87 protein-coding genes and 2 pseudogenes (2 of these 89 running past the window's edge) are annotated in these 115,343 nt (G+C 73.6%); 55 read left to right on the top strand and 34 right to left on the bottom strand.

Translation table 11 applies throughout. The features are described 5' to 3' along the window. A protein-coding gene (locus ABD981_RS36020; protein WP_046911488.1) for an inositol monophosphatase family protein crosses the window boundary here: on the top strand, positions 1 to 515 show its 3' portion. Its footprint begins 286 nt before the window's first position; 515 of the gene's 801 nt are visible here — the last part of the coding sequence; the start codon falls outside the window, past its left edge; its stop codon occupies positions 513 to 515. An 83-nt stretch (positions 516 to 598) separates the two neighbouring features. Here the strand turns inward: ABD981_RS36020 and ABD981_RS36015 are convergent, their stop codons facing one another. Further along, positions 599 to 772: a hypothetical protein gene (locus ABD981_RS36015; RefSeq protein WP_165591022.1), complete on the bottom strand. Its 174-nt coding sequence runs from the start codon at positions 770 to 772 to the stop codon at positions 599 to 601. Between the two features lie 348 nt (positions 773 to 1,120). On the opposite strand from ABD981_RS36015, the gene ABD981_RS36010 reads away from it, so the two are divergent. From ABD981_RS36010 to ABD981_RS35995, 4 genes are all read left to right on the top strand, one after another. After that, a complete protein-coding gene (locus ABD981_RS36010) occupies positions 1,121 to 1,774 on the top strand; it encodes a response regulator transcription factor (RefSeq protein ID WP_046911485.1) in 654 nt (217 codons plus the stop codon). 6 nt (positions 1,775 to 1,780) lie between these two features. Next, positions 1,781 to 3,016 carry a sensor histidine kinase gene (locus tag ABD981_RS36005; protein ID WP_046911484.1) on the top strand — a complete coding sequence of 412 codons (1,236 nt, stop codon included), beginning with the start codon at positions 1,781 to 1,783 and terminating at the stop codon, positions 3,014 to 3,016. Between the two features lie 396 nt (positions 3,017 to 3,412). After that, complete coding sequence (locus ABD981_RS36000; RefSeq protein ID WP_003955561.1) at positions 3,413 to 3,709, top strand: DUF4193 domain-containing protein; 297 nt, start codon at positions 3,413 to 3,415, stop codon at positions 3,707 to 3,709. 12 nt (positions 3,710 to 3,721) lie between these two features. Beyond that, positions 3,722 to 4,735, top strand: a complete 1,014-nt coding sequence (locus tag ABD981_RS35995; RefSeq protein WP_123955129.1) for a hypothetical protein — start codon at positions 3,722 to 3,724, stop codon at positions 4,733 to 4,735. Here the strand turns inward: ABD981_RS35995 and ABD981_RS35990 are convergent. Beyond that, positions 4,732 to 5,268, bottom strand: a complete 537-nt coding sequence (locus tag ABD981_RS35990; protein ID WP_046911482.1) for a DUF3093 domain-containing protein — start codon at positions 5,266 to 5,268, stop codon at positions 4,732 to 4,734. The two genes, ABD981_RS35995 and ABD981_RS35990, sit on opposite strands and share 4 nt — an antisense overlap. 58 nt (positions 5,269 to 5,326) lie before the next feature. Between ABD981_RS35990 and ABD981_RS35985 the strand changes: the two genes are divergently transcribed. The 8 genes from ABD981_RS35985 (at position 5,327) to ABD981_RS35950 (ending at position 12,870) form a co-directional block, all read left to right on the top strand. Further along, positions 5,327 to 5,911 (top strand): PaaI family thioesterase, encoded by a 585-nt coding sequence (locus ABD981_RS35985; RefSeq protein ID WP_046911481.1) that lies wholly within the window; start codon positions 5,327 to 5,329, stop codon positions 5,909 to 5,911. Then, positions 5,911 to 6,423 (top strand): dUTP diphosphatase, encoded by a 513-nt coding sequence (gene dut / locus ABD981_RS35980; RefSeq protein WP_017237679.1) that lies wholly within the window; start codon positions 5,911 to 5,913, stop codon positions 6,421 to 6,423. The genes ABD981_RS35985 and dut overlap by 1 nt, the downstream gene beginning before the upstream one ends. Before the next feature lies 1 nt (position 6,424). Continuing rightward, positions 6,425 to 7,183, top strand: a complete 759-nt coding sequence (locus ABD981_RS35975; protein ID WP_046911480.1) for a DUF3710 domain-containing protein — start codon at positions 6,425 to 6,427, stop codon at positions 7,181 to 7,183. Between the two features lie 288 nt (positions 7,184 to 7,471). Then, on the top strand, positions 7,472 to 8,140 hold the full coding sequence (locus ABD981_RS35970; protein WP_240495455.1) for an ABC transporter ATP-binding protein: 669 nt from the start codon (positions 7,472 to 7,474) through the stop codon (positions 8,138 to 8,140). Positions 8,141 to 8,277: 137 nt separating this feature from the next. Beyond that, a complete protein-coding gene (locus ABD981_RS35965; RefSeq protein WP_046911478.1) occupies positions 8,278 to 10,830 on the top strand; it encodes a sensor histidine kinase in 2,553 nt (850 codons plus the stop codon). A gap of 164 nt (positions 10,831 to 10,994) precedes the next feature. Beyond that, positions 10,995 to 11,681: a response regulator gene (locus ABD981_RS35960; RefSeq protein ID WP_046911477.1), complete on the top strand. Its 687-nt coding sequence runs from the start codon at positions 10,995 to 10,997 to the stop codon at positions 11,679 to 11,681. A 34-nt stretch (positions 11,682 to 11,715) separates the two neighbouring features. Beyond that, positions 11,716 to 12,114 (top strand): OB-fold nucleic acid binding domain-containing protein, encoded by a 399-nt coding sequence (locus ABD981_RS35955; RefSeq protein WP_123955128.1) that lies wholly within the window; start codon positions 11,716 to 11,718, stop codon positions 12,112 to 12,114. Between the two features lie 3 nt (positions 12,115 to 12,117). After that, positions 12,118 to 12,870, top strand: coding sequence for a DUF3159 domain-containing protein (locus ABD981_RS35950; protein ID WP_046911475.1), 753 nt, complete (start codon positions 12,118 to 12,120; stop codon positions 12,868 to 12,870). Between the two features lie 132 nt (positions 12,871 to 13,002). Here the strand turns inward: ABD981_RS35950 and ABD981_RS35945 are convergent, their stop codons facing one another. Both ABD981_RS35945 and ABD981_RS35940 read right to left on the bottom strand, forming a co-directional pair. After that, positions 13,003 to 13,680, bottom strand: coding sequence for a potassium channel family protein (locus tag ABD981_RS35945; protein ID WP_046911474.1), 678 nt, complete (start codon positions 13,678 to 13,680; stop codon positions 13,003 to 13,005). Beyond that, positions 13,680 to 14,348 carry a potassium channel family protein gene (locus ABD981_RS35940; RefSeq protein WP_046911473.1) on the bottom strand — a complete coding sequence of 223 codons (669 nt, stop codon included), beginning with the start codon at positions 14,346 to 14,348 and terminating at the stop codon, positions 13,680 to 13,682. Before ABD981_RS35940 ends, ABD981_RS35945 begins: the two co-directional genes overlap by 1 nt. 369 nt (positions 14,349 to 14,717) lie before the next feature. Between ABD981_RS35940 and ABD981_RS35935 the strand changes: the two genes are divergently transcribed. Together ABD981_RS35935 and ABD981_RS35930 are read left to right on the top strand one after the other, a co-directional pair. After that, complete coding sequence (locus tag ABD981_RS35935; RefSeq protein WP_046911472.1) at positions 14,718 to 16,772, top strand: APC family permease; 2,055 nt, start codon at positions 14,718 to 14,720, stop codon at positions 16,770 to 16,772. A gap of 60 nt (positions 16,773 to 16,832) precedes the next feature. Beyond that, complete coding sequence (locus ABD981_RS35930; RefSeq protein ID WP_046911471.1) at positions 16,833 to 18,152, top strand: class I SAM-dependent RNA methyltransferase; 1,320 nt, start codon at positions 16,833 to 16,835, stop codon at positions 18,150 to 18,152. A 456-nt stretch (positions 18,153 to 18,608) separates the two neighbouring features. On the opposite strand, the gene ABD981_RS38995 is transcribed toward ABD981_RS35930, so the two are convergent. Next, entirely contained in the window at positions 18,609 to 18,917 is a 309-nt protein-coding gene (locus tag ABD981_RS38995) for a hypothetical protein (protein ID WP_165591021.1), read from the bottom strand. Positions 18,918 to 18,954: 37 nt separating this feature from the next. On the opposite strand from ABD981_RS38995, the gene ABD981_RS35920 reads away from it, so the two are divergent. The 4 genes and pseudogenes from ABD981_RS35920 to ABD981_RS35905 form a co-directional block, all read left to right on the top strand. Beyond that, complete coding sequence (locus ABD981_RS35920; protein ID WP_240495454.1) at positions 18,955 to 19,530, top strand: WD40 repeat domain-containing protein; 576 nt, start codon at positions 18,955 to 18,957, stop codon at positions 19,528 to 19,530. A 26-nt stretch (positions 19,531 to 19,556) separates the two neighbouring features. Then, the gene (locus tag ABD981_RS35915) at positions 19,557 to 20,756 is read left to right on the top strand and encodes a damage-control phosphatase ARMT1 family protein (protein WP_046911487.1); all 1,200 of its coding nucleotides are present in this window, start codon (positions 19,557 to 19,559) and stop codon (positions 20,754 to 20,756) included. A 9-nt stretch (positions 20,757 to 20,765) separates the two neighbouring features. Further along, a pseudogene (locus ABD981_RS35910) lies at positions 20,766 to 21,014 on the top strand (NUDIX domain-containing protein); the annotation flags it as partial. 34 nt (positions 21,015 to 21,048) lie between these two features. Further along, positions 21,049 to 21,241: pseudogene (locus ABD981_RS35905) on the top strand (FAD-dependent oxidoreductase); the annotation flags it as partial. A gap of 101 nt (positions 21,242 to 21,342) precedes the next feature. Here the strand turns inward: ABD981_RS35905 and ABD981_RS35900 are convergent. The 15 genes from ABD981_RS35900 to ABD981_RS35830 all read right to left on the bottom strand — a co-directional run bounded on the left by ABD981_RS35900 (position 21,343) and on the right by ABD981_RS35830 (position 43,976). Continuing rightward, complete coding sequence (locus tag ABD981_RS35900) at positions 21,343 to 23,928, bottom strand: GmrSD restriction endonuclease domain-containing protein (RefSeq protein WP_046911468.1); 2,586 nt, start codon at positions 23,926 to 23,928, stop codon at positions 21,343 to 21,345. Positions 23,929 to 24,019: 91 nt separating this feature from the next. Next, a complete protein-coding gene (locus ABD981_RS35895; protein WP_046911467.1) occupies positions 24,020 to 24,997 on the bottom strand; it encodes an NUDIX hydrolase in 978 nt (325 codons plus the stop codon). 4 nt (positions 24,998 to 25,001) lie between these two features. Continuing rightward, positions 25,002 to 30,998: a hypothetical protein gene (locus tag ABD981_RS35890; RefSeq protein WP_165591020.1), complete on the bottom strand. Its 5,997-nt coding sequence runs from the start codon at positions 30,996 to 30,998 to the stop codon at positions 25,002 to 25,004. Positions 30,999 to 31,121: 123 nt separating this feature from the next. Beyond that, positions 31,122 to 32,324 carry an LLM class flavin-dependent oxidoreductase gene (locus ABD981_RS35885; RefSeq protein WP_123955131.1) on the bottom strand — a complete coding sequence of 401 codons (1,203 nt, stop codon included), beginning with the start codon at positions 32,322 to 32,324 and terminating at the stop codon, positions 31,122 to 31,124. Then, complete coding sequence (locus ABD981_RS35880; RefSeq protein ID WP_046911464.1) at positions 32,318 to 33,658, bottom strand: NtaA/DmoA family FMN-dependent monooxygenase; 1,341 nt, start codon at positions 33,656 to 33,658, stop codon at positions 32,318 to 32,320. The genes ABD981_RS35885 and ABD981_RS35880 overlap by 7 nt, the downstream gene beginning before the upstream one ends. A 149-nt stretch (positions 33,659 to 33,807) precedes the next feature. Beyond that, positions 33,808 to 34,722: a fumarylacetoacetate (FAA) hydrolase gene (locus ABD981_RS35875; protein ID WP_046911463.1), complete on the bottom strand. Its 915-nt coding sequence runs from the start codon at positions 34,720 to 34,722 to the stop codon at positions 33,808 to 33,810. Between the two features lie 197 nt (positions 34,723 to 34,919). Further along, a complete protein-coding gene (locus ABD981_RS35870; protein WP_046911462.1) occupies positions 34,920 to 36,206 on the bottom strand; it encodes a pyridoxal phosphate-dependent aminotransferase in 1,287 nt (428 codons plus the stop codon). 74 nt (positions 36,207 to 36,280) lie between these two features. Further along, positions 36,281 to 38,062: an AMP-binding protein gene (locus ABD981_RS35865; protein WP_046912290.1), complete on the bottom strand. Its 1,782-nt coding sequence runs from the start codon at positions 38,060 to 38,062 to the stop codon at positions 36,281 to 36,283. Further along, positions 38,059 to 39,195 (bottom strand): Glu/Leu/Phe/Val dehydrogenase dimerization domain-containing protein, encoded by a 1,137-nt coding sequence (locus ABD981_RS35860; protein ID WP_123955257.1) that lies wholly within the window; start codon positions 39,193 to 39,195, stop codon positions 38,059 to 38,061. Before ABD981_RS35860 ends, ABD981_RS35865 begins: the two co-directional genes overlap by 4 nt. Positions 39,196 to 39,229: 34 nt before the next feature. Then, a complete protein-coding gene (locus tag ABD981_RS35855; RefSeq protein WP_046912292.1) occupies positions 39,230 to 39,793 on the bottom strand; it encodes a type 1 glutamine amidotransferase in 564 nt (187 codons plus the stop codon). 14 nt (positions 39,794 to 39,807) lie between these two features. Beyond that, positions 39,808 to 40,632 (bottom strand): amino acid kinase family protein, encoded by an 825-nt coding sequence (locus tag ABD981_RS35850; RefSeq protein WP_046912293.1) that lies wholly within the window; start codon positions 40,630 to 40,632, stop codon positions 39,808 to 39,810. Beyond that, entirely contained in the window at positions 40,629 to 41,717 is a 1,089-nt protein-coding gene (argC, locus tag ABD981_RS35845; RefSeq protein WP_123955259.1) for an N-acetyl-gamma-glutamyl-phosphate reductase, read from the bottom strand. The genes ABD981_RS35850 and argC overlap by 4 nt, the downstream gene beginning before the upstream one ends. Next, positions 41,714 to 42,565 carry an ATP-grasp domain-containing protein gene (locus ABD981_RS35840; protein WP_046912294.1) on the bottom strand — a complete coding sequence of 284 codons (852 nt, stop codon included), beginning with the start codon at positions 42,563 to 42,565 and terminating at the stop codon, positions 41,714 to 41,716. The genes argC and ABD981_RS35840 overlap by 4 nt, the downstream gene beginning before the upstream one ends. Before the next feature lies 1 nt (position 42,566). Continuing rightward, positions 42,567 to 42,752, bottom strand: coding sequence for a lysine biosynthesis protein LysW (locus ABD981_RS35835; RefSeq protein ID WP_046912295.1), 186 nt, complete (start codon positions 42,750 to 42,752; stop codon positions 42,567 to 42,569). Between the two features lie 72 nt (positions 42,753 to 42,824). After that, positions 42,825 to 43,976 (bottom strand): isopropylmalate synthase, encoded by a 1,152-nt coding sequence (locus ABD981_RS35830; protein ID WP_123955260.1) that lies wholly within the window; start codon positions 43,974 to 43,976, stop codon positions 42,825 to 42,827. A gap of 234 nt (positions 43,977 to 44,210) precedes the next feature. On the opposite strand from ABD981_RS35830, the gene ABD981_RS35825 reads away from it, so the two are divergent. Then, complete coding sequence (locus ABD981_RS35825; protein ID WP_046912296.1) at positions 44,211 to 44,996, top strand: maleate cis-trans isomerase family protein; 786 nt, start codon at positions 44,211 to 44,213, stop codon at positions 44,994 to 44,996. Between the two features lie 130 nt (positions 44,997 to 45,126). Here ABD981_RS35825 and ABD981_RS35820 read toward each other — a convergent pair whose 3' ends face one another. The 4 genes from ABD981_RS35820 to ABD981_RS35805 all read right to left on the bottom strand — a co-directional run bounded on the left by ABD981_RS35820 (position 45,127) and on the right by ABD981_RS35805 (position 49,682). Next, complete coding sequence (locus tag ABD981_RS35820) at positions 45,127 to 45,828, bottom strand: response regulator transcription factor (RefSeq protein ID WP_046912297.1); 702 nt, start codon at positions 45,826 to 45,828, stop codon at positions 45,127 to 45,129. Positions 45,829 to 45,847: 19 nt separating this feature from the next. Next, positions 45,848 to 47,077 carry an IS701 family transposase gene (locus tag ABD981_RS35815; RefSeq protein WP_046912298.1) on the bottom strand — a complete coding sequence of 410 codons (1,230 nt, stop codon included), beginning with the start codon at positions 47,075 to 47,077 and terminating at the stop codon, positions 45,848 to 45,850. Positions 47,078 to 47,602: 525 nt separating this feature from the next. After that, on the bottom strand, positions 47,603 to 48,835 hold the full coding sequence (locus tag ABD981_RS35810) for an MFS transporter (protein ID WP_046912299.1): 1,233 nt from the start codon (positions 48,833 to 48,835) through the stop codon (positions 47,603 to 47,605). Between the two features lie 289 nt (positions 48,836 to 49,124). Further along, positions 49,125 to 49,682, bottom strand: coding sequence for an SDR family oxidoreductase (locus tag ABD981_RS35805; protein ID WP_046912300.1), 558 nt, complete (start codon positions 49,680 to 49,682; stop codon positions 49,125 to 49,127). Between the two features lie 169 nt (positions 49,683 to 49,851). Between ABD981_RS35805 and ABD981_RS35800 the strand changes: the two genes are divergently transcribed. Next, positions 49,852 to 53,556, top strand: coding sequence for an AfsR/SARP family transcriptional regulator (locus tag ABD981_RS35800; protein ID WP_345530518.1), 3,705 nt, complete (start codon positions 49,852 to 49,854; stop codon positions 53,554 to 53,556). 9 nt (positions 53,557 to 53,565) lie between these two features. Here ABD981_RS35800 and ABD981_RS35795 read toward each other — a convergent pair whose 3' ends face one another. Together ABD981_RS35795 and ABD981_RS35790 are read right to left on the bottom strand one after the other, a co-directional pair. Continuing rightward, positions 53,566 to 54,309 (bottom strand): TetR/AcrR family transcriptional regulator, encoded by a 744-nt coding sequence (locus ABD981_RS35795; protein WP_046911386.1) that lies wholly within the window; start codon positions 54,307 to 54,309, stop codon positions 53,566 to 53,568. 312 nt (positions 54,310 to 54,621) lie between these two features. Then, complete coding sequence (locus tag ABD981_RS35790) at positions 54,622 to 55,185, bottom strand: TetR/AcrR family transcriptional regulator (RefSeq protein WP_240495450.1); 564 nt, start codon at positions 55,183 to 55,185, stop codon at positions 54,622 to 54,624. A 343-nt stretch (positions 55,186 to 55,528) separates the two neighbouring features. On the opposite strand from ABD981_RS35790, the gene ABD981_RS35785 reads away from it, so the two are divergent. From ABD981_RS35785 to ABD981_RS35770, 4 genes are all read left to right on the top strand, one after another. Further along, a complete protein-coding gene (locus ABD981_RS35785; protein ID WP_046911385.1) occupies positions 55,529 to 55,963 on the top strand; it encodes a cell division protein SepF in 435 nt (144 codons plus the stop codon). Positions 55,964 to 56,018: 55 nt separating this feature from the next. Beyond that, on the top strand, positions 56,019 to 57,416 hold the full coding sequence (locus ABD981_RS35780) for an AAA family ATPase (RefSeq protein WP_240495449.1): 1,398 nt from the start codon (positions 56,019 to 56,021) through the stop codon (positions 57,414 to 57,416). Next, the gene (locus ABD981_RS35775; protein WP_046911384.1) at positions 57,403 to 57,759 is read left to right on the top strand and encodes a nucleotide pyrophosphohydrolase; all 357 of its coding nucleotides are present in this window, start codon (positions 57,403 to 57,405) and stop codon (positions 57,757 to 57,759) included. The genes ABD981_RS35780 and ABD981_RS35775 overlap by 14 nt, the downstream gene beginning before the upstream one ends. A 126-nt stretch (positions 57,760 to 57,885) precedes the next feature. Next, positions 57,886 to 58,383: a DUF6099 family protein gene (locus ABD981_RS35770; RefSeq protein WP_046911383.1), complete on the top strand. Its 498-nt coding sequence runs from the start codon at positions 57,886 to 57,888 to the stop codon at positions 58,381 to 58,383. A gap of 45 nt (positions 58,384 to 58,428) precedes the next feature. Here ABD981_RS35770 and ABD981_RS38990 read toward each other — a convergent pair whose 3' ends face one another. Then, a complete protein-coding gene (locus ABD981_RS38990; protein WP_046911382.1) occupies positions 58,429 to 58,791 on the bottom strand; it encodes a hypothetical protein in 363 nt (120 codons plus the stop codon). 247 nt (positions 58,792 to 59,038) lie between these two features. On the opposite strand from ABD981_RS38990, the gene ABD981_RS35760 reads away from it, so the two are divergent. The 17 genes from ABD981_RS35760 (at position 59,039) to ABD981_RS35680 (ending at position 88,638) form a co-directional block, all read left to right on the top strand. After that, positions 59,039 to 59,962, top strand: coding sequence for an LLM class F420-dependent oxidoreductase (locus ABD981_RS35760; RefSeq protein ID WP_046911381.1), 924 nt, complete (start codon positions 59,039 to 59,041; stop codon positions 59,960 to 59,962). Positions 59,963 to 59,966: 4 nt separating this feature from the next. Then, entirely contained in the window at positions 59,967 to 60,869 is a 903-nt protein-coding gene (mmuM, locus tag ABD981_RS35755) for a homocysteine S-methyltransferase (RefSeq protein WP_046911380.1), read from the top strand. A gap of 154 nt (positions 60,870 to 61,023) precedes the next feature. Continuing rightward, positions 61,024 to 62,616, top strand: coding sequence for a 3' terminal RNA ribose 2'-O-methyltransferase Hen1 (locus ABD981_RS35750; protein WP_123955114.1), 1,593 nt, complete (start codon positions 61,024 to 61,026; stop codon positions 62,614 to 62,616). Continuing rightward, complete coding sequence (locus tag ABD981_RS35745; protein ID WP_046911379.1) at positions 62,613 to 65,141, top strand: polynucleotide kinase-phosphatase; 2,529 nt, start codon at positions 62,613 to 62,615, stop codon at positions 65,139 to 65,141. The genes ABD981_RS35750 and ABD981_RS35745 overlap by 4 nt, the downstream gene beginning before the upstream one ends. Before the next feature lie 439 nt (positions 65,142 to 65,580). Then, complete coding sequence (locus ABD981_RS35740; protein ID WP_046911378.1) at positions 65,581 to 66,309, top strand: Crp/Fnr family transcriptional regulator; 729 nt, start codon at positions 65,581 to 65,583, stop codon at positions 66,307 to 66,309. 87 nt (positions 66,310 to 66,396) lie between these two features. Continuing rightward, positions 66,397 to 67,182 carry an adenylate/guanylate cyclase domain-containing protein gene (locus tag ABD981_RS35735; RefSeq protein ID WP_123955111.1) on the top strand — a complete coding sequence of 262 codons (786 nt, stop codon included), beginning with the start codon at positions 66,397 to 66,399 and terminating at the stop codon, positions 67,180 to 67,182. Continuing rightward, positions 67,179 to 69,563 carry a hypothetical protein gene (locus ABD981_RS35730; RefSeq protein WP_046911377.1) on the top strand — a complete coding sequence of 795 codons (2,385 nt, stop codon included), beginning with the start codon at positions 67,179 to 67,181 and terminating at the stop codon, positions 69,561 to 69,563. Before ABD981_RS35735 ends, ABD981_RS35730 begins: the two co-directional genes overlap by 4 nt. Next, complete coding sequence (locus ABD981_RS35725) at positions 69,560 to 71,089, top strand: hypothetical protein (RefSeq protein ID WP_046911376.1); 1,530 nt, start codon at positions 69,560 to 69,562, stop codon at positions 71,087 to 71,089. Before ABD981_RS35730 ends, ABD981_RS35725 begins: the two co-directional genes overlap by 4 nt. Continuing rightward, the gene (locus tag ABD981_RS35720) at positions 71,086 to 71,640 is read left to right on the top strand and encodes a Pycsar system effector family protein (RefSeq protein ID WP_276205612.1); all 555 of its coding nucleotides are present in this window, start codon (positions 71,086 to 71,088) and stop codon (positions 71,638 to 71,640) included. Before ABD981_RS35725 ends, ABD981_RS35720 begins: the two co-directional genes overlap by 4 nt. Before the next feature lie 7 nt (positions 71,641 to 71,647). Next, the gene (locus tag ABD981_RS35715; protein ID WP_046911390.1) at positions 71,648 to 74,080 is read left to right on the top strand and encodes a vWA domain-containing protein; all 2,433 of its coding nucleotides are present in this window, start codon (positions 71,648 to 71,650) and stop codon (positions 74,078 to 74,080) included. 69 nt (positions 74,081 to 74,149) lie between these two features. Beyond that, positions 74,150 to 77,566 carry a tubulin-like doman-containing protein gene (locus tag ABD981_RS35710; protein WP_123955110.1) on the top strand — a complete coding sequence of 1,139 codons (3,417 nt, stop codon included), beginning with the start codon at positions 74,150 to 74,152 and terminating at the stop codon, positions 77,564 to 77,566. Between the two features lie 108 nt (positions 77,567 to 77,674). After that, a complete protein-coding gene (locus ABD981_RS35705) occupies positions 77,675 to 80,080 on the top strand; it encodes a hypothetical protein (protein ID WP_345530517.1) in 2,406 nt (801 codons plus the stop codon). Beyond that, positions 80,077 to 82,182: a serine/threonine-protein kinase gene (locus ABD981_RS35700; protein WP_046911374.1), complete on the top strand. Its 2,106-nt coding sequence runs from the start codon at positions 80,077 to 80,079 to the stop codon at positions 82,180 to 82,182. The genes ABD981_RS35705 and ABD981_RS35700 overlap by 4 nt, the downstream gene beginning before the upstream one ends. Continuing rightward, positions 82,182 to 84,590 (top strand): hypothetical protein, encoded by a 2,409-nt coding sequence (locus ABD981_RS35695; RefSeq protein WP_046911373.1) that lies wholly within the window; start codon positions 82,182 to 82,184, stop codon positions 84,588 to 84,590. The genes ABD981_RS35700 and ABD981_RS35695 overlap by 1 nt, the downstream gene beginning before the upstream one ends. A 40-nt stretch (positions 84,591 to 84,630) precedes the next feature. Continuing rightward, a complete protein-coding gene (locus ABD981_RS35690; RefSeq protein WP_046911372.1) occupies positions 84,631 to 85,893 on the top strand; it encodes an arginine deiminase in 1,263 nt (420 codons plus the stop codon). A gap of 125 nt (positions 85,894 to 86,018) precedes the next feature. After that, entirely contained in the window at positions 86,019 to 87,029 is a 1,011-nt protein-coding gene (argF, locus tag ABD981_RS35685) for an ornithine carbamoyltransferase (RefSeq protein ID WP_046911371.1), read from the top strand. 163 nt (positions 87,030 to 87,192) lie between these two features. Then, entirely contained in the window at positions 87,193 to 88,638 is a 1,446-nt protein-coding gene (locus ABD981_RS35680) for an amino acid permease (protein ID WP_046911370.1), read from the top strand. Here ABD981_RS35680 and ABD981_RS35675 read toward each other — a convergent pair. Beyond that, a complete protein-coding gene (locus ABD981_RS35675; RefSeq protein ID WP_046911369.1) occupies positions 88,586 to 89,053 on the bottom strand; it encodes an ATP-binding protein in 468 nt (155 codons plus the stop codon). The two genes, ABD981_RS35680 and ABD981_RS35675, sit on opposite strands and share 53 nt — an antisense overlap. Positions 89,054 to 89,333: 280 nt before the next feature. Between ABD981_RS35675 and ABD981_RS35670 the strand changes: the two genes are divergently transcribed. From ABD981_RS35670 to ABD981_RS35655, 4 genes are read left to right on the top strand one after another with little or no spacing between them, the layout of a single operon-like run. Continuing rightward, complete coding sequence (locus ABD981_RS35670) at positions 89,334 to 90,161, top strand: enoyl-CoA hydratase family protein (RefSeq protein WP_046911368.1); 828 nt, start codon at positions 89,334 to 89,336, stop codon at positions 90,159 to 90,161. Next, positions 90,158 to 92,605: a bifunctional salicylyl-CoA 5-hydroxylase/oxidoreductase gene (locus ABD981_RS35665; protein ID WP_240495448.1), complete on the top strand. Its 2,448-nt coding sequence runs from the start codon at positions 90,158 to 90,160 to the stop codon at positions 92,603 to 92,605. The genes ABD981_RS35670 and ABD981_RS35665 overlap by 4 nt, the downstream gene beginning before the upstream one ends. 58 nt (positions 92,606 to 92,663) lie before the next feature. Continuing rightward, positions 92,664 to 93,098 (top strand): hypothetical protein, encoded by a 435-nt coding sequence (locus tag ABD981_RS35660; RefSeq protein WP_345530515.1) that lies wholly within the window; start codon positions 92,664 to 92,666, stop codon positions 93,096 to 93,098. Continuing rightward, a complete protein-coding gene (locus tag ABD981_RS35655) occupies positions 93,095 to 95,872 on the top strand; it encodes a tetratricopeptide repeat protein (RefSeq protein ID WP_205628272.1) in 2,778 nt (925 codons plus the stop codon). Before ABD981_RS35660 ends, ABD981_RS35655 begins: the two co-directional genes overlap by 4 nt. 5 nt (positions 95,873 to 95,877) lie before the next feature. On the opposite strand, the gene ABD981_RS35650 is transcribed toward ABD981_RS35655, so the two are convergent. Both ABD981_RS35650 and ABD981_RS35645 read right to left on the bottom strand, forming a co-directional pair. Beyond that, positions 95,878 to 96,708 carry a PaaX family transcriptional regulator gene (locus tag ABD981_RS35650; protein WP_046910768.1) on the bottom strand — a complete coding sequence of 277 codons (831 nt, stop codon included), beginning with the start codon at positions 96,706 to 96,708 and terminating at the stop codon, positions 95,878 to 95,880. A 20-nt stretch (positions 96,709 to 96,728) separates the two neighbouring features. Next, the gene (locus ABD981_RS35645; RefSeq protein ID WP_046910767.1) at positions 96,729 to 98,345 is read right to left on the bottom strand and encodes an AMP-binding protein; all 1,617 of its coding nucleotides are present in this window, start codon (positions 98,343 to 98,345) and stop codon (positions 96,729 to 96,731) included. Positions 98,346 to 98,512: 167 nt separating this feature from the next. Here ABD981_RS35645 and ABD981_RS35640 point away from each other — a divergent pair, with 167 nt between their 5' ends. From ABD981_RS35640 to ABD981_RS35625, 4 genes are all read left to right on the top strand, one after another. Further along, on the top strand, positions 98,513 to 99,805 hold the full coding sequence (locus ABD981_RS35640; protein WP_046910766.1) for an acyl-CoA dehydrogenase family protein: 1,293 nt from the start codon (positions 98,513 to 98,515) through the stop codon (positions 99,803 to 99,805). Further along, positions 99,802 to 100,200, top strand: coding sequence for a RidA family protein (locus ABD981_RS35635; protein ID WP_046910765.1), 399 nt, complete (start codon positions 99,802 to 99,804; stop codon positions 100,198 to 100,200). The genes ABD981_RS35640 and ABD981_RS35635 overlap by 4 nt, the downstream gene beginning before the upstream one ends. A 103-nt stretch (positions 100,201 to 100,303) precedes the next feature. After that, entirely contained in the window at positions 100,304 to 101,854 is a 1,551-nt protein-coding gene (locus tag ABD981_RS35630) for an MFS transporter (protein WP_046910764.1), read from the top strand. 113 nt (positions 101,855 to 101,967) lie between these two features. Further along, positions 101,968 to 103,914: a PA14 domain-containing protein gene (locus ABD981_RS35625; RefSeq protein WP_240495415.1), complete on the top strand. Its 1,947-nt coding sequence runs from the start codon at positions 101,968 to 101,970 to the stop codon at positions 103,912 to 103,914. Between the two features lie 64 nt (positions 103,915 to 103,978). Here the strand turns inward: ABD981_RS35625 and solA are convergent, their stop codons facing one another. After that, complete coding sequence (gene solA, locus ABD981_RS35620; protein WP_046910763.1) at positions 103,979 to 105,136, bottom strand: N-methyl-L-tryptophan oxidase; 1,158 nt, start codon at positions 105,134 to 105,136, stop codon at positions 103,979 to 103,981. A 534-nt stretch (positions 105,137 to 105,670) separates the two neighbouring features. Here solA and ABD981_RS35615 point away from each other — a divergent pair. Genes ABD981_RS35615 through ABD981_RS35605 form a run of 3 tightly spaced genes read left to right on the top strand, consistent with a single transcriptional unit; the run spans position 105,671 to position 109,019 of the window. Beyond that, positions 105,671 to 106,081: a hypothetical protein gene (locus ABD981_RS35615; protein WP_046910762.1), complete on the top strand. Its 411-nt coding sequence runs from the start codon at positions 105,671 to 105,673 to the stop codon at positions 106,079 to 106,081. Further along, the gene (locus ABD981_RS35610; RefSeq protein WP_131723925.1) at positions 106,054 to 106,449 is read left to right on the top strand and encodes a hypothetical protein; all 396 of its coding nucleotides are present in this window, start codon (positions 106,054 to 106,056) and stop codon (positions 106,447 to 106,449) included. The genes ABD981_RS35615 and ABD981_RS35610 overlap by 28 nt, the downstream gene beginning before the upstream one ends. 41 nt (positions 106,450 to 106,490) lie before the next feature. After that, positions 106,491 to 109,019: an ATP-binding protein gene (locus tag ABD981_RS35605; RefSeq protein WP_165591007.1), complete on the top strand. Its 2,529-nt coding sequence runs from the start codon at positions 106,491 to 106,493 to the stop codon at positions 109,017 to 109,019. Between the two features lie 26 nt (positions 109,020 to 109,045). Here ABD981_RS35605 and ABD981_RS35600 read toward each other — a convergent pair whose 3' ends face one another. Both ABD981_RS35600 and ABD981_RS35595 read right to left on the bottom strand, forming a co-directional pair. Next, a complete protein-coding gene (locus tag ABD981_RS35600; RefSeq protein WP_046910761.1) occupies positions 109,046 to 110,575 on the bottom strand; it encodes a helix-turn-helix domain-containing protein in 1,530 nt (509 codons plus the stop codon). Positions 110,576 to 110,810: 235 nt separating this feature from the next. Further along, on the bottom strand, positions 110,811 to 111,419 hold the full coding sequence (locus ABD981_RS35595; RefSeq protein ID WP_046910760.1) for a hypothetical protein: 609 nt from the start codon (positions 111,417 to 111,419) through the stop codon (positions 110,811 to 110,813). Between the two features lie 55 nt (positions 111,420 to 111,474). Between ABD981_RS35595 and ABD981_RS35590 the strand changes: the two genes are divergently transcribed. Beyond that, positions 111,475 to 112,305 (top strand): alpha/beta fold hydrolase, encoded by an 831-nt coding sequence (locus tag ABD981_RS35590; protein WP_046910759.1) that lies wholly within the window; start codon positions 111,475 to 111,477, stop codon positions 112,303 to 112,305. 225 nt (positions 112,306 to 112,530) lie between these two features. Continuing rightward, complete coding sequence (acnA, locus tag ABD981_RS35585) at positions 112,531 to 115,245, top strand: aconitate hydratase AcnA (protein ID WP_046910758.1); 2,715 nt, start codon at positions 112,531 to 112,533, stop codon at positions 115,243 to 115,245. A gap of 60 nt (positions 115,246 to 115,305) precedes the next feature. On the opposite strand, the gene ABD981_RS35580 is transcribed toward acnA, so the two are convergent. Further along, a protein-coding gene (locus ABD981_RS35580) for a GH92 family glycosyl hydrolase (protein ID WP_046910757.1) crosses the window boundary here: on the bottom strand, positions 115,306 to 115,343 show its 3' end. The gene runs 3,790 nt beyond the window's last position; only the last 38 of its 3,828 coding nucleotides appear in the window; its start codon lies off the right edge, out of view — the gene reads right to left on this strand; its stop codon occupies positions 115,306 to 115,308.

The following is a 115,343-nucleotide window of genomic DNA, read 5'->3' as shown; positions in this document are numbered from 1 at the left end:
ACCTCTACGGCCTGCCGACCTGGGCCGTCTCCATCGCCGCCGAGCGCGACGGGGAGAGCGTCGTCGGCGTCGTGGAGGTCCCGCTGCGCGGCGAGACCTTCCACGCCGTCCTCGGCGGCGGCGCGTGGCTGGGCGACCGGCGCCTGGCCGTCCGCCCCTCCCCGGAGCTCGACCAGGCCCTCGTCGGCACCGGCTTCGCCTACGTCCAGACCCGCCGCGCCCACCAGGCGGACGTCGCCCAGCGGCTCATCCCGCGCGTCCGCGACATCCGCCGCGGCGGCTCCGCGGCGATCGACCTCTGCGACGTCGCCGCCGGGCGCCTGGACGCGTACTACGAGCGCGGCCTCAACCCCTGGGACCTGGCCGCAGGCGACCTCATCGCCCGCGAGGCGGGCGCCCTGACCGGCGGCCGTCCGGGTGAGCGGGCGTCGGGGGAGCTGGTGCTGGCGGCCTCCGAGGGCGTCTTCGGGCCGCTCCAGGAGTTCCTGGAGGAGGCCGGGGCCTGGCACGACTGACACGCGCGCCCCGTACGGACATGGGTGGGCCCCCGGCGCCGACGGCACCGGGGGCCCACCCATGTCCTGCCGGATCCTGGGGGTCAGGCGCAGCGCGCGCCGACCTCCACGCCGTGTTCGGCGGCCAGGCGGTGCAGGTCGTCCAGCTCGGCCTGCTCGACGTCCGCGAGGAAGTCGTCGCCCGTCTCACGAGCGCGCGTGAGGTCGGACTGAGCGGCCTTGATGCGGTGCAGCAGGCCTGCGGTGAAAGCGTCCATCGTGCGCCCCCTCGTCGTGGGTCGGTGGCACGGGGAGTGCCGGGGGTGGGCGGATCACACACTGCTACCTCTGGGGGACAGAGAGCGGTAGGTGGCGTGCCACCTACAGGGCGTGATCGCGGGGTGTGCAGTCGTCCTCCCCAGCCCTTTCCTCACAGAAACCTCAACTGGCCCGCGAATCAGGTGAATTCTTCCCGACACGGCGCGAGCCGCGCCCTCCGCGGCGGCCCGCGACGCCGTCTTACGGCCGGTTTACGCGCGTTCGGGGCAGGATGGACACGCACAGTCAGTGCGCAGACCCGCCCCGTCCGCGGTCCGGACCAGGGCACCAGGAGAGGACTCAGAGACGTGCGTGTACTCGTCGTCGAGGACGAGCAGCTGCTCGCCGATGCGGTGGCCACCGGACTGCGCCGGGAGGCGATGGCCGTCGACGTCGTGTACGACGGCGCCGCGGCCCTGGAACGGGTCGGGGTCAACGACTACGACGTCGTCGTGCTCGACCGGGACCTCCCGCTCGTCCACGGCGACGACGTCTGCCGGAAGATCGTCGAGCTCGGCATGCCCACCCGGGTCCTGATGCTCACCGCCGCCGGCGACGTCAGCGACCGCGTCGAGGGCCTGGAGCTGGGCGCCGACGACTACCTGCCGAAGCCCTTCGCCTTCACCGAGCTCACCGCCCGCGTGCGTGCCCTGGGCCGTCGCACCACCGTGCCGCTGCCGCCCGTCCTGGAGCGCGCCGGCATCAAGCTGGACCCCAACCGCCGCGAGGTCTTCCGCGACGGCAAGGAGGTCCAGCTGGCACCCAAGGAGTTCGCCGTCCTGGAGGTCCTGATGCGCAGCGAGGGGGCCGTCGTCTCGGCCGAGCAGCTCCTGGAGAAGGCCTGGGACGAGAACACCGACCCGTTCACCAACGTGGTCCGCGTCACCGTGATGACCCTGCGCCGGAAACTCGGCGAGCCGCCGGTCATCGTCACGGTGCCCGGCTCCGGCTACCGGATCTGATCCCCCATGGCCCAGACCCCGGCGCCGCTCCACGCGCCCCCGAAGCCGACCTGGGACCCCCGGGACCCGGTCCGGCCGCTGCTGCGCCCGACGATCCGGATAAGACTCACGCTGCTGTACGGCGGGATGTTCCTGATCGCCGGCATCCTGTTGCTGGCGATCATCTACCTGTTCACCGCGCAGGCCCTCCGGGACAGCACCTCCCAGCTGCCCTTCAAGGTCGTCAGCGGCACGATCACGCCGACCACCGACTGGTGCCAGCTGCCCACGGAGCCCAACACCGAGACGCTCAGCAACGCCGTCACGATGTGCCTGCGCCACCAGAGCGACCTGGCCCTGGACGACCTGCTGCGCCGTTCCCTGTTCGCCCTGCTCGGCCTGAGCATCATCGCCTTCGCGTTCGGTTTCGCGATGGCGGGCCGGGTGCTCTCCCCGCTGGGCCGGATCACCCGGACCGCCCGCCAGGTGGCCGGATCCGACCTGTCCCGCCGGATCGAGCTGGACGGCCCGGACGACGAGCTGAAGGAGCTCGCGGACACCTTCGACGAGATGCTGGAGCGCCTGGAGCGGGCCTTCAGCGCCCAGAAGCGCTTCGTCGCCAACGCCTCGCACGAGCTGCGCACCCCGCTCGCGATCAACCGCACCCTGCTGGAGGTCCAGCTCTCCGACCCGGCGGCGCCGGTGGAGCTCCAGCAGCTCGGCAAGACGCTGCTGGCCACCAACGAGCGCAGCGAGCAGCTGGTCGAGGGCCTGCTGCTGCTGGCCCGCAGCGACAACCAGATCATCGAGCGCAAGCCCGTCGACCTGGCCGAGGTGGCCTCGCGCGCCATCGACCAGGCGCACGCGGAGGCCGAGGCCAAGGGCGTGGAGATCCGGGGCGAGCGCGCCCTGGCGGTCGTCCAGGGCAACGGCGTGCTGCTGGAGCGGATCGCCCTGAACCTGGTGCAGAACGCCGTCCGGTACAACCTCCCGGAGGGCGGCTGGGCCGAGGTCACCACCGAGACCCAGAACGGCCAGGCGGTCCTGGTGGTCACGAACACGGGCCCGGTGGTCCCCGCGTACGAGATCGACAACCTTTTCGAGCCATTCCGGCGCCTCCGGCAGGAGCGCACCGGGAGCGACAAGGGCGTCGGCCTCGGCCTGTCGATCGCGCGCTCCGTCGCGCGTGCCCACGGTGGCCGTATCATCGCGGAGCCCCGCGAGGGCGGTGGCCTCGTGATGCGTGTCACTCTGCCGATCTGACACACTGCACGAGCCGACCGGATCTGTTCGCTTTGCGCGGAATTTCCGATCCTCGTTCCTGAGATGGTCCTGTGTGATCGATCACAGGAATGGGTGTCCGAACCTCCACTCTCCGTGATCGCGAATTCCCTCAAAAAACCCGGAAAAGTCCGGGTTTCCAGGGGTCCGATCGGCGGGAAGTACACGGGGTGGCACCCGAGAGGGACGGCCGACGGACCGTGTACGGTCCGGTTCGCCACCCAAAGCCGCTCACTCATGAGAGGGCGGATTGGGTGTCGATTGAGTAACAGACCTTGATGTGAGGCAAAATCTCCGCCTCGGGTCGGGCACAAGTCCGGCCTCTCACGCGTTACGTGCGCTGGAGACACCGCAAACCACCCAGAGGGGGAGAGCGACATGGCAACGGATTACGACACCCCACGCAAGACCGACGACGACGTCGACTCGGACAGCCTTGAAGAACTGAAGGCCCGCCGGAACGACAAGTCGACCTCGACCGTCGACGTCGACGAGTTCGAGGCCGCCGAAGGCCTGGAGCTGCCCGGCGCCGACCTCTCGAACGAGGAGCTGGCCGTCCGGGTCCTGCCCAAGCAGGCCGACGAGTTCACCTGCATGAGCTGCTTCCTCGTGCACCACCGCAGCCAGCTGGCTCGGGAGAAGAACGGCCAGCCGATCTGCCGCGACTGCGACTGAGATCGGTCGACCGTGGCAGGCGACACACCGTCTCGGAAACGGCGACTCCGGCTCCCTGGGATGCCGGGGGCGCATCGGGGCGGCTCAGGCCCGGTGGAGGACGCCCAGCAGGGCCCCTCGGCCGCGCACTCCGCCCCCCTGCCCACTTCTGGCGCACGTGACGACGGGCGAGGCCCCACGGCCTCGCTCGAAGCAGCGGACGCGCCGCAGCAGGGCGACCGGCCGCCCGTCCCGCGCGAGCAGGACGGCGGGACCCAGCGGGGCGCCCTGCGGCGCGTCGCCGATCCGGCACGCCTGCACCTGGAACGCCTGCACCTGGAACGCCTGAAACCGGACAGCGCCCGCATCGAAGCCGTACGGCGCGGTGTGAAGCGCGGCGGTCAGGGCGCCAAGGCAGGCGTCGGCTATCTCGCCGACCGGGTCATCGAGCTGGCGCCCCGGGTCCCCGTACGGGACCTGGCGACCCTGCGGCGGCACTTCCCCGGGCTCGGTCCCGAGGAGATCGCCGACAAGCTGGTCGCCGGCGCGTCCAGCGCCAGCGCCACCGTCGGCGCCGGCATCGGCGCCGCGGCCATGCTGCCGGTGCCGCCCGCGATGCCCGCCGAGCTCGCCGCGGAGATCACCGGCGTGGCCGCCATCGAGCTGAAGCTCATCGCCGAGCTGCACGAGGTCTACGGCCTGCGCCCGCCCGGCACGCTCACCCAGCGCTCGACCGCCTACCTGACCTCCTGGGCCGAGGAGCGGGGCATCGACCCCACCAAGCCCACCACCGTCAACGCCGCCCTCGGCGGCCAGCTCAAGCGCGAACTGCGCCAGCAGATCACCAAGCGCCTGGTGCGCAACCTGCCGAACCTCACCCCGTTCATGGTGGGCGCGGCCGTCGGCGCGGTCATGAACCGGCGCGACACCAGAAAGCTCGCCGCGCACGTCCGCAAGGACCTGCGCGGCCGCCAGATCCCCTGGGACGCCCTCCCGGCCCTGCCCCCGCTGGAGCAGCCGGAGAACCCCAAGGAGCTCGACTTCTAGGCCCCGCGGGGCTCCCCGGCCCCCTGGGGCTCCTGCGCCTCACCGGCCGCCCCGGCGTGCCGCTCGTGGCCGCGGGCGGCCTCCAGGGCCGCCACGAGTCCCTCGGGGTCCCGGCTGGACAGGTAGACGTACGGCGTCGGGTCCGCCGGGTCGGTGACCTCGATCCGCACCGCCGTCGGCACGTAGCTCCGCATCAGCATGAAGGCACGCGGATCCGCCTTGTGCGTGCGCCAGGCGCGCGCCTCCTCGGCGTCCAGGACCTCGGGCGCCCCCAGGGCCGACACCGGGATGCGCGCGTCCCCCGCGACCAGCGAGCCGGCCACCACCCGGATCCGGGCCGAACCGTACGAGGACACCGCCGCCGCGGCGAGCGCGCCCGCCGCGATCAGGCCTCCGAGCGTCGCGACCGTACCCAGGGGGAACGTGATCAGACCGCCGGAGAGGCCCAGCAGGGCCACGATGACCCACCAGGAACGGGGCGCGGTGAGACGTTCGTCGAAGCTCGGCGCGGAAGGGTGTGCGGAAGGCTGCATGCCTCCCAGCTTGGCACGGCGCGACCGGCGCCCGGCCGCGCGGGTAAGGTCTGCGCCTGTGACTGGAACATCTGCGGCCCTCACCCCGCCGGCCGACGCCATACCGCCGGTACGCCACCCGGACGCGCCCGCCCCCGGCGAGCTGCTCGGCGCGCACTACGCGCACTGCTTCGGCTGCGGCGGCGGACAGCCCCACGGGCTGCACCTGGAGGCGCGGGCGGGCGAGGGCGTGACCGTCACCGCCGAGTTCACCGTGACCCCCGACCACCAGGGCGCCCCCGGTCTCGCGCACGGCGGCGTGCTCGCCACCGCGCTCGACGAGACCCTCGGCTCCCTGAACTGGCTGCTGCGGGTCATCGCCGTCACCGGCCGCCTGGAGACCGACTTCGCACGTCCCGTCCCGGTCGGCACCGTGCTCCACCTGGAGGCCGAGGTCACCGCGGTGCGCGGCCGCAAGATCTACTCGACCGCCGTCGGCCGGATCGGCGGGCCCGAGGGCCCCGTCGCCGTCCGTGCCGACGCCCTCTTCATCGAGGTGAAGGTCGACCACTTCATCGACAACGGCCGGCCGGAGGAGATCCAGGCCGCCATGTCCGACCCCGACCAGGTCCGGCGCGCCCGCGCCTTCGAGGTGAACCCCTGATGCGCAATCCCGTCGACGTACTCATCCGCCGCGTGGACCCCGAGGTGCCGATCCCGGCCTACGGGCACCCCGGCGACGCCGGAGCCGATCTGGTGACCACCGAGGCCGCCGTGCTCGCCCCGGGCGAGCGGGCCGTGCTGCCCACCGGCGTCTCCATCGCACTGCCGGACGGCTACGCCGCCTTCGTCCACCCCCGCTCCGGCCTCGCCGCACGCTGCGGCGTCGCGCTGGTGAATGCCCCGGGGACGGTCGATGCCGGGTACCGTGGAGAGATCAAAGTGATCGTGGTCAATCTCGACCCGCGCGAGAGCGTGCGGTTCGAGCGATTCGACCGGATTGCCCAACTGGTCGTCCAGCAGGTCGAGAAGGTGCGCTTCCACGAGGTGGCGGAGCTTCCCGGCTCGGCGCGGGCCGAGGGGGGCTTCGGGTCCACCGGCGGTCATGCCGCCGTGGACGGCACCACGGGTGGGAATCGATACGCTTCGGTCGTATCCGACCGGGAAGGACAGTGACGTGTTCGGACGTCGCAAGAAGAGCGGTGCCGCTGAGGACGCAGCGGGCGAGGCCGAGCAGGTCGTCGACGCGGTGGACGGCGAGGACGCGGCCGCGCCGCGCCGGGTGAACCTTCCGCCGGCGCCCCGGCCCGACGGTCCCTGGGACATCTCCGAGGTCAGCACGCCCGAAGAGGGCCGGGTCGACCTGGGCGGCATCTTCGTGCCCGGAGTCGAGGGCATGGAGCTGCGCGTGGAGGTCGCGGGCGACGCGATCGTCGCGGCCACCGTGGTCCTGCGGGACAGCGCCGTGCAGCTCCAGGCGTTCGCCGCTCCCAAGAAGGAAGGCATCTGGGGCGAGGTCCGCGACGAGATCGCGGGCGGCATCACCCAGCAGGGCGGTGCCATCGAGGAGGTCGAGGGCCCGCTGGGCTGGGAGCTCCGTGCCCAGGTCCCCGTGCAGCTCCCGGACGGCAACCGCGGCGTGCAGCTCGTGCGCTTCGTGGGGGTCGACGGACCGCGCTGGTTCCTGCGCGGTGTGATCTCCGGCCAGGGCGCGGTGCAGCCCGAGGCCGCCGGTCTGCTGGAGCAGATCGTCCGGGACACCGTGGTCGTCCGCGGCGAGGGCCCGATGGCCCCTCGCGACCCGATCGTCCTCAAGCTGCCGAACGACGCGCAGATGGTGCCGGACGGCGTGCAGCAGGACGACCAGGCCGGCTCCCGGTTCTCCGGCGGCATGGGCCAGCTGCAGCGCGGTCCGGAGATCTCCGAGATCCGCTGACACACGGGGCGCGCCCACCGGGCAGGCCCCGCCAGGAAGGCAGAGGACGGGCCGTGCCTTCCCCCTCCCCGCTGACGCCGGGGACGGGGAAGGCACGGCCCGCCCGCTTTTCCACAGGCGATCCGCCGGGCCGGGCCCCGGCGGCCCGGCTTGTCCACAGGCCTGGCCCCCGCCCCCGTGCTCGGACCATACTGACGGCGCACACGTTCGATCGAGGGGGGCACCACGGTGAGTGAGAGCAACGCGCGGACCGGCACGGCCGTGATCGAGGACCCGGCCGGGACGCCGATGGTCCGGATCGAGAACCTGAAGCGGTCGTACGGGACCGGCGCCGCGGCCGTCCACGCCCTGCGCGGGGTCTCCTTCGACATCCCGCGCGGCGAGCTGGTCGCCCTCAAGGGCCGCTCCGGCTCCGGCAAGACCACCCTGCTCAACCTCGTCGGCGGCCTCGACTCCGCCGACGAGGGGCGCATCGTCATCGACGGCACCGATCTCGCCGGGCTCGGCGAGGAGGGGCTCCTGGAGCTGCGCCGCGACCGGATCGGATTCATCTTCCAGTCCTTCGGACTCATACCGATCCTCACCGCCGCGGAGAACGTCGGCGTGCCGCTGCGGCTGCGCAAGGCCGACCCCAAGGAGCGCGAGGAGCGGGTCGCCCTGCTGCTCGCCCTGGTGGGGCTCGGCGACCACGCGGCCCAGCGCCCCGGCGAGCTCTCCGGCGGCCAGCAGCAGCGCGTCGCCATCGCCCGCGCCCTGGCCAACCGGCCGGCCCTGCTGATCGCCGACGAGCCGACCGGACAGCTCGACGCCGAGACCGGCCTCGCGGTCATGGAGCTGCTGCGGGCCGTGGTGCGCAGCGAGGGCTGCACGGCACTGGTCGCCACCCACGACTCCCAGCTGCTCGGCCTGGCCGACCGGGTCCTGGAGCTCCGCGACGGCGAGATCATCGAGCACTGACCGTGCGGGACGGGGGCGCCGGCCCGGCCCGGCCGGTGCTCCGTCGGCCGCGGTGGGGGCGTCAGGATCACGTCAATACGGCCCTGACCTCCCACGGTCGTGCGGAATGTCCGTTTGGCTGGACGTAAGGTCGAGCCATGGGACGCGGCAAGCTACGGATCTACCTGGGCGCGGCGCCGGGCGTCGGCAAGACGTACGCGATGCTCTCGGAGGGGCACCGGCGGGTCGAGCGCGGTACGGACTGTGTGGTCGCGTTCGTGGAGCACCATGACCGGCCGCGTACGGAGGTGATGCTGCACGGTCTGGAGCAGGTGCCGCGCCGGGAGATCGAGTACCGGGGCGCCACGTTCCCGGAGATGGACATCGACGCGGTGCTGGCGCGCAGGCCGGCGGTCGCCCTCGTCGACGAGCTCGCCCACACCAACGTGCCCGGCTCCCGCAATCCCAAGCGGTGGCAGGACGTGGAGGAGCTGCTGGCGGCGGGCGTCGACGTGGTGTCGACGGTGAACATCCAGCACCTGGAGTCGCTGGGGGACGTGGTCGAGTCGATCACGGGGGTGCGGCAGCGGGAGACGGTGCCGGACGAGGTGGTGCGGCGGGCGGACCAGATAGAGCTGGTGGACATGTCGCCGCAGGCGTTGCGGCGGCGGATGGCGCACGGCAACGTCTACAAGCCGGACAAGGTCGACGCGGCCCTCTCGAACTACTTCCGGCCGGGCAACCTGACGGCGCTGCGCGAGCTGGCCCTGCTGTGGACCGCCGACCGCGTCGACGAGTACCTGCGCCAGTACCGCGGCGAACACAACATCCAGTCCACCTGGCAGGCCCGCGAGCGGATCGTCGTCGGCCTGACCGGCGGGCCGGAGGGGCGCACCCTGATCCGGCGGGCCGCGCGGCTGGCGGAGAAGGGCGCGGGCGGCGAGGTCCTCGCCGTGTACATCTCCCGCAGCGACGGCCTGACCTCCGCCTCGCCGAAGGAGCTCGCCGTCCAGCGCACCCTCGTGGAGGACCTGGGCGGCACGTTCCACCACGTCATAGGCGACGACATCCCCTCGTCGCTGCTGTCCTTCGCGCGGGGCGTCAACGCCACGCAGATCGTCCTCGGCTCCAGCCGCCGCCGCTCCTGGCAGTACGTCCTCGGCGGCCCCGGGGTCGGCCAGACCGTCGCCCGGGACTCCGGCCCCGACCTGGACGTCCACATCGTCACCCACGAGGGGGCCGCCAAGGGCCGCGGCCTGCCCGTCGCCCGCGGGGCCCGGCTCGGCCGCGCCCGGCTCGTCTGGGGCTGGGTCGTCGGGGTCGGCGGACCGGCGCTCCTCACACTGCTGCTCACCCATGTCGACGCGAACCTGGGGCTCGCCAACGACATGCTCCTCTTCCTGGCCCTGACGGTCGCGGCCGCCCTGCTCGGCGGCCTGCTCCCGGCGCTCGCCTCGGCGGCCTTCGGGTCCCTGCTGCTCAACTGGTTCTTCACCCCGCCGCTGCACCGGCTGACCGTCGCCGACCCCAAGAACATCGTGGCCATCGCCGTCTTCTTCGGCGTCGGCGTGGCGGTGGCCTCCGTGGTGGACCTGGCCGCCCGCCGCACCCACCAGGCGGCCCGGCTGCGGGCGGAGTCCGAGGTCCTCTCGTACCTCGCCGGCAGCGTCCTGCGCGGCGAGACGAGTCTGGAGGCGCTGCTGGAACGGGTCCGCGAGACCTTCTCCATGGACTCCGTCGCCCTGCTCGAACGGACCGGCGACCTCGAACCGTGGACCTGCGCGGCGAAGGTCGGCGCCCGGCCGGTGGCCCGGCCGGAGGACGCCGACGTCGACATGCCGGTCGGCGACCACCTGGCGCTGGCCCTGACCGGACGGGTGCTGCCCGCGGAGGACCGCCGGGTGCTCGGCGCCTTCGCCGCCCAGGCCGCCGTCGTCCTCGACCGGCAGCGGCTCGTCGACCAGGCCGAGGAGGCCCGCAAGCTGGCCGAGGGCAACAAGATCCGCACCTCCCTGCTGGCCGCGGTCAGCCACGACCTGCGGACCCCGCTGGCCGGCATCAAGGCCTCGGTGACCTCGCTGCGCTCGGACGACGTGGAGTGGTCCGAGGAGGACCAGGCCCTGCTCCTGGAGGGCATCGAGGACGGCGCCGACCGCCTCGACCACCTGGTCGGCAACCTCCTCGACATGTCCCGGCTCCAGACCGGCACGGTCACCCCGCTCATCCGCTCCACCGACCTCGACGAGGTGGTGCCGATGGCCCTCGGCGGCGTCCCCGACGGCAGCGTCGAGCTCGACATCCCCGAGACCCTCCCCATGGTCGCGGTCGACCGGGGCCTCCTGGAGCGGGCGGTCGCCAACATCGTCGAGAACGCCGTCAAGTACAGCCCCGACGGCATCCCGGTCGCCGTCGGCGCCAGCGTCCTCGGCGAGCGCCTGGAACTGCGCGTGACGGACCGCGGCCCCGGTGTCCCCGACGAGGCCAAGGACGGCATATTCGAGCCCTTCCAGCGCTTCGGCGACGCCCCGCGCGGCGCCGGCGTGGGCCTCGGCCTCGCGGTCGCCCGCGGCTTCGTCGAGGCCATGGGCGGCACCATCACCGCCGAGGACACCCCGGGCGGCGGACTGACCATGGTCCTCACCCTCAAGACCGAGGGACCCCCGCCGCCGGACACCCCCGCCCCCGCGATGCCGGCGCACATCATGTCGTGACCCGGGGCCGGCGCCCCGCCCCCGTGATCCCCGCCCGTGACCGTGTCCCGTGTCCCGTGCCCCCGCCCCGGGACCGCACCCCCGTCACCCCGTCCCCTCCCCGTACTCCCTCCCCGCACCCTCTCCGTACCTCTCCGTACCAACGACAAGGAAGGCACCTCTTCATGACCCGGGTCCTGGTGGTCGACGACGAGCCCCAGATCGTCCGCGCCCTGGTGATCAACCTCAAGGCGCGCAAGTACGAGGTCGACGCGGCCCCCGACGGGGCCACCGCCCTCCGGCTCGCCGCCGAGCGCCACCCCGACGTCGTCGTCCTCGACCTCGGGCTCCCCGACATGGACGGCGTCGAGGTCATCAAGGGCCTGCGCGGCTGGACCCGGGTGCCGATCCTGGTGCTCTCCGCCCGGCAGACCTCCGACGAGAAGGTCGAGGCGCTCGACGCGGGCGCGGACGACTACGTCACCAAGCCCTTCGGCATGGACGAGCTGCTCGCCCGGCTGCGCGCCGCGGTCCGCAGGGCCGAGCCGGTCGGCGGCGGCGAGGACGGCGTCGTGGTCGTCGAGACGGAGGGCTTCACGGTCGACCTGGCCGCCAAGAAGGTCCACCGCGACGGCAAGGACGTGCGGCTCACCCCCACCGAGTGGCACCTCCTGGAGGTCCTGGTCCGCAACAGCGGCCGGCTGGTCAGCCAGAAGCAGCTGCTCCAGGAGGTCTGGGGACCCTCGTACGGCACCGAGACGAACTATCTGCGGGTCTACATGGCACAGCTGCGGCGCAAGCTGGAGCACGACCCTTCGCACCCGCGGCACTTCGTCACCGAACCGGGCATGGGTTACCGCTTCGAACACTGAGTTCGGTGTCGGCGGGGGCCGGTACGCTTTCTGTATGAGTGCTGCACCGCGTACAGAGAAGCCGGCCGGACGGTTCCGCCGGATGCTCGACCGCCTCTCCACCTCGCAGGAGGAGCTGGAGTCGGTCGAGCTCCAGGAGGACTCGGCCGCGTCGGGGTGCACGCGTATCAGCGACTGCTCCGACCGACAGATAGTCAAGGTGACTGGTACGTTGCGGACGGTCACCCTGCGTCCCCGGGCCGGTGTGCCCGCGCTGGAGGCCGAGCTGTTCGACGGCACGGCGCCGCTGGACGTCGTGTGGCTGGGCCGCCGTTCCATCGTGGGCATCGAGCCGGGCCGCAAGATGATCGCCTCCGGCCGGATCTCCATGAGCCACGGCCGGCGGGTCCTCTTCAACCCCAAATACGAGCTCCGACCGCTCGGACAGGAGTAGCCGGTGACGTCAGTCGACAAGCCGACCACCGAGAAGCCCACCCCGGACCAGGACGCCCGGACCGACAAGGCGGTGACCGAGGCCGCCCTCTTCGAGGCGTTCGGCGGGGTGCGCGGCATGGTGGAGACGGTCCTGCCGGGCCTGCTCTTCGTCACGATCTACACGATCAACAAGGACCTGCGCTCCTCGGCGATCGCCGCCCTCGCGGTGTCGCTCGTCCTCGTCGCCGTCCGGCTGGTCCGCCGGGACACCGTCAAGCACGCCTTCAGCGGCGTCTTCGGCGTCGCCTTCGGCGTGGTCTTCGCGATGATGACCGGCAACGCCAAGGACTTCTACCTGCCGGGCATGCTGTACACGCTGGGCCTCGCCCTCGCGTACATCGTCACGGCGCTGGCCGGGGTCCCGCTGATCGGCCTCATCCTGGGCCCGGTCTTCAAGGAGAACCTCTCCTGGCGCACCCGCAACCCGGGCCGCAAGAAGGCGTACACCAAGGCCAGCTGGGCCTGGGGCCTGATCCTGCTCGCGAAGTGCGCGATCCTCTTCCCGCTCTACTGGTGGGCCGACACCACGCAGCTCGGCTGGGTCCTGGTCGCCCTGAAGATCCCGCCGTTCCTGCTCGCGGTGTACCTCACCTGGGTGTTCCTCGCGAAGGCGCCGCCGCCGATCGACGTCTTCGCCGAGATGGAGGCCGAGGAGCAGGCCGAGAAGGCCGAGAAGGCCCGCAAGGCCGCGGCTCAGGGGCACCCCGAGGCGTAGCGCGGAGCCGATGAGCGCTTCGTACGCGAAGGGGCCCGGAACCTGTCACAGGTTCCGGGCCCCTTCGCGTACGTCACGACGGCCCTGCAGCCGTCCGTCCATCCGTCAGGACCGTCAGGACCGTCAGGACCGTCAGGACTCGTTCGGCCCCCGGCGGACCGACAGCAGGTCCTCCAGCTGCTCCTCGCGCGCCTGGGTGGCCACGAACAGCAGCTCGTCGCCCGCCTCCAGGGTCTCCTCCGGGCTCGGGGTGAGGACCCGGGAGCCGCGGATGATGGTGACCAGCGAGGTGTCCTGCGGCCAGGCCACGTCGCCCACCGCGGTGCCCGCCATCGCGGACTCCGGCGGCAGCGTCAGCTCGACCAGGTTGGCGTCGCCGTGGCTGAAGCGCAGCAGCCGGACCAGGTCGCCGACGCTCACCGCCTCCTCGACCAGGGCCGACATCAGACGCGGCGTCGAGACGGCGACGTCCACGCCCCATGCCTCGTTGAACAGCCACTCGTTCTTCGGGTTGTTGACCCGGGCGACCACGCGGGGCACGCCGTACTCGGTCTTCGCGAGCAGCGAGACGACCAGGTTCACCTTGTCGTCGCCGGTCGCCGCGATGACCACGTTGCAGCGCTGCAGGGCCGCCTCGTCGAGCGAGGTGATCTCGCAGGCGTCGGCCAGCAGCCACTCGGCCTGCGGCACCCGCTCCACCGAGATGGCGGTCGGCGCCTTGTCGATGAGGAGGACCTCGTGCCCGTTCTCCAGGAGCTCGCCCGCGATGGAACGGCCCACGGCGCCCGCGCCGGCAATAGCGACACGCATCAGTGACCGCCCTCCTCGGGACCCTCGGCGAAGGCCGCCTCGACCTTGTCGATCTCGTCCGTCCGCATCATGACGTGCACGAGGTCGCCCTCCTGCAGCACCGTCTGAGAGGTCGGAAGAATCGCTTCGCCCAGTCGGGTGAGGAAGGCCACGCGCACCCCGGTCTCCTCCTGGAGCCGGCTGACCTTGTGGCCGATCCACGCGGGGGAGGTGTGCACCTCGGCGAGCTGCACTCCGCCGCTCGGGTCACGCCACAGCGGCTCGGCGCCGGACGGCAGCAGCCGCCGCAGCATCTGGTCGGCGGTCCAGCGGACCGTGGCGACGGTCGGGATGCCCAGGCGCTGGTAGACCTCGGCGCGCCGCGGGTCGTAGATCCGGGCGGCGACGTTCTCGATGCCGAACATCTCGCGCGCGACCCGCGCCGCGATGATGTTCGAGTTGTCGCCGCTGCTCACCGCGGCGAAGGCGCCGGCTTCCTCGATCCCCGCCTCGCGGAGCGTGTCCTGGTCGAAGCCCACGCCCGTGACGCGACGGCCGCCGAAGCCCGAGCCCAGACGGCGGAAGGCCGTCGGGTCCTGGTCCACCACGGCGACCGTGTGGCCCTGCTGCTCCAGGGTCTGCGCGAGAGCGGCTCCCACGCGCCCGCAGCCCATGATGACGATGTGCACGTCCCCTTACCCCGCACTCCTGATCGCCTTGCTGACCTGCGAAAACACGCTTCTCACAACTTTCCTGGCCGCACCGGCCACGTATTCGGCCACGCATGCCGCCCCCGGAGGGCGGCCGGCTGCCCGGCCCGATGGGCCCGGGCCGTGGCGGACCTGCACACGCGTGCTGTCCGGTCCGAGCTTATGCGGCAACGAAGACCGGGACCTCACGCAGCCCTCGTTAGGAACGCGTCAAGACCCCGTCAGGGGCGTGTCACCACCGGAAACGGTGTCTGCCCAGGTCTCCCCCCAGGTGGTATCCAGGGAGATTCGGTGCGGATCGGGGGTGCTGGTCGGCATGGCTCTTTTCGAACGCTTACGATCCTCTGCGTGTCCAAACTGACCGACGTGCCCAAACGGATCCTGATCGGGCGGGCCCTGCGCAGCGACAAGCTCGGCGAGACCCTCCTCCCGAAGCGCATCGCCCTCCCCGTCTTCGCCTCCGACCCGCTGTCCTCGGTGGCGTACGCCCCGGGCGAGGTCCTCCTCGTCCTCTCCGTCGCGGGCCTGTCGGCCTACCACTTCAGCCCGTGGATCGCGCTGGCCGTCGTGGTCCTGATGTTCACGGTCGTCGCCTCGTACCGGCAGAACGTGCACGCCTACCCGAGCGGCGGTGGCGACTACGAGGTCGCGACCACCAACCTCGGGCCCAAGGCCGGACTCACCGTCGCGAGCGCGCTGCTCGTCGACTACGTCCTCACCGTCGCCGTGTCGATCTCCTCCGGCATCGAGAACCTCGGCTCCGCCGTGCCGTTCGTCGTCGAGCACAAGGTCCTCTCCGCCATCGCGGTGATCGTGCTGCTCACGCTGATGAACCTGCGCGGCGTGAAGGAGTCCGGCGGCCTCTTCGCCATCCCGACGTACGTCTTCGTCTTCGGCGTCTTCGCCATGATCGTCTGGGGTGCCTGGCGCGGCCTCGTCCTCGACGAGACCATGTCCGCCCCCACCGCCGGCTTCGAGATCAAGGCCGAGCACCAGGGGCTCGCGGGCTTCGCCCTGGTCTTCCTGCTGCTGCGGGCCTTCTCCTCCGGCTGTGCGGCGCTGACCGGCGTCGAGGCGATCTCCAACGGCGTGCCCGCCTTCCGCAAGCCCAAGTCGAAGAACGCGGCCAGCACGCTGGCGCTCATGGGCGGCCTCGCCGTCACCATGTTCTGCGGCATCATCTTCCTGGCCATGGCCACCGACGTCCGGATGGCCGAGAAGCCCGCCGAGGACCTGCTGGTCAACGGAGTGCCGGTCGGCCCGGGCTACGTCCAGGACCCGGTCATCTCGCAGGTCGCCGCCGCCGTCTTCGGCGACGGGACGTTCTTCTTCATCCTGCTCGCCGCGGCGACCGCCCTCGTGCTCTTCCTGGCCGCCAACACGGCGTACAACGGCTTCCCGCTCCTCGGCTCGATCCTCGCCCAGGACCGCTACCTGCCCCGCCAGCTGCACACCCGCGGCGACCGCCTCGCCTTCTCCAACGGCATCGTGCTGCTGGCCGGCGCGGCCGCGCTCCTCGTGGTGGTCTACGGGGCCGACTCGACCCGGCTGATCCAGCTCTACATCGTCGGCGTCTTCGTCTCCTTCACGCTCAGCCAGATCGGCATGGTCCGGCACTGGAACCGGCACCTGCGCACCGAGAAGGACCCCGCCAAGCGCCGCCACATGATCCGCTCCCGCGCGATCAACGCCTTCGGCGCCTTCTTCACCGGTCTGGTCCTCGTCGTCGTCCTCGCCACCAAGTTCACCCACGGCGCCTGGGTCGCGCTGCTCGGCATGGTGATCTTCTACGCGACGATGACCGCGATCCGCCGGCACTACGACTCCGTGGCCGCCGAGATCGCCGCCGCCGAGGAACGCCCCGACGAGTACGTCCGCCCCTCCCGGGTCCGTTCCGTCGTCCTCGTCTCCAAGCTGCACAAGCCCACGCTGCGCGCCCTCGCCTACGCCAAGCTGCTGCACGCCAACGAGCTGGAGGCGCTCACCGTCAGCGTCGACCCGGCCGAGACCAAGGCGCTCAAGGAGGAGTGGGAGCGGCGCGGCATCAACGTGCCGCTGAAGATCCTCGACTCGCCGTACCGCGAGATCACCCGGCCGGTCATCGAGTACGTGAAGAACCTCCGCAAGGAGAGCCCGCGCGACGCCGTCTCGGTCTACATCCCCGAGTACGTGGTCGGCCACTGGTACGAGCACCTGCTGCACAACCAGAGCGCCCTGCGCCTCAAGGGCCGGCTGCTCTTCACGCCGGGCGTGATGGTCACCTCCGTCCCGTACCAGCTGCAGTCCTCCGAGGCCGCCAAGAAGCGGGCCCGCAAGCGCCAGGACTGGAACGCCCCCGGATCGGTCCGACGCGGACCGGTCGAGAAGGGCGGCGCGAAGGTACCGGCCGAAAAGAGCAACTAGACTGGTGGGCTGCCGTCCCGAACGGCAGCCCACACCTCTTCCTCTTGGAGTCCCCCCGTCATGCAGAACGTGCCCGTTGCTTCGCTGGTCGGGGAAGAGTACGAGGTCGAGGTCGGCCCGGTCGCCCACGGAGGCCACTGCATCGCCCGCACGGAGGGCGGCCGCGTCCTCTTCGTCCGGCACGCCCTGCCCGGCGAGCGCGTCCGCGCCCGGGTGACCGAGGGCGAGGAGACCTCCCGCTTCCTGCGCGCCGACGCGGTCGAGATCCTGGACCCGTCCAAGGACCGCATCGAGGCCCCCTGCCCCTTCGCCGGCCCCGGCAAGTGCGGCGGCTGCGACTGGCAGCACGCCAAGCCGGGCGCCCAGCGCCGGCTCAAGGGCGAGGTCATCGCCGAGCAGCTGCAGCGGCTCGCGGGCCTCACGCCCGAGGAGGCCGGCTGGGACGGCACGGTCGTCCCCGCCGAGGGCGACAAGCTCCCCGCCGGCGAGGTCCCGCAGTGGCGCACCCGCGTCCAGTACGCGATCGACGCCGAGGGCCACGCGGGCCTGCGCAAGCACCGCTCGCACGAGGTCGAGGTGGTCGACCACTGCATGATCGCCGCCGCGGGCGTCTCGGAGCTCGGCGTCGAGAAGCGCACCTGGGAGGGCATGGCCTCGGTCGAGGCCATCGCCGCCTCGGGCTCGCACGACCGCCAGGTCATCCTCACCCCCCGCCCCGGCGCCCGCCTCCCGCTGGTGGAGCTCGACAAGCCCGTCTCGGTCATGCGCGTCGACGAGAAGGACGGCGGCGTCCACCGCGTCCACGGCCGCGCCTTCGTCCGCGAGCGCGCCGACGAGCGCACCTACCGCGTCGGCAGCGGCGGCTTCTGGCAGGTCCACCCGAAGGCCGCCCAGACCCTGATGCTCGCCGTCATGCAGGGCCTGACGCCCCGCAAGGGCGAGACCGCCCTCGACCTCTACTGCGGCGTCGGCCTCTTCGCGGGCGCCCTCGCCGACCGCGTCGGCGACCAGGGCGCCGTCCTCGGCATCGAGTCGGGCAAGCGCGCGGTGGAGGACGCCCGCCACAACCTGGCCGACTACCCGCGCGTCCGCATCGAGCAGGGCAAGGTCGAGTCGGTCCTCCCGCGCACCGGCATCACCGAGGTCGACCTCATCGTCCTCGACCCGCCCCGAGCCGGCGCCGGCAAGCAGACCGTCCGCCACCTCTCCGGCCTCGGCGCCCGCCGCATCGCCTACGTCGCCTGCGACCCGGCGGCCCTGGCCCGGGACCTGGGCTACTTCCGCGAGGGCGGCTACCGGGTACGGACGCTGCGGGCGTTCGACCTGTTCCCGATGACGCACCATGTGGAGTGCGTGGCGATTCTGGAGCCGGTGAAGTAGGGGCTCTGACCTGCGGTTTTGCGGGTGCGCGGTATTTGTGGTGTGGGCGATATCTTGACGCTGAAATGACGCTCGTGACGCTCATTTGACGCTCGTTCTGATGGGGTGTCAGTCGATTGCCGGGGAGAGCCAGGCCGCGGCGCGCACCGATGAACAGACGCGCTGCGGCGAAAGCGACGGAGCACGGCGAGCGAGGCTCGTCGGCTCCGTTTCGCTCTTGTGCGCTCGATAAGGAAGCGTTGCCGACCATTGCCTGAGAAGGCAGTGCCTATCGCCTCGACGCGCGGCTAATATCCAGCTCTCAGGTACCGGCATGCGTCCGGCCTTTGGCCTGCTGCACGTCTGAAGGAGATCGGAAGCCTGGTGAGCAGTGCTCGTTCTGGTGGGCGGGTGCTGGCTGCCTACCCTGGTGACCCCAAGCGCGTCGGCGCCTACCGGATCATCGGGCGCCTCGGGTCAGGGGGCGTGGGCACGGTGTTCGCCGGCCTCGACGCCGCCGGTTTGCGGGTCGCGGTCAAGGTCGTCCACCCTGCCCAGGCGGACGACGCGGAGTTCCGGGCGCGCTTCCGCCGAGAAGTCCAGCTCTCCGCCCGTGTCCAGGGCCCCTGCAGCTTTGTGGGACACGGACGACTGAAACTCGCGCTCGTCCGCCGGATCACCGGTCGGCCGGCGGCTGCCCGCCGCCCATGGACGTGTCTGGTCCCTGGCCTGCGGCGACGGGGCGGTCAGGGTCTGGTCGTTGCCTGACCCGGCCTGGTCGCTCACCCTGAACCAGGACACTCCGCGAACGTGGGCTGTGGCGATGGCCCGTTCGACGCCTCGTATCGCTGCGAGCACGGGTGACGGACACCTCCGGTGCTGGGATCTCCCCACGGCGACGCTGTCGTGGACTCAGGACGTGCACGCCGGTCGGCTGCGGTCGCTCTCGTTCGACGACAGCGGAGACGTCCTGGCTGCCTGCGGTGGTGACGGCTCGGTGCGCGTGTGGCACGCCTCCACCGGGGATTTCAGAAGCCGGTTCAGCAGCCCCAGCGGGTGGGCCCGTGCCGTCACCGTGGACGGTCCGGGCGACCGCGTGGCGGTCGGGTCGGGGACCGGAGACATCGCGGTACGGCATCTGGGGACGGACCGGTTCACCTCCAACCTCTCCGGTCACACGGGCCGCATCCTCATGCTTGGCTTCATGGGTGACGAGAACCGCCTCGTGTCGGCTGCGGCGGACGGGACGGTGCGCGTGTGGTCGCTCGACGAGCAGCGGCAGATCGCCGAGGTCCGCGTGGACGCCTCACTGCACTGCGCGGCCTCCGAGCCGGCGATGGGTGAGGTGCTGGTCGGGAGCGCGGCTGGCGTCGTGGCCCTGGGGATCATGGACACGTGAGCGACAGGCGAAGGGCTTTGGACACGATGACAGAGAAGACCTCCCACGACTCGGGCGATGCGGCTGGAGTGCCGGTCATCCTGAGCAACGAGCCCGGCTCGTTCGCCTGGGGCGTGCTGGCCAAGCGCCACCCCGCCCTCATCCAGCAGGTGCGAGACGCCTTCCCGTACGGCCGCCAGCAGCACGAGGCCCTAGACACCCTGCTGGACGAGATCACCAACGGCGTCATCGAGCCGCTCGCCCCCGGGGAACACGACCGTGAGCGCTGGGAGGACTGGGGGCAGGAGCACTTCGGGCGCTCCTGGCACGACGCCCCGTTCCTGTGGGCGGAGAGCTACTTCTACCGCAGGCTCCTCGGCGCGGTCGGGTATTTCGGCAGCGGGCCGTGGCAGGGAGTCGATCCGTTCGCGCCGTTCAAGCGGGCCGAGCTGCGCGGTGAGGCCGTGGAGGAGGAACTACGGGCCCTGGACGCGCTCGCGAGCGTTCCGGCGCACGAGCGGGCTGCTGCCCTGCTCCACGCGTCGCTCTGGGGCAACCGGGCGGACCTCGGCTTCCGCGTCTCGGCGGGGGAGCCGGCGGCCGGTGACGCCGCTGCCTCCGCGCTGGTGGCCGACGACAGCGCCTTGTTGTGGCAGCTGCTGCCCGTCGGGGGCTCCTCGACCGTCGCCGTGGTGGCGGACAATGCGGGGCGCGAGCTGATCCCGGACCTGATCCTCATCGACCACCTCCTCGAACAGCGGCATGCCGAACAGGTCGTGCTGCACCTCAAGCCGTACCCCTACTACGTCTCCGACGCGATGACGGCCGACGTCGTCGACTGCCTCCGCCGCCTCACCGAGGCACCCGGCCAAGCCGGCGCGATCGGCGACCGGCTGTGGAAGGCCATGGCGGCAGGGAGCCTGGAGGTCCGCACCCACCCGTTCTTCTGCGCTCCACTGCCGTACGAGGACATGCCCGAGGACCTCCGCGGCGAGTTCGAGAGCGCCACGCTCACCCTCCTGAAGGGCGACCTCAACTACCGGCGCCTGGTGGGCGACCGGCTGTGGGGCGCCACGGCGTCCTTCGCCGATCTCACCGCGTACTTCCCGGGGGCCGTCGCGGCGCTCCGGACCCTGAAGTCCGACGTCATCGTCGGTTTGGAGCAGGAAGTGCTGGACGGGCTCGAACGGTCCGGGGCTGCCTGGCGTACGAGTGGAACGCACGCGCTGATCCAGGTGCGACGGTAGGGGATCTTCGTGACGGTCGAGGCCCAGAGAGCGGTCGCCGCTGCCGTCGTGCGGGGCGAGCGAGTCCTGCTCGTGCGGCGACGTGTGGCGGAGGGCGCACTCTCGTGGCAGTTCCCGGCAGGGAAGATCGAATCCGAGGAGACTCCCGGGGAAGCCGCAGCACGTGAGACCGAGGAAGAGACCGGGCTCCTGGTGGTGCCCCATAGTGTGCTGGGACAACGGGTGCACCCCATGACAGGCCGGGAGGTCCACTACATCGCATGCCGCCCCGTCGGCGGCCAGGCGGTCCTGGCGAGTGCTGGGCGTCACCTCGCTGGTGGCCGGGGCGATGTGGGGGCCGTACCTGGTCGAGCCGAAGGACGGGGTCGACCAGTGGGGGGCAGCGGTCCCTGGAGATCCTCCGCAGATTGGCGGAGGACCCGTCCACGGGCGTCCGGCTCACCAGCGGCATAGATGCGTCCCGCACGGCCGAGGCATCACCAGAGTGAGTGGAGCCGGTCAAGTGGGCCATCGAGCCGTTCGCGTGGCGTCGTAGCGGGGCGGAGGATGGTGTTTTTCGTTCCACCCCGCGGGGACTCCCCGGCCGTCAGGATGCCTCTCGCTTCTCCCAGCGGTCGCGGAACCACGTCAGTGCCTCGGTGAGCAGCTTGAGGTTCGCGTGATCCTCCAGCAGAGACAGCCGGATGCCGGGGCGCAGTTCCAGTTTGCCCTCGGGGATGGCGACGCCTTCCAGTTCGTTCAGGCGCCGGAGGAGTTCGGCGCGGAGGGCGCGGTCGGTGAACGGTTCGCGGGCGGTCAGGTACTGGAACACGACCTCTGCGGTGCCGCCGCGTCCGCCTCCCGGGTAGAGCGTGAGCGGCCAGATGCCGCGGCCCGGAAGGCCCGCCTCCCCGAGCATGAGGAAGGCGCTAGTGGTCACGCGTCCTGCCCCGTAGCCGATCCACCCGCCGAGCGCCTCCCAGTGCGCGAACAGGCCGTGTACCGCGTCCACGGTGTCGGGGGAGTCGTCGGCGGCGAGCTGGCGGAGGAACCGCTCGGCTCGCGTCTCCTCGGGCTGGGTGGCCTCGGCTCGGCCGTCCGTGTCGGAGGGCCCGGCGGTGCCCTGGCCCTCGTCCTCGGCATCGGTACCGGCGATCAGCTGCGCGAGGTCGTCAGCGGTGAGCCGCTGTGCCGGGTCGGCCGCTCCGCTCGCCGTGAAGTGGATGCCGTCGGTGGTCAGCCGGGTGCGGACGTCGCCTCCCGCTTCGGGTGAGGCCCATCGGAAGCCGTCGGCCACCTTTCCGTCGGCGGTGAGGACCCGATACGCGTTGCTCACGCCGGGCGTGTCCGCAAGGTGGTTGCCGACGGCTTGGGCGCCGGAGCCGATGAAGGCGGCGAGGTCGCCGTAGGACGTCCAGGTGCCGTGGGGGAGCGCCGCGAGGGTCTGGTGGGCCAGCTGCCAGTCGCGGCTGCGCTCGGCGCGTCCGACCCCGCGCAGGGGCGCTGGCCACAGGCCGATCGCCCGGTCGGCGAGTTCGTCCGCGCGGGCCAAGATCTCCTTCGCGCCCCAGCGTTCGGTGGCCGCGATGCGACGGTTCATCTCCAAATGGCTGCCCAGGAGGAGGTCCTGCTTGCGCTTGAAGGGATGGTTGGAGAGCTCGGCGTTGACCGCGGTGAGCGTCAGGTTGCCGAGCGTGTGGTGGAGCCGGGTGTGGAGCTCCTCCGGGCTCTCCCCGTCCGAGGCGTCCTCGCCGAGCATGCGTAGCCATTCATCGCCGGGCGACTGCGGAATGACGTGCTCGATCGTGAGCTGAGCGGCGGCGAAGTCGATCGGCTCGGGGTGCTCGTGGCTCTCCTCCAGGCGCTGGAGTACAGCCTTGCGCTGATGCCAGCGCCCGTACTGGTAGAAGGGCGCCGTACGAATCTTGTCGCGCAGCTCGTCGTCACCGGGCCAGAACCGGTTCTCGGCGGACAAGAGTTGGTGCAGGCCGTCGGCCACCGGCAGATCGCGCGGGAGTTGTCCCGGCACGGCCTGGAAGATCCTGTTGAGGTTGTTCGTCGGCAGTCGGCAGATCATCCTGCGCACCAGGAAGCTCTCGACGTACGACAGAGCGCGGGCCGTCTCGGAGGGCTCGAGCTCTCCGCGCTCGCGGCGGTCCAGGAGCAGCATCAGCGCCGGATAGGTGACCTGCGCCTGCCAGGCATCAAGCCGGAGCAGGTACGACCGGACCGCGCGGTCGGGCTCCTCCTCGGGGTGCAGCAGCCTGCGGAAGAGGGAACTGTGGCGGTGCAACTCCTTGATGTACGCCTCGATGGCCGCCTCGTCCGGCTCCCCGCGCTCGAAACGGTGCTGCTGAGCCGTGTACAGGTCCTGGCGCCGCACACGGTCGTCCCCGTCGAGCACCAGCTGCAGCCACATGAGCTGCTCGAGCTCGTCGTTGCTCAGACTGGCCTGCAGCGGCAGCCAGTACGTCTCGTAGACGTGCTCCCCTCGGGTGGGCAGGCGCATGAACAAGTAGTTGCGCAACAGGTCTGCCTGGCTCAGCTTGAGGCCGGTGTTGTTGAGCGACTCGAAGATCCGGTGGACGTTGTCGCCGCGCTCCGCGGTCACCGCCACGAGAGTGAGCCGTGAGGTGATGGCCTGCTCCAGCCGGAACACGTCCTGCGGCGCCGCCGGGTCGTGCGCGGCGACGAGCTTGCGGCGGAAGAAGTTGTACGCGCTGGCGACGCTGCCGCCGGCGGAGGTCTCCTTGTGGCCGCGGATGTGCGCGGCGAACTGGGACCGGTCGGCCTGGGTCGGGAGGAGCCGGAAGTGGTCGTCGCCGGTCTTGCGCTTGTTGACGAGGTACTCCTCGTCGATGCGCTCCGCTTCGTCGGGCTGCGTGTCCGCGATGTGGTCGCGGATCGCCGCGAGGGCGAGGGACAGCGTCGTCAGCCGCTGCTGCCCGTCTACCACCAACCAGCGGGGAAAGGTGGCCTCGTTCTGCGGAGACGGTGCGAGGACGACGGAGCCGAGGAAATGGGTGCTTGCCCTGTCCCCGGTCTCGAGGAGCTCGGCCTGTTCCAGGACGTCGCTCCATAGCTGATTGAGCTGCTTTTCCGTCCAGGCGTACGTCCGCTGGTACAGGGGCACCTGGAACTGCTGCGCCCTCCCCTGAACGAGATCGGCGAACAGTGTCTCCTTGGCCTGCATGGCTCCCCCTCGGTCGGCGATCCGCTCGTGGTTGTGGAACGACGATATGACGTGCCGCCGCACCCATGGGCTGGAGGTCGCCGTAGGACGGTCACATCAGCAGCGGTATCAGGGAGAGGCCCAGCCCCAGGACGCCGATGACGAGGCCCGCCACCTCCCACGGGCGGTCGCGGAGGACCTCGCGGAGGGAGCGGTGCTGGGTGGCGGGGAGGCTCCAGGGGAGGCCGTGGAGGTGGCCGGGGAGGGAGTCGTCCAGACGGGTCAGGGCGACGACGTTCAGGGTGGCGTCGTCGACGAGGGACGTGGGGTCGAGGAGGACGTCCTCCGGGACCCAGCGGGCGCCCGGGCCCACCGGGATCGCCGGGGCGTCCGTCTCCAGCTGGAAGAACGTGATGCGGTACTCCGTCACCGCGCCCACCGTGCGGGAGAGCTGGACGACCGGGACCGTGCCCAGCTCCTTCAGCCGGTCCCTGCCGGGGGTGTGGGTGTAGCCGGGGAGCTCCTCCTCCAGTTCGCGGACGGCCGCCGCCCGGAGGTCGGTGTCCGAGGAGCGCACATGGCCGCCCGGCAGCTGGTACTGCCGGGCGCGGGCGTCGTACAGGAGCAGGTAGTGGGCCCGGCCGCCGCGGCCCCGGAGGCGGGTCTTCACCACGACCTGGGCGACCTCCGAGCGGCGCAGCGGGGCGGCGTGCGGGTCGAGGGCGAGGCGGCGTTCCTCCGCCAGGTAGAGGAACTGCGGCCCGGACAGCACCTGGCGGCCGGTGTACGGCGGCTCGGCCGTGCCCGGGCGCTCCCAGTTGTCCAGGAGCGAGCGGCCCTCCCGTACGTACGAGGCCAGGCTGCGGAGGAAGTAGCGGGCCTCGGGGCGCACGGTCAGGACGCCGGGCCCCTCCGCGCGCAGGACGCCGAACGCGCCCAGCAGCGCCTGCACCATCGGCGCCGCCGCCTCGGCCGCCGGGTCGCTCAGGCCCGCGCGCCGGCACAGTTCGGCGAGCGGGACCGGGGGGCCGGCCTGGTCCGCGGCGGCCTCGAGGACGGCGGCCAGGGCGGCGGTGTCGGGCTCGGGCATCGGGTCAGTCCTCCTTGCTCGGGACGCAGACGATCCAGTCGCCCGGCCTCGTCTCCCGGGTCTCCCACCCGAGCTCCTCGACCAGCCGGCGGAGGGACCGCTTGCGCGTCACCCGCTTGTAGGTATCGGAGCCCCAGCGGGCGCTCAGGGCTTCGCCCACGTCGGTCAGATCGGACTCGCCGCCCCGAGGGAGGAGCTGGGCGATCACCGCGCTCACGTCCGCCTCCAGGTCCAGGTCCGGGACCGGCGCGGGTACCTGGGGTGCCGGGGGCCGGTCCGAGCGGCGGGGGACGTGCACCCCGGGGCCGGCCTCCTCCAGGATCCAGCCCGGCTCCCGCTCGATGCGCCGCTTGAGCGAGGCGCCGACCTCGGTCGCGTACGCCTCGCCGAGGCCGGTGCGCAGCATGGTCCCCAGGGTCTGGAGGGTGGGGGTCCTGCCCTGTGCGAGCAGGTCGTCCACCGCCTCGGCGAACACCGTGGCGAAGGAGGACGAGGCTGTGCCGCGGGGAGCGGGCTGCGGCGGCTTGGAGGGTGTCTCGCCGGAGCGTTCGACCACGTGGACGCCCGGGCGGACCTCCCGCAGGGTCCAGCCGGGGTGGCGCTCGATGCTTCCCTTCAGCGAACCGACGACCAGTCGCTCGTAGTCCTTCTTGAAGCGCTTCATCAGGGCGCTCTTCACCTTGTAGAAGGTGGGCGCCATGCCTCCGTTGGCCTGTTCGAGCTCGGCGACCGCCGCGGCCAGGGCCTCGCCGAACTCGTCCTTCCGGCGGGCCTGCGGGGGCTTCTCGGCCGCTGACTCCTTGCGGGGTTCCGGGACGCGGCCGAACACCGTGCCCGTGGCGAGGCCGATCGACCGGTTCCCCGCGGATCCGCGCTGCTTCACCCACTCCAGCTTCGCCCACAGCCGGCCGAGCGCCTGCAGCCCGAGCCGGTCCGCCAGCGGGGTGCCGCCCGCGAACCGCTCCTCCAGCCACTCCTCCAGCTCCCGGGCCGGCACCTCGGAGATGCCCTGGGACAGGCGCTCCTCGATCTCGTACCGCAGATCGGTCGCCACGCGCTCGGCGAGCTGCTCCACCGGCACGACCTCCCCCTCCACCAGGGTCGACGTGACCGGAAACAGCTCCAGGCCGCGGGCGTTGCGGCCGCCGTTGCGGTCCATCTCGACCATGACGGCCCGGATGATCTGCCCGCGGACCGGGCCGCCGACGAGCGGGGTGCGCACGTCGTCGGTGGTGAAGCGCGCCCACCCGTGGTCGACCATGTCGACGATGCCGTGCCCCTCCGCCTCGTTGACGAAGGTGATGCGGCCCAGCTCGGAGCTCTCGCCCGAGGGCCGCCGGTCCACCGGTGCCGACGCTCCGCCGTTCCCGTTCCGCAGGCGTACGAGCGGGTCGTCGCCGTCCGCCTCGAGGTACAGCCGGTCCGACTCCGCCAGGAGTCCGGCGACGTCCGCGCCGTCGTAGCGGAAACGGGCGGCGACCCGCTCCGCGAGCCGGGACAGCCGGGGCGTGTCGCCGACCGTCTGCCACGCCTCCAGGAGCGAGACGCAGAAGTCCAGCTTGCGCTGCCTGCCGAGCGTGACGGCCCGCTCCGCGACCTGGGCCGGGGCCAGCCGCACCGGCTGCCGGGCGGTGAGGGCCGGCGCGGGGGCGACGGGCACCGCCTGCCGGGCCCGGACCGCGTGGGGGAGGTGGCCCCGCTGGACGTCCCAGGCGCGGGGGCCCTCGGGACTCAGGCCGAGGAAGAAGTTGACCGGCTTGTTGTCGTCGCCGTCCGGCAGGAACTTGCCCCGGGACGGCACGAAGAACGCCGAGACCGCGCCCTCGAGCTGGATGCGGCCCGCCTGGGGGCCGCGGATGAAGTCGATGACCCCGTTGACGCGCTGGAGGTGGGTGGTGTTGGTCCAGAACATCTCGCGGCGGTTCCATTCGCCGAGGTCGCTGTCGGCGATGAGCGGGTACCACTCGGGACCGGTGGACAGCCACAGGTACGAGCGGTTGGAGCGCCCCACCACGTACCGCTCGGCCTGCTGCTGCTCCACGCGGAAGGCCTCCACGTCGTTGCTGCGCCCGGTGAACCAGAGCTGGAAGAAGAGGCAGTACCGGTAGTAGTGGGCGCGCCAGGAGGGGAAGCGGTCGGCCCAGAGCTGGAGTTGGGAGAGGGCCTCGTCGATGTCGAACTCGGGCAGGAGCTTGTACGCCTCGAACCAGAGCCGGTAGTCCTCCTCCTTGCAGCCCGTCCGGGAGAGGTTCTGCCGGGCCAGCTCCACGATGCGGGCGAGTTCGGCGTGGTCGAGCTCCCGCCAGCTGCGGCCGCCGCGCACGTAGTACGCCTGGGCCAGCGCCCGTTGCATCATCGGGGTGCTGCGGGCGCCGGCCACGGCCAGCTCCCACAGCTCGACCACCGAGTCGAGGTCCCCGTACAGGCGCTTGATGTCGGCCTGGCAGCGCACCAGATAGTCGTCGTGGTGGTCCAGCGTCCCGTACAGCTGGGCGGCCTCGTTCAGCAGGAAGTTGGCCTCGGCCAGGTTCTCGGCGACCCACTCGCTCGCGTCGGAGCTGAGCTCCGCGATCGAGGAGACCCGCGCCGCGTCCTTGATCGCCTTGGCCACGTCGACGACGGCCTGGACGTGGGTGACGTAGCCGTAGATGTTCTCCGGGTTCAGGTTCCGCGCGGTGGCGAAGCACTCGACGGTCTGGGCGAACCAGCGGTCGGCGACGGCCATCACCGGCTGCACCCCGCGCCGTTTGGCGTCCCGCAGGGCCTGCCGCATCCGGCTGCGGCGCGCCAGCCCCAGGGTGTGGTGGTGCAGGAAGTCCCCCTCCGCCAGCTCCACCGCGCGCGTGACGTACTCCTCCGCCTTGTCGAGCTCCCGGTTGAGCCGGTACATCTGGTGCCGCCCCAGGTGGTTCCAGAAGTGCGGCTCGTCCGGCACGTACTCGGTGAGGGTCTTCAGCACCTGGTGGGCGGAGTTGAGGTCCAGCTGCTCGATCAGCGGGGCGAAGTTGCGCCGGTCCTCGACCCCTTCGGCGGTGCCGCCCTGCCGGTCGACGAACATCTGGCGCAGCAGCACCCGCACCGGGTCCGAGGACACGTCGGTGGTGTTCGCCAGCGCCTGGATGAAGTCGATCGCCAAATCCTTGAGGTGCGGCTTCCAGTCGGCGTCGTTGAGCAGTTCCGCCAGCACCTGCTCGGCCAGGAGCTGGTGCTGCAGGCGCACGCGGCCGTTGCGGACGGCCACCAGGCGGGCCGCCTCGGGCCCCAGCACGTCCGAGAGGTGCAGCTCCGCCGAGGGCGCGGAGACGCGCATCAGCTTCTGCACCAGCTCGCGCTGCAGCCCCGTGTTGGAGTAGATCGTGGCCAGCGCCAGGTACTGCATGACCTCGCGGGCCCGGCCGCGCACGTGGTCCAGATGGGTGCGCACATAGGCGGAGAGCTTGGTGAACTCCCGCTCGAAGGTGATCAGTCCGTAGAAGAAGGGGGTGCGGTAGCGCTCGTAGGACGGGGTGCCGAGCAGGCGCAGTTCCTCGACCCGGTGCCGATCCGTCGTCAGGGCGGCGTAGCGGCCCAGGAACTCGGCGGTCTCCTGCTCGTCGAGGGGCTCCGAGACCTGCAGGGCGCCGCTCCGGTTCTCCTGGGTGATCCCCCGTCTGACGTAGAGCACGGTCAGCGGGGTGTTGCGCCGCGCCGACTCGCGGTAGAGGCCCTCCCGGTAGGCCTCGCTCAGGTCGCCCGCCTCGGCGACCAGCAGCACCGGCATCTGCGTGATCGTGTACAGCAGGTGCAGCCGGTCGGCGATGAGCGGGACGCGCGCCTGGCCGACCGGGACGCCCTGCGGGAGCACCGCCACCGGATACCGCTGGTGCAGGTCCCAGGCGGCGCGCAGGGCGACGGTGGTCCCGCCCGCCCCCGGCTGGTGTTCGACGACCACGGTACGGGTGCGGTGCTGCTTGAGGCTGTCGCGCACCGCCGCCACCAGCGCGTCGTTGACGGCGCGGACCACGTCACGGCCCGCGTCCAGGTCGTCCCAGCCGATGAGGCCGCCGCGCCAGAAGGCGTCGTTGTCGCTGCGGTCGCCGGGCTGCGCGGACGCCTCGATCCCGTCGTGCAGGACCACCAGGTGCTCGCGCAGCTTCTGCATGGTCTCCGGCGAGATCGCCGCCGTGCCCTTCTCCAGGGCGGGCACCGAGTAGTCGAGGTACTCGCCGCTCGTGCCCAGCGTCGCCGTCAGGCGTTCCAGTAAGTCGTCCACGGGCAGCGGCACCTGCACGAGGGGCACGTCGGGGCGCAGGTCGGCCAGGCCCACGTGGACGAAGGTCGCCTGCCCCTCGAGCATCTCGTCCATGGTCTCGATGACCTTCAGCAGCCGGTCCCGGCCCGCGCCCGCCGCGGACTCCGTACCGCCTTCGAGGACCACGACGTACACCGGTGTGTCCCCGGCGAACTGGTGGAACGAGGAGGTGAGCCGGCGCACCGTGTCGAGGCGGCGGATCACCCACTGGCGGCCCTCCAGGGAGGGCTCGCGGCGCAGCACGGACCCGGCGCTCAGCAGCCAGGCGGTGCCGCGCGCGTAGTCGATCACCGGGCGGTCCTCGGTGAAGAGGTGCACCGCGCGCTGGGTGCTCAGGACCGGCCCGGCCCGGTGGTGCAGGCCGTCGCCGTCCGAGGCCGGGTCGAGGTCGACCACCAGCGACCAGGGGATCCGTCCGAGCGCGGAGACGGAGGCCGTGCGCGGGAGCTGCTCCGCGACCAGGACCCAGCGGGCGGCCTGCGGGGAGAAGCCGGAGACGGTCGCCCAGAAGGACTCCCACAGCTCCTCCCGGACGCGCAGCTCCTCCTCGGGCGCGGTCCGGGGCGCGGGGAGGGCCGGCCGGGGGTCCGCCGTGGCGAAGGTCCGGCGGTACCGCAGGGCGTACCAGCCCGCGTAGGCGAGGCAGAGCCGGGCGCGTTCGTCGCCGGAGGGGAAGCGCCGCGCCCACATCAGGGCGGCGGCCATGCGCACCAGCATGAACTGGCGGCGCAGGTGGTCCACCCGGCCGGGCTGCCGCGCCACCCAGTCCAGGATCCCGGCGCGCGACCGCTGCAGGAACTCCACGAGCCACTGGCAGTCGTCCGGCACGGACTTGACCGCGCTGTCCTCCGCCGCCTCCAGGCACCGGGCGAGCACGGGCCGGCGGATCGACGGCAGGATGTTCACCAGGACGCTGACCTCCAGGTAGGCGAGGTCGAAGCCGGCCACCGAGCGGCGGGCCCGGTCCACGTCGACGATCCAGAAGGCGTCGTCGTCCGCCTCGACCTCGTCCCGGGGCACCAGGACGTTGCCGGTGTTGAGGTCCCCGTGGCAGATGCCGCCCATCACGGGCAGTCCGGTGTCCTCGGCCTCGCCCAGGACGGTGAGCGGGTTGAGGAAGGCGTGGCCGTCCTCCTGGTGGACCTCGCCGGTGAACAGGGCGGGGACCGCGGCCTCGCACTCGGCCAGCCGGTGCTCGCCGGCGATCTGCAGGAGCAGGTCGCGCGGTCGCATCCGGGTGATCTCGCTCGGGTCGGCCCAGGCGTCCAGGAGCTCGCGGGAGAGGGTCTCGGCGCAGCGCAGCAGCCCCGTCGAGCCGCTGCGCGGCGGGACGTACCAGCTGAGGCTGCCGCCGGCGAGCTGGTGCAGCGAGACCACCACGCGTTCCTCGTCCCGGCGCTGCTGGGCGACGCGGAGCAGCCGCGGCACGTGCCGCTCCGCGAACCCGGGGTCGGCGGCCCGGATCAGCTGATGGGCCGCCAGTTCGTTGGTCTGGACGAGGTCTTCCTCCTCCGGGCCGACCCGCAGGACGTACGTGCCGGCCGGGAGCTCTCCGGTGTCGCCGCTGATGTCGACGCTGACCAGCTCGGCCCCCGAGCGCCCGCCGGGCATCGGCTCGAAGAGGAAGCTCGCCGACGGCAGCCACAGGGTGAGGGCCTCCATCGCGAGGTCCTGATGCACGGCCCGGGTGAGACGCAGTGTGCTGTCCAAGGAGTATCCGCCCCCCGCTCCGGCCGGTCGACGGCCGCTCGCGACGCTCCGATCACCAACTTGTTGTACCACCCGGCGGGGGTGACCTGTAGGCGTCTTCGCGAGCTGCTCCCGGAGCCCTCCTCACACCCGCGCGTACCGGCTCACCGGTCGGGTCAGGCCGAGGTGTCCGCGCAGGGTCGTCTCCGTGTAGGCCGTGCGGAAGGCTCCGCGGCGCCGGAGTTCGGGGACGAGGGCGCGGGTGATCGCCTCCAGGTCGTGGGGGAGGGCCGCGGGCCGGAGCCGGAAGCCGTCGAAGCCCAGCGGGCGCCAGTCGAGGAGGAGGTCGGCGAGCGCGGCCGGGGTGCCGGTGAAGATGTGGGCGTCGGAGGCGAGTTCGGCGCCGGCCAGGGTGTCCAGGCGGTCCTTGCGGGCGACCGCCTCCGCCTCGGTGTCGTCCAGCAGGACCACCAGGTCGGCGAAGCGCTTCAGCGGGCGGGCGGCCAGGTCGCGGCCGGCGGTGCGGACCGCGGTGTCGACCTCGGCCAGGATGCGGCGGGCGTCCGCCGGGTCGTCGGGGGTGACGAACACCAGGTCGGAGGCGCGGGCGGCGAACTCGTACGGCGTCGACGCGTGCGCGAGGCTCGCGACCAGCGGCTGGCCCTGCGGCGACCGCGGGGTGATCGACGGGCCCCGGACGCTGAAGAGCGGGCCCTCGAAGTCGACGGCGTGCAGCTTGGCGCGGTCCACGAAACGGCCCGTGGCCGTGTCCCGTATCTCCGCGTCGTCCTCCCAGCTGTCCCACAGCCGCCGCGCCACCTCGACCACGTCGGCGGCCTCCGCGAACAGCGGGCGCAGCCGGGCGGCGATCCGCTCCTCGGAGAGCACGTCCTCGTCGGTCAGCTGCGGGGTGGTGCGCCGGCCGAAGTGCCGGGCGTCCGCGGCGCGGGAGGCGATCTGCGGGCGCCAGCCGGCCCGGCCGCGGGCGGCGTGGTCGAGGGTCGCGATGCCGATCGCGACGTGGAAGGGCTCGGTGTGGGTGACGTTGGTCGTCGGCACGAGGCCGATGCGGGAGGTCAGCGGGGCCACCCGGGCCGCCACCAGGACCGCGTCCAGGCCGCCCCTGACCTGGTCGGTGCGGTCGTCGGGGCGGTGGAAGGCCGCGGACTGCTGGCCCAGGGCGTCCTCCAGGGTGACGAAGTCGAGCAGTCCGCGCTCGGCCTCGGCCACCAGGTCCGCCCAGTAGCCGGGCGAGAACAGCTCCGCCGGGCGGGCGTCCGGGGCCCGCCAGGCCGCCGGGTGCCAGCCCGCGTCGTTCAGGGCGACGGCGAGGTGCAGGGTCACGATGTCTCCTCGGGGGACGTGGGGGCGCCGAGGCCCAGGTGTTCGCGGAGCGTCGTGCCCGTGTACTCCTCGCGGAAGACGCCCTTCTCCTGGAGCAGCGGGACCACCCGGTCCACCACCTCGTCCAGGCCGCCGGGCGTCAGGTGCGGTACGAGGACGAAGCCGTCGGCCCCGTCGCTCTGCACGTAGTGGTCGATGGCGTCGGCGACCGTGCGCGGACTGCCCACGAAGGTCTGGCCGCCGTGCACCTCGATCATCAGCTCGCGGATGCTCAGCCCCCGCTCGTCGGCCAGCTTCCGCCACCGCCGGGCGGTCTCCTCGCGGCCCTTGCGGAACACCGAGTGCCCCTTCAGGACCAGGGACTCGGGCTCCGGGTCGACATCGGGCAGCGGGCCGTCCGGGTCGTAGCCGGACAGGTCCCGGCCCCACACCCCCTCCAGGTGCGCGATCGCCGTCTGCGGGCTCACCTGCGCCCGGGTGATCTCGTCGGCGTACGCGACCGCCTCCTCGTCCGTGTCCGCGACGATCGCCGTCGCGGTGGGCATGATCTTCAACTGCCCGTGCGTGCGTCCGTACTTCGCGAGCCGGGACTTCACGTCCGCGTAGAACGGGCGCGCCTCCTCCAGCCGGCTGTACTTGCTGAAGATCACGTCCGCGTCGGAGGCGGCGAACTCCCGCCCCGCGTCCGACTCACCGGCCTGGATGACCACCGGGTGCCCCTGCGGGCCGCGCGGGGTGGTGAACCGGCCCTCGATGTCGAAGTGCCGCCCCCGGTGGGCGAACCGGCCCGCTCCCTCGCGCACGAAGTGTCCCGAAGCGGCGTCCGCGAGGACGTCGCCCTCCGCCCAGCTGTCCCACAACTCCCGTGCGGTGCGCAGGAACTCGGCGGCCCGCGTGTAGCGGTCCGCCTCGTCCAGGAAGCCGCCGCGACGGAAGTTCTCGCCGGTGAAGGCGTCATAGCTGGTGACCACGTTCCAGGCCGCCCGGCCGCCGCTCAGCAGGTCCAGGCTCGCGAGCCTGCGCGCCACCTCGTAGGGCTCGTTGAACGTGGCGTTCACGGTGCCGGCCAGACCGAGCCGGTCGGTGACGGCCGCGAGGGCCGCGAGCACCGTCAGGTTCTCCGGGCGGCCGACCACGTCCAGGTCGTAGACCTCGCCCTTGTGCTCGCGCAGCCGCAGCCCCTCGGCGAGGAAGAAGAAGTCGAACTTGCCTCGCTCGGCCGCCTGCGCCAGCCGGATGAAGGAGTCGATGGAGATCTGGCTCTCGGAACGCGGGTCCGACCAGACGGTCACGTTGTGGATGGCCGGCAGCTGTACCGCGAGGTGCACCTGTTTCACCGTGCCTCCTCCTTCTCGGTTCTGGGGACGGGGCCGGTCTGCTGGGACGAGCCTGCCTGGACACCTGTACGAGTGCCCAGGCCGACCGGCGCTGTTTCATGAGCTGTTCACGGACCGGGGCGGCGCGGTGGGGACGCGCGCCCGGCCCGTCACGAAAGGCGGGCGGGCGAGACGTAGGTGACCGTGTTCTCGAACGCGATCCCGTGGCTCTTCACGTCGATCGCGATCCGGTCCCCGTCGGCGATCCGGAACCCGTCGTGGAAGCTGGCCTCGTCCGCGCCGAGCAGCACGTAGTTGACGAGACCGGGGCGCCGCACCGCCGGGAAGGAGAACAGGTGCTCCACCATGTCCTTCACCCGGAAGTACAGGGCGTCGCCACCGCAGTCGAAGCTGCCCTCCCAGGCGGTCGCGCCGTCCCGCGTGATGGTCACCCGCCCGTTCGCCGAGCGCGGCGGCTCGCCGAGGAACAGCCAGGGCGCGAGGGCCGTGTCGCACAGCTTGCAGTACGGGTTGTAGCCCGGGTCCTTGCGGTGCAGGCCGATGTCGCACAGGTCGTTGCCGAAGGTGTAGCCCGCGTAGTGCGGGGTGCCGTCGGCGTCGTTGACGTACACGAGCGCGACCTCGGGCTCCTCGATGAGCGCCACCGGGTTCGCGGGCACGTTCAGCGGCTCGCCGGGCAGCCGCACCCAGTCGCCGAAGCCCTTGAAGAACCACTTCGGCGGTGTGAACTCGCCGCCCTCCGGCGCGGTCTCGCCGCCCCACTTCTTGCGGTGGGTGCCCATGAAGCCGCTGAGCAGCGCGTTTCCGGTGGCGGTCGGAAGCAGCGGCGGGAGCAGCCGCAGCTCGGGGTCGTCTGCGGCCACGGTGACCGGGGTCGCGCCCCCGGTCACGGCGGCCCGGATCGCGTCCGCCGAGCCGTCGGTGGCGACGAAGGCCGCCGCGAGCTGCCCGTCGGCCACCGGGTACAGGGTGTGCGGGGCGTCCGGCTCGCCGGGCGTGCCGAAACCGACGTGGCGCTCGCCGCGGTACAGGGCCTCGAAGAGGGCGGGGGTCGGAAGGGACATGGGAAGGACCTCCTGAACGTTCATGTGAGTGAGGAATGGAGTCGCACGGCGGCCGAGGCCCGACCGGCCCGCCCCGGCGACGGAGCCGCGAGCGGGCGGGACTTTCCGGACACGGCCCAGGTCGTGTCTTTCGGATCAGGCCGGATCAGCCCGCGGCACCGGACGCCGCGGGCCCGGCGTGATCCGACAGACGCGGCCTAGGGGGCGGTCGTGGTCGCCAGGGAGGCCACCGCCTCGCCGACCCAGGCCACGGAGTCCCGGATCCACGGCAGCGCCAGCGGGTCCGGTGCCGCGAGCGCGGCCAGCCGCTGCTCGTCGGTGTCGCCGTACAGCCGGCTCGTCGCCACCCGGATCCGCAGCGCCTCGGCGGGTTCCCCGAAGGCGCTGGCCGGGAGCACCCCCACGCCGTGCCGCTCGCTGAGGAAGCGGGCCACGTCGTCGCCGCCGCGGACGCCGTGCACGCGGGAGAGTTGCTCCCGGAGCGGAACGAAGTCCGGGTAGAGGTAGCAGGTCGCCCGGACCGGGGCGAGCCGGGCGCCCGCCGCGGTGAAGTGCCCGGCGACCGCCCGCACCACCGCCTCGTGCAGCCGACGGCTCGCCGCGATCCGCTCGGTGACCTCCGGCGGCTCCCCGAACGCGTACGCCGCCACCGTCTGCACGGGCGCGGGCGGGCTCGACCAGATCTGGCTCGCGACCGAGACCAGGCGGGCGTGCAGCTCCCGGCCCGGTTCGCCGTCCGGGAGCCTGGCGACCCCGGTGCGCCACCCGCCCAGGGCCAGGTTCTTGGTGAGCCCGGTGGTCACGACGGTCCGCTCGGGTGCGTGCAGGGCGGGGGACTCGGCCGGCGCCCCCGTGTCGTACACGAGGTCGCCGTATATCTCGTCCGACACCACCACCAGGTCGAGCTCCCGCGCCACCGCGGCCAGCCGCCGCACGGTGCCGGGCGAGGCGATCGTCCCGGTGGGGTTGTCCGGCACCGTCACCACCACGGCCCGCGGGTCGCGCCCGGCCGCCCGCGCCGTCAGCACCGCCTCGCGCAGCAGCTCCGGATCCGGCACCCCGCCCTCGCCGGGCGGGGTCCGCACGGGCAGCGGGTCCGCCCCGGCGAGCCGGGCCTGGGCCGCGTAACTCACCCAGCTCGGCACCGGCACCACCACGTCCCCGCCGATCGCCAGGAGCAGCGCGAACAGCAGGGACTTGCTGCCGGGCCCCGCCACCACCCGCCCCGGGTCCACGCCGATCCCGCGCCGCGCCCAGTACCCGGCGGCGGCCTCCCGCAGTGCCGGGCTGCCGGGCACGGGACCGTACGCGTTCTCGTCGGCCGCGGCCGCGAGGCGCTCCCGCAGGGCGGGCGGCACCGGCAGCCCGATCTCCCCGCTGGCCATCGACAGGACCCGCTCCCCGGCCAGCCGCCGCCGGGCGAGCGCCTCGTCGGCGGCGAGGGTGGCGGACATGGCGACGGGGGCGGGCGGGGGCGGGGGCATGGGGAGCTCCAGGGGGTGGGTACGGGTGCGGATTCGGATACGAGTGCGGGGCGGGGGGACGGGCGTGCGGCGGGTCAGTGCCGCGCGGCCGGCACCGGTCCGTACCGCTGCCGCAGCTCCACCTTCCGGACCTTGCCGGTCAGCGTCTTCGGCAGCGCGGGCAGGAGTTCCACCCGGTCCGGAAGGAATCGCGGGTCCTGGCCCGCGGCGAGGAGGTGCGCGCGGACCTCGTCGAGGCTCGGACCGCCGTCCTCGGAGCCGGCGTCCGGCACGACCACGGCGCAGATCACCGTGCCCTGGCCCGCCGTTGCGCCCGCCGTTGCCCCGGCGGCCGATGCGCCGGCCGATGTACCGTCCGAAGCGCCTCCTGGAGTACCGCCCGGAGCGGCGTCCGCCGCGCCCGGCAGGCCCACCAGGGCGGCCTCGACCGCCTTCGGGTGCGAGCCGATCACCGCCTCCAGCTCCGTCATCGGCGCCACCACCCCGTCCCGGACGATCGCGTCGCGCGCCCGCCCGATGATGCGGATGCCGCCGCGGCCGTCGTCCCGCGCGAGGTCGCCGGTGTCGAACCAGCCGTCCGCGCCGAACTCCGCCGCGAACACCTCCTCGCGCCGGTAGTAGCCGAGCGCGAGCGACGCCCCGCGCACCCGCAGGCGGCCCACGCCGCCGGCGGCGCCCTCGGAGTCGACCCGGGTCTCCATGGCGTCGATGGCGCGCCCGTTGCTGTGCGCCGCCCAGTCCGCCGGGTCCGTGGGCCGGGTCATGGTCACGGGACCGTTCTCCGACATGCCCCACAGCGAGTACGTACGGGCCCCGAGGGCCGCGTGGACCTCGTCGGCCAGCTCGGCGAGCACCGGCGCCGATCCGATCACCACGTGCCGCAGCGTGCCGGTGTCCCGCTTCTCGGTCCGCTGCGAGGCGACCACGTCCGCGAGGGTGGCCGGCGGCCCGTACAGGAGCGTGGCGCGGTAGCGCTCGACCAGGTCGAGCAGCGCCTCGTTCTTCCGCACGTCCTGGAAGGCGACGGTCCCGCCGAGCATGACGCCCGCGAGGACGCCCTGCGCGAAGCCGGAGTAGTGGACGAGCGGGGTCGACACGGCGGCCACCCAGTCGTCGCCGAGCCCGAAGGCCTCCACGTAGCCGCGGACCGCCGAGTGCACGGTGTTCTGGCTGTGCAGCACGCCCTTGGACTCGCCCGTGGTGCCGGAGGTGAACAGCACCACGAACGGCTCGTCGGCGGCGAGCGCGGACCGGTCGGCCAGGGTCCCGGCGGCCTCGGGGCGCTCCTCCCGGGCGGTGGCCACGAACCGCTCGTGGAAGGAGAGCGCGCCCTCGGGCACCGGGCCGTCCACCACCAGCACGTGCTCCAGGGTGGGCAGTTCGCCCTTGAGCCGGGTCGCGATCTCGGCGAGCGGCGTGCCCGACCACTCCGGGAGGGTGACGCACACCCGGGCCCCGGTGAGGCCGAAGCGGTGGCGCAGCTCCTCCTCCGGGCAGATCGGCGAGATCGGGCAGATGACGGCGCCGACCCGCATGCACGCGAACATCAGCGGCACCATCTCCCACCGGTTGGGGAGCTGGACGGCGACGAAGTCGCCGCGCCGCACGCCGAGTTCGATGAGCGCCAGCGCGAAGCGGTCGGTCAGTGCGGCAAGCTCGGCGAAGTCGAGCGTGTCGGTGCGGGACTCCGCGATCCGGCGGCCGGCGATGGCGAGCTTGTGGGGCCGCTCGCGCGCCTGCCGGTACAGGTCGTCGAGGAAGGTCTCGTCCCGCCACCAGCCCCGGCGCCGGTACGCGGCGCCGGGGGCGGGCTCCCGCTCGGCGGGGGCCGCGGCTCCGGTCGAAGGGGCCGTCATCCCAGCAGTTCCTTCCGGCGGGTGGCCAGGAGCTCCGGCAGCGGGTCGCCCGCCCGGCCGTCCGCGATCTCCAGGAGGTCCCGGGTGTTCTGCCGCACCCGGTCGCCGACCCAGTCGAACACCCACGCCTTGCGGGCGTCCGCCGCCAGGTCGAAGGGGACGACCCGGGTGACGGCGAGGGCGGCCGAGGCCGCGCCGCCGATGTTGGCGATGACGCCCGGCACCAGCGTGCCGCCCGAGGCCGCCACCTTCTCCTTCGCCGCGGCGGTGGAGGCGAGGTTGGCGCCCTCGACGACCAGGCCGGCCCGCAGCCGGTGGGCGTTCTCCGCGGTGAGCGCGTACTTCTGCGCGGCGAGGATCAGCAGGTCCGCGGGCACGTCGAGCCAGGCGTCCGGGGCCGTGGAGACGGTGACGCCCTCCGGGAGGCGGGAGCGGTCGATGCGCCCGAACTCGTCGGTGATGGAGACGAGTTCGTCCACCGGGAGCCGGTCGGCGCTGATCGTTCCCTGGACGTCTGCGACGCCCACGACGACGTGCCCGCGCTCTTCGAGGAAGCGTGCCACGGCCCGGCCGACGGCGCCGAAGCCCTGCACCACGACCCGGGCGGCCTCGGTGCGGCCGCGGGTCTCCAGGGCGGTGAGCGCGGCGACGCCGACGCCGTGCCCGGTGCAGTCGATCAGCGGCTCGTAGTACGTGCGCCAGTCGATGGGCATGTCGGGCGCGCCGAGCCGGAAGCGCGGGTCGTAGCCGGCCTCGTCGAAGAAGACCGCCCGGTCGGCGGGGGTGACGCCCATGTCGATGCCGAGGTGGATGCCGCCGTGCAGCAGCGGCTTCACGGTGCGGCCGAAGGTGCGGAAGGTCCGCTCCCGGTCCGCGCCCTCGGAGTTGCCGGCGTCGGCGACGATGCCCGCCTTCGCGCCGCCGATGCGCAGGCCCGCGAGGGTGAACTTGTCGGTCATGTCGCGGGCGAGGCCGGCCACCTCCTCCTCGCTGACCCCGGTGGTCATCCGGGTGCCGCCCATCGCGAGCCCGTCGACGAGCGTGTCGACGACCACCCAGCCCTTGATCGCGCCGCGGCTGCCGTTGAGATGGACGGTGAACGCGGGCTCCTGCGGGTTCTCCACAACGCTCATGCGAATCTTCCTCGTGTACGTGGGTGGGTGGGGGTCACTGGTAGAGCGCGGCGAAGCCGCGCAGGATCTCCAGGCCGTCGGGGCGGAACTCCACGTGCGCCTGGGAGCCGAGGATCCGCCCGTCGTCCGAGCTGAGGAACTCCACGGGCGCGTGCTCGGAGTGCCCGATGGAGCGGAAGCCCGCCGGGGCCTCCTGGAGGTAGAGGGTGTGCCGGTGGAAGACCGTCACGGTCTTGTCGACGTGGGCGAACAGCGGTTCCCCCGTGTCGACCGTCGCCTCGTGGCCGCCGACCCGCTGCGGCCCCTCGGCGAGCCGGCCGCCGTTGGCGACGGCGATGATCTGCATGCCGCCGCAGATGCCGTAGACGGGGACGTCGCTGCCCATGACCAGGTCGATCAGCGGGCGGTAGTAGTCGGTGTCGTAGGCCCGTACCTTCGTTCCGCTGAGGACGATGGCCTGGTGGCGGCCGTCGAGCCGGGCGGGCACGGACGTCGCGTCGACGACGTCGGTGTCCGAGCCCAGCGTCGCGAGACGGGCGCGCAGCTGCTTCAGGGACAGGGTCCCGTTGTTGACGACGAGTACCCGGGGTTGCGCCATGGTGCGTTCGCTCCTCAGCTCGACGAGGTGATGACGGTGCCGGTCCGGCCGGCGAGCAGCTCGCTGACGGGGGCGGCGCCGATGACGACCCGCGCCACTCCGCCGTCGAGGGCCTCGCCGGCGGCCCGCAGCTTCTTGCGCATGCCGCCGGTGGCGCCCTTGTCGCGGAAGGCGGCCGCCGCCCGCGCGTCGATCCGGGACACCGGCTCCCCGTCGATCAGCAGGTGCGCGACGTCCGTGACCAGGACCAGGTCGGTCGCGCCGGTGGCCGCGGCCAGGGCGGCGGCGGCCCGGTCGGCGTCGGTGTTGACCTCCTGGCCCGCGGCGTTCCGGGCCAGCGGGGTGACCAGGTGGGCGTGGCCCGGCCGGAGCTCCTTCAGCAGCGCCGGGTTCACGCCGGTGATCGGCCCGACCAGGTTCTCCAGCTCGACCAGCTGCTTGTCCCGCCACCACCAGCGTTCGCCCTCGCCCGCGCTGACCAGGCCGTCGCCGCCGAGCAGCCGCTCGCCGGTGATGCCGCGGGCGGAGAGCCGGGCGAAGACCTCCTCGGCCAGCGCGGCGCTGACCGTCTTGATGTCCTCGATCACCTCGGGGGTGGTCCAGCGGCTCTGGTTGCCGTAGCGGTCGCGCAGCACCGCGGACGGCTCGCTGTAGCGCGGGCTGAGCCGCTTGAGCGGCTTGGACCAGCCGTGCACGAGGACCAGCGGGTGCTCGGCGCCGTACGCGGCGAGGTCGTCCCACCAGGCGCCGGAGAGGTCGTCGAGGCAGCTGCCGCCCAGCTTGACGACGGTGGGGACGGGCGGGCCGGACGAGACCGGCGGCTTCGGGCCGGCGCTCATACCGGCAGCACCGGCTGCATCGTCAGCCCCGTCTCCTCGGGCAGCCCGAACCGCAGGTTGGCCGCCTGCACGGCCTGGCCCGCGGCTCCCTTGACCAGGTTGTCCAGCGCGGAGAGCACGACGATCCGGCCGTCGTCCTCGTCGTACAGGACGGTCACGTCGCAGAAGTTGGAGCCCAGCACCGCCTGCGGGTCGGGCACCGGGATCAGCGTCTCGTTGTGCCGGCGGACCCGCACGAAGCGGTGCTCCTTGTAGAAGCGCAGGTACGCGCGCTGGAGCTCGCGCTGGTCGACGGCCGCGTCCGTGAAGACGTAGCTGCTGGTCAGCAGTCCGCGGACGTGTGAGACGCCGTACGCGGACATGCTCAGCTTGCCGATGGAGCCGGGCCTGGCCCGGTCCAGGAAGTCCCGCACCTCGCCCGCGTGCCGGTGCCCGGTCGGGGCGTACGGGGCGATGGCGCCGCTGCGGAAGGGGTGCAGGTCCGCCGTGCGCAGCTGGAGGCCGCCGCCGCTGGAACCGCTCTTGCCGTCCACCACGACCGTCGTCAGGTCGAGCCCGAGGCCCAGGGTGAGCGGCGCGAGCCCGAGGGTGATCGAGGTGGCGTAGCAGCCGGGCAGCGAGATCAGCGCGGCGTCGGGCAGCCGGTCCCTGACCAGCTCGGGCACGCCGTAGACGAAGCGGTCGGCGAGGTCGGGCCGGCGGCTGACCTTCGGGTACCAGCGGTCGTGCAGTTCGGGCGTACGGATCCGGAAGGCGCCGCTGAGGTCGATGACGGCCGGGATCCGGTCGGCGAGCAGTGCCGAGAGCTCGGCGGAGACCGGCGCCGGGGTGGCGAGGAAGATGACGTCCACGGTGTCGGCGAGCTCGTCGACCGACTCCGCGGTGACCGGGCGGACGGTCAGCCCGCCGAAGTCGAGCCGCAGACCGGGGTGGAGCTCGGCCGGGCGGCGGCCGATGTTCGAGGAGCCGCCGAGGAAGGCCAGCTCCAGGTCGGGGTGCTGGGTGATCAGCCGGATGAGTTCGCCGCCGGCGAGTCCCGAGGCGCCGACGACGCCCGCGCGGATCGGGCGGGTGGTGCGCGTCATGCGAGCAGCTCCTGGAGGTAGCGGCCGACGGCGGCCGGGATGTCCGCGCCGGTCGCGGAGGCCACCGCCCGGAAGCCGGGGGCGTGGTTGACCTCGTTGACGACGTAGCCGTCGGGCGTGCGGAACAGGTCGACCCCGTAGATGCCGGGGCCGAGTTCGCCCACCACGCCGTCGACGATCTTCAGTACGTCCGGGTCGTGGGCCACGGCGCGGCTGCTGTTGCCGAGCGCCGCGTTGTTGCGCCAGTCGGTGCCGGCGCTCTCGAACTCGGCGGCGCCGACCACCTCGTGGCCGACGACGAGGCAGCGCACGGAGGTGCCGCCGCCGATGTACGGCTCGACGAGGCAGGCCTGCTCGAAGGCGTGGCCGAGGTCCTCGACGTAGTCGTACACCGAGTGGGCGAGGTCGGAGTCGCGGATGAGCGTGACCCGCTTGCCCATGCCGCCGAAGACCGGCTTGAGCACCAGCGGGGGCCCCAGCTCCTCGACGGCCCGGTCGAAGTCCTTGCGGGAGAGCGCGAGCCGGAACTCGGGCACGGGCACCCCGGCCTTGCGCAGCTCGGCCCGCAGGACCGCCTTGTTCTCGCAGACGTGGATCGCCCGCGCCGAGTTGAGCACCCGCGCCCCGGCGGCCTCGGCGAGCGTGGCGACGAGGCCGCCGCGGGTGTAGCTGCGGCTGCGGACCAGCAGGGCGTCGAAGCCCTGGAGGGAGGGGGCGTCCTCGTGCCCGAGGGCGAGGGACTCGTCGTTGACCCACTCGACGGCCAGGCCGAAGTCCGGGCCGGCCTGGATCAGCTTGCGTTCCTCCCAGCTGATCCGGTCGGCGACGATCGCGATGCGCCGGGTCATGTCACTGGCCCCAGTCGCGCAGCTGCACCTCGACCATCTCCAGCGTGAGGGTGCCGTCCTGGACGGCCTCGACACGCAGGGTGAGCATGCACTCGGGGCAGGAGAGGGTCTCGCCCTCGCCGATCGGGGGCACGGTCAGATCGGTCTCGCACTCGGGGCAGACGCCGGTGAGGGTGGCGGTAGGCATGGGGGAACTCCCTTTCGCGGGTGTCGGGTCGATGGGGGTGGTGCGGGTGTGAGTGAGGGGGAGGAAGGCGGCTCAGGCGGCCTGGAAGTCGATCGCCGCCTTGCGGATCGCGTCCCGGTCGAGCAGCGGCGCGCCGCCGTGCTCCTGGCGTTCGACGAGCCACGGGGTGAAGGCGTCCACGTCGACGAAGACGCCCGAGCCGTCCAGCGCCCACTTCACGAGCGCCGGGGTGAGCCGGGTGCGCACCAGCAACTCGCGCGAGTTTCCGACGAGTTCGGCGGGCAGCGTCTCGTACGCCTCGGGGTGGGTGAGCTGTCCCGGGAGTTCGTACGCGAAGGCGTGCGACGTGGTCGGCCCGGACTGGAAGGCCTCGCCGAGGCCGGCGCCCTTGAGGGCGATGCGGGACAGCTCGGTGAGATGGGTCAGGTCGAAGCGGGTGTCGCCGTGGATCACCCGCAGGGAGGTGAGGAGTTCGGCCAGCGGGGCGTTGCCGCCGCGCTCGCCGATGCCGCCGACGGTGGCGGAGATCCACTGGGCTCCCGCCCGGACGGCGGCGAGGGAGTTGGCGACGGCCATGCCCAGCATGTTGTGGGAGTGGATCTCGATCTCGGACCCGTCGATCTCGGTGAGGTCGCCGATCACCTCCTCCATCTGCCAGGGCGAGAGGTACGCGACGGTCTCGGCCAGCCGGAACCGGTCGGCGCCGGCCTCGAAGCCCGCCGTGACGTACGGGACGAGCCGTTCCCGGGGGGTGCGGGCGCCGTCCTCGCCGCTGAAGGTGACGTGGAAGCCGCGCTCCTTGGCCTGCGTGATCGCCGAACGGGCCAGCGTCTGCAGGAACTTGGCGCTGGGCGAGCCCAGCTTCAGCTTGGCGTGCTGCTCGGAGGTCGGGATCGAGTACATGATGTGGCGCACGCCGAGCCGCTCGGCCTCGTCGAGGGCCCGGGCGACCTGCTGGCGGTCCCGCACCACGACGAGGGTCATGCTCCGCTCGGGCGTGACGGCCTCGTGGGTGGCGAGCACCAGGTCGGCGTCCTTCGAGCCGGGGCCGGACACCATCCCGACCTCGACCAGCTCGACGCCGGTCCGCACGAGCAGGCCGGCGATGGCGGCGGCGTCCTCGGGGCCGAACTCGACGCCCGCCATGTGCGCCGAATCCCGCAGCGTCGCGTCGGATACGCGGGGGAGGTGGGGGAGCACCTCCGGCCTTTCTCCTGCTGCCATTTCCTCACTCCTTGTCGGGGATTCCCGGGGTTCCCGGGACCTGGGGGACTGGCGGCCTGTGATCACCACACTCCAATGGATAGATGTAAGAAACAAGGGGATTCGGGTCAGGGCTCTGTGGGGGAATGTCAAGCAGTGTCAGGAACGACAGGACGTGCAAGGCCGTTGTGAGCGCCATGTCTTTTCGTCCGCCTTCCGCTGCCGGGCGGGCGGGGAGCGTCCTACTGTGCGGACATGGACCTTTTCTCGCTGCCCCGACTCGGCGTCGTCGTCCCGCCCGAGAACCCGACGGCGGAACCGGAGTTCAACCGGTTGCTGGGCGCCGGAATGCACGTGTTCACCTCCCGCTTCCCGACCACTCCGGGCGTGGGGCTCAAGGAGATGCTGGAGACCTACAACCGGGTGCTGCCCGACACGCTCGGGGGCTTCGGCGCCATGCGCCTGGACGCCGCCGTCGTGGCGTGCAGCGCCTCGCACTACCTCCTCGAACCGGAGGGGGACCTCGCCCTGTGCGAGGAGCTCTCGCTGGGCGCCGGCTTCCCCGTGCGCTCCTCGACGCAGGCGATCCTGGCCGCGTGCGAGGCGCTCGGCGTGCGCCGGCTGACCCTCGTCTCCCCGTACCAGCCGTGGCTCACCGAGGTCTCGCGGGCCTTCTGGGAGCGCGCCGGGCTCACCGTGGACGGCGTCGTCCTGGTTCCGGCCGGACGGACCCCCGACGGGGCCGACCACTTCGACCCGTACGAGGTCACGGCCGAGCGGATCGGTGAGCACATACGGGCCCACCTGCGGGAACACCCGCTGGCCGAGGGTTCCGCGCTGCTCTTCACCGGTACGGGCATGGGCACGCTGACCGCCCTGACCGAGCTCGCCGCGCGGCCGGACACCGCCGGCCGGCCGCTGCTCTCCTCGAACCTGGCGTCCGCGTGGTGGGCGCTGCGGGCCGCGGGAGGGCTCACCGGGGAGCTGCACCCGCTGGTGCGCCGACTGGCCGCACAGGTGGAGGTCTCGGCCGGCCGCTGAGGCCGCCGCGGCGGGTGCGGGGGCGGGGGCGGCCGACCGGTGGTCGGCCGAGGCTCCGCCCCCCGCGCGTCTCGGTCCCCGGCAGGTCTCAGCCGACCCCGTACGCCCCGACCCCGTACGCCCCGACGCCTCAGCCCGCCGACGCCTCCGGGAGGGGCGCGTAGGTCGAGTGGTGCCCCATCCGGTAGCCCACCCCGCGGACCGTGAGGATCCAGCGGCTGCAGCCGAGTTTGGCACGGAGGGTGCTCACGTGGGTGTCGATGGTCCGGCTGGTGGTGGCCCATTCGCTGCCCCACACCTTCGCCATCAATTCCTTCCGCGAGATCACGGTCTCCGCATGCGAGGCGAGCAGGTAAAGGAGCTCGAATTCCTTCGACGTGATGTCGACGAGGCCGCCGTGCAACCGCACTTCCCGCGCACGCGGATCGATATGGAGCGGGCCGAGGGAAATCGCCTCGGGAATCACGGAAAGGGGTCGGCGGGCCCGGCGGAGAACCGCCTCGACGCGCGCCGCGATCTCCCGGAATCCCCAGGTCTGCGCGACACAGTCGTCCGCTCCCGCTTTCAGGGCGAGAACCCGTTCCAATTCGTCGTCGCGGCGCGTGAAGGCGATCAGCGGGACGTCGCTCTCCGCGCGCAGGTTCCGGCAGACCTCGATGCCGTCGACATCGGGGAGTTCGAGCGAGAGCAGCACCAGGTCGGCCTCGCGGTAGGTGCGCAGGGCGTGTGCCCCGCTGTCCACGCTGCGGGCGGCGAAGCCCTGGCGGCGCAGATCGCGCACGAGCGACGCGGCGGAGGAGGCTTCCCGCTCCACCACGAGTACGTTTCTCATTCGGCCCGGGCCCTTCTCGTCAGCCCGCGGCCCGGGCCAGCACCGGGGTGGGGCTGCGGGACGGCGGGGCGGGGACGCTGCCGCGCCGGCGGAGGTGCTGGTACGCGTAGGCGGCGGAGGTCATCGTCATGTGGTGGTGCCATCCCGGATAGGAGCGGCCTTCGAAATCCAGTACGCCGAAGCGTTCCTGCAACGCGGTGACGGTCGACCGGACGGTGGCGCGGCTCCGCATCAGCGCGAGGATCCGCTCCACCCGCCGGTCGGCCAGACTGGTGATCCAGTACCGGGCGGGCCGCAGCCCGTCGGGGTCGGGCAGTTCCAGCAGCCGGTAGCCGCGCGCGGCACCGTCGGCGCCGACCGTGCGCAGCGGGAGCCGCACCGTGCCGGCGTAGGTGTAGAGCGGCGCCCGCGCGCCGCCGCGGGAGCGGGGATCGGCGGGGGAGTGCCGGGTCATCACGTACGGCTGACGCGCGTTGCGTTCGTCCATGAGGACGCCGACGGTGGTCACGGTCGGGGTGCGGCGACCGCCGATCACGACCTGGCCCGGGTTCACCTCGCACAGGATGTCCGCGCGGTGCCGGGCCAGTCCGGCCAGGACCCCGCTCGCGTCCTCGCTGCGGGTGAGGTCGAGCACCCACGGCAGCCGCGGCAGCCGGGGCTGGGCCGCGGTCCCCGCCGCGTAGTCGAGCACGCACGCGCCCACCGAGCGCGCGGTCTCCTCCTCCGGGATCCGCGCCCGCAGCCGGCGTTCCTGGTCCCAGCCCCACGGCCCGTCGAGCACGAGGCTCCAGTCGACCGGGAAGCAGTGCGCGTCCGTGACGAGGAAGAGGCCCACGGCCCGCTGGCAGTTGACGGTCCGCCCGGTCTCCGCGTCCAGTCGCCGGTGCACCCCCACCGAGTGCTCGCCGCGCTTGGGTATCAGCAGCTCCGTGGCGGTCCAGGCGTACGGGGCGGCGCCCGCCGCGACCCGGAGCGCGAGTCTGCGGCGCACCGGCTCCCAGTCCCAGGTGCTGGTGTTGATGAACTGGTGCAGGCTGTGCGCAGCCGCCGGCGGTAAGCGCTCCGTGCGGGCCATGCTCCGGGGCGTCTTGCGGCCGGAGACGTGGATCAGGCCCCGCAGATAGGCCCGGGCCCAGCGGCGTTGCTCGGCTCTGTGGAGAGGTCTGAAGATCTCTTCGAGGAACGTCCGCATGCGCGCTTCCTCGTCCCCCATGGTTGCGCGTGCCGTGCCCGACGTGCTTGACGACATGTGACGCTACGCCCCCTCGTACTTCCTTCGCTCGCACCCGAGTCGGTGCCCTGCGTTCCGTACGAAGCTCAAAAATACCGTCTCGAAGGAAAATTTCACGGGGCGGTCGCCGACTTTGCTCATTCGCCCTCTGACCTGCGAAAACGTCCCAGGATCAGGGGCATGGGAGACCCTCTCCCGGCACCGCGCGACGGTGCGCGGCCGGGTGCCGGAGAACGGCGTGAACCGCACCCTCCGGGCCTCTGTCCGCTGGTCACGCGGCTGTGCCGCGGGGGCGGTCGACGGGGCCTGGACAGGCGTTCGGACGCACGTGTCAACAGCTCGTGAACAATCCGCCGAGGGGGTCCGCGGGACCCCCGGGAGGGGCCGGCCGGAGCCGTCCCCGCCCGTCGGACGGCGGGGAGCCGCCGAAGGCCCGGGGGATGGTGTGCCTTCGGCGGCTGATCGGGGGAGGGGGACGGGGCGGGCCCGCCGCTCGGCGGGGGCGCCCCGTCCCCGGTGGGGCCGAGCGGTGTTCGGGAGCGCTCAGTCGGTGGGGCGCTTGGCGGGGAATCCGTGGGCGCGGGCGGCCAGGACCACCACGAGCACCGGCGCCAGGAGCAGCAGCACCGTCCAGGGGAAGGAGTCGCTGCCGATGGCGTCGAGCAGGATGCCGCCGATGATGCCGCCGCCGGCCATGGCCACGTTCCAGAGCGTGACGAGCATCGCCTGCGCGGAGTCGGCCTGTTCGCCGCCCGCGTCCGCGACCGCCGTCTGCAGCAGGGTCGGCACGCCGCCCCAGCCCAGACCCCACAGGGCCGCCGCGATGTAGACGAGCGCCGTGTTGTCGGCGAGCACCGCGAGCAGCGCCGCCGCGACGGCGACGAGCAGCGTGCTCGCGACCGTCAGCGCGCGCAGCCGGCGGTGGATCTGCGCGCCGACGATCCAGATGCTGGCGAGCGAGGCGCCGCCGAAGACGAGCAGGACCAGGTCGGTGCTGCCGCCGAGGCCCACGTCGTCGAGGAACGTGGCGATGTACGCGTACAGGATGGTGTGCGCCAGCACGAAGACCAGCGTCACGAACAGGACGGGGCTGACCCCCGGCACCTTCAGGGCCCGCAGCATCTTGGGCTTCTCGCCCGCCTCCTGGCCGGGGTAGTCCGGAACGGCGGCGGAGATCCAGAGCAGCAGGAGGACGGTGAGCCCGGTCATCGCGAAGAAGGCGACGCGCCAGCCCAGCTGGGAGCCGATGAAGGTACCGGCGGGGACGCCGAGCGAGAGCGCGACGGGGATGCCCGCCATGGCGATGGCGATGGCCTTGCCCTGGAGGTGGACGGGCGACATGCGCCGCGCGTAGCCGGCCAGCAGCGCCCAGGCGAGACCGGCGGCCACGCCCGCGACGAACCGGGCGACCATCGTCACCTCGTACACGGACGACACGGCGGTGACCGTGTTGGCCACGGCGAAGCCGGCCATCGCGGTGAGCAGCAGCCGCTTGCGCCGCCAGCGGGCGGTGGCGGCGGTGAGCGGGATCGCGGTCAGGGCGGTGCCGAGCGCGTAGATGGTGACCGTCTGGCCGGTCGCCGACTCGCTGACGGCCAGGTCCTTGCTCATCGCGGGCAGCAGACCGGCGGGCAGGGTCTCGGTCAGGCTGGTGATGAAGACGGCGGTCGCCAGGGCGAGCAGGGCGAACAGCGGCAGCTTCTGCGGCTCGCCGCCCTCGCCCGCCGCCGTCGGTGGCGAGGCGGGAGCGGCGGTGGTGTCGGGTGAGGTGCTCATCTGGTGTGCTCCGGTGAAGGGAGGGGGTGGGATCGGGATCGGGATCGGGGACGGGGAAGGGGACGGGGACGGGGACGGGAACCGGGACGGGAGCTGACGGGTGCGCCGGGTCCGGTGCCTCGGTGAGGCGGCGGTACGACGACGGTTCCGCGCGGTGGTCCACGCGACGGTTCCGCGCGGTGGCGCCTCGGTGCGGCGGCCGGGCGGATCCCGCGCGGGAGCGGCGTCGCACCGTGGGGACCTGGGGACTTGACGGATTCCGCGCGGCCTCCGGGCGGCCTCGGGGGGCCTACGCGGGGCCGAGGCCCCCGTCCACGGGCAGTTGGGCGCCGGTCGTGAAGGTCGCGTCCGTGGCGAGGAAGAGCGCCGCCCGGGCGACCTCCTCCGCGGAGCCGAGACGGCCGAGCGGCGGCAGTGGAGAGGCGACGGCCGGCGCCGCCTCGATACAGCCCGGGGCCACCGCGTTGACCCGGATGCCCCGGGGCGCCAGCTCGGCGGCGAGCTCCCGTACGGCGGCCGGGGACGGGGCGGGCGCGGTGAGCACCACGGCGCCGCCGTCCCGCAGCAGCGGGAGGAGCGGGCGGGCGGTGGCGACGGCGTCGGCGAAGAGGAGGTCCGGGCCCTCCGGTCCTCCCATGTCCTCAGGGCCCGCGCCGAAGGAGCCGTCGGGGCTCTCGACGACATGGGCGGCGGAGCCCAGTTCGGTCCGGGCGTGGGCGCCGTCGGCAGCGGTACGGGCGGTCAGCAGCACGCGCGCGCCGCCCTCCACGAGCCGCTTGGCGATGGCCAGGCCGATGCCGGTGTCCTGGCCGACGACGACGGCCCTCCTGCCCGCGTACCTGGTCATGGCCGTCGCTCCTTTCCGCCGCCCGGCGAGTCGTTTCCCCGACTGTGCGCCCGGCCGCTTCGGGGACGCTTCGGATGCGCTGACGGTCGGCTGACGGGAGCGCGCGGGGGAGTGCGCGGGGGAGCGCGCGGGCGGAGGCGCGCGGTGCTCGCGGGGTACGGTGGCCGACATGCGCTTTGGGGTACTGGGACCGCTCGTGGTGTGGGACGACGAGGGAGCGGCGGTCACGGTCCCCGAGGTCAAGGTGCGGGCGCTGCTCGCCGACCTGCTCGCCCACGACGGGGACGCCGTCTCCGTCGACCGCCTCGTGCAGGACCTGTGGGGCGACGAACCGCCCGGCAAGCCCACGGGCGCCCTCCAGGCCAAGGTCTCCCAGCTCCGCCGGGCGATCGGCCGCGACCGCGTGGTCCACCAGGCCCCCGGATACCGGCTCCGGCTCGACCGGGCGGCCCAGGAGGTGGACGCGGACCGCTTCCGCGCCCTGGTCGCCGAGGCCCGCACCGTACGCGACCCGCGCGGGCGGGCCGCGCTCCTGACCGACGCCCTCGACCTGTGGCGGGGGCCCGCGTACGCCGACTTCGCCGACGAGGAGTTCGTCCGGGCGGCCGCCCAGCGGCTCGCCGAGCAGCGCCTCTCCGTGCTGGAGGAGCAGGCCGAGGCCCGCCTCCTCGCGGGCGACCACGTGCTCCTCGCCGGCGAACTCGCCGCCCTCGTCGACCTGCACCCGCTCCGGGAGCGCCTCCGCGCGGTCCAGATGCGGGCCCTGTACCTCGCCGGCCGCCAGAGCGACGCCCTGGCCACGTACACGGACCTGCGCACCCGCCTGGCCGAGGAGCTCGGCGTCGACCCGGGCCCCGCCCTCACCGCCCTCCACCAGGCCGTGCTCCGCCAGGACCCGCGGCTCGGGGCCCCCGGGCAGTCCGGTCCGGACGCGTCGCCCTCCGGCCCGTCGACCGCCGGGGTGCCGGACCTCGGGGTGCCGGACCTGGGGGAGCGGGATCCGGGGGTGCGGGACCTCGGCGCACCGGACTTCGGGGCTCGGGAGCTCGGGGCGCCCGGCTCCGTGGCCGGCGGGACCGGCGGGGGGCCCGTATCGACCACCGTGCCCGGAGCGGGGGCAGGGAGCGCGGTCGGAGCCGACGGCGCGGGCGAGGGCGCGGGCGAAGGCGGCGTCCGTGCCGGGAGCGGAGGCGGCCCCGGAACCGGCACGGGAACGGGTGGCGGCCCCGGTGCCCCCTCCAACCTCCCCGTCCCCCTGACCCACCTCGTCGGCCGCGAGGAAGCCGTCACCCAGGTGACCCGGCTGCTGCGCGGCACCCGCCTGGTGACGCTGACCGGGGCCGGCGGCGTCGGCAAGACGCGGCTCGCCGTGGCAGCGGCGGCACAGGAGGCGGGACGCGCGGAGCGGGGCGAACTCCCGGACGGAGTCTGGCTCGTGGAGTTCGCCGGCGTGCGCGGCGGCACCGCCGCGGACCTCGCGCAGGTGGTCGCCGCCACCCTCGGCATCCGCGACGACGCTCCGGCGGCGCTGCCCGGGACGGGCGCGGGCGCGGCGGGCGCGCCCTCGCCCGCGCACCGGCTCGCGGCGGCGCTGCGGGACCGCCGCAGCCTGCTGGTCCTGGACAACTGCGAGCACGTGGTGGACGCGGCGGTGGAACTCGCCGAGCTGCTGCTGCGGACGGCGCCCGGCCTGCGGGTCCTCGCCACCAGTCAGGAGCCGCTGGGGCTGGCGGGGGAGGCGGTGTTCCCGGTGGAGCCGCTGGGCACGGACGACGCGGTGCGCCTGTTCAGCGAGCGGGCGTCCGACCGCGACCCCGCCTTCCCGCGCGACCCGGCCGAGGTCGACCCGGCCGACCGCGCGGCCGTCGCCGAGATCTGCCGCCGCCTGGACGGCATCCCGCTGGCCCTCGAACTCGCGGCGACCCGGGTACGCGCCCTGGGGGTGCGGGAGTTGGCCGCCCGGCTCGGCGACCGCTTCCGCGTGCTGAACTCCCGGCAGCGCGGCGCGCCCGCCCGCCAGCAGACGCTGCGGGCCGTCATCGACTGGAGCTGGGAGCTGCTGAGCGCCCCGGAGCGCATCGTGCTGCGCCGCCTCGCGGTGCACAGCGACGGCTGCGACCTGGCGGCGGCGGAGGCGACCTGCGCGGGCGACGGGGTGACCTGCGACGAGGTGCTCGACCTGGTGACGCGCCTGGTCGACCGCTCCCTGGTGGTCGTCGTGGACGGGCCGACCGGGCGCCGCTACCGCCTCCTGGAGTCGGTGGCGGCCTACGCGACCGAGCGGTTGCACGAGATGGCGGACCTCGCCGCCGTGCGCGACCGCCACCTGCGCCACTACCTCGCCCTGGCCGAACGGGCCGAACCCCAGCTCCGCGGTCCGGGCCAGCGCACCTGGCTCACCCGCCTGGACGCGGAGGCGGGCAACCTGCGGGCGGCCCTGGACGAGGCGGTGCGGCGCGGGGCGCGGGGGGCGTCGGTCGACCGGGCCGCCCCCGAGGGGCCGGGGCACGCCGCCGGCCACCCCGCCGGCCACGCCACCGACCAGGCCGGCGGGGTGGCCGACGGCCTGGCCACCCACCGGGCCGTCGGACTGTCCGCCGACCGGATCGCCGGCCGCGGCCCCGGCGAGGCCGTCCGCCTCGCCACGGCGCTGGCCTGGTGGTGGCTGCTGCGCGGGCGCCTCGCCGAGGGGCGGCGCAGTCTGGCCGCCGCGCTCGGCGCGAGCCCCGGTGACGCGGACCCCGAGCTCGCCCTCCTCCACGGAGCCTTCGCGCTGCTCACCGGCGACCACGCCGAGGCGTGCGCGCTCGACGGCACCGTCGCGACCGCCGACGGCGTGCCCGACCCCGTGCGCCGGGCCCGGGCCCTGTGGCTCTGCGCGTACGGCCTGTTCAGCGTGGGCGACCCCGTCGGGAGCGAGGCGCTGAACACCCGGGCCCTGGCCCTCTTCGGGTCCTCGGACGAACAGTGGGGCACCGCCGCCGCGCTCGGTCTGCGCGCGACCCTCGCCATGGCCGGCGGCGACCTCGCCGGGCTCGGCCGGGACGGTCTGCGCAGCGCGGCGCTCTTCCGCGAACTCGGCGACCGCTGGGGGGAGTTGCAGACCGTCTCGCCGCTCGCCGCGCTCGCCGAGATCAAGGGCGACTACGCCGACGCCGCCCGCCGCCAGCACGAAGGGCTCGCCCTCGCCCGCGCATTGGGCCTCGAAGCCGAGGTGTCGGCCCGCCTGTCGGGACTCGGCCGGCTCGCCCTGCTGGCCCACGACTGGGAACGGGGCCGCGACCTGCACGAACAGGCCCGTCGCATCGCCGCCGAACAGGGCTACAAGTACGGCGAGATCCACTCCGAGATGGGCCTCGCGCTCGGTGCCCGCCGCTCCGGTGACCTGGACGCCGCCGAGGCGCACCTGCTGCGGATCCGGGACGGCTACGCCGAGGTGTCCTCGGCGGCGGGCGACCACCTGCTGCTCGCGGAGTTGGGCTTCCTCGCCGAACTCCGGGGTGACGCACCCGGGGCCACCGCCCACCACCTGCGCGGCTGGGCCGTCGCCCGCTCGCTCGACGAGCCCCGCGCCCTCGCGCTCTCGCTGGAGGGCCTCGCGGGCGCGGCGCTCCTGGCCGGGGGCGCGGCCGGGGCCGGGTCCGCCGCGCTGCTGCTCGGCGCGGCGGACGCGGCGCGCCGGGGCGTGGGGGCCCCGCTGCCGCCCGCCGAGCGGGGCGACGTGGACCGGATCGCGGGCGCGGCCGGGGCGGCGCTGGGCGCGGCCGGGTACGCGGCGGGGTTCGAGGAGGGCGTACGGCTCACCGCGCCCGACGCCGTGCGCCGGGTCCGCGAGGCGCTCGACTGGCCGCCGGACCCCGTGGGCGGGGCGTGACGCGGCGGGTCAGCCGCGCGGTGCGGACGGGCAGAGTTCGATGTCCTCCTCGGCGCACGGGATGATCGCCCGCACCACCGCGATCGTGCGTTCCGGGAGGTCGGCACGGTTGTTGAGGACCCACGAGATGTGCTGCGCCCCGAAGAAGGCGGAGACGAGGACCGTGGCGAGCGTGGTGGGGGAGGCGAGCGCCGCGGTCGCGTCGTCGGCGCGTCCCGGACCGCCCGGGTCCGCGGCGGGGCCGTCCCCGCCCGGAGGCGCCGCTCCCGTCGGCCGGGCCGGGACCTCCTTGGCGAGCCAGGAGGTGATGAGGTCGGTGTAGCCCTCGTAGGGCAGCGGGATCTGGGCGCCGATCAGCTGCCGCTCCAACTGCAGCCGGGCCCCGGCCTGGAGTGCGGTCTCGTCGCGGAAGGCCACGGCCGTGCGGATGAGCAGCTCGGCGACGGCGCTCACCGGCGGGAGCCCCAGTTCCTCGACCGCGCGGGCGATCTCGCCGATCCGCCGGTTGAAGAGCTCCGTCACCGCGACGGCGAGGGCGTCCTTGTTCTCGTAGTGGAAGTACACCGCGCCCTTGGTCATGCCCGCGGACTGCGCCACGTCCAGGATGGTGACCGCGGGGTACCCCTTGGCGGCGAAGGCGGTGGCGGCCGAGGCGAGCACCCGCTCCCGTGTCCGTACCGCCCGCTCCTGCTTCAGCTCCTTGGTGGCGGCGGGAGCCGAAACGCCGAAGATGTCGCCCGAGTTGGCTGCCATGCCCGTCCCATTTCCGCGGCCGCTGATCCCCGTTTCGTACCGCCGGGAAGGAATCGTACGGGAGGGTGGCCGAAAACCGAAGGGCGCGCCGTCCGCGGCGGGTTGGGCCCGGCGGGTCCGCTCCCACATCGGGGGACGCCTCCCGGGAGGGGCGATCGGGAGCGGCGAGTCCAGCCCCGCCCCCGCCCTCGCGGCTCCCCACCCCGTGGGGAACCCCGCCCGCTGCCGCCCCCGACCGCCGGGGCGCCGTCCGGTGACCGGGATCCGGCCCGAAATCGCCGGTGGGCGCCTCCGCCCCCGACCTCTCGGGCCTCAGGCCGCGGTCTCGCCGGCCTCCAAAAGTTGCCAGATCTGACAGACCTGGCGGGTGCTGTGGGCCGGGGAGGCGTCCGTCGGCGCGGTGTAACACATGCCGAGCATCAGCGAGAGGAACGTCGAGCCGAGGACCTCGGGGCTGTGGGTCGCGGCCAGCTCCGCCCGGTCCTGGGCGGCGGCGACGAGCCGGGTCAGTTCGGCCGACAGGTCCGCCACGGCCTGCGGGGCCGTGTCCCGTGCGGAGGCCTCCTCGTACACGAGCCGCAGCCCGGCGCGGAAGCGGAGGTCCGTGTGCATCCGGTGGACGAAGCCGACCGTGACGCGGTGCAGGATCGCGAGGGGCGGATCGGCGTCGCCGACCTTCCGGAACAGCTCGCGCCACCCGGCGTCGAAGGCGGAGGTGAACACGGCGGCGAGGGCGTCCTTCGACGGGAAGTGCCCGTACAGCGCGCCCTTGGTCATCCCGGCCTGGGCGGATATGCGCTGCAGGTTGGCCCCCGCGTAGCCGTGCCGGGCGAATTCCTCGGCCGACGCGTCCAGGAAGCGTTCCTGCGTCCTCACCGCTCTCTCCTGCTTCGGCACGATGCCCCTCCGGAGTCGCTCGGTCACGGAAAATAACAGTCTCTGGAGAATTTTTTTCTCGTGGGAGCTCTCATACCCCGGGACGCCCGGCCCTGGCAACCAACCGATCCCGTCGAGATAGTGACGGATCGACACGTACCGCCGGTCCCGGCGGCAAGATCGGCGAGAAGCCGTGCGGCGGTGGCGTGAAGCGGGTCCCCGGTCCGTCCGAGATGACACGGCGCGCCCAGGGGTGATCTTGTGGGGGCTGCCCGGGTGAGGCGAGCCGAGTCCGCTCGTGTCGCTGTTGGGCCGAACGGGTGAGTAACGGGAGGATGGGTGCATGAGTAGGTACGAGAGGTACGACGTCACCGACGAGCAGTGGGAGGGCCTGGCGCAGGTCGTGCCCCTGCGCGGCCGTGACGAATGGCCGTCCAGGGTCGACCACCACACCATCCCCGAGCAGTACGGAGCGGCCGAGCAGCGCCGCATGGTCGTGCTGCGGGTCCAGGTCTTCGCCGACGCCCGCGAGGTCGCCGAGTACCTCATCGCCCAGATCCCGGTCCTCCTCGACCTGACGAGCGCCGACACCGAGGTCGCCAAGCGCATCCTCGACTTCAGCAGCGGCGTCGTCTTCGGCCTCGGCAGCGGCATGCACCGCGTCGACCGCAACGTCTTCCTGCTCGCGCCCGCCGGCACGGAGGTCGAGGGCGCCGAGGAGGGGGCGTCGGAGTACGCGGACGGTGCCGGAGGCGGGGTCGCGGTCCCCCGTTCGTAGGAAGGTGCTTCAGCCGTAACGGTTCGTCACGCGGAGCGCTGCGTACGGTCCGATCATGACCACCACCGGCGGCTCCGCCCCCGACCGCACGTCAGACCGCCCGCACGGCCCCGTCCGCGACGGGGGCCGCTCCGTCCGAGACGGGAGCGCCCCCGCGCGCGACCGGAGCGGTTCCGTCCCGGCGCAGGGGGGCGCCGAGCGGAGCGTCCCGGCCCAGGGGCGCGCCCGGACGCGCGGAGGCGCGGCAACCCTGCCCCCGCAGGCCCCCGCCCCGGACGGACACGCCCCCGCCCCCGCCCCCGGCGGCGGCGACCGGGCGCGGCACCGGCCGGTCGTCACCGAGCTGCGGCTGTCCGCCTTCGCGGTGCACCGGGCCACCGTCCTTCCGCTCGGGCCCGTGACCCTGCTGCGGGGGCCGAGCGGCAGCGGGAAGTCCAGCGCGCTGCGCGCGTACGAGGTGCTGGCGGGGCTCGGTGCGGGGGCCGGGCTCGCCGAGGTGCTGCCCGACGCGGCCGACCTGGTGCCCGAGCGGGCGCGGCCCGACGCCCAGGGGCGGCGTGGGTTCCGGATCGGCTGCACCGTCGAGGGGCCGGCGGGCCCCGTCCACCTCGACGTCGCCGTCCAGGCCGAGCCCCGGTTGCGGATCGTCGGCGAACGGCTCAGCTCGCGGGGCCGCACCCTGCTGACCACCGCCCTGCGCGACCCGGGCCGCAGCACGGTGCAGGCCGAGTGGCACACCGCCGGCAGCACGCCCGTCACCCGGGCGCCCCTCCCCGACGACCTGCTCGGCACCGCCCTGCTGCCGCTTCGCGTCGCGGGCAAGACCAAGGGGCAGCTCGAGGTGCTGGCCGCGGCGGAGCAGGCGGTGGTCGGGCTGCGCTCGGTCTTCGCCTGCGACCCTCGGCCCGCGGGGATGCGCGCCCCCGTCCCGGTCGGCGAGGGCCGGCTGCGGCGGGACTGCCGCAACCTCGCCGAGGTGCTGCACCGCACCGCCACCGAGTGCCCGCGCCGCCACGCCCGGCTCGCGGCGATGGCGGGGGCCGGCTGCCAGGGGCCGGTCACGGCCCTCGGGCTGCGCGAGCCGACGGAGGGCACGGTGCAGGCCGTGCTGGAACGGGGCGCGCGGGCCGCGACCCCGCTGGGCCGGCTCGGCGAGGGCGAACTGCGCTACCTCGCCCTCGCGCTGGTCCTGCTCACCGGGCCCGGCGTACTCGCGGTGGACCCCCTCGCGGAGGTCCCCGAGGCCATGCGGGCGCTCACCGTCCTCGCCGACGGCCTCGACCGTGGACTGGACGCGCGGCAACTGCGCGAACTGCTCGCGCTGGCCGCCTCGATCTGCGCGAACGGGCATCTGCGGCTCGTCGGGACGGTGGGGGAGGACCGGGGTGACCCGACGGGTGCCGGATGGGCGCCGGGGGTGACGGTGGTAGACCTGGGGCGTGACCGAACCTGATGTGCCCGGCCTGCAGCGCCGCCTCGCCGACTTCGCGGCCGCCCGGCAGTGGCAGCCGTACCACACCCCCAAGAACCTCGCGGCGGCGCTGAGCGTCGAGGCGTCCGAACTCCTGGAGATCTTCCAGTGGTTGACGCCCGAACAGGCGGAGCGGGTGATGGAGGACCCGGACACCGCGCACCGGGTCGGCGACGAGGTGGCGGACGTCCTCGCCTATCTCCTCCAGTTCTGCACGGTGCTCGGCGTCGATCCGCTCGCCGCGCTCGCGGCGAAGATCGACCGGAACGAGCTCCGCTTCCCGGTCCGGGGCGAGAACGACACTCATCGTCACTCTTCGGAGTGATCGAGTTTTCCCCGTCGGGCCTCCTGTCCACAGATTTCCGAATTCCCCTGGCGTTTGGGCTCAGGCAGCCTCACGCTGGGTAATGGAATGAGTGGGCAGTAAGTCATAAGAACGGGGGCGGCGTTGATGGAAGCGGAACGACTCGTCGCGACCGGCCGGCAAGCGCTGGCCGAGAGCCGCACGGCGCTGGACATCGTGGCGGAGGCCTGGCAGGCACAGGTCCTCGCCCAGGCGATAGGGAGTCATCTCGTGCTGTGCGGACCGCTGGAGCTGCGGAGCGAGGCGCGGGGGCTGAGCGAGATCGGCGTCGGACCCGGTCCGACGGACCACCCGACGCTGCGCGGCGGGGCTCCGAGGGCCGCACAGCTCACCGAAGTGGCGGACGAGCGGGGCGCGTTGACCGCGCTCGGCGCACTTCTCGGCGAGGTGGGCATCGCCCTGGTCGGGGTGGCCTGCGCGACGGACGAGGAGGGTCTCTACTGGCAGTGCATCGAGGCGATCGACGCGGCCGACGAGGCGGGTGACCGGGTGCGCGGGATGCTGCGCCGGCTCACGGTGCGGGAGCGCGGCCGGCCGCCCGACCCGGCGCGGGGGCGGGCCGGTCCGAGACCGGGGCCGCGGTGAGGACTCCCCGGTCGCGGGTCCAGACGAGAGGGCCGGGCGAGGGGATCAGGCGAGCGTGCCGCCGCGGGCGTCGCCGGGGTGGTCGGCGGTGCCCGCCTGGCGGTCGGCGGAGGACTGGATGTCGGCGTCGAGCTGCGACAGGTCGGCGGTCAGTGCCGCCATCAGCTCCTCCATCTGCTGGAGCAGGCCCTTCGGGGCGCCGCCCTGCTGCTCGGGCACGGAGGGCACGGAGGACGCGGACGCGGAGGGGGCAGAGGCCGCGGAGGGTGCGGAAAACGCGGACTGCACGGACTGCACGGGCGGCGCGGGCTGCTCCGTGAGGGCGGACTGCCGCCCCGGCGGCGCCGGTGACACCTGGGGTGCGGGCTGCTCGGGAACGGCCCGCTCCGGCGCGGCTTCCTGGGACATGGCGGCCTCCTGGCCCAGGCCCCTCCGCTGCGGGAAGGGCCACGAAAGGGTGCGTCGCACCGGCAGCGGCCGCCGGCGCGCGGGCCGGGCGGTCCGGCTCCGCCCGAGCCAACGACGGGTCCCGGGCCCCGGTCACTGGCCCGGCCGGACGCCGCCCGCCCAGGGGGCGGATATTCACCCGACCGGGCCGGTGATGATCGTCCGCTGACGAAGAGGTTGACGCACCCCCACGGTGCAGGATGGAGGTATGGATCTTCGAATCTTCACGGAGCCCCAGCAAGGGGCCGACTACGACACCCTGCTCAAGGTCGCCAGGGCCACCGAAGAGCTCGGGTTCGACGCCTTCTTCCGCTCGGACCACTACCTCCGGATGGGAGCGGGCGACGGGCTGCCCGGGCCGACGGACGCGTGGATCACCCTGGCCGGGCTCGCCCGGGAGACCGAGCGGATCCGGCTCGGCACCCTGATGACCGCCGGCACCTTCCGGCTCCCCGGCGTCCTGGCCATCCAGGTGGCGCAGGTCGACCGGATGTCCGGCGGGCGGATCGAACTCGGGCTGGGCGCGGGCTGGTTCGAGGAGGAGCACCGGGCGTACGGCATCCCCTTCCCGAAGGAGAGGTTCGGTCGCCTGGAGGAACAGCTGGAGATCGTCACCGGGCTCTGGGGCACCGAGCCGGGCACGACCTTCTCGTACGAGGGGGAGCACTACCGGCTCACCGACTCGCCGGCACTGCCCAAGCCGGCGCAGGCGCGCGTCCCGGTCATCGTCGGCGGGCACGGGGCGCGGCGCACGCCTCGCCTCGCCGCCCGGTTCGCCGACGAGTTCAACATCCCCTTCGCCTCGCCGGAGGAGACGGAGCGGCAGTTCCGCCGGGTGCGGGACGCGGTGGCGGAGGCCGGCCGGCCGGCCGACGCGCTGGTGTACTCCAACGCGCTCGTGGTCTGCGTCGGCAAGGACGACGCCGAGGTCGCCCGGCGGGCCGCCGCCATCGGCCGGGACGTCGCCGAGCTCAAGGCCAACGGGCTGGCGGGCTCGCCCGCCGAGGTCGTCGACAAGATCGGCAGGTACGGTGCACTCGGCTCCACCCGGATCTACCTCCAGGTGCTCGACCTGGACGATCCGGACCACCTGGAGCTGATCTCCGCACAGGTCCAGACGCAGCTGGGGTGACCCGATGAAACCCGTCCGTACGCTCGCCGCCGCCCTCGACGAGCAGGTGCTCGTGCTCGACGGCGGGCTGTCCAACCAGCTCCAGGCGCAGGGCTGCGACCTGTCCGACGCGCTCTGGTCCGCCCGGCTGCTCGCCGACGGGCCCGAGCAGATCGAGGCGGCCCACGCGGCGTACGTCCGGGCCGGGGCCCAGGTGCTGATCACCTCCAGCTACCAGGCCACCTTCGAGGGCTTCGCCCGGCGCGGGACCGGGCGCGCCGAGGCGGCGCGGCTGCTCGCGCGCAGCGTGGAGCTGGCCCGGGCGGCCGGCGGCGGGACGGACCGGGAGGTCTGGGTCGCGGCGTCCGTCGGCCCGTACGGGGCGATGCTCGCGGACGGCAGCGAGTACCGCGGCCGGTACGGGCTCTCGGTGGGCGAGCTCGAACGGTTCCACCGGCCCCGGGTCGAGGCCCTCGCCGAGGCCGGGCCCGATGTCCTGGCCTTGGAGACGGTGCCGGACGCCGACGAGGCGGAGGGGCTGCTGCGGGCGGTCGAGGGGTGCGGGGTGCCGGTCTGGCTCTCGTACACGATCGACGGGCCGCGCACCCGGGCCGGCCAGCGGCTGGAGGACGCCTTCGGTCTGGCCGCCGGGGTCGACCAGGTCGTCGCGGTCGGCGTGAACTGCTGCGACCCGCGCGACGCCGGGCCCGCCGTGGAGCTCGCCGCCGAGGTGACCGGCAAGCCCGTCGTCGTCTACCCCAACAGCGGCGAGGAGTGGGACGCGCGGGCCCGCGACTGGCAGGGCGGTGCCACCTTCGCGCCGGACACCACCTCCCGCTGGCGCGCGGACGGCGCCCGCCTGATCGGCGGCTGCTGCCGGGTCGGCCCCGACCTGATCGCCGAGCTGGCCGCCACGCTGGAGGGGTAGGGCCCGTCCGGCGGACCGGGACCCCGGGGCGGGGCTCCGGTCCGGGGCCCCGGGGCAGAGCCGCGGACCAGGGGCCCCGCGCAGGAGTCAGGGCAGGGTGCCGCGCGGAGAAAATGCCTGGTCGGTGGCGGGGCGGGTGGTCATACTCGGACGGGTGTTCCTGACGATCAGTACGACCGGTACCCCCGAACGCCCCGCGACCGATCTCGGCTTCCTGCTGCACAAGCATCCCGAGAAGGCGCAGGCGTTCTCCACCTCGCACGGCACCGCCCACGTCCTCTACCCCGAGGCGAGCGCCGAGCGGTGCACGGCGGCGCTCCTCCTCGAGGTGGACCCCGTGGCGCTCGTGCGGCGGGGCAGGGGGAAGGGGCGGGGCGGCGCACCCGACTCCGCGCTGGCCCAGTACGTGAACGACCGGCCCTACGCCGCCTCCTCGCTGCTCGCCGTCGCGCTCGCCAAGGTCTTCAAGAGCGCCCTGCACGGCTCCTGCGCGGCCCTGCCCGAGCGGGCCGCCGCGCCGCTGCCGCTGCGGATCGAGATCCCGGCGCTTCCGGCCCGAGGCGGCGCCGCGCTGGTCACGCGCCTGTTCGGCCCGCTGGGCTGGACCTCGGTGACGGCGGAACCGGTCGCGCTGGACCCCGAGTTCCCCGCCTGGGGCGACTCGCGCTACGTGCGGCTCGTCCTGGAGGGCGAGCTGCGGCTCGCCGACGCGCTCAACCAGCTCTACGTCCTGCTGCCCGTGCTCGACGACGCCAAGCACTACTGGGTCGCCCCCGACGAGGTCGACAAGCTGCTGCGCGCCGGGGACGGCTGGCTCGCCGGCCACCCCGAGCAGAGCCTGATCACCAGCCGTTACCTGGCCCGCCGCCGGGGTCTGACCCGGGAGGCGACCGAGCGCCTGGAGCTGGTGCGGCTCGCGGAGGCGGACGGGCTGGAGGTCGAGGACGTCGACAACGCCGTCGACGAGACCACCGACACCGAGGAGCGGCCGGTGCCGCTCGCCGAGCGCCGCCGCGAGGCGATCCTCGGCGCCCTGCGCGCCGCCGACGCGGCCCGGGTGCTCGATCTCGGCTGCGGACAGGGCCAGTTGGTGCAGGCGCTGCTCAAGGACGTGCGGTTCACCGACATCGTCGGCGTGGACGTGTCCGCCCGCGCCCTGTCCGTCGCCGCGCGCCGGCTCCGGCTGGACCGGATGGGCGAGCGGCAGGCCGCCCGGGTGACCCTGCTCCAGGGCTCGCTCACGTACACCGACAAGCGACTGACCGGCTACGACGCGGCCGTCCTGAGCGAGGTCGTCGAGCACCTGGACCTGCCGCGGCTGCCCGCGCTGGAGTACGCAGTGTTCGGCTCCGCCCGGCCCCGCACGGTGATCGTGACGACGCCGAACGTCGAGTACAACGTGCGCTGGGAGTCGCTGCCCGCCGGGCACGTGCGGCACGGCGACCACCGCTTCGAGTGGACCCGGGAGGAGTTCCGGGGCTGGGCGGCGGGCGTCGCCGGCTCGTACGGGTACGAGGTCGGGTTCGCCCCGGTCGGACCCGACGACCCGGAGGTCGGCCCGCCCACCCAGATGGCCGTCTTCACCCGTGCCGAAGAGAGCACCCGTGCCGAAGAGAGCACCCGTGCCGACGAGACCAGCCGAGTCGACGTGACCAGTCGTACCGAAGAGACCCCACGTGTCGACGGCACCACCCCTACCGACGGCACCGCCCGTACCGACGAGACCTCGAAGGAGGCCGGCGCATGAGCCGTACGCTCCCCGTCACCGATCTGTCCCTCGTCGTCCTCATCGGTGCCACCGGCTCCGGCAAGTCGACCTTCGCCCGGCGCCACTTCAAGCCGACCGAGATCGTCTCCTCCGACTTCTGCCGCGGGCTGGTCGCCGACGACGAGAACGACCAGAGCGCCAGCAAGGACGCCTTCGACGTCCTCCACTACATCGCCGGCAAGCGGCTCGCGGCGGGCCGGCTGACCGTGGTGGACGCCACCAGCGTGCAGCGCGAGTCCCGCCGCCGGCTGGTCGAGCTGGCCCGGGAGCACGACGTGCTGCCCATCGCGATCGTCCTCGACCTGCCCGAGGAGGTGTGCGCCGCGCGCAACGCGGCCCGCCCCGACCGGGCCGGGCTGCCCCGCCACGTCATCCAGCGGCACCGCCGCGAGCTGCGCCGTTCGCTGCGCGGCCTGGAGCGCGAGGGCTTCCGCAAGGTGCACGTGCTGCGCAGCGAGGAGGAGGTGGAGGCGGCCGAGGTCGTCCTGGAGAAGCGGTTCAACGACCTGCGCCACCTCACCGGGCCCTTCGACGTCATCGGGGACGTCCACGGCTGCCGCTCCGAGCTGGAGACCCTGCTCGGCGAGCTCGGCTACGTGGACGGGCACCACCCCGAGGGGCGCACCGCCGTCTTCGTCGGCGACCTGGTGGACCGCGGCCCGGACAGCCCGGGCGTGCTGCGCCGGGTCATGGGCATGGTCGCCGCCGGGGACGCGCTGTGCGTGCCCGGCAACCACGAGAACAAGCTGGGACGCTGGCTGCGCGGCCGCAAGGTGCAGGAGACGCACGGCCTGGCCGAGACGATCGAGCAGCTGGGGCGCGAGCCGGAGGCGTTCCGCGCCGAGGTGGCGGAGTTCATCGAGGGGCTGGTCAGCCACTACGTCCTCGACGAGGGCCGGCTGGTGGTCTGTCACGCGGGTCTGCCGGAGAAGTACCACGGCCGCACCTCGGGCCGGGTCCGCTCGCACGCCCTGTACGGGGACACCACCGGGGAGACCGACGAGTTCGGGCTGCCGGTGCGCTACCCCTGGGCGGAGGAGTACCGGGGCCGGGCGACCGTCGTCTACGGGCACACGCCCGTGCCGACCACCTCGTGGATCAACAACACCCTCTGCCTCGACACCGGTGCCGTCTTCGGCGGGCGGATGACCGCGTTGCGCTGGCCCGAGCGCGAGCTCGTCGACGTGCCGGCCGAGCGGGTCTGGTACGAGCCGGCCCGGCCGCTCGCGACCGAGGCGCCGGGCGGCCACCAGGGGCGGCCGCTCGACCTGGCCGACGTGCACGGGCGCCGGATCGTCGAGACCCGGCAGATGGGCAACGTCGCGGTCCGCGAGGAGAACGCGGCGGCCGCGCTGGAGGTGATGAGCCGGTTCGCGGTCGACCCGCGGCTGCTCGCCTACCTGCCGCCGACGATGGCGCCGACCGCGACCTCCCGGGAGGAGGGCTTCCTGGAGCACCCGGCCGAGGCCTTCGCGCAGTACGCGTCCGACGGGGTCGGGAAGGTCGTGTGCGAGGAGAAGCACATGGGCTCGCGGGCCGTCGCGCTGGTCTGCCGGGACGCCGGGGCGGCCCGGGAGCGGTTCGGCGTGGACGGGCCGACCGGCGCCCTGCACACCCGCACCGGGCGCCCGTTCTTCGACGACGGGGAGACCACCGAGCTGGTCCTGGCCCGGCTGCGGGCGGCGATCGGCGCCGCCGGGCTCTGGGACGAGCTCGACACGGACTGGCTGCTGCTCGACGGCGAGCTGATGCCGTGGTCGCTGAAGTCGGCGGGGCTGCTGCGCGCCCAGTACGCGGCGGTCGGCGCCGCCTCCCGGGCGGTCTTCCCGGGAGCGGTGGGGGCGCTCGAACAGGCGGTCGCGCGCGGGGTGTCCGGCCTCGACGGGCTGCTCGCCCGGCAGCAGGAGCGGGCGGTGGACGCGGCGGCCTTCACCGAGGCGTACCGGCGCTACTGCTGGCCGACCGAGGGCCTGGAGGGCGTGCGCTTCGCCCCGTTCCAGGTGCTGGCGGCCCGCGGGCGCTCGCTGGCCGGGGTCCCGCACGACGAGCAGCTGGCCTGGCTGGACCGGCTGGTGGAGCACGACCCGACCGGGCTGCTCCAGGTCACCCGGCGGCTCGTGGTCGACCCGGCCGACGAGGCGTCCGTACGGGCCGGTGTCGACTGGTGGCTGGAGCTGACCGCGGTGGGCGGCGAGGGCATGGTCGTCAAGCCGCTCGCGGCCCTGGTCCGGGGCGCCGACGGCCGGCTCGCGCAGCCGGGCGTGAAGGTGCGCGGCCGGGAGTACCTGCGGATCATCTACGGCCCCGAGTACACCCGTCCGGAGAACCTGGCGCGGCTGCGCGAGCGGTTCCTCGGCCACAAGCGGTCCCTCGCGCTGCGGGAGTACGCGCTCGGCCTGGAGGCCCTCGACCGGCTGGCCGACGGCGAGCCGCTGTGGCGGGTGCACGAGGCGGTCTTCGCGGTGCTCGCCCTGGAGTCGGAGCCGGTCGACCCGCGGCTGTGACCGCGCCGTACGGCGGGGCGGCCGGGAGGAGGGCCGACCCGCCCGAAGGCGGGCCCCAGGCGTCCGAAGGTCGTCGTACGCGTGATCGGTCATGGGGCGTACATGCGAACGGAATCGCGCCGTTCCTCCGGCGGTGGGCGAGCCGTTCACGCGGGCGCGAGCCCGCCGTACACACCGCCATGACCTCGGGAGCCGCCGTACGGCGGGCCTCTCGCGGCCGGTCCGCGGTCCGGTGGTGACAGGGGGCGCAAGGGTGCCGAAAACGGCGCTCCCTTGCGCCCCTCGTGATCGCCCCCACTCGCGTTGACGCGATTCTTGGCCAGCCTCTAGCGTTCTTCACCCCACGGCGTGACGCAGCGTCAGCACTGTGACTCTGGTTGCCCCTTGTTGTGGGAACAAGCACGCGAAAGCGCAAGTCGTGCGGGGGTGTGAACGAGCGTTGAGTCTTTTCGGCCAGGACCGCTCCTTCCTCCACGCGCTCCCCGCGTCCGACCGCCGTGACCTGCTCGCGCAGGGCGCGCCGCGCGGCTACGAGCCGGGCGAGGTCATGATCCGGGAGCGGGACACCTCGGCGTACGTCCTCGCCCTGCTCTCCGGCTGGTCGGTGGTCTCCGTCGGCACCGAGCGCGGCGCCCGGCTGATCCTCGCCCTGCGCGGGGCGGGCGAGGTCGTCGGCGACCTCGCCGCCGTCGACCGCGGGCCGCGCTCCGCCACCGTCACCGCGCTCGGCCGGGTCGAGGCCGTGGCCATCTCCGGCGACCGGTTCCGGCGCTTCCTCGCCGCCCGGCCGCACGCCACCTCGCTCATCATGCGGCAGCTCGCCACCCGGCTGCGCAGCGCCGACGTCGAGCGCCGCTCGCTCGCCTCCGAGACCGTCCTGCAGCGGCTCGCCGCCCGTCTGGTCGAACTGGCCGAGCGGGCCGGCCGCCGCGCCGACGCGGGTGCCACGGTGCTCGAACTCCCGCTGCCCCAGCACGACCTGGCGGCGGCCATCGGCGCCACCCGGGAAGCCGTCGCCAAGGCGCTGCGGCTGCTGCGCGAACAGGGGGTCGTCCGGACCGCCCACCGCACGGTCGTCGTCGTCGACATGCCCGTGCTCGTCCTCCTCGCCCAGGGGCGCGCACGCCCCGGCGCGGAATCGTCCGACAAACCACCGCCGGCTGTGTAAACGGCTACATCGCGCACGCGCGTCGGCCGCCAGGCTGGTCACGTCACCACCACTCACCACCGCGGAACCACGTCTTGAGGAGTCCGAGTGAGCAGTACGGGAGCGAGCGCGGGAGCCATCCACCGGCTCGTCGTCTTCGGGGACGTCGTCGGCTCCGGACGCCTCGGCATGGACGAGAAGCGGCTGACGAGGGCCGCCATGTACGAGGCCTTCGGCGAGGCCTACGCCTCCGTCGGCATCGAGCCGGGCACCGTCCACCAGGAGGACCGGGGCGACGGCATCCTCGCCGCGCTGCGCCCGGACGTCCCGCCGGCCCTCATGGTCGGCCGCTGGATCGACACGCTCTACGAGAGCCTGCGCGAGCACAACACGGGCCGGCGCACGCCGCTGCGGATGCGGGTCGGGATGAACGCGGGTCTGGTCCTCGACGACGGGCGCGGGCTCGTCGGCCGGGCCGTGGACCTCGCCTGCCGGCTCTGCGACAGCGCCCCCGCCAAGCAGATCATGGCGGACGCGCAGGACGTCGACCTGCTGATCGTGGTCTCCGACTGGCTCTACCGCAACGTGGTCGTCGAGGGCGGCCGCTACGTGGAGCCGACGCACTACCGGCGGGCCGCCGTGGTCGCCAAGGAGACCGACGAGGACGCCTGGTTCCACGTGCCCCGGCGCCCGGAGCCGCCGGTGGGCCCGGAGGGTGACGCACAGACCGGCGGTGGGCCGTCGCGGGGGGACGGCTCACCGCCTCGCACGGCACACGCGGGCGGCGGCGGCCGCACCTACACGGCGGGCCGGGACATGCAGGTCGTCGAGGGCGCCACGATCCACGGCGGGTTCACCGGCTTCCGCAACGACGGCAAGGGGGAACCGGCGTGAGCGACGACGACCTCGACCACGGCGGTGCGGGAGCGGACTCCCCGGCCGGGTCCGCCGGCTCCGAGGACAGGTCCGACCGCTCCGACCGTTCAGACCGTTCAGACCGTTCCGACAAGGGCGACCGGGCGGGCGACGGGAGCGGCAAGGGCGGCGACAAGGGGGCGGACAAGTCCGCCGACACCCCCGCCGAACAGGCGGCCAACCCCTTCGAACAGGCCGGCCGCGGGTACCTCGGCGGATCCGGGACCGGCGGCGCGGGCACCGCGCGCGCGGCGCTGCGCACCCTCGTCCGGGAGGCGGGCGACCGGCACACCACCGTCGGCCGGGACGCCCACATCCACGAGGGGGACCTCTACAACTTCTGGCTCGGCGGCCGCACCCACTTCGTCCAGGGCGCCGTGCCCCGCGACACCCTCGACCACCTCGACGACGTGTACTGCGAGACCGCCGGCTACCAGCGCATGAAGGACCGGCTGCGCGGCAGCCGTGTCCTGGTGCTGTGCGGGGAGCCGGGCAGCGGGCGCAAGGCCACCGCGCTGGCGCTGCTGTCCGAGGTCGCCAAGGGGCAGGTCTTCCGGCTCGACCCCCGGCACGGCGTCGACGAGATCACGGCCGAGAACCTCCAGCCGGGCGCCGGGCACCTCATCGAGCTCCTTGCCGAGGAGGTCCGCACCGAGAGCGAGGCACGGCACTCCCGGGGCGCGCGCACCGACCCCGCCCCGCGGCCCGCCGTGCGCCTCTCCGAACTCCACCTCGACCGGCTCGCCGACCTGCTGGGCGGCGTCGACGGCTACGGCGTGCTGGTGGTCGGCAGCGGCGACCTCGCCGACCGGCTGCTGCGCGGACGGTACGGCATGTTCTGCGCCCCGCCGCCCGCCGACGAGGTGCTCCACCGGCACCTGCGGCTGCTGCTGCGCGGCGAGCCCGAGGAGGCGACGGCCGCCGCCCGGGCCCTCGCGGAGCGCGCGGACGTGGTCGCCGCCCTCGGCCTGGAGGAGCTGCGCCCGCGCGAGGCCGCCCGGCTCGCCGACCACCTGGCCCGCCGGCAGCGCGAGGAGCTCACCGACGAACAACTCCTGGAGGACTGCGCCGCGTTCGTGCGGGCACAGGCGCGCGAGTGGTTCGCGGGCGCCGACCGGCCGGGCACCCTGCCCGAGGCGCTCCCCGTCCTGAACGCGACCGCCTTCCGGATCGCGGTGGCCGTCTTCAACGGCTCCGCCTACAGCATCGCGGCCGAGGCCGCCGAGCTCCTCGCCTGGGAGCTCGCCGTCACCCTCGACCCCGAACGGCCCGCCGGACGGCGCCTGTTCGGCACCCACGCCGAACACCGCCCGGTCCTCGCCCGCTCCGTCCTGGAGGACACCGAGCTCGACCTCGGCCCGGCGAAGGTGCCCGCGCGGGCCGTCCGCTTCCAGGGCGGCGCGCTCGCCACCGCGGTCCTCTCCGAGATCTGGCACGGCTACCACAACGTCCGCGGCCCGGTGGCCCGCTGGCTGCGCGCGCTGTGCGACGACCCCCGGCCCGAGGTGTGGGTGCGGGCCTCCATCGCCGCCGGCGTGCTCTGCTCCTGGGACTGGATCCACGGCTACCGCGAGCTCGTCGCCCCGCTCGCGGTACGGGAGGAGCCCGTCGCGCGGATGGCCGCCGCGACCGCGCTCGCCGAGGCCGCCCGCGACCCCCTGGTCCGGCCCGCGGTCGCGGCGACCGTCAAGGACTGGGCCGCGGCGGACGACCCCGAGCTCGTGGAGACCGCGCTGCTCACCCACGGCTACGTGCTGGCCGCCGGCGGCGTCCCGGGCTCGCTCGACGCCCTCGCCCGGGTGGTCAGGTCCCACGACGCCGACGACGTGGACATCCTCGGCCCGGCCACCTTCAGCGTCGCGCGGCTGCTCGCCTCGGGCGACCCCGAGCCGGTGCTGCGACGGCTCGAACGCTGGCTCGCCGACGGGCGCCTGAACCTCTCCAACCTCGTGCACATCACCATGATCACCACCCTGACCACCCGGACCACCCACCTGTGGGGCCTGCGCGACGTGCCCGAACTCGACGAGCACGCGAGCCGCCCCCTCCTCGTGGCGCTGCTCGCCACCCGGCCCGAACTCGGGCCGGCGCTCGGCGCCCTGCTGCGCCGCACCCTGAACACGGCGCGCGCCGGCGAGGCCGCGCTCGACGGTCTCGGCAGCCTGCTGCGCCGCGCCGCCAAGGACGAGACGGCCCTCGGGCTGGTCTGCGGCCTGCTGCCGCTGCTCGCGGTCGAGCGCCGCGACCGCGACCGGCTCCGCGGCCTGCTCAACGAGCTGGTACGGGACCGGGACCGACCCATGAACAAGAACGCGGCGCGTCGCATGTGGGACGCCGTCGCGGAAGGAGCCAGGCGATGAGCGGTCCCGACCAGGGCGGAGCCCAGGGTGCACAGCGCCCCGGCGGCCGGCCGCAGGACGGATGGAAGCAGGGCGTGCCGAACCGGGGCGTGCCGAACCAGGGCGGCCCGAACCAGGGCCGGCAGCGGGCCGGGGCGGGCGGCGGGAACGGCTCCGGCCGCGCCTCCGGCAAGGTCGCCAAGGGCCCGCTGGGACCGCTGATCCGCGAGGTCCCGCCCCCGTACCGCCGTACCAGCGGACTCATCGCGGCCGTCCTGCTCTACCGCAACGGCGGGCACCGGATCGTCTGGCCCGACCGGCAGGAGGACAACGACAAGCCGCTGCTGCGCGCCCCGTACACCGTCTTCGAGGTCCAGCTGGGCCAGAACGTCACGGAGTTCTCCCTCAAGCTCCCGGCCGCGGGCGACGGTGCCTCGTTCAACGTCCGGGTCCGGGTCAAGTGGACCGTCGAGGACCCGTACCGGGTGGTCAAGGAACAGGTGTGGAACGTCGCGGAGCTGCTCCACGACGACCTGCTCGACGGACTGCGCTCGCTCTCCCGCCGCTTCCGGCTCACCGAGGCCCAGCGGGCCGACGAGGCCGTGCGCGACGAGCTGAGCACCGGCCGGCTCGTCCTCGGCCGGGAGATCGGCCTGCGCACCCAGGTGTACGTCTTCTTCGACCTGGACGAGCAGATCCGCAAGGAGGTCGCCCGCGCCGACAAGGTCGAGGTGACCGTCCGGGCCGACGCCCGCGAGGCCGAGGCGGAGCTGCGCAGGGAGGAGTGGGAGCGGAAGAAGATCATGGCGCGCGCGGCGGACCTGGAGGCGATGTTCCGGCGCGGCGATCTGGCCCAGATCGCCCACCACATGGCCAAGAACCCCGACCACGAGTGGGAGATCCGCACCCAGCTCCAGCGGGAGAAGCGCGAGGGCCAGGCCGACCTGCTCGCCGTGTTCAACCGGCTCCTCGACTCCGGCGTGCTCGAACGCCACGAGGTCGACGAGCAGGCGTACCAGATCCTCCAGCACCTGCGCAGCAGCACGGGCACCATCCTCGGCGGCGTCGCCGACCGGGTCCTCGAGTCCTCCCGGGCCCCCGATCACCGCGCCCTGGAGCGGGCCTCGGCCCCGGAGCCGACCGCGCCCAACTGGGACGACGAGGAGACGCGGGACGCGCCGCCGGACCCGCGCGTCTACGAACCGACCCGCGTCCAGGCCTCGTTCGAGCGCGAGCAGGACCGGGACCGCGACCGGGACCGCGACCGGGGCAGGAGCAGGGACCGGGACTGGGACCGGGACCTGGACCGGGACCGGGACCGCCACGACGAGGACCGCGACCGGGGCCGCGGCCCGGACTGGGACCGCTACGACGAGGACGACCGTACGGACGCCCGGGACCGGGGCCGGGACCGTGACCGGGGCCGTGGAGGCGACGGCGGCCGCGATCGCCGGGACGACGGGTACGACACCGGTCGGCCCACGCCCCGCCCCGAGCCCCGGAGCGCCCGCCCGAGCGCGGACTTCGACGACTGGGACGACGAATGACGAGCACCGCCGCCGGGCCGACGGGGGACGGCCCCGGCCCCGGGCCCAGCCCCGGCCCCGGCCCCGGGCCCAGCCCCGGGGCCACCGCCCCCACCGAGCTGCGCGGCATGGCCGAGCAGCTCCTGACTACCGTCCGCGAGGACATCGGCAGGGCCGACACCAAGGCCGCGATCCTGCTGTCCGGAGCCCTCGCGTTCCTCGCGGTCGTCTTCTCCCGCGACCGCGGCCCGCTGCCGTCCGGCGGCTCGCTGGCCCTGCTGGTCACCGCCGGTCTGCTGTGGACCGCCGGCGTCCTGATGCTGGTCTCCGTCGTCCTGCCGCGCACGCGGTTCGGCGCCGAGCGCACCCTGCTGCGCGAACTCACGGCCGGCACCACCGCCGGCGACCTGCGGACCCTGCTGGAGGGCTCCGCCACGGACGCCACCGGCTGGCTCCTCGAACAGGCGAGCGTCCACGGGGTGGTGCTCGCCGCCAAGTACCGATGGCTACGGCTCGGTGTCGCGTCCCTCGTGCTCGGCGCCCTCCTGGCCCTCTTCAGCGAACTGTGGTGAGTTGACCATGCAGTGGAGACACCCGAGGAGCGCCCTGCTCCTCGCCGGGGCGCTGCTCGCCCTGTCCGGCCCGCTCGGCGGCCCCGCCGCCGCGGCGCCGGTGGCGGCCGTGCCCCTGACGCCGGCGGCCGAGCCCGCCGACGGGCCCGACCCGATCGACTTCGCCGTCGTCGTGGACCAGTCGCGCAGCCTCTCGGACCAGGACCTCGTCCGCGAGACGGAAGCCGCCGCGCTGCTCGCCCAGGGCGAGATATCCGACCGGTCCCGCGCGACCGTGATCGGCTTCAGCAGCTCGGAGAAGCCCGGCCAGTCGGCCGTGCACGACCTGTGCCCGCTGCTCACCGCCGACGAGGCCGGCCGCCGCAGGCTCAGCGACTGCGTCCAGGACCTCTCCCGGCGGGACGAGCAGCGGATGGGCCCCGGCACCGACTTCCCCGCGGCGATCCGGCAGGCCGTCTCCCGGCTCACCGACGAGACGGCGGCGGGGGACCCGAAGACCCCCCGCGCACCCAAGGTGATCTTCCTGCTCACCGACGGGAAGCTCGACGTCGGCGACAGCCCCGAGTACGGCACCGACCCGGCCAGCCGTCAGGCCAACGGGGCCAAGCGGCTCGAGGACGAACTGGCCCGCGCCCGCGCCGCCGGGGTGCAGATCTGGCCGCTCGGCTTCGGCAGCGGCATCGACGAGGCCGCCCTCACCGCGATGGCCGAGGGCGGCTACCGCGGCGCCTGCTCCGACGTCCCCGGCTCCACGCCCCGGATGCGGGTGGCCGACACCTCCGCCGAGATCGACAAGGCGCTCCAGGAGACCTTCGCCGCCGCCCGCTGCGCCCGCATCGCGCACGGCACCGTCGGCAAGCCGCCCGCCGACCTGTTCGTCACCATCCCGCCGATCGCCACCGACGGCTCCCTCACCGTCAGCAAGCACGACCCGAAGGTCCGCGTCAGCTACTACGACCCGAGCGGCCGCAAGGTGCCCACGCACGGCGAGTTCGAGGACTCGACCTTCGAGGTCAGCGGTGAGGACGGGCCGGTCGAGGCGCTCCGCGTGAAGAACCCGCTGCCGGGCCGCTGGCGCATCCGGGTCGAGGCGCCCGAGGGCCACCGCGACCAGGAGGTCGCCGTCCGGGCCATCTGGCAGGGCCGGCTGCGCTCCGTCCTCACGCTCGACCCGGCCTCGCCGAGGGCCGGCGAGCGGGCCCAGGTCGAGGTGCGGATGCAGACCCGGCGCGGAGTCGTCATCACCGACCCCCGCCAGCTGGACGGCATCGGCGTCACCGTCGAGCTGACCGGCGACGGCTTCTCCCCGGTCAAGACCCGCCTCGCCGACGACGGACGGGCCCCGGACCGTACGGCCGGGGACGTCCGGTTCACGGGCACGCTCACCGTCCCGGCCGGCGCGGTCGGGAAGCTGAAGCTGATCGCCCGGATGTCCGCGCCCGGCGTCACCTCCGACGAACGCCCGCTGTACACGGTGACGACCGTCGGCACGCCCGAGGTCACCGCCGGGCTCTCCGTCGACCGGGTCACCGTGAACCCGGGCGGGACCGTCCAGGGCACCCTCTCCGTCACCAACAACGGCAGTGGCCCGCACACCCTGCGGCTCAGCCTCGGTGACGACGCCGCGGAGGGCGGCACCGGCGGCACGGCGGGCGGCGGCGAGCTCGGCATCTCCCCGGCCACCGTCGTCGCCCCGGCGGGAGCCCGCACCACCGTGCCGTTCACCATCACCGTCGGCGCGGGCACCCCGCTCGGCGCACTCGGCGGCCGGCTCGCCGTCGTGGACGCCGCCGACCCCGGCCGGCCGCTCGACACCGCCTTCCTCGACGTCCAGGTCGAGGCCCCGCCCACCTGGTGGGACCGGTGGTGGGGTTTCGTGGCGGGGGCCGCGGCCGTGCTCGCGCTGCTCGGGGCCGTCACCGCGGTCCGGCTCGCGGCCCGGCGCCGCCGCCGGGTCCTGGCCGGCACCCGGCTGGAACTCCGCAGGGACGGACGGAGCCTGGACACCCTCACCATCCGCGCCGGGCAGAGCGCGGGCGGCGAGTTCCTCTTCACCGTCGACGAGGTACGGGGCGCCGCGCCCACCCTGCGCCGGGCCCGCGGCGGCGGCGCCGCCCACCGGCTGCGCAGGACCGGCAACGGCGAGATGCTGCTGCGGCTGCACCGCGGCCGCGAGGAGCCCGTACGGCCGGGGGTGCCGGTCGCCGTCGACGACTGCGAACTCGTCGTGCAGACCTCCCGGGACCCCGGCCGCACCACCCGCACCCGCCCGCGCGTCTCCGGCTTCCCGGGCGCCCGGTCCCGCACCCGTACCCGCGTCGCGTCGGGCACCGGCGGCGACGGGGGAGCGGGCGTGGACGGCATGACCTGGCAGCCCGGACCCGTGCCCGACACCGACGACGGCACCGGTACGCGCGGCACCTGGAACCGGGACTTCTGAGCGCACCCCGGCGAGCGACACCCCCACCGACCGAACCACGGGGTCCTCAGGGTCCTGCAGGGAGACGACATGAAGATCTACCAGCCCATGCTGTTCGTCGGGCTAGGCGGCACCGGCGGACGCATCGGCAGCGAACTGGAACGCAGCCTGCGCCGCGAGCTGTGCGGGCCCGACGGCACCGAACTCGTCGACGGAGGACGGCGGCTGCCCTTCCAGCTGCCCGACTGCCTGCAGTTCGTGTACGCGGACTTCAGCGAGTCCGAGCTGCTGCGCCAGCCGCAGTTCCGCGCCAAGGGAGCCGAGGGCGCCGCCTACGCCCGCACCTCCCGCATGGTCCGCGACCTGCTGCCCACCGACTACGACTCCTCCCCGGAGGTCACCCGCATGCTGCGGGTCGCCCTGCACGAGGAGACCCGGACCTGGCTGCCGCCGCAGGCCCGCCAGCCGCGCGTGGCGCCCCTGCACAACGGTGCCGGACAGCTCCCCACCGTCGGCCGGGCCGCCCTCTTCGCGACCATGCGCTCCGGCCTCGAACCGGTGCTGCGGCAGCTGCGCGAGGCCATCGGCGCCATCGGCAACTCGGCCGGCGACCTCCAGCGGGTCGGCGGCGGCCGGATCCGCGGCTGCGACGTCTTCGTCGCCTTCTCCGTCGCCGGCGGCACCGGAGCCGGCATCTTCTACGACTTCATCCACCTCATCGGGCACGAGTTCCGCCGCTCCAAGGTCCCCGGCGTCAAGATCTACCCGCTGGTCGTCATGCCCTCCGCCTTCCCGCCCGAGGCCGGCGGCGGACGCGAGGCCGAACTCAACTCCGCCCGCGCCCTCGTGGACCTCTCCCGGCTGGTCGACGACCAGAACGTGCCCGACGCCCTCGACGAGGTCGGCGACGTCGAGCAGCGCGGCCGGATCAGCGTCCACTACCCCGGCGACGGGGTGGTCGCCCTGCGCCCCTCCACCGTGCAGACCGCCTTCCTCTTCTCCAAGCCCGCCGTCATCGGCACCGAGGACCTGCGCCGCTCCATCACCGCCATGGTGATGTCCCTCATCGGCACCGAACTCAGCGAGGACGGCGGCGCCGCCGGCCGGGCGGAGGACGACTACCAGTCCTTCGCCGCCAGCTTCATCAACAAGAGCGTCGAGCGTTCCACCCCGGCCCGCACCGGCATCGGCTACCGCGGCATGTCCACCAGCCTCGCCGCCTCCCTCACCGTGCCCGTCGACGACCTCGCCGAGATCGTCGCCGCCCGGCTGCTCGCCCAGGCGGTCCGCGGCCTCGGCGAGAAGGCCCGCCGCGGCAGCCGCGAGGACAAGCAACTCGTCCGGGACATGTTCACCCGCTCCGGCATCGGGCGCCTGTGGAACCGCGAGGCGCTCGACGTCCCCGCGCCCGAGCAGCTGCCCAAGGGCGGCCGGGCCATCACCCAGGCCCTGCGCGACCGGCTCGGCGACATGGAGGACTCGCTGCGCCGCCTGGAGGCCGAGCTCGCCCGCGAGGTGCCCCGGCTCACCGAGGACTTCAAGCCCGGCACCGCCGCCCGCGAACTCCTCGGCATCATCAGCCCGTTCCACCTGGAGGCCGTCCTCAACGGGCTGCCCGGCCACGCCGACCGGGTCGCCTCCGTCGGCTTCACCGGGATGCTCGACAACCGGCGCAACGACCCCGAACAGCCCCCGGACATCCCGACCTCGGCCCCCGTCATCCCGCACATCAAACGCAGCGCCGGCGGCCTCGTCCCGGCCCGCTGGAGCGACCCCGACGTGCAGGACGCGCTCGCCCGGCAGGAGGCCTGGTACCAGTGGCGGGCCCGCACCCTGTGGCACCGGGCCTGGAAGGCCGGCGACTCCCAGTGGCGGCCCCCGCTGCTGCGGATACTCGGCGAACTCGGCGAACTCGCCAAGGTGCTGCGCGCCCACGAGCAGGACGAGGGCAAGCAGTTCGCCGACCGCCGCCGCGAGCTCTACCGCGACGACCGCACCGGCATCTCCTACCTGCTGCCCCCGCAGAACAGCCTGCGCGCCTTCTACGACGACGTGCTCGACCGGCTCGTGCAGAGCGAGGGCCTGCCCGAGAACACCGACGCCGCCGGGCTGCTCGAACGGCTGGTCCGCCCCGAGGACTGGCGGCGCGCCCTCGACGCCGTGCGCCGCTCGCCCGGCGCCGCCGTCAAGGAGATCAAGCAGGTCGTCGAGCGGCGGGTCAAGAAGCTGTTCGGCGAGGCCAACGACGAACGCTTCGACCGGCCCCTGCTGCCCTCGATGGAGCTGCTGCTGCGGGCGGCGGCCGGCGACGAGTCCGCCGAGTCCCGGGTCGACCCCCGCTGGCTCGGCCAGTTCCGCTCCGCGCTCGCCGGACTGCTCCCGGTCGGCTTCACCCCCGACGGCGGCGGCCCGCTGAAGATCCTCATCGTGCACCCGGCGAGCGAGTCCGACGGCCGGGCCAGCGAGTACCTGCGCCAGGAGCTCAACCTCCCGCCGCGCGCCGCCCAGGAGTACCGGGCCGTCGACACCGAGTCGATCACCGTCGTCCTCTTCCGCAGCGGCATGAACCTCACCGACATCTCCGAGGTCCGCGGCGTCCTCACCCTCTGGGCCGAGGCCCGCGACTCGGCCGGCCAGGACGACTTCCTGCACTGGCGCCAGCGCCTCGGCTACCAGGACGACTGGCTGGTCTCCACCGAGGAGGACCGGCAGCGGATCCTGCACCGGCTGCTCAACGCCATGTGGAACGGGAACATCACCGTCGAGGGCCGCCCCGACTCGCCCACCCTGGTCCGCATCCGCCTCCAGGAAGGCGAGTCCGCGACCATGTCGCTGCGCCTGGAGGGCTTCGACGGGGCCCTGTCCAGCTGGGCCGGACTGCTGCGCGCGTACGAGCGGTGGGCGCTGCTCGACGAGGGCCAGATCATCGAGGAGTTCTGCGAGCGGCTGATGCGCGCGCTGCCCAGGGGGCTCACCCACACCCCGGAGCCGCCCTCCCCCCTCTTCACCCACTTCGTGGAGAAGGTCGCGCCGCGCCAGCTGGTGCTCCTCGACGAACTCGCCGCCGAGTACGGGGACGAGGACGCCGAATGGCTGGCCCCGCTGCGGCACTTCTGGGAGGTGACCTACCAGGGCGCCCTCGACCTGCGCTTCTCCGGCGCCAGCCGGGCGACCCGGCCCAGCCTGCGGGCCCTGTTCGAGCGCCACGCGCCGGGCCGGGGCCAGGGCTGGCCCGCCGAGGGCGGCTTCCCTCCCGCGGGACGCGCGCCCGCCCCGCCCGGGACGGGGACGAGGCCGCCGAGGGGGCCCCGGACGCCGCGCCCGGCCGAGCCGCCGACGCGCTGGGAGCCGGAGCCCGAGCTCGAGCCGCCGACGCGCTGGGACCCCGAGTCCGAGCCGCCCGCGCGCTGGGACCCCGAGCCGGTCTCCGGGCGCCCCGCGCCCGAGCCGTACCCCGCGCCCGAGGAGGGCGGCTACCCCTGGGAGCTGGACGGTGAGGAGGAGTGAGCGACCGCACCACCGTGGACCAGACCGTCCCGGGCCACGCCGTCCTGCTCGACCTGCGGGCCGGCGGGTACGCCCCCCACGCACGCCTACGCCGACGCCGAGGCGGCCGTGTACCGGGCACTCGCCGCCCCGCAGCCCGTCGGCGAACGGCGCTTCCTCGTCGTCGACGACGCCGACCGGCTCGTCGCCCACCAGCTGCTCTACGAGCGGCTCTCGTCCTACGGCCCCGCGCAGATCGTCTGCCTGGCCATCGGCGCGCCGGGGGAGCGGACCCTGCGCCGCTCCCTGACCCTGCGGCCCCCCGCCGCCGGGGTGCTGTGGCTGCTCGGCGACTTCCGGGGCCCGGGCGCGGACGCCCTGCGGCCGCTCATGGACGTGCTCGCCACCCCCGAGGTGTTCGACGCCGTGCTCGGCGGCCTCGGCCGGATCGTGCACGGCGTCGCCGTCCCCTCCGTGCGCATCCTGGAGCACGACCTCACCGACGAGGCCCGGGCCCGGGCCTGGCGGCAGGCGATCGAGGCGCTGACCGGGCCCGACGTCCCCACTCCCGCCTCCATCGGCCCGGTCCCCGGCGAACTGGCCCTGCTGCTCGACGAGTCCGTGCCCCGCTCGCTCGCCGGGCACGCCTGGCTGCCCGCCCACGGGCGGGCCGGGGCACAGCTCGGCGCCTGCGACGACGCCCTCGCCGAGGCGGTCGAGACGCACGCCCGGGTGCGCGGCCCGGCGGGGCTCCTCGGCGCGGCCGGCCGGGACGCCGACCTGCCCGGCGACATCGAACGCCTGGCCCGAGCCCTGGCCCGGTTCCGGAACACCGTCGCCGAGACCTTCGCGATCGCCGGCGGCTCCCGGCCGACCGTCGAGGAACGCGGCCTGCTGCGCGACCGGGGCGTCCAACTCCCCGAGATGCCGCGGGAGATCACCCGTACCGGCATCGTCCCCGCGCTGCGCGACCACACCCACGAGCTGATCGGCCGCCGGCTGCCGCTGCGCTCGGTCGCCGCCCGCCTCTCCGCCCTCGCGGCCCGGACCGCCCCGGCGGGCAGCGCCGCCCGGCTGGCCCGGCTGGACGCGATCTGCGGACCCGCCCAGCTGGACCGGCTCGCCGCCCGGCACCCCTTCCTCGCCGGCGGCTCCCGGCCCGTCGCCGCCCTGGTGACCGGCGTCCTCGCCGCCCTCGCCGGACTGGGGGCGGGCATCGGCCTGGTACTCGGCCCCGCTGTCGGCCTGCTCGCCGCCTTCCTGGCCCACCGGATGCTGGTCCGGCGCCCCAACCGCTCGCCCGACGGGCGGCTGGACGGCGGCGGCAGCACCGGCACCGCGCCCCGGCTCGTCGGCGGCTTGGCGGGTGGGTGCGCCGGGGCCGCCACCGGTACCGCGCTCGCCCTGCCGCTCGGGTGGGGCGCGGCCGCCTTCGCGCTGGCCGCGGCCGTGGTCGTGCTGCTCGCGCTGCGCGACTGGACCCGCGGCGTGGACGACTGGTGGGACCGGGTGGACCCGGAGGGCGCGGGCCGCGTCCTCAAGGAGATCCAGGGCCTGGTCGTCACCACCGCCGTGCACGACTGGCTCTTCGCCGACGTGCGGCACCACTGCTCGGACGGGGCCGGGGCCGTCGCTCGGCTGCTGAAGGGCCTCGCGGCGACGGCCCAGGCACACGGCGGCCGGGAGGAGCCGGGCCCGTACACGGCGGAGCCGTACGGGCGGGACGCCGACGGCCCGGCGACGGCGGCCGGGGCACGCCGGGGCGAGACGTCCGGCTGGGACTGGGACGACTCGGCCGAGGACGGCGCCTACGGGGACGCGTACGGCGGCTGGCCGGGCGGCACGCCGTCGGGCGCGAAGGTGCCGGCCCCCACGCCGCCCGGCGACGCGTGGTCCGGGCGCGGCGCCCGGACCGGCCGCGGCTCCCCGCGGCCGGCCGACACCGCCGAGCCGGCGGGGCCGCCCGCGCCGAAGTGGCTGGAGCGGCGGTACGGGGACGGCGGCCCCGCCCTCGTGGACACCCTCGCCGGCGACCTCGTCGACGGTGTCGTGGCCCTCCTCGACACCTGCTGGGCCGGGATCGAACGCGACCCGGGCAACGCGGGCCGGGTCCCGCTCGACGGGCCGATGACCGAGCTCCTCGACGAGACCAGGACCCGCCTGGAGCGGGACGCCGCCGCCTCCCCGCCGCCCGGCCGGGACCGGGGCGAGCGGCCCGACGCCGCCCGCCTCACCGGCGTCGCCCCGGACACGGTGGCCCGCCTGATAGCCGCCGACGACGACCCCGGCCTGACCGTCCCGCTGTGCGGTCCCGAACACCAGCGGCTGCTCTCGCACGAGCCGGGCGCCGTACGCCGGGTGCGCTTCGTGCCGGAGACCATGCGGCGCGGGACCACCGGCGACGACATCTGGCGGGGCGCCGTCGAGGACGTGGTGTGGACGGATTCGGGCCGGCACGCGGGCGTCCTGCGTCTCGTGCCACTGCGTGCGGACGTGGTGCGCACCGTGAGAGAAGAGGAGGGCGGAGCGCCATGACCGAGGCGGGATCCGCACCGGGGCAGGGCCCCCTGGAGGAGCTGGAGTTCCTCACCCACCGACAGGAGCAGATCCGGGTCGTCGTACGCCTCGGCGAGGAACGGCGGGCACCCGCCCGGCCCCATCTGCTGATGCGGCAGCTCTCCATCAGCGACGGCTGGCCCGTCGTCCAGTACCGGCTGCCGCGCCCCGCGCAGAGCGACCCCCGCGCGTACGCCCTGCTGGAGCGGGAGGTCGCGGCGGCCGTCGCCGTCGAACGACGCTACGCGGGCGAGAAGTTCGCCGATCTCTTCACCCGGATCGTCGGCTTCGACCTGGACTGCTCCGAGCCCTTCGTGCTCTACCGCGACTCGCCCGGCGCCCTGCTCTCCGAGTGCCTGCCCCGCCTCGGCGGCGAGGAACAGCAGAAGATCGTCGGCCAGCTCGCCGTCGCCGTCCGGCTGCTCGGGGAGGCGGGGCTCGTCCACCGGGCCCTCGGACCCGAGACCGTCCGCTGGAGCGGCGGCCACGTCCGGCTGTGCGAGCCGTACGCGGCGCAGCGCGCGGGCGAGCCCCGCGCACCCTTCGGCACCGCCCCCTGGGCCTCGCCCGAACAACGGGCGGGCCGGGGCGACGCCGACACCCGCGACGACCTGTGGTCGCTCGCCCGGATCGCCTACTACCTGTTCTCCGGCCACCCGGGCCCGCCCGGCCTGGCCGACCGCGCCGACGGACCGCCCGCCGACCTCGGCGACTACCGCCGGCTCACCGCGCTCGCGCAGAGCGGCCTGTTCGCCCCGACGGCCGCGGCCCGGCCGTCCCCGGCCGAACTGCTGCGGCTGCTGCGGCTGCGCGATCCGCTCGCCGGCTCCGTCGACACCGCCGACCCGCTCGACCCGGGCCGGGAGCGGTACGACGCCGAACTCGCCCGCAAGCGGGCCGTCCTGGAGGCGGCGGAGCGGGACCGCGAGGAGCGGGAGCGGGAAACGGCCGGGGAACCCCCGCCGCCGCGCCGCCGGTTCCCGCTCTTCTCCCGCGAGGAGGACCGGGCGCCCTTCGTCCCGCCCCCGCCCGTCGGACCGCCCGCGCGGACCTGTCCCTACTGCCTGCTGCCCGTCCACTACGACGCGAGCCGCCTCGTCACCATCGACGCCAAGGGCACCCGGATCCCCTTGGACCTCAGCGGCGAACAGCGCCCCGCCCACATCAGGGAGGCGCTGCGCACCGCCTACCACCTGTGCCCGCACGCCGAGGGCGACGAGGCGCACGAACTGCCCGTTCCCTACCTGGTCAACGGCGAGCCGCTCTCCATCGCCTTCGTCGGCAGCTCCGCCGTCGGCAAGACCCATCTCATGGCCGCCATGCTCGGCGAGGTCGAGCTCGGCGGCCTGGAGCCGTACGGTCTGAAGGCGCTGCCCCTCAACCCCGACGCGCACCGCGCCTACCTGCGCGAACGGGTGCAGAGCCTGCAGCAGGGCCGGCAGCTCGGCCGCACCGGACAGCAGACCTTCGCCCGCTTCGCGGACGGACTCCTGGTCTCCGCCCCCGGCCGCACCCCGCGCCCCGTCGTCTTCTTCGACCTCGCGGGCGAGGACCTCGCCAAGGACGGGGCGGTCACCAGCTTCCTGATGGGGGTGGACGCCTTCGTGTTCGTCGTCGACCCGCTGCGCGCCCTGCGCATGCCCGCCCTGGACCCGGTGCGCGAACGGTACAAGCTGCCCCTCCGCGACCTCGGCGACGAGGCGTTCGCCACCGTCCTCAACCGGCTCGAACGGAAGCACGGCTTCGTTCCGGCGCCCGCCGCCGTCGCGGTCAACAAGAGCGACCTGATGCGCTTCGAACCGGCCGTCGACCGCTGGCTCGGGCGGGCCCTGCCCGGCCGGTACGACGAGGCGCAGGCCGAGGCCGAGAGCCGGGACACGTACGCCTTCCTGCACCACCACGCCAGCGCCGCCTGGCTCCGCCCCTTCGACGACCACGCCCGGTGCACCCTGCACTTCGTCGCCGCCACCGGGGGCCAGGCACGCGGCGACCGCTTTCCGCACGGGGCCCGGCCGCGGCGGGTGCTGGCCCCGTTGCTGTCCGTCTTCGCCGCGTGCGGGCTGCTTCGAGGGAGAGTCTGATGGTGCGAAACCCCGACGAGCTCGACCAGATCGTCTTCCGCTGGGACAGCGAGAACGCCTCCGGCACCACCGGATTCGGGCCCGTCGCCTGGTCGGGCGCGCGCGAGGACGCGGAGGGCCTGTTCCACGGTGCCGGATCGCTGCTGCGGGCCAGCGGGGACGAGACCAGACCCGCGCTGATCCGGCTGCAGCGCCGGGGCGGCGACGCGGTGCTGATCCGGCGCCTCCCCTGGACCGACCCCGGCGGCGGCGCCTCCGCCCTCTGCCACGCCCTGGTCGGCTCGCCGGACGTCCTGGAGGCCGCCACCTGCCTGGGGCTGCACGACTGGACCTGGGAGGGCGCCGACCTGCCGCTCGCCGAGGTACGGGACGGGCTGCCGACGGTGTGGGAGGAGGCGCTGCTCCAGGCGGTGGGCCACGGACAGGCCCGCCTCGACGAGCGGATGGCGGAGGTCGCCGAGGAACTCGTCGGCGCGGCGGCCGAGTTGCTGCGTCACCCGGACGGCCGCTTCACCTTCCTGGACGAGCGCGGCGACACCGCGCTGCCGGTGCTGTGGGGGTTGCACAGCATGTTCGGCCTCGTCCACCGCAGCTGGACCTTCGCCAGCCACGACACGGCGGAACTCCCGGCGTTGCGCTTCGTCTTCGTCAGCCGCTGGGCGGGCGCCGCCGCCCGCAACACCGACCGCCACCGCATCGACCCGCGCGAACGCGTGGGCGACGTCGCTGAGTCGGTGGCGGCCCGGCTGGTCGAGCACCACCTGCGGGGCCTCGAAGCCGGCGACAACCGCGAGTTCGCGGTGGGCGGCGCCCTCGAACGCTTCCACGGCCGCCCCGGCGCCACCCTCCTCGCCACGGCCCAATCCGCCGCCGGCCACCTCGACCGCCGCTACCCCACCCGCCGCCCCCAGAGCGGGGACCGGCCACCGGAGGGCGTGCGCCCGCAGGAACGGCTCCGGGGCGCGGAGCCGCTCCGGGCACCGGAAACGTCCTGGGCACCGGAAACGTCCTGGGCACCGGAAACGTCCCGGGCACCGGAAACGTCCTGGGGGGCGGAACCGCCTGCGGGAGGCGAGCCGTACCGGGGGAGCGAGCCACCTCGGGGGAGCGAGCCACCTCGGGGGAGCGAGCAGTCTCGGGGGGGCGAGCCACCTCGGGAGAGCGAGCGGTCTCGGGGGAGCGAGCCGTCTCGGGGGGCGGGGCCTACCCGGGGCGGGGAGTCCCCTCGGTCCGTCGAGCCGCCCAGGACCGCCGAGCCGCCTCGGACGGACGGGTCCCCCAGGGGCGCCGATTCTCCCCGGGCAGGCGAGCCGCCCCGTGGCTCGGGGGCTCACCGGGCCGCAGAGCCCGCCCCGCCCGCCGAGGCGCCTCGCGAGGCGGAGTCGCCCCGGGGCTCCGGAGCCTCGCGCGGCGACGGGGCGGACCGTACTCCCGAGGCGCCCCGCTCGCAGGTCGAGCCCGGGCCGCGCTCGCAGGTCGAGCCCGGGCCCCGCTCGCAGGTCGAGCCCGGGCCGCGCTCGCAGGTCCCGCCCCCCTGGTACGCCCCGCGCACCGGGGAGGCCGCCCCGCCCCCGCCCGCAAGGCCCGCCGACCCCTCGCCCTGGACCGGGCCCGAGAAGCCGGGGCACAGGTTCCGGCGGCGGCGGGGGCCGGCGCCCCAGGGGGCCGGGCTCGGGGAGCGGCTGGACCGGGCGGAGAACGTCGGGCAGGCGCAGGCCGCGGCCCGGGTGGCACCGGACGCGGACCTGCTCGCCGTGCTCCGCGACCGCGGCCTGCCGCACCGCCTCGCCACCGTCGTGGTCCAGGAGATCGCGCACCGGATCCCCACCTGGAACCGCAGGCTCCGGCGCGAGCTGCGCGATCTGGTCCTCGCCGAGGCGTACTTCGTGTACCGCACCCACCCCGCCGACCACGTCACCCCCGCCGAGCGCGCCGCCGACGCGGCCGCCCTGCACCGCTGGGCCGTGCGCCCGGTGCTCGGGGGCGGGAACGCCGCGGCGGCGGTCGACGAACTCGCCGGCCTGCTCACCCGCTTCAGCACCAGCCCGTACCCGGCGGCCCGCACCGCGTTCCGCGAGATCGTGCGGGACGAGCGGTCGGGGCTGCCCGAGTCCCTCCTGCGCGGCCTCCTCCTCGACACGCACCGCTCGGCCGAGCGCGACCGCCCCCCGGACCCCCCGCCACCGCCGGCGCCACCGGAGCCCCGCCCCGCGGACCCGCCCCGGCACGCGCCGCCCACCCGTGGGCAGGAGGCCGACGTCCGGGCGCACCCCGCTCCGGAGCCAGCTCCGCACCCCGCTCCGGACCCGTCCGGCCCGTCGAAGGACGGGCGGGTCGTGGTCTCCGTGCTCGGCGCGGTCCTGGTCCTGCTGCTCATCGTCATCTTCGCGTCGATCCTGACGCGCTGAGAACCACGCGCGAGCCGTCCCGCTCCGTCAGGATGGGCCCATGGGATTCCATGTCGATTCCGAGACCGGGCGGCTCCGCCGCGTCATCCTGCACCGCCCCGATCTGGAGCTGAAGCGGCTCACCCCGACCAACAAGGACGCCCTCCTCTTCGACGACGTGCTGTGGGTGCGCCGGGCCCGCCAGGAGCACGACGGGTTCGCCGACGTGCTCCGCGACCGCGGCGTCGAGGTGCACCTCTTCGGGGACCTCCTGCGCGAGGCCCTGGAGCTGCCGGCGGCCCGCGAACTGGTCCTCGACCGGGTCTTCGACGAGAAGGAGTACGGGCCGCTCGCCACCGACCACCTGCGGGCCGCCTTCGACTCGCTGGACGCCGCGACCCTGGTGGAGGCCCTCGTCGGCGGGATGACGAAGCGCGAGTTCCTGGCCGGCCACCGTGAACCGACCTCGGTCCGCTTCCACGCCCTGGAGCTGGACGACTTCGTGCTCGGCCCGTTGCCGAACCACATCTTCACCCGGGACACCTCGGCCTGGATCTACGACGGGGTGTCGATCAACGCGATGCGCTGGCCGGCCCGGCAGCGCGAGACCGTCCACTTCGAGGCGATCTACAAGCACCACCCGCTGTTCACCGGCCCGGAGGCGGGGAGCTTCCACCACTGGTCGGAGGGGCAGGCCGACTACCCGTCGACGATCGAGGGCGGCGACGTCCTGGTCATCGGCAACGGCGCGGTCCTCATCGGCATGAGCGAGCGGACCACCCCGCAGGCCGTGGAGATGCTGGCCCGCGGCCTGTTCGCGGCGGGTTCGGCGCGCACGATCATCGCGCTGGACATGCCGAAGCGGCGGGCGTTCATGCACCTGGACACGGTGATGACGATGGTGGACCAGGACACCTTCACGCAGTACGCGGGGCTCGGCATGCTCCGCTCGTACACGATCGAACCGGGCGACGAGGGGCAGTCCCTGCGGGTGACCGACCATCCGCCGGAGCAGATGCACAGCGCCATCGCCGCCGCCCTCGGCCTCCAGGACATCCGGGTCCTCACGGCGACCCAGGACGTGCACGCGGCGGAGCGCGAGCAGTGGGACGACGGGTGCAACGTGCTCGCGGTGGAGCCGGGCGTCGTGGTGGCGTACGAGCGGAACGTCACCACCAACACGCATCTGCGCAAGCAGGGCATCGAGGTGATCGAGATCCCCGGCAGCGAACTGGGCCGGGGGCGGGGCGGCCCGCGCTGCATGAGCTGTCCGGTGGAACGGGACGCCGTAGGGGGAGGGGAGGGACGGGAAGGAGGGGAGTGAGAGGGGAGCGGGGAGGGAGAGGAGGGGCGGCGGGGGCTGTATAAGAATTCTGGTTTACGTATAGACTTCCAGGGTTCTCGTCCCCCGACGCCTCCGTCCGTCCCGACCGTACCCAGGAGCGCCCCATGGCCACCGACCTCACCGGCCGCCACTTCCTCAAGGAGCTGGACTTCACCGCCGAGGAGTTCCGCGGCCTGATCGCGCTCGCCGCCGAGCTCAAGGCGGCGAAGAAGGCCGGCGCGGAGGTCCAGCGGCTGCGGGGCAGGAACGTCGCCCTGATCTTCGAGAAGACCTCGACCCGCACGCGCTGCGCCTTCGAGGTCGCCGCCGCCGACCAAGGCGCCTCCACCACCTACCTCGACCCCTCCGGCTCCCAGATGGGCCACAAGGAGTCGGTCAAGGACACCGCCCGGGTGCTCGGCCGGATGTTCGACGGGATCGAGTACCGCGGCGACAGCCAGGAGGCCGTCGAGGAGCTGGCCGCCTTCGCCGGCGTGCCCGTCTTCAACGGGCTCACCGACGACTGGCACCCCACCCAGATGCTGGCCGACGTGCTCACCATGACCGAGCACAGCGACAAGCCGCTGACCGGGATCGCCTTCGCCTACCTCGGCGACGCCCGCTTCAACATGGGCAACTCGTACCTCGTCACCGGCGCCCTGCTCGGCATGGACGTCCGGATCGTGGCGCCCGAGGCGTACTGGCCGGCCGAGCCCTTCGTCGCCGAGGCGCGGCGGCTGGCCGAGGCGAGCGGGGCGCGGATCACGCTCACCGAGGACGTCGCCGAGGGCGTGCGCGGCGCCGACTTCGTCGCCACCGACGTGTGGGTCTCGATGGGGGAGCCCAAGGAGGTCTGGGACGAGCGGATCGCGGCGCTCTCCCCGTACGCCGTGACCATGGACGTCCTGCGTGCCACCGGCAATCCGGACGTGAAGTTCCTGCACTGCCTGCCGGCCTTCCACGACCTCGGCACCGCCGTCGGCCGGGACATCCACGCCCGGCACGGGCTGACCGAACTGGAGGTCTCCGACGAGGTCTTCGAGTCGGCGCACTCGGTCGTCTTCGACGAGGCGGAGAACCGGATGCACACCATCAAGGCCGTCATGGTCGCCACCATGGGCGACCCCGTGGCCTAGCCCCGGCGGCGCCCGGCGACATCCCGGCGGCGTCACGGTATGGAATTACGCCCGATTGGGTGGGTATGCGAGGTGTCGTCTACCATCGCATCCTTCAGGGGGGTCCGGGCACACGTGCCCGGACCCCCCTCGCGTCTGCCCGATCAGAGATGAGAACCACCGCATGCCCCCGTCCGCCCGGCGGATCAAATCCCCCCAGCAGCTGATCGCCGAGTCCGGCGCCGACCTCGAAGGTCACGGCCTCAAGCGGACCATGGGCCTGTTCCAGCTCGTGTGCTTCGGCATCGGCGCCATCGTCGGCACCGGCATCTTCGTCGGCCTCTCCGACAGCGTCGCCGAGGCCGGGCCCGCGGTGGTCGTCTCCTTCGTGCTCGCCGCGGTCACCTGCGTCTTCACCGCCTTCTCCTTCGCGGAGCTGGGCAGCGCGATCCCGGTCTCGGGCTCCTCGTACTCCTTCGCCTACGCGAGCCTCGGCGAGCGCCTCGCCTTCCTCGTCGGCTGGTGCCTGCTCCTGGAGTACGGCGTCTCCGTCTCCGCGGTCGCCGTCGGCTGGAGCCAGTACCTGAACGAGCTCCTCGACAGCCTCTTCGGCTTCCAGCTGCCCGCCGCGCTCTCCGCCGGGCCGGGCGACGGCGGCGTGGTCAACCTGCCCGCCGTGATCGTCATCCTGCTCGCGGCGACGCTGCTGGTCCGCGGGGTGCGCGAGAGCGCCCGGGCGACCGCCGCCATGGCCGTGCTCAAGATCGGCATCCTGATCCTCTTCTGCGCGATCGGCTTCAGCGCCTTCGAGGACGGCAACCTCTCGCCGTTCGCCACCCACGGCGTGGCCGGGGTCACCGCGGGCGCGTCCGTCGCCTTCTTCTCGTACATCGGCTTCGACGCCATCACCACCGCCGGCGAGGAGGTGAAGAACCCGCGCCGCACCATCCCGCTGGCGATCCTCATCTGCATCGGCGTGGTCACGCTGCTCTACTGCGCCGTCGCGCTCTCCGCGATCGGGGCGCTCGGCGCCGACGCCGTCGCCGACAAGCCGGCCGCCCTCTCGCTCGTCGTGAACCAGGTGACCGAGTCGACCGTCGGCGGCGGGATCATCGCCTTCGGCGCGGTCGTCGCCATCGCCTCCGTGGTCCTCGCGGTGATGTACGGACAGACCCGGATCCTGATGTCGATGTCCCGCGACGGCCTGGTGCCCCGGGTCTTCGAGCGGATCTCGCCGAAGAGCGCGACCCCGGTGGCCAACACCTGGATCGTGGCCTGCGTCTTCGCGGTCCCGGCGGCGTTCGCCTCGCTCGACGTCGTCGTCAACCTGACGACGATCGGCACCCTCGCGATCATGGCCGTGGTGAACATCGCGGTGATCGCGCTGCGCCGCCGCGACCCCGGGCTGCCGCGGTCCTTCCGGGTCCCGCTGTATCCGCTCAGCCCGGTCCTGGGCGTCGGATTCTGCTGCTATCTGATCTGGGGCACCGGCTGGGCGACCTGGGTGCAGTTCGCGGTCTTCCTGGTCGTCGGTGCGCTCGTCTACGCGCTGTACGGACGCCGCAGGTCGCGGCTGGTCACGACTCCGGAGGCCGGCGCCGCTGCGGCGGCACCGCGGCCGGGAGCGTGAACCACACCGCCTTGCCGTGCGCGGTGGGGCGGTGTCCGCAGTCGCTGCTGAGGGCGCGGATCAGGAGCAGTCCGCGGCCGTGTTCCTGCCAGGGGTCCACCAGGGTGCCGGGCTCGGGGCAGGCCAGCTCGCCGGGGGCCGCGGGCCGGCCGTCGTGGACCTCGATCTGACAGCCGCCGGGGGCCGGGAGCAGTTCGACGACCAGTTCGATGGGGCCGTCGCCCGCGGTGTGCTCGACGGCGTTGGCCACCAGCTCGGCGGTGAGCAGCTCGGCCGTGTCCCGGTCCGCGGCTCCCACGTCCCCGCCCTCGATGTCGGCGAGGGCGGTCCGGACGAGGGCGCGGGCGATCGGCACGGCGGCCGTCGTGTGGGGCAGCTCGATGCGCCAGGATGCGGGGCCTGAGACTTCGAACACGGCAGGTTGCTCCGTTCGGGCTCGCGGTGGGCGGTGGGGGACGTCCTGTTTTCAACCTTACGGAGTCAAAAATCCATATCCAGAGGCGGTCGCCCAGGTCCGTGGGGACCTGGGTCCGCGCGGGGGCGGGACCTTTGCGGCGCAAGGCCGACACCGGCCTTACGCCGCCCGCGCGCGGCGGGCCCGTATCGCGTACTCGTGACGACAGTCACAACACGGTGATACCCTCTTCGAGGTGATGCCGTACCCGTACGTGCACACGACTGGGAGGCCGTCCCGAATGAGCCCCTTCACCGGCTCCGCGAGCCGTACCGAACGCTGGCGGCACCTGCGCCTCACCGTCGACGACGGGGTCGCCACGATCACCCTCGCCCGCCCCGAGAAGCTCAACGCCCTCACCTTCGGCGCCTACGCCGACCTGCGCGACCTGCTCGCCGAGCTCTCCCGGGAGCGGGCCGTGCGCGCCCTCGTCCTCGGCGGCGAGGGGCGCGGCTTCTGCTCGGGCGGCGACGTCGACGAGATCATCGGCGCCACGCTCTCCATGGACACCGCCCAGCTCCTCGACTTCAACCGGATGACCGGGCAGACCGTCCGCGCGCTGCGCGAATGCCCTTTCCCGGTCATCGCCGCCGTCCACGGCGTCGCCGCCGGCGCCGGGGCGGTCCTCGCGCTCGCCGCCGACTTCCGCGTCGCCGACCCCACCGCCCGCTTCGCCTTCCTCTTCACCCGCGTCGGCCTGTCCGGCGGCGACATGGGCGCCGCCTACCTGCTGCCCCGGGTGGTCGGCCTCGGCCACGCGACGCGCCTCCTCATGCTCGGCGACCCGGTCGGCGCCGCCGAGGCCGAGCGCATCGGACTGATCAGCGAGCTCACCGAGGAGGGCGCCGCCGACACCCGCGCCGCCGCCCTCGCCCGCCGCCTCGCCGAGGGGCCCGCGCTCGCCCACGCCCAGACCAAGGCGCTGCTCACCGCCGAGCTCGACATGCCGCTGGCCGCCTCCGTCGAGATGGACGCGGCCACCCAGGCCCTGCTGATGCACGGCGAGGACTACGCCGAGTTCCACGCGGCGTTCACGGAGAAGCGCCCGGCCAAGTGGCGGGGGCGATGACCGTGCCCTCCAGGGACGGCCGTACCGCGGCGGGCGGCACCGACGCGGTACGGCCGGGGGAGGAGCGCGGTGCGCCCCAGGGCTCGGCTCCGGCCGTGCCCCCGGGCGGGGCTCCGGCCGCGCCTCCGGACGCGCCCCCGCTCGCGCCCCGGGGCTCGGCCCCTTACGAGGCTCCCGACGCGGCCCCCGGCGCTCCGCCGCTCCGTGTCGCCGTCGTCGGGGGCGGCCCCGGCGGGCTGTACGCCGCCGCCCTGCTCAAGCGCGGCGACCCCGCCCGGCGGGTCACCGTCTGGGAGCGCAACGCCCCCGACGACACCTTCGGCTTCGGCGTCGTCCTCTCCGACGAGACCCTCGGCGGGCTCCAAGACGCCGACCCCGAGGTGTACGCCGAGCTGCGCGCCGCCCTCGTCCGCTGGGACGACATCGACATCGCCCACCGCGGCCACCTGTTCACCTCCACCGGCCACGGCTTCGCCGCCCTCGGCCGGCACCGGCTCCTGGAGATCCTGCAACGGCGCTGCGCCGGGCTCGGCGTGGACCTCCGCTTCCGGGCCGAGGCGCCGCCCCCCGACGTGCTCGCCGCATCCCACGACCTCGTCATCGCCGCCGACGGCGTGCACAGCCGCACCCGCGAGGCCCACGCCGAGGTCTTCGGGCCCACCCTCACCACCCACCGCTGCCGCTACATCTGGCTCGCCGCCGACTTCGCCCTCGACGCCTTCCGCTTCGAGACGGCCGAGACCGAGCACGGCGTGATGCAGCTGCACGCCTACCCCTACGACGCCGGCTCCTCCACCGTCATCGTCGAGATGCGCGAGGAGGTCTGGCGGGCGGCCGGCTTCGACGAGCTCGACGAGACCGAGTCCGCCGCCCGCTGCGCCAAGATCTTCGCCGAGGTCCTGCACGGCCGCGCCCTGCGCGGCAACAACTCCGCCTGGACCGCGTTCCGCACCCTCGTCAACGCCCGCTGGTCCCACGGCAACACCGTCCTCCTCGGCGACGCCGCCCACACCGCGCACTTCTCCATCGGCTCCGGCACCAAGCTCGCCGTCGAGGACGCCGTCGCCCTCGCCGCCCACGTCGACGCCGGCCCCACCCTCCCCGAGGCGCTCGCCGCCTACGAGGACGAGCGCCGCCCGCTCGTCGAGTCCACCCAGCGCGCCGCCGTCGCGAGCCTGCGCTGGTTCGAGGAGCTGGCCGAACAACTCGACCGGCCGCCACGGCAGTTCGCCTTCAACCTGCTCACCCGCAGCCGTCGCGTCACCCACGACAACCTGCGGCTGCGCGATCCCGCCTTCACCGCCTCCGTGGAGCGCGAGTTCGGCTGCCCGCCCGGCACCCCGCCGATGTTCACCCCCTTCCGCCTCGGCGGACTCACCCTGCGCAACCGGGTCGTCGTCTCCCCGATGGACCTGTACGTCGCCGAGGAGGGCGTCCCCGGCGACTTCCACCTCGTCCACCTCGGCGCCCGCGCCCTCGGCGGGGCCGGGCTCGTCATGACCGAGATGGTCTGCGTGAGCGAACAGGGCCGGATCACCCCCGGCTGCGCGGGCCTCTGGACCGACGCGCAGGCCGACGCCTGGGCCCGCATCACCGCCTTCGCGCACGCCTCCGCCCCCGGCACCGCGATCGGCGTCCAGCTCGGCCACTCCGGCCGCAAGGGCTCCACCCGGCTCATGTGGGAGGGCATCGACGAGCCCCTGCCCACCGGCAACTGGCCGCTCGTCGCCGCCTCCCCGCTGCCGTACCGGCCCGGCGTCAACCAGACCCCCCGGGCCCTCGACCGGGCCGGACTCACCTCCGTGCGCGAGGAGTTCACCGCCGCCGCCCGCCGCGCCGCCCGGGCCGGCTTCGACCTCCTCGAACTCCACTGCGCCCACGGCTATCTGCTCTCCGGCTTCCTCTCCCCGCTCACCAACCACCGCACCGACGCCTACGGCGGCGACCTGGCGGGCCGGCTGCGCTACCCCCTCGAAGTCTTCGACGCCGTACGGGAGGTGTGGCCTGCCGACCGCCCCATGACCGTCCGCATCTCCGCCACCGACTGGGCCGAGGGCGGCACCACCGCCGAGGACGCCGTCGAGATCGCCCGCGCCTTCGCCGCCCACGGCGCCGACGCGCTCGACGTCTCCACCGGCCAGGTCGTCCCCGACGAGCGGCCCGAGTACGGCCGTTCCTACCAGACCCCCTTCGCCGACCGCATCCGCGCCGCCCTCGGCGTCCCCGTGATCGCCGTGGGTGCCATCTCCTCCTGGGACGACGTCAACTCGCTCCTGCTCGCGGGCCGCACCGACCTCTGCGCCCTCGCCCGGCCCCATCTCTACGACCCGCACTGGACGCTCCACGCCGCCGCCGAGCAGGGGTACCAGGGAGCGGCCGCGCCCTGGCCCGCCCCGTACCGGGCGGGGAGCCGGCGCCCGCCGACCGGTCGGAAGGACGGCTGAGGCGCACGAGCCCGCCATCCGGCTGACTCGGCGTCCCCGCTGGGCCACTATGGACCCCATGGGAACGTGGCAGCGGACGTGGTGGTGGGGGTCGGCGCTGGTGGGCGCCGGTGCGGGGCTGGGCTTGCTGGTGTGGGTGACGGTGGCGCACCCGGAGGGCTCGGCTCAGGGCTGGGGTGTCGCGGGCGCGGTGGCCGGTCTGGTCGGGGCCGGGGCGGCCCTGTGGCAGGTGCGCGCGGCGGCCGCCGGCACCCCGGCGCCGACGCCGCCCGCCCCGGCCCCGGCCACCGGGCCGACGCTCGCGGAGCGGGGCGCGATCGTGGCGCGGGGGAACGTGACCCGGTCCTCGACCAGGTACACGGGCACGCCTCCGGCGACGTCCTCCCCGGGGGCCCCGGGCATGGCGGGCGGACCGGACGGGATCGTCGCCCGGGACGGCGCGATCGCGGCCGGCGGTGACGTCGAGGACTCGGACACGGAGTTCCGTTCGTGATCAGGAAGCGCGTCGCGGCCCAGGAGCAGCCCGCGGGACCGGCCGGGCTCCACGGCTCCCGGGGAGCGATCGTCGCCGGCGGCGGGGTCAGCAACTCGGTGGCCCAGCACATCGAGGCCCAGCAGGCGTTCGTGCTCTCTCCCGAGGCGCACGGGCCGATCCCCGCGGACGCGGCGGGGCGCGGGGTGTCCAACATCCCGTCCGGCGCCGTCGGGGGGTTCGTCGGCAGGACCACCGAACTCACGGTGCTGGACGAGATGTTCACCGGCCCCGGAGAGGTCCTCGTCCAGGCGGTGCACGGGCTGGGCGGAGTCGGAAAGTCGGCGCTCGCCGCCCGCTGGGCCGCCGGACGGCACGAGACGGTCCGCTGGTGGATCACGGCGGACAGCGAGCCCGCGGTCCACGCCGGAGTGGCGGCGCTGGCCCGGGCCCTGCAGCCGGGTCTGGCCGGACTCCCCGTGGACGTGCAGTCCGAACGCGCGGTCCGATGGCTCGCCGACCACCCGGACCGGTGGCTGCTGGTACTCGACAACGTCGAGGCCCCGCTCCACATACGCCCGCTCCTGGACCGCGTCCCCGGCGGCCGGGTGCTGGTCACCACGCGCCTGGCCAGCGGGTGGCACCGTCATGCCGCCACCGTCCCGCTGGGCGTGCTCGAACCGGCCGACGCGGTCGAGCTGTTCACCCGCATCCTCAGCCAGCACGGGCCCCGCGAGCACACCGGGGCGGACGCGGTCTGCGCCGAACTCGGCCACCTCGCCCTGGCCATCGAACAGGCGGCGGCCTACTGCGCCGAGACCGGCACCACCCCGCTCACCTACCTGGACCGACTCCGGGCCTGGCCGGCGACGATGTACGCCGCCGCCGCCGAAGGCGGCGACTCCGCGCGCACCTGCGCCCGCATCTGGCGCCTCACCCTCGACCACGTCGACGCCACCCCGCTCGCCGGCGACCTGTTGCGCCTGCTCGCGTGGTACGCCCCCGACCGCATCCCGCGGGACCTCTTCGACCCGCTCGCCACCCCTCCCGAGGTCGACGCCGCGATCGGCCGGCTCGTGGCCCACAACATGATCACCGACAACCACGACGGCACGCTCACCGTCCACCGCCTGGTCCAGTCCCTCGCCCGCACCCCCGACCCCGAGGACCCGCACCGCCAGGCGGACGACATCGACGAGGCCCGCGACGACGCGGCCGAACTCCTCGCCCGGGCCTATCCCGCCGACCCCGACCATCCCGCGAACTGGCCCCGCTACCGGGCGCTCCTCCCGCACACCGAGGCCCTCGCCGGCCACCACCCCGCCGACCAGGACACCCTCTACACCTCCCACGCCCTCGACCGCGCCGCGACGTACGCGCGGGGCCAGGGCGCCCCGGCCCTGACCGTGCCCACCTTCCAACGCGCCCTCGCCGCGCGGGAGCGGGTGCTGGGCCAGGACCATCCGAGCACGCTCTCCTCGCGCAACAACCTGGCCGGCGCGTACGAGTACGCGGGTGACCTGGGCCGGGCCATCCCCTTGTACGAGGCGACCGTCGCCGACTTCGTGCGGGTGCTGGGGCCCGACCATCCGGACACGCTCGCCGCGCGGAACAACCTCGCGGGCGCGTACGAGTCGGCAGGCGACTCGGGCCGTGCCGTCCCCCTGCACGAGGCGACCGTCGCCGACTACGAGCGGGTGCTGGGGCCCGACCATCCGGACACGCTCGCCGCGCGGAACAACCTCGCGGGCGCGTACGAGTCGGCGGGCGACCCTGACCGGGCCACCCCGCTCTACGAGTCGACGCTCGCCGCGCGGGAGCGGGTGCTGGGGCCCGACCATCCCGACACGCTGTCCTCGCGCAACAACCTCGCCAGTACGTACGAGTCTGCGGGCGACCTGGACCGGGCCGTCCCCCTGTACGAGGCGATCCTCGCCACCCGCGAGCGGGTCATGGGGCCCGACCACCCGCACACGCTGTCCTCGCGCAACAACCTGGCCGGTGCGTACGAGTCGGCGGGTGACCTGGGCCGGGCCACTCCCCTGTACGAGGCGACCCTCGCCGATGCCGAGCGGGTGCTGGGCCATGACCACCCCGACACGCTCACCGCACGCAACAACCTCGCCTACGCCTACGGAGCGGCGGGCGACGTGGACCGGGCTTTTCCCCTGTACGAGGCGACCCTGGCCACGCGCGAGCGGGTCCTCGGCCCCGACCACCCCGACACGCTGTCCTCGCGCAACAACCTGGCGGGCGCCTACGAGGCCTTGGGTGACCTGGGCCGGGCCGTCCCCCTGTACGAGGCGACCCTGGCCACGCGCGAGCGGGTGCTGGGCCCCGACCACCCGAGCACGCTCTCCTCGCGGAACAACCTCGCCGGGGCGTACCAGTCCACGGGCGACCTGGACCGGGCCGTCCCCCTGTACGAGGCGACCCTGGCCACGCGCGAGCGGGTGCTGGGCCCCGACCACCCGCACACGCTCTCCTCGTGCAGCAACCTGGCCGGTGCCTGCATGGAGGCCGGCGACCTGGACCGGGCCCTCGCCCTGTGCGAGGCGACCCTCGCCACGCAGGAACGGGTGCTGGGCCACGACCACCCCCACACGCTCACCTCGCGCAACAACCTGGCCGGCGCCTACGTGTTCGCGGGCGACCTGGACCGGGCGATCCCGCTGTTCGAGGCGACCCTCGCCGCGCGCGAGCGGGTGCTGGGGTACCACCACCCCCACACCCACGCCTCACGCATCAACCTGGCGAGCGTGTTCCTGGGCGGCACGCTCCCCCGGGACGACTGAGCCGGTCAGGCCTCCTGCGGCGCCGGGGGCCCCTGCGCCACGAACTCCCCGCCCAGCGCGTGCAGCCGCTCGTGCAGCGCCGCGAAGACCTCCGCCGAGCGGCTGCCCGGCCAGTTCTCCGGGAGCAGCTCCAGGGGGAGCACCGGGTCCGCGTACGGCAGCCGCCGCCAGGAGTCGAGCGCGAGGAGGTAGGCCCGGTAGGCCTCCTCCGCCGTCCCGGGCGCCGTCGACCAGGCGCGCAGCACCGGCTCGTGGGCGTCCAGGAACTCCTCGTGCAGCTTCGCGATGGACGGCAGGTCCCACCAGCGGGCCACCGCCTCGGCCGTCGGGGCGTAGCCCAGGTGGTCGCCGCGGAACAGGTCCACGTACCCGGAGAGGTCGAGGCGCTCCAGGGTGTGCCGGGTCTCCTGGTGCAGGCGGGCCGGGGCGATCCACACGCCGGGCGCGGCGGAGCCGAAGCCGAGCCGGGCGAGCCGGGAGCGCAGCAGGTGCCGCTTGTGCCGTTCGGCCTCGGGGACGGAGAACACGGCGAGGACCCAGCCGTCCGACAGCCGGGGCTCGGTCCGGGCGTAGATCCGGCGGTCACCGTCGTCCAGCAGCATCCGGGCGTCGTCCGACAGGGCGTACCCGGCGGCGCCGTCCGCGGTCCGTCCCGGCAGCAGCAGTCCGCGCCGCTTCAGCCGGGACACCGACGAGCGCACCGACGGCGCGTCCACCCCGAGCACGCCGAGGAGCCGGATCAGCTCCGCCACCGGCACCGGCGCGCCGTCCGGCGACCGCCCGTACGCGCCGTACAGGGAGACGATCAGGGAACGAGGGGTGTGCTGCTCGGCCACGTGATCACTCTAGCCATGAGTCAGGCGCCGGCGTCCCGCAGCCGGTACCGCTGGAGCTTGCCCGTCGCCGTCCGGGGCAGCGCGTCGAGGAAGACGATCTCGCGCGGCGACTTGTACGGGGCGAGCCGGGCCCGGACGAAGGCGCGCAGCGCCGCCGCCGTGTTCGGGTCCCGCGGCACCCCGTCGCGGACCACCGCGTACGCCACCACGACCTGTCCGCGCAGCTCGTCCGGGCGCCCCACCACCGCCGCCTCCAGCACGTCGGGGTGGGCGGTCAGCGCCTCCTCCACCTGGGGGCCCGCGATGTTGTACCCGGCCGAGATGATCATGTCGTCGGCGCGGGCGACGTAGCGGAAGTAGCCGTCCGGCTCGCGGACGTACGTGTCGCCCGTGATGTTCCAGCCCTCGCGCACGTACTCGGTCTGGCGGGGGTCCGCGAGGTAGCGGCAGCCGACCGGGCCGCGCACCGCGAGCAGGCCCTCCTCGCCGTCCGGCAGCTCGCGGCCGGACGGGCCGACGATCCGGGCCTCCCAGCCCGGTACCGGGCGGCCGGTCGTGCCGGGGCGTATCTCGCCGTCGGCGGCGGAGAGGAAGATGTGCAGCAGCTCGGTCGCCCCGATGCCGTTGATCAGCTTCAGGCCGGTCCGCTCGTGCCAGTCCCGCCAGGTCCCGGTGGGCAGGTTCTCGCCCGCGGAGACGCAGCGGCGCAGCGAGCCGAGGTCGTGGTCGCCCATCTCGTCGAGCATCACCCGGTAGGCGGTCGGCGCGGTGAACAGGACGGACACCCGGTGCCGGTCGATCGCCGCGAGGAGTTGCTTGGGGCCCGCCTGTTCGAGCAGGACCGCGCACGCCCCGGCCCGCAGGGGGAAGAGGACGAGCCCGCCCAGGCCGAAGGTGAAGCCGAGCGGCGGGGAGCCGGCGAAGACGTCGTCCGGCTCCGGGCGCAGGACGTGCGCGGAGAAGGTGTCGGCGACGGCGAGCACGTCCCGGTGGAAGTGCATGCAGCCCTTGGGCCGTCCGGTGGTGCCGGAGGTGAAGGCGATCAGCGCCACGTCGTCGGCCGCGGTCGGCACGGCCTCGTAGCGGCCCGGCTTGCCGATCGCGAGGGTGAGCAGGTCGTCCGGGCCCTCGCCGCCGAACGGGGTGATCCGCAGCCCCGGCACCTCGGCCTTGACCAGCTCGTCCACGGCGCGCACGTCGCACAGGGCGTGGCTGCAGCGGGCCATCTCGGACATCACCGCGAGCTCCCTGGCCCGGGCCTGCGCGAGGACGGTGACGGCGACCGCGCCGGCCTTCATCACCGCGAGCCAGCAGGCCGCGAGCCAGGGGGTGGTGGGGCCGCGCAGGAGGACCCGGTTGCCGGGGCGCACGCCGAGGTCCTCGCTGAGGACGTGGGCGATCCGGTCGACCCGGTCGCGCAGCTGCCCGTAGGTCCACAGGCCGTCCTCGTCGTCCCGGAAGACCGGGCGGTCGGCGCCGAACCGTTCCACCGTCCGGTCGAGCAGCTCGGCTCCGCAGTTGAGCCGGTCCGGGTAGGCCAGCTCGGGCAGGTCGAGCAGCAGGCGCGGCCACTGCTCGACGGGCGGCAGATGGTCGCGGGCGAAGGTGTCCTGGTGGGCCGAGGGCGTCAGCTCCATGCGTCCGTCCCCCTGTCGGGTGGGATCGTCGTGGTGGGGTCGACCGTCGCCCAACGAGCGTATCGTGATGGTGACGACAGTCAACGGTTCGCGATAAGCCGTCTCGGTTCCGGTCGGCCCGCCCCGCGTGCCGCCGTCGGCGCGCGAGCGCCAGAGAGGGCGCCCACATGCCCGCATTCTCGCTCGATCCGGAACAGACCACCTGGTGTGCGCGGCTGCGGACGCTCGCGGCGGAGCGGCTCCGTCCGCTCGCCGACCGGGGCGAGCCCGGCCGCGTCAACCGGCCCCTCGTCGCCGCCCTGGGCGAGCTCGGCCTGCTCGCCCGGCTCTTCGACTCCGGCGCCCTCGACCTGTGCCTGATGCGCGAGTCCCTGGCCCAGGTCTGCACGGAGGCCGAGACCGCGCTCGCCCTCCAGGGCCTGGGCGCCCACCCCGTCGCCGCCTTCGGCAGTCCCGCGCAGCGCGCCCGCTGGCTCCCCGAGGTCGTCGCGGGCCGCGCCGTGGCCGCCTTCGCCCTCTCCGAACCCGGCGCCGGCTCCGACGCCGCCGCCCTCGCCCTGCGCGCCGTCCCCGACCCCGCCACGGGTGGCTGGCGCCTGCACGGCGAGAAACGCTGGATCTCCAACGCGCCGGAGGCGGACTTCATCACCGTGTTCGCCCGAACGGGGGAGGGGCCGGACGGCTCCGGCGGCCGGGGCGGTCCCGGCGGCTCCGGCGGCTCCGGCGGTCCCGGCGGCCCGACAGGCCCTGGCGGCTCGGGCGGTCCCGCCGGTCCCGGCCCCGGGACCGCCTCCGGCGCCCGGGGCGTCACCGCCTTCCTGGTGCCCGCCGACCGGCCCGGGCTCACCGGCGAGCCGCTGGACATGCTCGCCCCCCACGCCATCGGCGGCCTCGCCTTCGACGGCGTGCCGGTCGGGCCCGAGGACCTCCTCGGGGAGCCGGGGCAGGGCTTCAAGGTCGCCATGCACACCCTCAACCTGTTCCGGCCGAGCGTCGGCGCCTTCGCCGTCGGCATGGCCCAGGCCGCCCTCGACGCGGCCCTCGCCCACACCTCCGGCCGCCCCGCCTTCGGCGGCGTCCTCGCCGACCTCCAGGCCGTCTCCCACCAGGTCGCCGAGATGGCCACCCGTACCGAGGCCGCCCGGCTCCTCGTCTACGCGGCCGCCGAGGCCTACGACCGCGGCGACCCCGACGTGCCCCGCCGCGCCGCCATGGCCAAGCTGCTCGCCACCGAGACCGCGCAGTACGTGGTCGACGCCGCCGTCCAGCTGCACGGCGCCCGCGCCCTGCAGCGCGGCCACCTCCTGGAGCACCTCTACCGGGAGGTGCGGGCGCCCCGGATCTACGAGGGGGCCACCGAGGTGCAGCGCACGATCATCGCGAAGGAGCTGTACCGGGACGCGCGCTCCGGGACGGAAAAGTCGTACGAACGGGATTCCCGGGCAGGAGTACCGGCATGAGCCTGCACCGCCACAATCCCGCCGACCTCTCCCCGCCCAACGGTTTCAGCCACGCCGTCACCGCCACCGGCTCCCGGATCGTCTTCCTCGCCGGGCAGACCAGCCTCGACCGCGACGGCAAGGTGACGGGGGAGACCCTGCCCGAGCAGTTCGAGACCGCGCTCGGCAACCTGCTCACCGCGCTCCGCCACGCCGGCGGCTCGCCGGCCGACCTCGCCCGGGTCACCGTCTACGCCACCGACGTCTCCGACTACCGGCTGCACGCCGCCGAACTCGGCCGCATCTGGCACCGGTTGGCGGGCCGCGACTATCCGGCGATGGCCGTGATCGGGGCCGTACGGCTGTGGGACGAGCAGGCGTTGGTGGAGCTCGACGGGTTCGCCGTGCTCGACTAGCCGGACCGGTCGAAGATCAACTGGTCACGTGCCGGGGCCGGGCTTAGGGTCGAAAGGTGGACTGACCGGCCCACGGCTGCCTCAGGTGAGGGCTCGATGCCCCATGAGTACACCCAAGCCGACCACCCCGCAGCAGGCCGTCGCCCCGAAGAAGGGCGGCGACGGCAAAGGCATCGCCCTCTTCGTGATCGCCTCCTGCCAGTTGATGGTCGTCCTCGACATCACCATCGTGAACATCGCGCTCCCGCACATCCAGAGCGCGCTGGGCTTCTCCACCACCAGCCTGTCGTGGGTGGTCAACGCCTACACCCTCACCTTCGGCGGCCTGCTGCTCCTCGGCGGCCGCGCCGGTGACATCCTCGGCCGCCGCCGGGTCTTCATCTTCGGCGTGCTGCTCTTCGGACTCGCCTCCCTGCTCGGCGGGTTCGCGCAGACCGAGTGGCAACTGCTCGCCGCACGCGCCCTCCAGGGCGTCGGCGGCGCCATCTCCTCGCCGACCTCCCTCTCCCTCATCACCACCACCTTCGACGAGGGCCCCGAACGCAACCGCGCCTTCGGCGTGTTCGCGGGCGTCTCGGCCGCGGGCGGCGCGATCGGGCTGCTGGCCGGCGGCATCCTCGTCGAATGGCTCAACTGGCGCTGGGTGTTCTTCGTGAACGTGCCCATCGCCCTGGTCATCGCCTTCCTCACCCCGCGGCACGTCAAGGAGTCCGAACGGCACCCCGGGCACTTCGACATCGCCGGCGCGATGACCTCGACCCTCGGCATGGTGTCGCTGGTCTACGGCTTCATCCGCGCCGCCCAGGAGGGCTGGCGCGACCCGTACACGCTGGCCTCCTTCGGCACCGCCGTCGTCCTGCTCGTCGCCTTCGTCTTCGTGGAGCGCCGCTCCCGGCAGCCGATCACCCCGCTGCACATGTTCGCCGACCGCAACCGGTCCGGCACGTACGGGATCATGCTCTGCCTCGCCGCGGCGATCTTCGGGATGTTCTTCTTCCTCACCCTCTTCGTGCAGAACGTCCTGGGCTTCAGCCCGCTCGAAGCGGGCCTGGCCTTCCTGCCGGTCAGCGCCGTCATCGCGGTCCTCGCCGGGGTCACCTCCCAGCTGCTGCCCCGCTTCGGGCCGAAACCCTTCATGGTGGTCGGCTCGCTCTGCCTGGCCGCCGGCCTCTCCTGGCTGACCTTCACCGATGTGGACTCCACGTACGTCGGCAGCATCCTCGGTCCGATGCTGGTGCTCAGCGCGGGCATGGGCATGATGTTCGTCTCGCTGACCCTGATGGCCCTCTCCGGCGTCGCCCCGCACGAGGCGGGCGCGGGCTCCGGCCTCCTCAACGCGACCCAGCAGGTGGGCGGTTCGCTGGGCCTGTCGATCCTGGTGACCGTCTTCGGCACGGCCAGCCGCAACGAGGCCGACGAGCAGGTGCCCGCCTTCCTCTCCCAGGCCGGCCCCCTGGAGAAGGCCCAGTTCGCCAAGACCGGACAGCTCCCGAAGTCCTTCGCCGACCAGGTCCTCACCAGCGGCGTCACGGCCGGCTTCATCGTCGCCGCGGCCTTCGCGATCGTGTCCTTCCTGATCGCCGTCTTCGCGATCAAGGTCCGTCCCTCCGACATCGAACGCCTCAAGGGCGGCGGGATGCCGGGCATGGGCTGACCCCTCGCACGGCGGTTCAATTTCGTACAACCATGCGATCCTCTCGTCGGTCTTGATCGCGGCTGCACCACACGGTGCGGCCGTGACCGAGACCGAAGGACCGTCAGGACCGCATGAGAACAGCCCGACACACCACGGTGGCCACCGCCGTGGTGATCGCCGCGGCCGGTGGACTGCTCACCACCACCGCCACCCCCGCCTCCGCGGCGGTGACCTGCGCCTCTCCCGCCTACAAGCGGGAGTTCTTCGCCAACACGACCCTCACCGGCACCCCCAGGCGCACCGACTGCGACAGCGCGGTCAACGAGAGCTGGACCGGCGCCCCCGCCCCCGGGCTCCCCAAGGACCGCTTCGGCGTCCGCTGGACGGTCACCCGCGACTTCGGCTCCGGCGGCCCCTTCACGCTGCCCTTCGAGAGCCGCGACGGCATCCGGATCCACCTGGACGGCGTCCGCACGTACAACATCTGGGGCGACTACGGCACCGTCCAGAAGCGCACCCTGAACCTCACGATCCCCAAGGGCCGCCACACCCTGCGCGTCGACTTCGTCAACTGGACCGGCCCCGCGAACGTGAAGTTCTCGTACGCGCCCCGCACCGCGGCCACCGTCGACAAGGTCAGGCCGCTCACCCCGGCCGGCGCCACCGTCGCGTACGACAAGGCCACCGGACGCGCCAAGGTCGCCTGGGCCCGCAACCAGGAGATGGACCTCGCGGGCTACCGCGTCTACCGCCGCCTGGACACCCAGCCGGCCTTCCCGGCCCGCCCGCTCGCGGCGACCACCGCGCTCTCCTTCACCGACACCCCGCCCACCACGGGCGGGCGCTTCCTCTACGAGGTCCGCGCCTACGACCGGGCGAACAACGAGTCCCCCGGCACCGCCGACCTCGCCGTGACCACGGCCGACCGCACCGCGCCCGCCGTGCCCACGGCGGTCACCGCCGCGGTCGCGGCGAACTCGGTCCTCGTCGGCTGGCAGCCGGTCGCCGACGCCGCCGGCTACCAGGTGCTGCGCGCGGCCACCGAGGACGGCCCCTACACCCCCGTCTCCGCCTGGCTGTCGACCACCGAGTACCGGGACACCGGCGCCGACCCCGGCAAGCAGTGGTACTACCGGGTCGTGGCCCGCGACGCGGCCGGCAACGCGTCCGCGCCCTCCGCGCCCGGCACCACCGGCGCCCCCGACACCACCGCCCCCGAGCCGGTCACCGGCCTCGCGGGGGAGGGCACGACGGCCGGTAACAGGCTCACCTGGACGGCCTCCGCCTCGCCCGACACCCTCGGGTACGAGATCCTCGGCGCCCCGGCCGGCCAGGAGGACCCGGACGGCCCCGAGTTCGTGACCGGGACCTCCTTCCACGACGCCTTCGCGACGATCGGCGCCCAGTACGCGTACCGCGTCGCCGCCGTCGACGCCGCCGGCAACCGCTCGCCGGTCGAGGCCGTGCTGGCCGTCCGTCCGCTCGCGGCGGAGGTCGTGACGCCCACCGTCTCCGGGAGCCAGCCGTTCGACATGTACAACCGCGTGTCGTTCACCGTCCCGGAGGGCACGACCGACGTCTCCGGCTACCGGCTCTACCGCCGCACGGCCACCAAGGAGGCCTGGACCGCCGTCGACCTGGTGAACTCCGGCCGCACCACCACCGACCGCACCGCCCCGGTCGGCCGCTCCTTCTACTACGTGGTCGCCGTGGACCGCGAGGGCCGCGAGGGCGCCCCCTCCGCCGAGACCTCGGTCGAGCGCGTCACCCCGGTCCTGGCCACCCCGCTGAGCCCGCCCCGGCTCACCGTCGTCCAGGACGTCCGCGTCGCCGTCAAGGTCGACGTCCGCCCCGCCGAGGCCGACCTCGGCAAGGGCATCAGCGGCTACACCTGGCGCGCCTCGTGCGCCCCCGGCGGCGGCTGGAAGACCGTCACGGCCACCGGCGACCAGCCGGCCCGCATCGACTTCTACGCCCCGTCGGCCGGGCCCTGCACCCTGGAGGTCTACGCCCTCGGCCACTACGGCACCGGCAGCAGCGTGACCTCGGCGAGCCACGACTTCTTCTGGGAGCGGTGACCCGAGCAGGACGGTACGGGTCCGCCGGAGCGACTCCGGCGGACCCGCACCGGGTGTCTGCGGCTCAGTCGAAACGGTGCGGATCGAAGGCCGAGACCGGCAGCGCCGTGCCTCCGTCCGTCGCGAACTGGGCGGCGATCTCGCCGATGACGGAGGCGAACTTGAAGCCGTGACCGGAGAAGCCGCCGAGCAGGGTGAGGCCGGGGAGGTCCTTCCGCGGGCCCACCAGGAAGTGCCGGTCGGGGGTCAGGGCGTACGAGCACGCGACCATGCGGACCGGCCACGGGTCCAGCCCCGTGAAGGTGTCGCCGACCGCCGCGGCGAAGCGCTCGGCGTCGGCCCGGTCGGGCGGCCGGTGCCCGCGGGCCGGATCCGCCGGCTCCTCGATGCCGGGCCAGGTGTGCAGGCCGATCTTGACCGTCTCCCCGTCGACGCAGGGGAAGCCGTAGAGGTCGTGCTCCCCGGAGGCGTCGCCGTGCGCGAAGACGGGGAAGCGCTCCGGTGCGAAGGCCGAGGGGTCGTCCGCCCGGAACCAGCCCATCACCCGGCGCTCCACGCTGATCGAGGACGCCGTGGCGGGCACCAGCCGGGGCAGCCAGCCCCCGGCCGCGACGACCACGTGCCGGGCCGTGTACGAACGCCCGGCGGTCAGCACCCGCGGGAAGCGCGGGTCCGGGACGATCCCGGTCACCGCCGTCTCGCGCGCCACCCGCGCCCCTCGGGCCTCCGCCGCCGCCACGGCCGCGGTGACCGCGGCCTCGGGCCGCAGATAGCCGGCCCTCCGCTCGTGGAAGCCCAGCAGGCCCTCGCGGGCCGCGAAGTGGGGGTAGCGCGCGCGGAGCCGGGCGGTGTCGAGGAGTTCGTACTCCAGCTCCCAGGCGCGGGCGGAGGCGAGCGGACCCGCGATGAGCGAGGACTCCGCGGGGCCGACCATCAGCGCACCGGTCGCTTCCAGCAAGCCCTGCCCGGACGCCTCCTCCAGCTCGCGCCAGAGCCTCCAGGCCTCCTGGACCAGCGGTACGTACGCGGTGCCCTCGGCGTAGGCGCTGCGGATGATGCGGGACTCCCCGTGGCTGGCGCCGCGCGCGTGCCCGGGGGTGAACTGCTCGACGCCGAGGACGTCGGCCCCGCGCTCGGCGAGCCGCCACAGGGTCTGACTGCCCATCGCGCCGAGTCCGACGACGATGACGTCCGCGTCCACCCGCTCGCTCGTACCCGGCATCGCCGCGTTCCCCCCTGACCGACGGTTCCCCGAACCCCCAGTGTTCCCACGCCCCCGCCGGACCACACGTGCCCGACACACCACACGTGCCCGCCGGACCACTCGGGTCCGGCGGGCGTCTGCGTGGGTCCGGGCTCAGATGTCCCGGAAAAGTGCTGCGTGTGGTCCGACCTGCGAAAGACCTTCCTGTGGAAGATCATCTTGCACAAGCCCTGCACGAACGGGCCGGTCTGCACATCAGGCATCCTTTTCCATACGTACTGGGGGCCGTCTGACGGACACTTGCCCCGCTCCCGCGACCCTGTGCGCGTGGTTACGCAAAGTGCAAGCCGGATCGACGTGTTCGAGGCCGTCCGCCAGGGAATGGCCACCTCGATCGGAGCGATCCTCGGGGTCGGTCCTCGGTGCCGTCCCTGGGGTTGTCGACACCAGCACAGGGTGGTGGGCGTCGGCCTGACATCCATCCGACGTTGCACAGCGGCCGTGATGGTCAGAGCGACGAACATCAGGCCATGGCTCAACGCCATCCAGTAGATGGTCGGTTCGCTCGGCCTGCCGATGCTGGTGACGGTCTTCAGCGCCGTGAGCCGCAACGAGGCGGAGAGCCAGGTCGTCGCCTTCCTTGCCCAGGTGGCCCCCACGCAGCAGGCCGAACTTGCTCAGACCGGCCAACTTCCGTCCCTCTGGAGCGGCCAGATCTACACTGCCGCCGTCGTGGCCAGCTTCGTCGCCGCGACGACCTTCGTCCTGGTGGGCGCCCTGATCGCCCTCTTCGTCGTCCAGGTCCGCCAGTCCGGCGTCGACCGACTGAAGGACGACAGGGCGATGCTGTCGGGCGGGTGGCGTCCAGCCGTCACAGCCGAACTGTCGGAGTCCTGTGGGAGCCTGATCCCATGTCGAGATCGATGGGGGTTCTCATGGGTGTGCGCGTCAAACGGGCGTTAGCGGCCGGGGCGGCGGGCGTGCTGGCGGCGGTGTCCGGTGTCGTCACCAACCTGATCACGGACAGTCCGTCATGGACGCTGGTGATCGCCCTCGCTGTGCTGGTGAGCGCAGGGGTGGGTGCCCAGGTGTATCTGAACGACAGCGGAACAGCACAGGGAGGGCCCGTCTCGGTCCTGGCCGCCGGTCCGGGATCGATCGCGATCGGCGGTTCGGCCCACGGCTCCGTTCGAGCCGGCGGCCAGCACAGGGGAGGTGGTGAGGTCCCGATGGGCCCGGGGGGAGGCATCACGGCTGTCGGCGGCGGATCCGTCGCCATCGGGGGCGATGCCCTCGGACCGGTGAGTGCCGAGGCGGACACCGAACGATGAGGCGCCCCGTCGCGCACGTGCGCGCTGAGGGGGCTGCCTCGGTGGCCATCGGCCGTGATGCCCAGGGCCCGGTCATGGTGAATCCCTCCTTCCACATAACCGTCGGTGACGACGGACCGGCGGAGCCCCCCGCGCGGCTGAGGCTGGTCCCGCCCGAAGTACCGGACTTCACCGGGCGTGAGGGTGAGCTCGACCGTCTGGAGGGGGCCGCCCGTGCGAATCTGGCCGGTTCCGGGGCGCTGGTGGTGGTGATCTCAGGGCAGCCGGGCATCGGCAAGACCAGCGTCGCGATGCGCGTGGCCCACGAGGTCGAAGGCGAGTTCCCTGACGGTGTCCTGTACGCCGACCTGCGGGGGGTGGACCCGGAGCCCGCGGCCCCGGAGGAGATCGCCGGACGCCTCCTCCACGCCCTGGGCGTTCCCGAGGAGGACCTTCCGGGGGACCCTAGGCTGAGGCTCGACCTGTTCCGGCAGAGAACGGGGACGCAGGCCCTGTTGCTCGTCCTCGACAACGCCGCGAACGAGCAGCAGATCAGGCCGTTGCTGCCAGCGGGCCCAGGGACCACCGTACTGGTGACTAGCCGCAACCGGTTGGCAGGACTGGAGCCGGTGGCCCATCGGCTCGACCTCGCTGTCTTTCCTCGGCGCACCTCGTTCGAATTCCTGGAGAAGATCTCGGGAAGCCCGCTCACCGACACGGAGGCCCGGGCGGCGCTCGAGGTGGCGGAGCACTGCGGAGACCTTCCGCTCGCCCTGCGCATCGCCGCGCACCGGGTCCAATCCGCTCCGGCCGTCAGGATGGCCGACCTGGCTGCGGAGCTACGGAACGAGCACGAGCGGCTCGATGCTCTCGAGGTGGGTGACCTCGCCGTCCGCAAGGCGTTCAACCTGTCGTTCCGCAAACTGGGTAAGGCAGGCAGGAACACCTTCAGTAAGCTCGCCCACGTCCCCGCCACGGACTTCGGCCCCGGGATCTGCGCGGCGCTGACGGGCGGCAGCGAGGCGCAGTCCCGCAGGTCCCTGCGGAAGCTGGCCGAGGCGAGCTTGGTGGAGCCGTCGGCGGTGGTGGGGCGCTACCGGATGCACGACCTGTTGAAGGAATTCGCCCGGGAGAAGGCAGCGAAGAGGTCGGCCGCCGAGTCCGCCGCCGATGTCCGGCGTATGACCCTGTGGCTGCAGCACTCCGCACTGCGTGCGCAGAACCACATAGTAGGCGTCTTCGAGGTGCAGGTTCCCGGTGGCGCTGGCGCGGAACTGGGTTCCGCCGAGGCGGCACACTCCTGGCTGGAACATGAACTGGCCAACGCGGTGGCGGCCCTTCCCGTCTCCGAGGCGCTCGGCCGGCCGGAGGAGACGGCGATGCTCGCGCTGTCGCTGTCGCCCCTCTGCCAGACGGTCGGACGGTGGGACGAATGGGCGCTGGTCTGCGCGGTGGGACTCAGATGCGCCACTGCCGCAGACCATTTCCCCATCCGTCTGGCGTTCCTGACGGAGTCCGCCAATCTGGCGCGCTTTCGGAGAGACTTCACCACGGCTCTGGCCCATGCGCGAGAAGCCCACGACGCGTCGGCCCGGCTGCGACAGCCCGCCATGACCGCGGGAGTCAAGACGCTTCTCGGCTGCCTGCTGATGGACGTCGGCCGGAAGAAGGAGGCGCTGCCCCTTCTGCGCGAGAGCTTGGAACTGGCCGAGAGATTCAAGATCAAGCACGAACTCGGCAAGGCGCTCTACAACCTCGGCACGATTCATCGCGACTCCGGCGAACTGGAGACCGCACTCGGTTACTTCGAGCGTGACCTGGAGCTGTGCCGCGAGCTCCAGGACGAGGCCGGAGCAGCCGAGACGATGAACACGATCGCCCTCACCCACACCGACATGGGGAACGCCAAGAAGGCGGAGGGTCTGCATCGCGAGGCGCTGGAAATCTTCTCGCGGCTTCGGAACCCGCACAAGATCAGCATGGTTCTCAACGACCTGGCGGTCACCCTGGTCGGTCAGAAGCGGTGGGAGGAGTCCTTGCGCCTCCACCTGCTGGACGCCGAGCTGTGCCGGAGATCCGGCAACGTCTCGAACGAACTCATGGCGCATGGGAACGCCGCCGTCGTCCTGTATCGCATGGAACGCCACGAAGAAGCCGCCGAGCGAGCGGAGTTCACCTGGAAGGGATTCCTGGAGATCGGCGACCGCCAGAGGTACGCACGGAGCCTCACGACCCATATCCCCATCCTCCTCCATGCGGGCATCGATACCGAGAGGCTGGCCTTGGTGGAGGAGGCCCTGGAAATCCTCGCCGAGTTCGACGAGGGGAGGGCCGTGGCGGAAACCCATCTGGCCCTCGCCCAGGAGTATGGCGAGTGGTCACGGTGGGAGGAGGCCCTGACGCACGCGGCACGGGCGCTGACAGACGACGGGAAGATTCTCCCGCCGAGTACCCGTGCCCTCGCCTGCGTGGTGGCGATCGAGGCCGCTGTCGGGCTGGGGCGGACGGAGACCGCCCGGACGTACGAGGGCATCCTCAAGGCCATGGGTGGCGAGCCCCCGGACCTCGCGGCACCGCCGGCCCATCTGTAAGGTGCGCCTGCGGTGCCGTAAGGCTCCTAGATGTCCCGGAAGATCTCGATCTGCGCCCCCACCGAGTTGAGACGCTCCGCGAGCTCCTCGTAACCCCGGTTGATGACGTAGACGTTGCGCAGCACCGAGGTGCCCTCGGCGGCCATCATCGCGAGGAGGACGACCACGGCCGGGCGCAGGGCCGGCGGGCACATCATCTCGGCGGCGCGCCAGCGGGTGGGGCCCTCGACCAGGACGCGGTGGGGGTCCAGGAGCTGGAGGCGGCCGCCGAGGCGGTTGAGGTCGGTGAGGTAGATGGCGCGGTTGTCGTAGACCCAGTCGTGGATCAGGGTCTTGCCCTGGGCCGTGGCCGCGATGGCCGCGAAGAAGGGCACGTTGTCGATGTTGAGGCCCGGGAAGGGCATCGGGTGGATCTTGTCGATCGGCGCCTCCAGCTTGGAGGGGCGGACCGTCAGGTCGACCAGGCGGGTGCGGCCGTTGTCCGCCGGGTACTCGGGGGAGCGGTCGTGGTCGAGGCCCATCTCCTCCAGGACCGCGAGCTCGATCTCCATGAACTCGATCGGCACCCGGCGGATGGTCAGCTCGGACTCCGTGACGACGGCCGCGGCGAGCAGGCTCATCGCCTCGACCGGGTCCTCGGAGGGGGAGTAGTCGACGTCGACGTCGATCTGCGGCACGCCGTGCACGGTCAGCGTGGTGGTGCCGATGCCGTCGACCCGGACGCCGAGCGCCTCCAGGAAGAAGCACAGGTCCTGGACCATGTAGTTGGAGGAGGCGTTGCGGATGACGGTCACGCCGTCGTGGCGGGCGGCCGCCAGCAGGGCGTTCTCGGTCACCGTGTCGCCGCGCTCGGTCAGGACGATCGGGCGGTCGGGGGAGACGGACCGCTCCACCTGGGCGTGGTAGAGGTTGTCGGTCGCCGTGATGTCGAGGCCGAAGCGGCGCAGCGCGATCATGTGCGGCTCGATCGTGCGGGTGCCGAGGTCGCAGCCGCCGGCGTACGGCAGCTTGAAGCGGTCCAGGCGGTGCAGCAGCGGGCCGAGGAACATGATGATGGAGCGGGTGCGGATCGCCGCCTCGGCGTCGATCGACTCCATGTCCAGCTCGGCCGGGGGCACGATCTCCAGGTCGACGCCCTCGTTGATCCAGCGGGTGCGGACGCCGATGGAGTTGAGGACCTCCAGGAGGCGGAAGACCTCCTCGATGCGGGCGACCCGGCGCAGCACGGTGCGGCCCTTGTTGAGGAGCGAGGCGCAGAGCAGCGCGACACACGCGTTCTTGCTGGTCTTGACGTCGATGGCGCCGGAGAGGCGGCGGCGGCCGACGACCCGCAGGTGCATCGGGCCGGCGTAACCGAGAGAGACGATCTCGCTGTCGAGGGCTTCGCCGATGCGGGCGATCATCTCAAGGCTGATGTTCTGGTTGCCGCGCTCGATCCGGTTGACGGCGCTCTGGCTCGTGCCGAGCGCCTCGGCGAGCTGCGTCTGTGTCCAGCCACGGTGCTGGCGGGCGTCACGGATGAGCTTGCCGATGCGTACGAGGTAGTCGTCTGCCATGCCGTCACGTTATCTCAGATATGAGATGACGCTCGCGGTGGGGTGGGCCATCGGAGTGACGAGATGGCGGCATTGGGGTGACGTGCCGCCCATCGGAGGGCAGTTCGCCCGCCTCCGGAGGGCCCGCGCGCCGTCCCCGGGGTCGCTGACGGGGTGTGAACCCCGATCTCGCCCGACCTGTCGATCGTCCTCTTTTGTCTTGTTTTTGGCAATCGTTCCACGGCCGTACGGGTCGTCAGCCCGCGTCCCGCAACCGGACCCGCTGGATCTGGCGCGCCAGCGCCCGCCGCGCCGAGGCCGGGCCCGCCTCGGTCCCGGCGGCCCCGTCCGTCCCGCTCCCCGTGTCGAGCCCCCGGGCGATCCGGTCGTACGCCTCCCGGTACGCGCCCGGCAGTTCGGCAGCGCGCTCCCGGAGGTCCGCCTCGACCAGGCGGCGCAGGGCGTCCACGTTCTGCGGGCTGAACCGCTTCCGGCCCCGGGTCAGCGCGTGCACCTGACGCGAGCAGTGGGCGTCGTCCTCCAGGGCCTCGGACAGCTCCTCCGCGAGGCCCCACAGCCGCCCTTCGAGCCACGGCGTGTCGTCCCGGTCCGGCGACAGGTCCGCGGCCTCCCCGGCGCGGGGCTTGGACACCTGTTTGGAGACGGCCGGCTGGCTCATCCCGGCGAGCCGCGCGAGCCGGTCCTGCGTCCAGCCGGCGTCGGCGAACAGCGTGACCATCTCCGCTCGCACCCGGCGCATCTCCTCGCCCGCCCGGATGACCTCGTTCATCCCGGCGAACATCTCCGCGACCTGTCGCTCGGTCAGGCCGCCGGGCGTCGTGCCCTCGTCGTTCCCCGCTGTCATGCCTCAGTTATACCCGCTCTCGACGCAACTCATAACCCTGTTATATAACGTGGTTATGGCCTTCCTCTCCGCCCCTGACGGCACCCTCCTCGCCCACCGCCTCACCGGTTCCGGCGCCCCGCTCCTCTGTGTCCCCGGCGGCCCCGCCGACTCCGCCTACCTCGGCGACCTCGGCGGGCTGTCCGCCCACCGGACCCTGGTGATCCCGGACCTGCGCGGCACCGGCCGCTCCGCCGTGCCCGCCGACCCCTCCTCGTACCGCTGCGACCGTCAGGTCGAGGACATCGAGGCCCTGCGCCGCCGGCTCGGTCTCGACCGGGTCGACCTGCTCGGCCACTCCGCGGGGGCGAACCTCGCCGCCCAGTACGCCGCCCGCCACCCGGACCGCGTCGGCCGGCTCGCCCTCGTCGCCCCCGGGACGCGGGCCGTCGGCGTCGACGTCGCCCCGGAGGCGCGGCGCGAGCTGGCGCTGGAGCGGGCGGGGGAGCCGTGGTTCCCGGCGGCCTTCGCCGCGCTGGAGGCGATCGCCGCGGGGACCGGGGCCGACTGGGAGGCCGTCGCCCCCTTCCTCTACGGCCGCTGGGACGAGGCCGCCCGGCGCCACCACGCGGCGGCCCGGCCCGCCGATCCCGAGGCCGTCGCCGGATTCGGTGCCGAGGGGGCCTTCACTCCGCGGGCCACCCGTGCCGCGCTCGCCGCGCTCGACCGTCCCGTGCTCCTGCTCGCCGGGGCCCGCGACCTGAACAGCCCGCCGAGCGCGGTCGCCGAGTTCGCCGCCGTCTTCCCGCGGGCCGAGTTCGCCGTCCAGCCCGGCGCCGGGCACTATCCGTGGCTCGACGACTCCGGGCGGTTCACCGCGACCCTGGCCGGCTTCCTCGCGCGGTGAGCCGGGGCTGCTCGCGACGGGGCCGGAGGCCGCGCGCGGGCATGCCGGGCATGACCGACCGCCGGTCATGTACTAGAGTTATCTCGACATCGAGATATCTGCCGAGGCGCACCGCTGCCGCCACCCCGGTAAGGGTTACCTAACTTAGCCTTACCTTAGCGGATCGACGACGTGTACGTGGCGGCAGGATGTGGTGGAACGCGCACATATATGAAGGAGACTGTCGTGTCGGCGAACAGCTTCGACGCCCGCGCCACGCTGCGCGTGGGTGACGAGTCGTACGAGATCTTCAAGCTGGACAAGGTCGAGGGCTCGGCCCGGCTGCCTTACAGCCTGAAGGTTCTCCTGGAGAACCTGCTCCGCACCGAGGACGGCGCGAACATCACCGCCGACCACATCCGGGCGCTCGGCAACTGGGACTCCCAGGCCCAGCCGAGCCAGGAGATCCAGTTCACGCCGGCGCGCGTGATCATGCAGGACTTCACCGGCGTGCCCTGCGTCGTCGACCTCGCCACCATGCGCGAGGCCGTCGCCGCCCTCGGCGGTGACCCGGCGAAGATCAACCCGCTCTCCCCGGCCGAGATGGTCATCGACCACTCCGTCATCGCCGACAAGTTCGGCACCAACGACGCCTTCGCGCAGAACGTCGAGCTGGAGTACGGCCGCAACAAGGAGCGCTACCAGTTCCTGCGCTGGGGCCAGACCGCCTTCGACGACTTCAAGGTCGTCCCCCCGGGCACCGGCATCGTCCACCAGGTGAACATCGAGCACCTGGCCCGCACCGTCATGGTCCGCAACGGCCAGGCGTACCCCGACACCCTCGTCGGCACCGACTCCCACACCACCATGGTCAACGGCCTCGGTGTGCTCGGCTGGGGCGTCGGCGGCATCGAGGCCGAGGCCGCCATGCTGGGCCAGCCGGTCTCCATGCTGATCCCGCGCGTCGTCGGCTTCAAGCTGACCGGCGAGCTGCCCGCCGGCACCACCGCCACCGACCTGGTGCTGACCATCACCGAGATGCTGCGCAAGCACGGTGTCGTCGGCAAGTTCGTCGAGTTCTACGGTGAGGGCGTCGCCGCCACCTCCCTCGCGAACCGCGCCACCATCGGCAACATGTCGCCGGAGTTCGGCTCCACCGCCGCGGTCTTCCCGATCGACGGCGAGACCCTGAACTACCTCAAGCTCACCGGCCGCTCCGAGCAGCAGGTCGCGCTCGTCGAGGCGTACGCCAAGGAGCAGGGCCTCTGGCTCGACCCGGCCGCCGAGCCCGACTTCTCCGAGAAGCTGGAGCTCGACCTCTCCACGGTCGTCCCCTCGATCGCCGGCCCGAAGCGCCCGCAGGACCGCATCGTCCTCGCGAACGCCGCCGCGCAGTTCGCCCAGGACGTCCGCAACTACGTCGCCACCGCCGACGAGGCGGGCCAGGAGTCCTTCCCGGCCTCCGACGCCCCGGCCGTCAGCAACGGCGTCCCGTCGAACCCGGTCGAGGTGACCGCCCCCGACGGCACCACCTACACGATCGACCACGGCGCCGTCACCGTCGCCGCGATCACCTCCTGCACCAACACGTCGAACCCGTACGTGATGGTCGCCGCCGCGCTCGTCGCGAAGAAGGCCGTGGAGAAGGGCCTGACCCGCAAGCCGTGGGTCAAGACCACCCTCGCCCCGGGCTCGAAGGTCGTCACCGACTACTTCGACAAGGCGGGCCTGACCCCGTACCTCGACAAGGTCGGCTTCAACCTCGTCGGCTACGGCTGCACCACCTGCATCGGCAACTCCGGCCCGCTGCCGGAGGAGGTCTCCAAGGCCGTCAACGAGCACGACCTGGCCGTGACCTCGGTGCTCTCGGGCAACCGCAACTTCGAGGGTCGCATCAACCCCGACGTCAAGATGAACTACCTGGCCTCCCCGCCGCTGGTCGTCGCGTACGCCATCGCGGGCTCCATGAAGGTGGACATCACCAAGGACGCCCTCGGTGTGGACCAGGACGGCAAGCCGGTCTACCTGACGGACATCTGGCCGACCGAGGCCGAGGTCAACGACGTCGTCGCCAACGCCATCGGCGAGGACATGTTCAACAAGTCCTACCAGGACGTGTTCGCCGGCGACGCCCAGTGGCAGGCGCTGTCCATCCCGACCGGCAACACCTTCGAGTGGGACGCCGAGTCCACCTACGTGCGCAAGCCCCCGTACTTCGAGGGCATGACGATGGAGACCACCCCGGTCACCGACATCGCCGGCGCCCGCGTCCTGGCCAAGCTGGGCGACTCGGTCACCACCGACCACATCTCCCCGGCCGGTGCCATCAAGGCCGACACCCCGGCCGGCAAGTACCTCACCGAGCACGGTGTGGAGCGTCGTGACTTCAACTCCTACGGCTCGCGCCGAGGCAACCACGAGGTCATGATCCGCGGCACCTTCGCCAACATCCGCCTGCGCAACCAGATCGCGCCGGGCACCGAGGGCGGCTTCACCCGCGACTTCACCCAGGCCGACGGCCCGGTGAGCTTCATCTACGACGCCTCGCAGAACTACCAGGCCGCCGGCATCCCGCTGGTCATCCTGGGCGGCAAGGAGTACGGCTCCGGCTCGTCCCGCGACTGGGCGGCCAAGGGCACCGCGCTCCTCGGCGTCAAGGCCGTCATCACCGAGTCGTACGAGCGCATCCACCGCTCGAACCTCATCGGCATGGGCGTCCTCCCGCTCCAGTTCCCGGCCGGCCAGTCGGCCGACTCGCTCGGCCTGACCGGCGAGGAGACCTTCTCCATCGCGGGCATCACCGAGCTGAACGAGGGCACGACCCCGAGCACGGTCAAGGTCACCACCGACACCGGTGTCGAGTTCGACGCGGTCGTCCGCATCGACACCCCCGGTGAGGCGGACTACTACCGCAACGGCGGCATCATGCAGTACGTGCTGCGCAACCTGATCCGCGGCTAAGGGATCAGACGTAAGGGCCCGTCCCCCAGGGGACGGGCCCTTACGCGTGCACCGGGACGGTCAGCCGAGCAGCTCCACCTCGGCCAGCTCGCCGCCCG

Source organism: Streptomyces showdoensis, from assembly GCF_039535475.1.
Classification (GTDB): domain Bacteria; phylum Actinomycetota; class Actinomycetes; order Streptomycetales; family Streptomycetaceae; genus Streptomyces; species Streptomyces showdoensis.
Note: the sequence above shows the minus strand (reverse complement) of the source record. Positions and strands in the feature narration are given on the sequence as shown.

Coding starts and splice junctions, on each gene's coding strand:
- ABD981_RS36015 (WP_165591022.1), bottom strand. CDS start 772: ATGGACGCTTTCACCGCAGGCCTGCTGCACCGCATCAAGGCCGCTCAG.
- ABD981_RS36005 (WP_046911484.1), top strand. CDS start 1,781: ATGGCCCAGACCCCGGCGCCGCTCCACGCGCCCCCGAAGCCGACCTGG.
- ABD981_RS36000 (WP_003955561.1), top strand. CDS start 3,413: ATGGCAACGGATTACGACACCCCACGCAAGACCGACGACGACGTCGAC.
- ABD981_RS35990 (WP_046911482.1), bottom strand. CDS start 5,268: ATGCAGCCTTCCGCACACCCTTCCGCGCCGAGCTTCGACGAACGTCTC.
- dut (WP_017237679.1), top strand. CDS start 5,911: ATGCGCAATCCCGTCGACGTACTCATCCGCCGCGTGGACCCCGAGGTG.
- ABD981_RS35970 (WP_240495455.1), top strand. CDS start 7,472: ATGGTCCGGATCGAGAACCTGAAGCGGTCGTACGGGACCGGCGCCGCG.
- ABD981_RS35965 (WP_046911478.1), top strand. CDS start 8,278: ATGGGACGCGGCAAGCTACGGATCTACCTGGGCGCGGCGCCGGGCGTC.
- ABD981_RS35960 (WP_046911477.1), top strand. CDS start 10,995: ATGACCCGGGTCCTGGTGGTCGACGACGAGCCCCAGATCGTCCGCGCC.
- ABD981_RS35955 (WP_123955128.1), top strand. CDS start 11,716: ATGAGTGCTGCACCGCGTACAGAGAAGCCGGCCGGACGGTTCCGCCGG.
- ABD981_RS35945 (WP_046911474.1), bottom strand. CDS start 13,680: ATGCGTGTCGCTATTGCCGGCGCGGGCGCCGTGGGCCGTTCCATCGCG.
- ABD981_RS35930 (WP_046911471.1), top strand. CDS start 16,833: ATGCAGAACGTGCCCGTTGCTTCGCTGGTCGGGGAAGAGTACGAGGTC.
- ABD981_RS35920 (WP_240495454.1), top strand. CDS start 18,955: ATGGCCCGTTCGACGCCTCGTATCGCTGCGAGCACGGGTGACGGACAC.
- ABD981_RS35915 (WP_046911487.1), top strand. CDS start 19,557: ATGACAGAGAAGACCTCCCACGACTCGGGCGATGCGGCTGGAGTGCCG.
- ABD981_RS35900 (WP_046911468.1), bottom strand. CDS start 23,928: ATGCAGGCCAAGGAGACACTGTTCGCCGATCTCGTTCAGGGGAGGGCG.
- ABD981_RS35895 (WP_046911467.1), bottom strand. CDS start 24,997: ATGCCCGAGCCCGACACCGCCGCCCTGGCCGCCGTCCTCGAGGCCGCC.
- ABD981_RS35875 (WP_046911463.1), bottom strand. CDS start 34,722: ATGTCCCTTCCGACCCCCGCCCTCTTCGAGGCCCTGTACCGCGGCGAG.
- ABD981_RS35870 (WP_046911462.1), bottom strand. CDS start 36,206: ATGCCCCCGCCCCCGCCCGCCCCCGTCGCCATGTCCGCCACCCTCGCC.
- ABD981_RS35865 (WP_046912290.1), bottom strand. CDS start 38,062: ATGACGGCCCCTTCGACCGGAGCCGCGGCCCCCGCCGAGCGGGAGCCC.
- ABD981_RS35860 (WP_123955257.1), bottom strand. CDS start 39,195: ATGAGCGTTGTGGAGAACCCGCAGGAGCCCGCGTTCACCGTCCATCTC.
- ABD981_RS35855 (WP_046912292.1), bottom strand. CDS start 39,793: ATGGCGCAACCCCGGGTACTCGTCGTCAACAACGGGACCCTGTCCCTG.
- ABD981_RS35850 (WP_046912293.1), bottom strand. CDS start 40,632: ATGAGCGCCGGCCCGAAGCCGCCGGTCTCGTCCGGCCCGCCCGTCCCC.
- argC (WP_123955259.1), bottom strand. CDS start 41,717: ATGACGCGCACCACCCGCCCGATCCGCGCGGGCGTCGTCGGCGCCTCG.
- ABD981_RS35840 (WP_046912294.1), bottom strand. CDS start 42,565: ATGACCCGGCGCATCGCGATCGTCGCCGACCGGATCAGCTGGGAGGAA.
- ABD981_RS35835 (WP_046912295.1), bottom strand. CDS start 42,752: ATGCCTACCGCCACCCTCACCGGCGTCTGCCCCGAGTGCGAGACCGAT.
- ABD981_RS35830 (WP_123955260.1), bottom strand. CDS start 43,976: ATGGCAGCAGGAGAAAGGCCGGAGGTGCTCCCCCACCTCCCCCGCGTA.
- ABD981_RS35825 (WP_046912296.1), top strand. CDS start 44,211: ATGGACCTTTTCTCGCTGCCCCGACTCGGCGTCGTCGTCCCGCCCGAG.
- ABD981_RS35820 (WP_046912297.1), bottom strand. CDS start 45,828: ATGAGAAACGTACTCGTGGTGGAGCGGGAAGCCTCCTCCGCCGCGTCG.
- ABD981_RS35815 (WP_046912298.1), bottom strand. CDS start 47,077: ATGTCGTCAAGCACGTCGGGCACGGCACGCGCAACCATGGGGGACGAG.
- ABD981_RS35810 (WP_046912299.1), bottom strand. CDS start 48,835: ATGAGCACCTCACCCGACACCACCGCCGCTCCCGCCTCGCCACCGACG.
- ABD981_RS35805 (WP_046912300.1), bottom strand. CDS start 49,682: ATGACCAGGTACGCGGGCAGGAGGGCCGTCGTCGTCGGCCAGGACACC.
- ABD981_RS35800 (WP_345530518.1), top strand. CDS start 49,852: ATGCGCTTTGGGGTACTGGGACCGCTCGTGGTGTGGGACGACGAGGGA.
- ABD981_RS35795 (WP_046911386.1), bottom strand. CDS start 54,309: ATGGCAGCCAACTCGGGCGACATCTTCGGCGTTTCGGCTCCCGCCGCC.
- ABD981_RS35785 (WP_046911385.1), top strand. CDS start 55,529: ATGAGTAGGTACGAGAGGTACGACGTCACCGACGAGCAGTGGGAGGGC.
- ABD981_RS35780 (WP_240495449.1), top strand. CDS start 56,019: ATGACCACCACCGGCGGCTCCGCCCCCGACCGCACGTCAGACCGCCCG.
- ABD981_RS35770 (WP_046911383.1), top strand. CDS start 57,886: ATGGAAGCGGAACGACTCGTCGCGACCGGCCGGCAAGCGCTGGCCGAG.
- ABD981_RS38990 (WP_046911382.1), bottom strand. CDS start 58,791: ATGTCCCAGGAAGCCGCGCCGGAGCGGGCCGTTCCCGAGCAGCCCGCA.
- ABD981_RS35760 (WP_046911381.1), top strand. CDS start 59,039: ATGGATCTTCGAATCTTCACGGAGCCCCAGCAAGGGGCCGACTACGAC.
- mmuM (WP_046911380.1), top strand. CDS start 59,967: ATGAAACCCGTCCGTACGCTCGCCGCCGCCCTCGACGAGCAGGTGCTC.
- ABD981_RS35745 (WP_046911379.1), top strand. CDS start 62,613: ATGAGCCGTACGCTCCCCGTCACCGATCTGTCCCTCGTCGTCCTCATC.
- ABD981_RS35725 (WP_046911376.1), top strand. CDS start 69,560: ATGAGCGGTCCCGACCAGGGCGGAGCCCAGGGTGCACAGCGCCCCGGC.
- ABD981_RS35720 (WP_276205612.1), top strand. CDS start 71,086: ATGACGAGCACCGCCGCCGGGCCGACGGGGGACGGCCCCGGCCCCGGG.
- ABD981_RS35715 (WP_046911390.1), top strand. CDS start 71,648: ATGCAGTGGAGACACCCGAGGAGCGCCCTGCTCCTCGCCGGGGCGCTG.
- ABD981_RS35710 (WP_123955110.1), top strand. CDS start 74,150: ATGAAGATCTACCAGCCCATGCTGTTCGTCGGGCTAGGCGGCACCGGC.
- ABD981_RS35700 (WP_046911374.1), top strand. CDS start 80,077: ATGACCGAGGCGGGATCCGCACCGGGGCAGGGCCCCCTGGAGGAGCTG.
- ABD981_RS35695 (WP_046911373.1), top strand. CDS start 82,182: ATGGTGCGAAACCCCGACGAGCTCGACCAGATCGTCTTCCGCTGGGAC.
- ABD981_RS35690 (WP_046911372.1), top strand. CDS start 84,631: ATGGGATTCCATGTCGATTCCGAGACCGGGCGGCTCCGCCGCGTCATC.
- argF (WP_046911371.1), top strand. CDS start 86,019: ATGGCCACCGACCTCACCGGCCGCCACTTCCTCAAGGAGCTGGACTTC.
- ABD981_RS35680 (WP_046911370.1), top strand. CDS start 87,193: ATGCCCCCGTCCGCCCGGCGGATCAAATCCCCCCAGCAGCTGATCGCC.
- ABD981_RS35670 (WP_046911368.1), top strand. CDS start 89,334: ATGAGCCCCTTCACCGGCTCCGCGAGCCGTACCGAACGCTGGCGGCAC.
- ABD981_RS35665 (WP_240495448.1), top strand. CDS start 90,158: ATGACCGTGCCCTCCAGGGACGGCCGTACCGCGGCGGGCGGCACCGAC.
- ABD981_RS35660 (WP_345530515.1), top strand. CDS start 92,664: ATGGGAACGTGGCAGCGGACGTGGTGGTGGGGGTCGGCGCTGGTGGGC.
- ABD981_RS35645 (WP_046910767.1), bottom strand. CDS start 98,345: ATGGAGCTGACGCCCTCGGCCCACCAGGACACCTTCGCCCGCGACCAT.
- ABD981_RS35640 (WP_046910766.1), top strand. CDS start 98,513: ATGCCCGCATTCTCGCTCGATCCGGAACAGACCACCTGGTGTGCGCGG.
- ABD981_RS35635 (WP_046910765.1), top strand. CDS start 99,802: ATGAGCCTGCACCGCCACAATCCCGCCGACCTCTCCCCGCCCAACGGT.
- ABD981_RS35630 (WP_046910764.1), top strand. CDS start 100,304: ATGAGTACACCCAAGCCGACCACCCCGCAGCAGGCCGTCGCCCCGAAG.
- ABD981_RS35625 (WP_240495415.1), top strand. CDS start 101,968: ATGAGAACAGCCCGACACACCACGGTGGCCACCGCCGTGGTGATCGCC.
- solA (WP_046910763.1), bottom strand. CDS start 105,136: ATGCCGGGTACGAGCGAGCGGGTGGACGCGGACGTCATCGTCGTCGGA.
- ABD981_RS35615 (WP_046910762.1), top strand. CDS start 105,671: ATGGTCGGTTCGCTCGGCCTGCCGATGCTGGTGACGGTCTTCAGCGCC.
- ABD981_RS35610 (WP_131723925.1), top strand. CDS start 106,054: ATGGGTGTGCGCGTCAAACGGGCGTTAGCGGCCGGGGCGGCGGGCGTG.
- ABD981_RS35600 (WP_046910761.1), bottom strand. CDS start 110,575: ATGGCAGACGACTACCTCGTACGCATCGGCAAGCTCATCCGTGACGCC.
- ABD981_RS35595 (WP_046910760.1), bottom strand. CDS start 111,419: ATGACAGCGGGGAACGACGAGGGCACGACGCCCGGCGGCCTGACCGAG.
- ABD981_RS35590 (WP_046910759.1), top strand. CDS start 111,475: ATGGCCTTCCTCTCCGCCCCTGACGGCACCCTCCTCGCCCACCGCCTC.